This is a genomic window from Blautia sp. AF32-4BH, from assembly GCF_003460565.1.
Taxonomy (GTDB): domain Bacteria; phylum Bacillota; class Clostridia; order Lachnospirales; family Lachnospiraceae; genus Fusicatenibacter; species Fusicatenibacter saccharivorans.
This window is the reverse complement of sequence record NZ_QTVL01000010.1, coordinates 1-113,073: the sequence shown is the minus strand read 5'-3', so window position 1 is coordinate 113,073 and position 113,073 is coordinate 1. Positions and strand designations below refer to the sequence as shown.

Sequence of the window (113,073 nt, the reverse complement as noted above, 5' to 3'; positions counted from 1 at the left end):
GCGGAAGAGGTATCTTTAAACCGGACACCTGTCAAAGAACAAACGATCTGCAGTGTGGATCTCGGCATCAATATGGATGCAGTCTGTACCATCATGCGTCCAGACGGAACTATCCTGGGGAGAAAGTTTATTAACTTTTCCAGTGACAAAGACCGGATGTACCGTGTGCTGGGGCGGATCCGAAGATTTCAGCGGGAACATGGATCGCGTCAGGCGCAGGGAAGATGGGCATATGCAAAACGTCTGAATACAGAGCTTGGCAGAAAAATTGCAAAGGAAATCATTTTTTATGCATCAGAAAAGAAGGCAGATGTGATTGTTTTCGAATATCTGGAAATGAAAGGAAAACTTTCCGGGAAGAAAAAGCAGAAACTGCAGATGTGGAGAAAACGTGATATCCAGAAACGGTGCGGACAGCAGGCACATAGAAAGAAAATCCGAATTTCCCGAATCTGTGCCTGGAACACGAGCAGGCTTGCCTTTGATGGATCAGGAGAGATTGACCGTGATATACGGGATCATCGTCTGTGTACGTTTCAGACTGGAAAAAGATACAACTGTGATTTGTCAGCATCGTATAATATCGGAGCGAGATATTTTATCCGTGAAATTTTAAAACCCTTGCCGGAAACGGAAAGGTCTTTGCTGGAGGCAAAAGTTCCTGCAGTAAAGCGTAGAACCTCATGTGTTTATGCAGATCTGAGAGAACTGATTTCAGAAATGGAACTGCGTAAAGCAGCATAAACACAGGCAGATATGCAGTGGATTACCTGTTATGTGGAAACCTGCCGTATCCGGCATGGAAGAAGCACATATCTGTGCAAAATCTAAGTAACAGGCGTATCCGCCGATATTTGGTCTGCCGCCTAAAGCGGCCGGAAGCACGTGACTTTAGTCATGTGAGGTTCACTCGGTAGTAACTACCGGGTAAGATAACCATAGTATAGAATTCGGACTTTGTCAAGCGATCAGCTCTTCAAATTTTTTCTGTTCCATCGGTTTATAATAATAGAATCCCTGCAGCTCGTCGCATCCTTCGGCGATCAGAAAATCTACCATCTCTTTCGTCTCCACACCCTCGCAGACAATCCATTTGTCTGTGCGTTTTAAAAGATGGAACATCTCTTCCAGCACAATTTTTCCTTTTTCGGAGAGGCCCGCCGAGAGGAAATGTTTGTCAATTTTAACTTCATCAAACAGAATATCCTTCAGCGAATTTAAGGACGAATATCCAGACCCAAAATCGTCCATGGAAATGCGGATATCCCGGTCGTGGAAAAAGCGGATCATCTGGTTGACGGCATCAATGTTATGAATGTACGTTGTTTCTGTGATCTCAAAAACCAGGTACTTCGAAGGAATCTGATAATGATCGAGCAGCTGTGTGATCCGCTGTGTGAACGTATCGATCTTGCGGAAATGAATCGGCGACACATTCAGCGAGAGCGGCAGCAGCGGAAGTCCGTTTTCCCGGCGGTCAGCGAGCCACTGGAAAGCAGCATTATACACATAATAGTCGAGCGACTCAATCTCTCCGGTCTCCTCCAGAATCGGCAGAAAGCTGTCCGGGAACCAGAGCGTGCCGTCCTCGCGCAGCCAGCGTACCAGCACCTCGGCGCTTGCAATTTCCTGCGTTTTTCCGCTGATTTTCGGCTGGAAATAAATCTGAAATTCTTTTTTCGCAAGGGCATTCTGGAAGGAATGAATGGTCTCCGCGCGCTTCTGTTCCGTGCTGGAAAGCTCGGCGTTGTATTCGAAGACGCAGGTGGAAGTTTCCTTCGCACGCCGCCGCGCAATGTTGGCATGAGAGATGACTTCCTCCGCTGGTGTGTCCGTGTCATTCAGATAATAGACGCCAGTGTTCAGCGTCATGTAATTCAGCGGGTACGATTCCAGCACTTCGCGGATCGCCTGCTTGTGATAGGCGGAAATCTTTTCCCGCACCACGGCCGGATCCTGCCCGGTGATATCGATAATGCCGACAAAGATATCGGAGTGATAGCGGTTCACAAAGAGTGTCTGCGGAAAGAGTTCCAGCTTTTTCAGGATGAAATTCAGAATGTTCGTACCCATCTCATAACCCCAGTAATCGTTGATCAGATGAAAATTGTCGACATCCGTCATCAGAAAGGCGTACTGCTTTTCTTCGCTTCTGTTATTGAGAAGCGTAAAAATTTTTTCTTTAGAATCGAAATCCTGGCCCCGGGAACAAACCCCAGCGACTCCAGATAATGGCGCTGTTTTTCCTGGCCGCAGATTTTATTGATGACGTAAAACTGATTGAAATCGGTTAAATTTAAAGGCATGCAGTTCCTCCTTTATTACGAGAGTACATCGAGTTAGAATTGCCTAACAGACAGTATAGCATAACATATTTGGAACAAAATAGAAAACTTTTTCATTGAGAAATTTTTTCAAAAAGGTTTTACGGGGGCGGATGCATTTTTGCGTTTCTTATTTTGGGGGAATCATGTATAATGGAAATGAAACATCAGTGACAAACTATGACATGGGAAAAGGAAGAGAAAACAATGAAACATAGAATAAAAATCCTGCTGCTTGCAGTTCTGATCGCAGCACTCTGCAACTGTATGCTGATGATCGGAATGACAAAAAAGAAAGAGAACAATACAATTCCAAAAGATGCAAGCCTGATCTGCGAAGAAACCGTATCGCCGAACAAGGACTATATTACGGATGAAAAAGACCTGGTAAATTATACCGTGCGCGTCTATCAGGAAAAAAACAACGACATCATCGTCTATGCGGAATCCAATTCGCCGCTGTTCGATGAAGCACAGTACATCGTAACATGCGACCACGCCATCACCGCCGACGATGTCCAGATCAAATGGACAACCCTCATGGGCAGTACCGAAGCGAGCGAGAAAGATGAGATCGGACTCGCACACGTTTCGATCGCAAAAGACGGGGAAGTGTTCAATGAAAAGACGATCAGCTTTGTGGCGAAAGCGGTGAATGCGGTTACGGATGTGATAGGGTAAAGAAAATAGGATAACAAAAAAAGAAACGAGCAACTCCCTCGGCTCCTGATGAGCTTACCGGACAAAAACCCCGTTTCTTTTTTTATGTTAAATATAGTACATTATTTGTCAAGAACCGCAGAGCAGTTTACATTGCCAAAATCGTAGCTACCAGCTTTTTACACTGTGTCAGCAGCGACGACGGAATTGCATACTCATCAAGTGAATGTGCGCCTGAGCCCTGGATGCCGAGGCTGCAGAGGGCGGGGATTCCGATGCGGGTGACGAAGGAAGTGTCGGAGCAGCCGCTCTGCTGGATGCCCTGCGGGATTGGTTCGCCGAGGAGTTTACAGCTTTCCTGGTAGAGGGAGAGGAGGCGGTCAGCGCCGTCGACCATTTCCATGGCTGGGTAGTAGCCGTTCTGTTCCATCGTGCAGCTTGTGCCCGGAACGGTGACGTGTTCGCAGAGATTTTTTAAGAAAGCGATGGCTTCCTCATACTGAGCATTTGCCGCATAGCGGATGCCGATGGAAAACTCACAGGAATCCGGGATAACGTTAGCACCGGTTCCGCCCGAAATGCGGCCACAATTGAAGGAAAGATAGCCGAAAACGGAGCGGCTTTCAATCTCTGTAATCATGCGTGCCGCCTGCAGAACCGCACTCGCGCCTTTCTGCGGTTCCTTTCCGGCATGAGCAGCTTTTCCTTTTACTTTTACGCGGATGATCGCGCCGCCGCTTCTTCTCGTAGTCACTTCACCGTTGGTATAACTCGATTCCAGATTAAACGCCGCCTCACAGCCGCTGGCATATTGTTCGACAAGCTTTCCGGCCTCGCCGTGGGAAAACGCGTGGGCAACTTCCTCGTCACCAGTGAGAACCAGCTTGATCTGGCGGTCTTCATATCCGACAGCATTCAGCGCGCGGAGCGCAAACAGCGCAATGACATCGCCGCCCTTCATATCATAAACGCCAGGGCCGTACACGCGGTCATCCTTCACAAGAAACGGTTCCGGCCCAAATTTTCCGACCGCATGCACCGTATCCATATGTCCGAGCAGAAGAATCGGCTTCTTCTCCTGCGGCCGAGTCCATGCCGCAAACGTCGGACCGGCCTTCTCAAAATGATGAATCTCCCGCTCCATACCAAGCGCATCACAGTACGTATCAAGATGCGCCGCAATCCGCTCATTCGCCTCGCGGTCAGCAGAAGGCGTTTCAATGGAGACAAGATTTTTCAGCAGCTCCATCATACTGTGTTCGTTTTTCTCAAGATAGGCAAATGCCTGTTCCGTTCTTTTATCCATAAACATTCTCCATTTCTTATGTTTTATAAAGTGATTTTCATAATCCGTGCCGGCCGTCCCCTGCCGCCGCTGATTTTGCCGATCGTGGTCACACAGTTTTCCTGTTCCAGCCGCAGAATCAGCCGGTTGGCGCTCCGCTCCGTGATCCCCATATCTGCAGCGAGCTGTGCGGAAGTGATTACCTGATCATGTGACCGCAGAATCTCTTTCAGTTTTTCATACGTACTGCTGCTGATGTGAAGCCGGTGCAGAAGATACGCCGTGTGATCGGTCGGGTCATTGATCTTAATTTCGGTAAACTGATGCTCATCCTCCGCAATATAGTTCGCGCCGGAGCGGTCCGCGATCGAGTGGTTGAGCGCCATCGCCGCGCGGGATTTCGCCTCCATGGGAGTATCACCGTAGCCGATGCCGATCCACAGCCGGTTGTGCGGCGTCTGCTGTCCGTGAAACAGAATCTTCTGATATTCCCCGTTCTGAATAAATTCCCGCATCAGAACCGGACGGGATGACATGATATAAAAAATAGAAGCGCCCTCGGAGAACGCAGCAGCCCCCATGCGGTGGGCGGCAGAGTAGATCAGCTCGCGCATCTCATTCTGATAATGAATCTTCTCCCATTCCCGGAGCGAAAGATCCGTCTCCTGATCAAAGGAATAATCAAAATAGATCTGCACGGAAGCACTCTGCCCGCGGTTCTTCTGCGCCGTATTTTCCAGAAACTGAAGATGATAAACCTGTTCCAGAATTACATCCTCGGAAACCGAGATGCGGATGCAGGGAATGCCTTCTGCCGACAGTGCCTCATACGTTTTTTCCATGTTGGTAAAGCAGATTTTTGCCCCGTTGTGAAAATAGTTGTAACGGTGAAAATCCGTGAGGGCATCCTGAAAATCGCCCTGATCGGGAGAAGAGCCGTGTGCCACAAGGACGCGGCCATTGGAAATGCCGATCTCTTCCAGCGTTTCCTGCACAAGCTGTTCCTCATACATATCGATACTGATGACATCCGGCACGCAGGAATAACGGACAGCAGATTCCGCCAGCGCTTTTAAGATGGAAGCCTGATTGTGCGGAAGAAAGGTCCAGGGAACGTTTGGCTCCAGCCGCTTTAAAGCATAGTGATAGTTGGTCGGCCCAGTAAAAATAATGCCGGATACTTTCCCTTTCTGAAACTGGGCAGCCGCTTCCAGACCGTACCGGTAATCGTTGGAACGCCGGTAGACCACTTCAAGGTCCGGCATGCGCTTCTCCAGCGTTTTCTGAATCCTGTCGCAGATATGGTCAGAACCTGTTACGCCGATTTTCATATATAAAATTCCTTTCCGAGAATTAAAGACATAAAAATGAATTATGGCATAATTTTACACCTATTAAGGACGAAAGGCAAATGGTAAGATGTAGAAGAATTGTTTTTGAAAATTTTTTTCAAGAATGGAGAGTGGAAAAGAAATGAAAAATCAACGTATGTTAGATGAACTGACCGAATTGATGCGGATTGATGTGTCGAGCGGTCAGGAGACGGAGATTGCAGAGCATCTGGTGAAAAAACTGGAGCAGATGGGATTTGCGATTACGCGGGATGAGGCCGGGGCTACGTTTGGCGGCATGTGCGGCAATATTCTGGCGGTTCGGGAAGGAGAGCGGGACGGTGTTGTCTGTTTCTGTTCCCATATGGACCGTGTGCCGGGCGGCATTGGAATCAAACCGGTGGAGGAGGATGGAATCCTTCGTTCTTCGGGCGACACGATTCTGGCGGCGGATGATCTGTCCGGTGTGGCAGCCATTTTAGAGGGCGTGCGTCAGGCGATTGAATCCGGGAAGGCGCTTCCGAAACTGGAGATCCTCTTTACGGTCGGCGAGGAGGCCGGTCTGTACGGTGCGAAAGCATTCGATGTAAGCCTGCTGACATCAAAAACGATGTATGTGCTCGACTCCCCGGGACGCATCGGCCGAATTGTAAATGGTGCGCCGGGCCGTGCCCTTCTGGAAGCACAGGTTTTCGGCAAGGCAGCCCATGCGGGAAATGAGCCGGAGAAAGGCATTGATGCGGCAAAAATTATGGCGGAAATGCTCGCAACGATGGAGACGGGAAGACTGGATGAAAATACAACGTCGAACTTTTCTCACCTCTGGTCCAAAACATGCGAGGCAATGAACGTTGTCTGCGACCACGCAATCCTGCGCGGAGAGATGCGGAGCCGGTCGGGAGAAAAACTCGACCGCTATGAAGCGTATTTCCAGTCGCACTGCCGTGAAATCGCAGAAAAGCGCGGTGCGCGTGTGGAATTTAAAAGAGAAAACACCTTCCTGCCGTTCTTCATCCCGGAGGATTCCGAGATGATTCAGATCGTCACGGAATCCCTGAAAGAGATGGGAATCGAACCGCAGATCAACGGCGGAGGCGGCGGTATGGACGGCAATATTTTCAATCAGAAGGGAATCACCTGTGTCGGTATCGCAACAGGATATTTCAAGAATCATTCGACCGAAGAATATCTGCATCTCGATGACTTCTATCATGCCGGAGAGCTTGTGGCGCGGATAATTGGAAGGATTGCATAAATATGCAAAATATAAAATAAAAACTGGATAAAACTTGCAAAATAAAAGAAAATTATGTATAATTTCAAATTAAAAAGAGCAAGGGAGAAAAAGAAATGGCTGAGATTTTAACAAACAACGCAATGTTCTCCAGCTTCATGATTGTTCTGATCGTGTTTGCACTCGGCGACATTGTCGGTAAAATTACAAAAGGAAAGCTGTCCGGAATGATGGTCGTCATGCTCCTGTTCCTGGTAGGCTTTCTGACGAAACTGATCCCGGCGGACATCATCGATCAGGGAGGCCTTACGGCGTTATCAAAACTGGCAATTGCGATGGTACTGTTCAACATGGGTACTACCCTGAACGTGAAACAGCTGATCGAGGAGTGGAGAACCGTATTAATGGCGGCACTCTGTATGCTGGCGTCCTGCCTTGTGATGCTTCTGGTATCCCCGATCATCGGATTTGACACTGTGCTCGTCGGCATGCCGGTTATCAACGGTGCGGCAATGGCAACTTCGCTGATGGCAAGCGCCGCAGCAGAAAAAGGACTGGCAACGGCGGCAGCGCTCTGTGCAGTCATCTATTCCGTACAGAAATTCGTCGGTGCGCCGATCGCATCTGCCATGGGTATCCGTTACGGAAAAAAACTGCTGAAAGCATATCGCGAGAATCCGGCGCAGTTTAAAAAGCAGGAGACCGGAAACGGTGCTTCCGCAAAAGTTTCCTTTGCAGATAAACACAAAGAATGGTATTCTGCCAACGTCATGATGGCGCTCGTTGCAGCCGGTTCCTGGGTTGCCCACATCCTTGGCGATCTGACTCCGATCAACTACAGCATCTGGGCGCTGCTTCTCGGTGTTGTCTGTGCCGCTTCCGGACTCGTTCCGACAAAACCGCTGCAGAAATCGAATTCCTACGGCCTTATGATGGTTGCTGTCTTTGGCTCCATCATCCCGTCTCTGGCGAAGGTTTCCTTAAGTGATCTCGGTACCATGGCATTCCAGACAATCGTTCTGTTCGCCGCAGCGCTGATCGGTGTTGCACTGGTTGGCTGGGTTCTTCCGACCTGGAAACTCGTGGGCGACAAAGACCTGGCAGTCGGCATCGGTGTCGAGCAGTTCCTCGGATTCCCGAGCAACGTGGTCATCTGCCGCGAGGTCGGCGATGCGGTCGGAGAGACACCGGAGGAGAAAGCGTTTATCGAAGATACCTTAAACGTGCCGTATGTCGTGGGAGGAATTACGGTTATTACGGTTCTGTCCACGATGCTGGCTGGATTTGTTATCAATATGCTGTAAAATTTTAAAATCATAGGAAAAGAAACATGACCTTGATGCAGAGGAAGAGTCCCCTGATCAAGGTCATGTTTTATGTTGGCATGTGGAGCAGTTCCCTCTGCATGAGACGATTAACTTTACGAGAAAAGAAAAAAATATCCCCCCACCCGGCTTGTGAGAGCCTGAAATATCAAATATAATGAACGAACAGTACATGGATCAGGCGCGCAGATCATGGGAGTACAAAGCAAAAAAGCGGTCAGTCCGGGTAAAAACGGTCTGAAAATGGGAGGAAAAGGATGAAAAAGAAAATATTATCTTTGATGCTGATGGTGTCTCTTGCAGCATCCCTTGCGGCATGCGGTCAGGACAGCGGGAAAAACAGCAACAGTACAGATTTGTCGAAAACAGAGACGGAAGCTTCTTCCGGCCAGACAGGGGAGGAAGAGACGACCCTGGTTTACGGTTCTGCTGATTATACCAGGATTAATCCGGCGATGGATGAGCACGGTGAAATTAATCTGCTGCTGTTCAACGGACTGACCGCACACGATGCGGATGACAACATTGTTCCGGGTCTGGCAGAAAAATGGGAGTACGATGCAGAAACCTGCACCTACACCTTTCATATCCGGGACGGCATCCAATGGCATGATGGAGAAAAATTTACGGCGGACGATGTGAAATTCACCATCGAAGCGATCATGGATCCGGAAAACGGATCTGAAAATGCACCAAATTATGAGGATGTAGAAGAGATTACAGTTATAGATGACAGCACCGTTTCCTTCCGCCTTTCCGAGCCGAACGTGGCTTTCCTGGAATACATGACGATGGCCATCCTGCCGAAGCACCTGCTGGAAGGTGAAAATATGCAGGAATCGGATTTCTTCCGTGCACCGGTTGGAACCGGCCCGTATAAACTGGAGAGCTGGGACGAAGGCCAGTCGATTGTTCTGGTAAAAAATGAAGATTATTACCTTGGGGCACCAAAGATTGACAAGGTCATTTTCAAAATTGTACCAGATGATAATGCACAGGCGATGCAGCTGGAATCCGGCGAACTGGATCTGGCGCTGCTTGACCCGAAAAATGCGCAGAATTTCAAAGAAAAAGACGGTTTTACCTGCTACGACATGACAACGGCAGATTACCGCGGAATCTTATTTAACTTTGCGAATGATTACTGGACGAAAAACAGGGACATCATTCCGGCCGTCTGTTATTCGATTGACCGCCAGGCCATTATCGATTCTGTGCTTCTTGGCGAGGGAATGGCGGCATACAGTCCGCTGCAGCGGAACATTTACAATAACGAAAACGTAGAACATTATGATTACAATCCGGAAAAAGCACAGGAAATTCTGGAAGCGGCCGGATGCACCAGAAACAGCGATGGTTTCTATGAGCGGGACGGCGAAGAAATCGGTTTTGTCATCAGCGTGATGTCCGGTGAGCAGGACCGCATTGATATTGCCCAGGCAGCAGCACAGCAGCTCCGGGAAACCGGAATCAACTGTACCGTAGAAATTCCGGCACAGATGGACTGGGGCGGACAGATGGCGTGCCTGATCGGCTGGGGAAGCCCGTTCGATGCGGACGATCATACATATAAGGTTTTCGGCACGGACAAAGGGGCGAATTATTCGAGCTATTCCAATGAAAAAGTAGATGAGTATCTGTCTCTTGCCCGTCAGAGTGACGATCCGGAAGTGCGGAAAGAATATTACGGAAAATTCCAGGAAGAACTGGCAGAAGATCCGGCCTATGCATTCATCTGTTATATTGATGCAAATTATGTGGCAGATTCCGGTATTCAGGGCATTTCCAAAGACACGGTGCTGGGCCACCACGGCGTTGGTATTTTCTGGAATATTCAGGACTGGACAATGACAGAATAAATAAAAAAGCAGACGAAGGGGGTATGTTTACCCCCTTTTTGTCTGTACAGGAGAAAAACGGAATGAAGGAACGATTAAAAGTGGAACATCTTTCCGTCAGCTTTTTTACGGATGAGGGGGAAGTACAGGCGGTCCGCGATGTCAGCTTTTCCCTGAATGCAGGTGAGGTGCTCGCTGTTGTAGGCGAGTCAGGCTGCGGAAAAAGTGTGCTCTGCAAAAGCATTATGAAGCTGCTGCCGGAGAATGCAAAGATCAAAAACGGAAAAATTCTGGTCAATGGAGAAGAAATTGCAGGATACGGGGAGAGAAGAATGCGGGAACTGCGGGGAAAACTGTTCTCGATGGTTTTCCAGAATCCGATGACTTCCTTAAATCCGACGATGACAGTCGGAGCGCAGATTGCAGAGGCAGTGCGGGCGCATCAGAAAGACATGGGAAAAGAAGAAGTGGAACAGAGAGTGACAGAACTGATGCAGCTGGTGGGAATCGAGCAGGCAGAAGAGCGGAAAAAGGCATATCCGTATCACTTTTCCGGCGGAATGCGGCAGCGGGTCGTACTGGCGATTGCGCTGGCGGGCAATCCGGAAATTCTGTTTGCTGATGAGCCGACGACAGCGCTGGATGTGACGATTCAGGCACAGATTCTGGACCTGCTTCGGGAAATTCAGAAAAAACTGGGAACGGCGACGGTCTTTGTCACACATGACCTTGGCGTTGTAGCGCGGATCGCAGACCGGGTAGCGGTCATGTATGCGGGAAAAATAGTAGAGATTGGAACCGTGGATGAGATTTTCTATGATCCCCGTCATCCGTATACGTGGGGACTGCTGCGTTCCATACCGGCGTTTTCGAGGGGAAAAGAAAGCCTGCCGTCTATCCCGGGAATGCCGCCGTCTCTTCTCCATCCGCCAAAGGGCGATGCCTTTGCCAGCCGCAATGCTTATGCGCTGGAAATTGATTTTGAGGAGGAGCCGCCGATGTTCCGGGTCACAGACAGCCATTATGCGGCAACATGGCTGCTGGATGAGAGAGCACCGAAGGTTGTGCCGCCGATAGGAGGAAACACAGATGGAACATGAGATTTTGCTGGATGTGCGTCATCTGACCCATATTTTTCCACTGTCCCGGAAAACAGCAGTCAAGGCAGTCGATGATGTATCGTTTCAGATTCGAAGAGGAGAAATTTTTGGACTGGTAGGAGAATCCGGTTCCGGAAAATCTACCGCTGCACGCTGTGTGATGAATATTTATCAGCCATATGCCGGCCAGATTTATTATAAAGGGATTGATACCTGCGACAGAGGCCAGTTCCGGAAAAATAAAAAAATGCTGCAGACGACACGCCAGATGATTTTTCAGGATTCCGGTTCCAGTCTGAATCAGAAGATGAAGGTCCGCGACATTATTGAGGAGCCGATGCGCGTGCAGAAAATCCGGCCGCTGCGGGGAAGCTATGAGGAGGAAGCCAGATTCCAGATGAAATACGTGGGGCTGGATCCGGAATATCTGAAAAAATATCCGGGAGAATTGTCCGGCGGACAGCGGCAGCGCGTTGCGATTGCACGGGCACTGACGATGGAGCCGGAGCTTCTGGTGGCGGATGAACCGATTGCATCGCTGGACGCGTCGATACAGGCACAGATTGTGAATCTGTTCCGTCATCTGCAGAAGGAGCACGGTTTTTCGTTCCTGTTTATTGCGCATGATCTGGATATGGTCGAATTTCTGTGTGACAGAGTAGGTGTGATGTACCATGGAAAACTGGTGGAGACCGGCCCGGCGCGAGCCGTGTTTGAAAATCCGCTGCATCCGTATACGAAAGCACTGATCGCGGTCATTCCGATTCCGGATCCGCGAAGGGAAAGAGCGCGAGCTGTACCGGATTTTTCCAATACAGAATTTCCCCGGACGGGAACACTGCGGGAAGTGGAAAAAGATCATTTTGTGCTGATGGAGGGAGGCGATGCAGGATGAAAAGCCGGAACAGAGTGCTTTACTATGGAAAAAAAGCAGCGGCATTTCTGGCAAGTGTTCTGCTGCTGTCTGTGCTCGTATTTTATATTTCAAGGCTTGCGCCGGGAGATCCGCTGGTATCATATTACGGAGACCGCGTGGAAAAAATGACGCCCGAAGAAAGAGTGTGGGCCGAAGAAAAATTGGGACTGAAGGATCCCATTTCCGTACAGTATATCCGCTGGGCAGGCAATGCGCTGCAGGGGGATTTCGGAATTTCGTACAAATATAAAATGGATGTAACGCGCGTGATCGAGGGAAGAATTGGAAATACGCTGGTGCTTGGCGGCATTGGGTTTCTGCTGATTTTCACCCTCGCGCTGCTTCTTGGAATTCTCTGTGCATGGAAGGAAGATACATGGCTGGACCGCATCATCTGTAAGGTGGGAACCATCACGGGATGTATTCCGGAATTCTGGCTGTCGCTGCTTCTGATTCTTGTTTTTTCCATGCAGCTCAAATGGCTGCCGAGTTCCGGTGCCTACTCTGTTGGAAAACAGGCAGATTTTTCTGACCGTGTCTGTCATCTGATCCTGCCGATGACGGTCGTAGTGCTGAGTCATTTGTGGTATTACGCATACATGATCCGCAATAAAATTCTGGATGAAGTGCGGGAAGAGTATGTGCTTCTGGCAAGAGCCAAGGGGCTGAAACGAAAGACGGTTCTGTTCCGGCATTGCCTGCGGAATACGATTCCGTCGTATCTTGGCATCATGGCCATTTCTGTTCCGCATGTGCTGGGGGGAACCTATATTGTAGAAACGGTTTTCTCGTATCCCGGTATCGGAACGCTGGCGTATGAGAGCGCACGGTACAAAGATTACAATCTTCTGATGCTGCTTTGCCTGATGTCCGGAATCGTTGTGATTCTATGCAATATGGCGGCACAGATCATCAACGAGAGAATTGATCCGCGGATGCGGGAGAAAGAAGCGGCAGAAACATCGGAGGTAATGATGCTGTGACAGAAAAAACACAATTATTTCAATTTGCAGGAGAGAGGCCTGCAGAAAAAACAGAAGCAGAAAAAAAGAAAAAATGGTATCAGGACCGGCCGGTGGCAGCAGGGCTTTTTCTGGGTCTTCTTGTGCTGGGCTGCCTTTTCTGTCGGCAGATCATGACGAAGGATCCCTCATATATGGATCTGAAAAACTGTTCCGTCATGCCGTGCCGGGAATTTCTGTTTGGAACCGATACGATGGGAAGAGATATTTTCTCGATGATCTGGTACGGCGGCAGAATATCGCTGGCGATCGGTCTGCTTTCTACGCTGATTTCCACTGTGATTGCCGTTCTCTTCGGCGCAGTCAGCGGATGTGCACCGGCGTGGCTGGACGCACTTCTGATGCGGCTGACCGAGATCTTTTTGTCGGTGCCGAATCTTCTTCTTGTCATTTTTCTTCTGGCCGCTGCGGGAAAATCCAATGTGATTACGATTTCTGCCGTGATCGGAATGACAAGCTGGACAAGCATTACAAAGGTTGTGCGGACCGAAGTACGGCAGATCCGGAACAGTGAATACGTGATTGCGTCGCGCTGTATGGGAGGCAGTTTTTTCTATATTTTATGGCACCATCTGGCACCGAACTTTTTTTCGTCTATTATGTTTATGGTGGTTATGAACATCCGAAGTGCGATTGTAGCAGAATCCACACTGAGTTTTATGGGAATCGGTCTTCCGCTGGAGGTGATTTCCTGGGGCAGCATGCTGTCACTTTCGGAAAAAGCGTTGATGACAAAGGCATGGTGGATCATTCTGATCCCGGGTGTTTTTCTGATTGTGACGCTGCTTAGTTTTACAAGCATTGGAAATTATCTGCGGAAGCAGGCAAACAGAAAACAGAGAAATCTGTGAGCTGTTCAGAGAGGCTGCGGTCTGTGGGGAATCCCTGCAGACTGCAGCTTTTTTGTCTTGCAATCAAATACAGGGATTGCTATAGTGAAAAGCAGAAAGAGTATTTTTAATACCTAAAAAACAGCGGGAGGAGAAGGAAATGCTGAAGAGTCAGGAAATGCGGAAACTTGCACCGGAGATGGATCCGCTCCGGATTGGAACAGGATGGAAAAAAGAGGATCTTGAAAAACCGCAGATTATGGTGGAGAGTACGTACGGGGACAGCCACCCGGGAAGCGGCCACTTAAATCTGCTGGTCGAGGAAGTGCGGAAAGGCGTTGCGGAAGCGGGGGGCTTCGGGGCGCGGTATTTCTGCACCGACATCTGTGACGGCGAGAGCCAGGGAACGGACGGCATCAACTACAGTCTTGCGAGCCGCGAGATGATCGCCAATATGATCGAGATCCACGCGAATGCGACACCGTTTGACGGCGGCGTCTATCTGTCGAGCTGCGACAAGGGTATGCCGGGCAATCTGATCGGCCTTGCGCGTGTCGATATTCCGGCGGTTGTTGTGCCGGGCGGAACGATGAATGCGGGACCGGAGATGCTGACACTGGAGCAGCTTGGCATGTACAGCGCAAAATTTGAGCGCGGTGAGATCGACGAGGAGAAGCTCGACTGGGCGAAATGCAATGCCTGCCCGAGCTGCGGTGCCTGTTCGTTTATCGGAACGGCATCCACGATGCAGATCATGGCGGAGGCACTCGGCCTCGCCCTGCCTGGAAGCGCTCTGATGCCGGCGACAAGCCCGGATCTTCTGGCATATGCACAGGAGGCAGGCAGCCAGGCGGTAAAACTGGCACAGATGGAGCATATGCGGCCAAGCGATCTTGTGACGAAAGAGAGTTTTGAGAATGCGATTCTTGTCCACGCGGCAATTTCGGGAAGCACAAACTGCCTGCTGCACATCCCGGCCATTGCGCATGAGTTCGGCATCGAGATTACCGGCGACACATTCGATCGTCTGCACCGCAACGCGCGGTATCTGCTCGATGTCCGCCCGGCGGGAAGATGGCCGGCAGAGTGCTTCTATTATGCGGGCGGCGTTCCGGCGATTATGGAAGAAATCAAAGATCATCTGCATCTCGATGTGATGACAGTGACCGGAAAGACACTGGGTGAAAATCTGGCGGAGCTTCGTGAAAATGGATTTTATGAGAAGTGCAGCGGATGGCTCGCAAAATTTAATGAGCGGTATGGAACTTCGATTACAAAAGAAGATATTATCCGCCCGTATGACAAGGCGATCGGAACGGACGGCAGCATCGCTGTTCTGCGCGGAAACCTTGCGCCGGAGGGAGCCGTCATCAAGCACACGGCCTGCCCGAAAGAAATGTTCCACGCCGTCCTCCGTGCCCGACCGTTCGACAGCGAGGAGGAGTGCCTCGATGCCGTGCTGAAACATAAGGTTCAGAAAGGCGACGCCGTCTTCATCCGCTACGAAGGCCCGAAAGGCAGCGGTATGCCGGAGATGTTCTATACTTCCGAGGCAATCAGCAGCGACAAAGAGCTTGGAAAGAGCATCGCGCTTATCACCGACGGCCGTTTCTCCGGCGCCTCCACCGGCCCGGTCATCGGCCACTGCAGTCCCGAAGCTGTAGACGGCGGCCCGATCGCACTCGTCGAGGAAGGGGATTTGATTGAGATTGATGTGAAGGAACGAAAACTTAACATCATCGGAATCGCAGGAGAACGCAAGTCCATGGAAGAAATTGATGCGATCTTAAAAGAACGCCGCCGGAACTGGAAACCGCGCGAGCCGAAATACAAAAAAGGCGTACTCCGTCTTTTCAGCCTCCACGCAGCAAGCCCGATGAAAGGGGCGTATCTGGAATACTAAAAATACTTGCGTTTTTCTGGGATGGTCTTTAGAAGTTAAGGCAGAGCAAAAAATGGAGGAAGGAGCAACAGAAAAACAAGTGAAAGAAAATACCTAAAAAACAAACTGTTCCTGTATAATGTTGCATCTCTTCAGAAAATGGTCGGAAGTCCAGATTCTGTCCAGAAGAATGTGGTGCTGGAGAACAATTCGCTGTCGGCGGAGCAGATTACCGGTGTGGAAAACCGAAAGAGCAAGGCAGGCGAAGCCGTTCTTCCGGTACTGCGCAGTGTTTCGCTGTTTCTTCTCGGGCTGCTTGGCGTGCTTCTGATTCTGCTGACGCTGCTTGTGATTGCGGCGGAGGCGGCGCGGATCATCTGCCTTGGACAGGCGGCAAAGAAACAGCAGCAACCGATGCAGAACTCGCCCGCAGATTTCCGGCGGTCGAGCCAGGCGAATATACGCGTGTCTGCCATCTGATCGAGAAACATATCTACGGTGAGATTCTGCTGTCTCCTTATGAGGAACGTACGCTGAACCATTTTCTGGAAAAGCTGATGGAGCCGGTACCGGGCTGCAGCTGGAAAATGCGGCTGAAGCTGCGCTATGCGTGTCTGCGCCGTGTGAATACGAAGAAAAAGAAGAGAAAGCACAGCGCTTTCCAGCAAAAATAAGGGTTAGGAAAACAAATGAAAAGAGGGATTTTACCATGAAATTTGTAACATTTAATATTCGCTGTGATTTTGGCCAGGATGGAGCCAATAATTTTATCTACCGCAGACCGCTGATTCTGGAAAAAATCAGACAGGAAAAGCCGGATATCATCGGTTTTCAGGAGGTACTGCCGCATGTGGCTGCCTGGCTGAAGGAAAATCTGACGGAATATTACATTGCCGGATGTGGAAGAGAAAAGGATCTGACCGGTGAGGCAATGATCATTGCCTATCGGAAAGAACGTTTTCAGAGTGTGAGCCTGGAAACCTTCTGGCTGTCACCGACACCGTACGTGCCGGGATCCCGCTATCCGGTACAGAGTATGTGCCCGCGTACTGCGACGGATGTGGTATTTGAGGATATGGAGACCGGAAAAGTGTTCCGCGTCATCAACACCCATCTGGATCACGAGTGCGCCGGGGCGAGAAAGCTTGGCCTGGAGCAGATTCTCGCACATCTGAGAGCAGAGAAAGCATTTGCCGATGTGCCGGTGATTCTTAGCGGCGACTTCAATGCCGAGCCGGACAGCGAAGAGATGAAACCGCTGAGGGAAACTGCCGGTCTTGTGAATGCGACGGAAGGAATCGGCATTACCTTCCACAACTATCATCGCGATGATCCGAATGATCCGCAGTGCTCGATTGACTACATCATTCTCAAAGGGGACTGGGAACTGAAAAAGGTGGAAAAATGGACGGAGCAGAAGGACGGTGTGTGCCTTTCTGATCATTATCCGATCTGTGCGGAACTTATTTAAAATATGGATGCAAGAGGCGGCCGCCGGGAGAAAAAATCTTCTGGCGGCGTTTTTTTACGATAGTTATAGGAAAAACTTATAACAAGTCAAAGAAAAAAGGGAATATACAAACGCCGCATTTTCTGTTATGATAGGTTACGTTACAAAACCTATCAGATTAGTATAGAAAGAAAAATTACGAAATAACAGGAGATTATTCATATGGCAAGAGGAATTGACACAAAATGTATCCATTTAGAAGAAGACGAAGGACAGTGTAGCCACTACGGCGCACTCAGCTACCCGATTTATCAGACCGCAACGTATGCGCATCCGGGCGTAGGACAGAGCACCGGATTTGATTACAGCAGACTGCAGAACCCGACCAGAGAGCATTTGGAGAAGATGGTGGCTGCACTGGAAAACGGAATTGATGCGTTTGCATTAAGCTCCGGCATGGCAGCGATCTCTCTTCTGATGGAAATGTTCCGCCAGGGCGACCACATCATTGCGGATTCCGATCTGTACGGCGGAAGCATTCGTCTGTTCCACAACGTCAACGAGAAAAACGGCGTCGAGTTTTCCAGCATCGACTGCTGCCGTGATGACGTGGAGAGTTATGTGAAAGAAAATACAAAAGCAATCTACATCGAAACTCCGACGAACCCGATGATGAACGTAACCGACATCCGAAAGATGGCGGATATTGCAAAACGCCACAACCTGATTCTGATTGTGGACAACACCTTTATGTCCCCGTATTTTCAGAATCCGCTCGATCTCGGTGCGGACGTTGTGATTCACAGCGGCACGAAATACCTGAGTGGCCACAACGATACACTGGCAGGCTTTATCGTGACGAACCGCGAAGATATTCAGGAAAAACTGCGTTTCCTGATCAAGACAACAGGTGCAGGCCTTGCTCCGTTTGACTGCTGGCTGGTACTGCGCGGCATGAAGACGCTTGGCATCCGCATGGAACGCTCCCAGGAGAATGCAGAACAGATTGCCGCATGGCTGCAGCAGCAGAAAGCAGTCACAAGAGTGATTTATCCGGGACTGCCGGATCACCCGGGCCATGAGATTATGAAAAAACAGGCAAGAGGCTTCGGTGCCATGCTGACAATCCAGCTCGAGAGCAAAGAGTTTGCCCTTGCCATTCTGGAAAAGGTAAGAATGATCCGTTTCGCAGAGAGCCTCGGCGGCGTGGAGACACTCGTTACGTATCCGACGACGCAGACACATGCCGATGTGCCGAAGGAAATCCGTGAGCGGAACGGAATTACGGAGAGCACCCTTCGCTTCTCTGTTGGAATTGAAAATATCGAGGACCTGATCGGCGAGCTTGAGAAGGTTTTTGCAGAAATTGAGGAAGAGAAAAATGACGGAAAGAAATCTTGATTTTGACAGAATCATCAACCGAAAAAATACAGACTGTTTAAAATATGACTTCGCAGTAAAACGCGGTATGCCAGCCGACGTGCTGCCGCTGTGGGTGGCGGACATGGACTTTGAGACATCCTCCTACATCGAGGATGCGCTGGTAGAGCGTGCGAAAATGGGCATTTACGGCTACAGCGATGCGCAGACTCCGTATTTTGAGGCCGTTGCGGGATGGATGAAACGCCATCACAACTGGGAGCCGAAAGAAGAATGGCTGATCAAAACGCCGGGCGTTGTATTTGCACTTGCGATGGCAGTCAAAGCTTACACCGCGCCTGGGGATGCCGTGCTGATCCAGTCACCGGTTTACTATCCATTTTCGGAAGTCATTGCGGATAACGGCAGAAGAGTTGTCAGCAGCACGCTGGTGCTCGGCAATGATAACCGCTATCACATGGATGTGGCGGATTTCGAGGAGAAGCTGAAAGCTGAAAACGTGAAGCTCTTTTTCCTCTGCAATCCGCACAACCCGGTCGGAAGAGTCTGGACGAAAGAGGAGCTGACGGCGATCGGCGATCTCTGCGTGCAGTACGGCGTGACCGTTGTAAGTGATGAGATCCATGGAGATTTCATTTTTAAGGGCGAGCATCAGGTGTTTGCTGCGATCAAAAAAGAGTACGAGGACATCACGATCACCTGCACCGCGCCGAGTAAGACATTCAATCTGGCAAGTATGATGATGTCAAACATCTTTATCGCCAACCCGGAACTCCGTGCGAAATTCCGGAAACAGCTCGATGCAGCCGGAACGAGCCAGCTTGGTGTGATGGGTCTGGTGGCATGCGAGACGGCATATAATAAGGGCGAGGAGTGGTATGAGGCAATGCTTTCCTATGTGAAGGCAAATGCAGAATTTACAAGGCAGTATGTGGAGGAGCAGATTCCGGGCGTGAAGATGATCGACCTGGAGGGAACATATCTCGTATGGCTCGATTTCCGCGAGACGGGGCTTTCTGTCGACGAACTGGAAGACCTGATCATCAACAAGGCGAAGCTGTGGCTCGACAGCGGCAAGATCTTCGGAGACTGCGGTCGCGGCTTCCAGCGGATCAACATCGCCTGCCCGCGCGCAACCCTGACCGAGGCACTGGAGCGGATTCGGGATGCGATGAAAAGCAGATAAAGCCACACCGATGAGATGCGTAGCATTTTGGAAGTTGGCTCTGAACAGTGACGAAAACATGTTGAAAAGGCGCAGCTTACGGAACATCTTTTTGGGAGATATGATTTTTTTTGTGTCTCCGGTAGAGAAAGAAGAAAGCTGCGCCTCCGCATATCAAAACGAGTACTTTCACCGGAATCTGATATACCGGATACACAGAGGTATAAATGCAATGATATTCTGGCGAAGAAACTTCGCTTTCCTCAGCAGGGCTCGGGCTCCAGGAAAAAGATGCCAGAATTCGAAAATATTTTTTATCAGAAGAAAACTGGCTATAAGGAAGATAAAAATCTGGGTTTCCAGGCGTTGTGATTTTCCGTTCCAGCGTCCAGGGTTCTTCCGTGCTGTTCCGAGTCCACAATTCTGCTTTTTCTAATTCAAAAAGATACATCAGTGGATCTGTCTCCAGACGGATAAAGTCTTCTTTCGCAGTTCTTACCTGGGTTATATTTTGAAAATCGAAAACTGTCTGATATAACAAAGAACGATCTGATTTTTCCTGATAGGTGAGTACATTTGCGGCATACAGATCTTGGAAACTTTTTGTCTTTTCAGATCGTTTAAAAAAATAGAAATCGATAGGTTTGGAAGAAGTTTTTCGATACTCGTTTTCTAAACTGGATTCTATTGGCGAAGCATTTTCTGGTACGTTTTCTTTTAAAAAAGAGCACAATACCGTATCGTCATTTTCGAATGCAGTGTCTGCTTTGACTGGAACAGAAAAACAGAATAACAGGGTGAAAAATAAAAATTTGATTTTTTTCATAATGAGTTACCTCTTATTTATGGCTTTATTCAGTTGATGCCGGATTTAAAAGTTTTTTTGAATGGTTGTTCTGTACTTTTTGTTCCTGCAATTCCTAAAACATTCATAATCTGCCCGTTTTTCTACGAGTAATGGCGACTTGCTCATGATTTTACTTAAATTACTTGAAAATACCTTAAACACAATTTGCCTATCAGAGAAATTTGTGCTTCTGGATAGGCAAATTGTTACTTTGAAAGAGTAATTAGAAATTAAATGTACTTGTATGTGGTGAATGAAAGTTTAATAACTTAGGTTCATTGTTTTATATGCAGTATAGGCTGTTCCTGATGGAGAGTAGCTAATTCCACCACCGTTGTAGGAAAAAGAGATACTGTAGCCGGTTTTCTGGGGATTATATAAGTATCCCATTACAATTCTTTTATCACTGCTATTACCTGCAGTAGCGTGACAGTATGTAACACCTTTAAGCTTCATGGCATAGTCGGGTGTTCCTAGTTGACTCCCTGAAAATTCAGCACCAGATAATTGCTGATTATTTGCAGTAAGAGTTCCACCGACTTTCCAATCGTTCATAGTATTATCTTTGTACCATAATTTTCCACCATATTCATACGGTCTCATAGCAGCGCCTAATTGAAAAGAAAAACTGTCTTTTCCGCGAGGTTGTTTATTAGAAGTAAACTCGTATGTTGGATAGATATAAATGGTTGATGCATTTTTAAAAGCTGATGCAGTAAAGGAAATACCGGTTAAAGTTTCGCTACTGAGTATCGATATTTGATTTTCGATATTTGAATTAATATATTCAAAATGTTTACCTCCACTTTTTAAGTCATCCACAATGAACTGCATGACGTCATCATCCAGCTTTTCTATTTCCTTTTGTGGCATTCCGGTTTTTAATAGATATGCTTTGTTAGATAGAACAACATTATTATCTGCCTTTACATTGCAAATTACCATATTTAAGGACAGAATACAACAAATAAAAAATGCAAGACATGTTTTTAATTTTTTCATGATGAGTGGTCTCCTTTCATAAGTATTGTTGGATGGTTTTAGTTTTTTATTTATCCTTAGATTAGTGCACTATCTGAAAAGTAAATTCGTTCGTTAATATGGATGATAAAATAGAAAATTAATAAAAATGCTTGTAATTATTATATAAATATATGAAAAATAAATCAATAGTCAAAAAACATATAAATAAATATATGAATTTGTAAAAAACAACGATTTTGTAAAAAGAATGTAATTTTAGAGAGATATATACGTATAAAAAAATAAAACGTGATTTTAATTTGCAGTGATATGGATTCTATGATATAGTGTGGTAAAGTGATGCTGTGAAAAAAAACAAAACCCCGTCGGCAAACAAGGCGGGCAGCGCAGGAAAGGGGATCATAACAATGTATATTACATGCCTGGACGTAGAAGGAGTACTGGTACCGGAGATCTGGATCGCATTTGCGGAGGCAAGCGGAATCCCGGAACTTAAAAAAACGACACGTGACGAGCCGGATTACGATAAACTGATGAGATGGAGACTTGGAATCTTAAAAGAGCACGGCCTTGGACTGAAAGAAATTCAGGCTACGATTGAAAAGATCGACCCGCTGCCGGGCGCAAGAGAGTTCCTCGACGAGCTGCGCACCTTCTCCCAGGTGATCCTGATCAGCGACACCTTCACGGAGTTTGCCGCACCGCTGATGAAAAAGCTCGGCTATCCGACCCTGTTCTGCAATTCTCTGGAAGTCGCAGACGACGGAGAGATCACAGGATTTAAGATGAGAGTTGAGCAGTCGAAGCTTACGACTGTAAAAGCACTGCAGTCCATCGGATTTGAGACAATCGCAAGCGGTGATTCCTACAACGACCTTGGCATGATTCAGGCAAGCAAAGCAGGATTTCTGTTCCGCTCGACCGACAAAATCAAAGCCGACTATCCGCAGATTCCGGCGTATGAGACGTATGAGGAGCTGCTTGGTGCGATCAAAAAGGCAATGGAGGAGAAGTAAACAAAAAAGGTGATTTCCGGCCGGAGGCTGCGACGAACGGTCAGGAAAACAGAAATATGGGGGTTTTATTACATGAGAAGAAGAATTCAGGTAGAAGCAGAAAAACCACAATTCTGCGTCACAACAGGAATTACATTTGCACAGGCGGATGCCTGGTTTGGAAATACGGTGCAGGATTTGAAGCTGGATTTGATTTACCCGCGGGATAACACCAGAAAATATCCGTGTGTGGTATGGATTTGCGGAGGGGCCTGGATCCAGATGGACCGCTCGGCACATCTTGCCTATCTGTCCGTACTGGCACAGCAGGGATTCGTTGTTGCATCGGTAGAATACCGCACAAGCAATGAGGCAAAATTTCCGGCGCCGCTGCAGGATGTGAAAGCAGGAATCCGTTATCTGCGTGCACATGCCGATCGCTTCAATATTGATCCGGACCGCATCGGTGTGATGGGAGAGTCTGCGGGCGGTTATCTGACCTGCATGGCAGCGCTTGCGACAGATCCCGTTTATGATGTGGGAGAAAATCTGGAATATTCCAGTGCCGTACAGGCCGCCTGCCCGTGGTACCCGCCGACCGATTTCCGCGGATTCCCGTACAGTGATCCGGAGCAGTGTGCGGCATCTCCGGAATCCCTTCTGATGGGCAAAAACGTGATGCGCCATCCGGAAGAAGCACTCGCATGCTGTCCGGTCAGCTTCGTGACAAAAGCCGCACCGCCGTTTCTGATCATCCACGGAGAGGATGACCATACTGTTCCGTTCGGACAGGGAGAGGAACTGCACGACGAACTGGAAAAAGCGGGATGTGACGTCACACTGCTTTCGATCGAGGATGCCGACCACGCAGATCTCCATTTCTTCCAGAAGGAAGTGTGGGACGAAATCTGTGCATTCTTCCGCGCAAAACTGTAAAAGAAAAATAGCAGAACGAAAGTGAAGTGAAATGCTCCCTTCTGAACAGACAGGTGAAAGAAGAAAAACTTGTCATTTAGGAAGGAGCATTTCACTTTCAACATTTTGTTCTGCTTTTTTGATGTGTTTTATCCAATGCGTCGTAAAACTCCTTGCTTTAGCTATAGGGATATAAGACGCGTCCATCGAATTTACGCAAGTAATTGAGATGGACAAAATAGTGGTTGTATTAAATAAAAAAATATAGTATAATACAAATATGGATACAACATATAAATCAAACAACAATGTCGTCTATTCGTGCAAATACCATGTAGTATGGTGTCCTAAATATAGACGAAAAGTATTAACCAATGGTGTAGATACCAGGTTGAAGGAACTGCTCACAGAGTATGCTGCAAATCTTTCTGTAGAGATTCTGGAAATGGAAATCATGCCGGATCATGTTCATATGCTGCTGGAAGTAGACCCTCAGTTTGGTATTCACAAAGCCGTAAAATCTTTCAAAGGCTATACTTCCAGAATTTTAAGACAGGAATTTCCATATCTTAAAACTAAGATGCCGACGCTTTGGACAAACAGCTATTTTGTATCGACGGTGGGTGGTGCTCCACTGGAAGCAGTAAAACAGTATATCGAAAACCAGAAAACATCGCAGAGACAAAAGGATAAGATGGGATAATGCAAAAAGGGATCAAATTCAGAATCTACCCGAATAAAGGACAGAAAGCCTTCATTCACCAGACGCTGGGATGCTGCAGGTTCATCTATAACCGGGGACTTGCCATGCGTAAGGAAGGCTATGAAAAAGGGGAAAAAATCGGCTATGGCCAGACTTCTGCCATGCTGACGGAACTGAAAAAGCAGGAAGAGTTTGCTTTTCTGAAAGAAGTCGATTCCATCGCATTACAGCAGTCATTGCGGGATCTTGACCGGGGATTTGTAAACTTTTTTCAAAAAAGGGCGTCCCATCCAACTTTCAAAAGCAAACATAACCATTTTCAGTCGTACAGAACGGTAAATCAAAAAGACAACATTCGTATCGTGGGAAGATATATCAAACTTCCGAAGCTTGGATATGTGAAAGTGCGTCAGTCAATGGAAGTGGGAAACATTCATCACGTAACCATTGAGCATACGCCATCCGGAAAATATTTTGCGGTTCTGAATGTTGAATTTGAACCGGAACCGCGACCTAATCAGGGTGGAACGATTGGGATTGATGTTGGAATCAAAACGTTCTATTCTGACAGCAACGGAAATACAGCAGCGAATCCCAAATATCTGGAACGCTCGATGCGAAAACTTGTAAGGGAACAGCGCAGACTTTCCCGAAGAGAGAAAGGATCCCATAACCGGGATAAGCAGCGAATTCGAGTTGCCAAAGTACATGAAAAAGTAACGAATCAAAGAAATGATTTCCTGCAGAAACAGTCAACGATGCTGGTGTGTGAAAACCAAACCATCTGCATCGAAGACCTGCATGTAAAGGGAATGATCCGGAACCATAAACTGGCAAAGTCGATAGCCAGTGTTTCGTGGACAAAGTTTTTCGAAATGCTGGAATATAAAGCTGTGTGGTATGGAAATGAAATCCGCAAAGTACCAACGATGTATCCGAGCAGCCAGACCTGCAGTTCCTGTGGCTATCGGAATCCGCTGGTGAAAAATCTGCGCATTCGTATCTGGGAGTGCCCCGGGTGTCATGCAGTTCATGACCGGGATACGAATGCAGGCATCAATATTTTGAAAAAAGGGCTGCAGCTGCAGTCGGCATAAAGATAAGAAAACTGTACCGCAGGGCATGCGGGAACAGTATAAATATAGCCTGTGGACACCGTGTAAGACATTGCAGTACCGTAAGGTATTTGCCAATGCAATGGTGGAAGAAACAGGAATCCCCCTGCTTTAGCTGTGGGGAGTGTCAAGAGGAAGTCATGAATGGTCATTCGAAGATCCGGAATAAAGGCATTGCCAATATATTCAGTCAGATGGGACTTGTAGAAGCATGGGGAAGCGGAATAAAAAGAATCCTTAATGCTGCAGAAGAGTATGGACTTTCGAAGCCGAGATTTCAGGAATTCGATAATATGTTTCGGGTAGAGCTGTTCCGTAGTTCATTTCCGATGACAAATGGAAAAGAAAACATCGGAGAAGCATCGGAGGTAGTGTGGAGAACAGACCTCAACGATACACAGCAAAAGATTATAAAGTTACTTTCAGAAGATCATCAATTATCAGCAGTTAAGTTAGCTGAAAAAATTGGGGTTGCCAGTCGAAATATTGAGAACAATATTAAGAAGTTAAAAGAGTATGGTATTCTTATAAGACATGGATCTCCAAAGAATGGTTACTGGGAGATTGTAGATAAAGATCTACAGGAGTGAGAAGTAAATTAGTCCCAGATAGCTCAAGATTAGTCCAAGAGAATATATATATAAATAACAAAAATAGATTGACATTTTGTAGTAATCAGTAGTAAACTGTACTTGTGGAAGGGAAGTGATATGTTTGGCTAGAAAAACACCAAAAGATGGCAAAGAAGAAAACATACGAGTACGGGTGACTCCAGAACAAAAACAGAGACTTGTTGAGTATGCAGAAAGACACTATCAGAGCATGAGTGGTGTTGTATGTCAGGCATTGGATCTCCTGTACGCAAGAGAAGAACAACAAAATAATAAAGAGTAAAATGGAGTTATTTTGGAGTTTATTTCTTCATAAGCGGTGCGAAAAACGCAAAAACAGAACGCATGTTCGAAATATAAACCTCTAATAACAGCCTTTGCGTGTCATGAAACGCAGTCCGCAAAGGAGTTCGAGTAACGGACTAAAATGCCGAAAGCCTGTATTTATGCGGGTTTTCGGCATTTGTTTTATCGAATGGCTCTAGTTCGGCTCTATTTGTGGGGAGAGTAATAGCAAGATTAAGGAGTAAAAGAATGTAATTACTCTGTTAGTAAATTGACACAAGTTGGCTGTAGAGTATAATTATAGTAAAAGTACAGCAGAAGCTGTCGCAAAGATATTTATAAAAATGTTGTGGAGGTATTGAACATTAATGAATGTAAAATTAAAATCTGCAAGCAAGCAAGCGACTGTAGCCTGGAGGGTGGGAGAAAGATGAAGAAGTGCAAATTAGTACAGAATATAAGAAATTTCAAATTTTGTTATTTTATATTTTGCATAATGATATGTTTGGTTGTTTTTCCTGTTTCCACATCTGCCCAAGAAAATTCTGATCATGTTATCCGGGTAGGATCTTTTGAGGAGACTTATAATGTAGTCAATGAAAAGGGAGAAAGAAGCGGCTATGGTTATGAGTATCTTCAAGATATTGCAGGTTATGCAGGATGGACATATAAATACATAACAAGTGATTGGAAAAACTGCTTTACACAGTTGGAAAATGGAGAAATTGATATTCTTGGTGGCATTTCCTATACAGACGAACGTGCTGAAAATATGCTTTTTTCCGATATGCCTATGGGGGAAGAGAAATATTACATCTATACGGATGCATCCAATATGGATCTTACAGCAGGAAATTTGGATTCTTTTGAGGGAAAAAATATTGGTGTGCTTAAAGATAATATAACGGAGGATGTGCTTAACGAATGGGAGTTAAAGTATGGTCTGCATACGCAGCATGTCAATGTTTCTAATACCGCAGAAGTTATGGACAAACTGTCGAAACACGAAATTGACTGCTTTGTTTCGGTAGAAGAATCCCGTTGGGAAGAATCGGATATTTCACCGATTACAAGTATTGGAGAGACAGAAATCTATTTCGCTATAAATCCAGAACGTCCGGATATCAAAGAAGCACTGGATAGTGCTATGCGCAGAATCAAGGATGACAATCCATTTTACACTGATGATCTCTACAGGCGTTATCTTTCTGCACAGAGCAGCTCGTTTCTTTCAAAAGAAGAAAGGGAGTGGATCGGGCAGCATGGAGCAATCAGGATAGGGTATCTGAATCAGGATGGAGGTATCAGTAGTGTAGATCCATCAACAGGCAAATTGACAGGTGTTATTACAGATTATGTGGATCTTGCAGAAAATTGTCTGCAAGGTCAGACTCTGGAATTTGAATTAAAGGGGTATGATACAAGAAGTGAACTGCTTCAGGCATTGCAGGATGGAAAAATAGACCTGATTTTTCATACAAACCAGAATCCATACTTTGCAGAAACAAAAGGAGTTGCTTTGTCGGATACGCTATTGACTCTCAATATGGCAGCAATTACGGCAAAGGATTCTTTTGATGAAAATAAAGAGAATACAGTTGCCGTTGAAAAAGATAATTTTTCATTGAAGGCATATCTTTCATACAATTATCCAAAATGGGAGATTATAGAATATGGGACATCAGATGCAGCAGTAAAAGCGATGCAGAAAGGGGAGGCAGATTGCATTGTAAGCAGTTCAGGTACTGTTTCTGACTATTTGAAAAATAATAAGCTTCATAGTGTTTTCCTGACAAAAGAAGCCGATGTTCCATTTGCTGTTCGGCAGGGAGAACCGGTTCTTTTGTCCATTCTGAATAAAACACTGACATCTATGCCTGCAGCTCAATTTTCGGGTGCAGTAGTTTCGTATAATGCTTCCTCACGAAAAGTTACAGTGAGGGATTTTATTCAGGATAATTTACTGACAGTTTCACTTATCGTTGGAATTTCTTTTTTCGTTGTTCTGTGTATCATTCTTCGTTCTTGGAAGAAGTCAAAACGTGCGGAGGAAAGATTCAAGAAATCTGCTGAACAGGCATTAAAACTGAATCAGGAACTGGAAGAAAAACGGCAGGAATTACAAAATGCACTTGTAGAAGCACAGAGTGCCAATAAGGCTAAGACTTCCTTTTTAAATAACATGTCTCATGACATCAGGACACCGATCAATGGCATTATGGGCATGCTTACAATTCTTGAAAAAAGCGGAAATGATGGTGAGCGGGCAAAAGATTGCCTGAATAAAATAAATGAGTCTTCGAAACTGCTATTATCATTGGTAAATGATGTTTTGGATATGGCAAAGTTAGAATCGGATACCGTGGTTTTTGGTGATGAATCCATCAATTTGGATCAGGTATGTAAAGAAATCACGGAGTCGCTATACTTTCAGGCAGAAGAAAAAGGACTTCATGTTATAGGAGAACATGATGATTACAGTGGTATATATGTTTGGAGCAATGCAGTTCATCTGAAAAAAATATTGATGAATCTGTTTACAAACAGTATGAAGTACAATAAGGTGAATGGTTTTATTTACATGAGTATGAGAACGATTGAAAGATCAGAAGATCACATGACATGTGAATTTAAAATAAAAGATAATGGAATTGGAATGTCAGAAGAATTTATAAAAAATGAATTGTTTACTCCATTTGTACAGGCAGATAATTCCCCACGTTCTGATTATAATGGGACAGGTCTGGGAATGCCTATTGTGAAACAACTTGTAGAAAAGATGGGCGGAACCATAACCGTTGAAAGCAAGCTTGGTGAAGGAAGCTGTTTTACTGTAATACTTCCATTTAAAATTGATACGAATGCACGGCCAGAAGAAAAAGAAGATTTTGATGCAGATATATCAGATATCCGGGTATTGCTGGTTGAAGATAATGAGCTGAATGTGGAAATAGCAGAATTTATGCTGACGGAAAATGGAGCTAAAGTAGAAACAGTGAACAATGGGTTAGAAGCTGTTCAGCATTTTGAAGCTTCCGAACCGGGAACATACGATGTTATTTTAATGGATGTTATGATGCCGGTGATGGATGGTCTTACTGCTGCAAGAACAATAAGAGCTCTGGATCGGCAGGATGCAAAAACAATTCCTATCATTGCTATGACTGCAAATGCATTCAGGGAAGATGCCGAAAGGTGTATGGAAGCAGGAATGAACGCACATCTTGCAAAGCCGTTGGATGATGAAAAAATTAAGCAGACCATAAGCGAAGAGTTGAGAAGGTCAAATGCCTGTCATGAATGATTATGAGGCAACCGCAGCAATCAGGAGCCTTCCAGGTGCATGGGATAAGCAGACAGGAAACAGAGGATGTGCATCGGAGAAACTGTATCAGTTTTGTGATACAATGGCTGCATCTGAATACCGCTCGCTGATCCGTCCATTTCTGGATATCTCTACACTTTCAGCAAGATTAAAGGCGGAAGAATGCATTTCCACAGAATACCGTATGTGTGATGGCAGTTGGCACAGGATGCTTTTTACTGTAAAAAAAGGGATGAGTCTGGAAATGTAACCCATGTTTGTAAAATACGTGAAGAGTTGAGACGTTTTTGTATTAAATTAAAATTAGATAAAAGGCATGTGAAATACGATGATGAAAAATAACTATATAAAACAAAAAAGAAAAGATCAAAATCCGGTAAATCATTGGAAAATTTTTGAGGGACGGTTGGTATTCCTTCTGGCAATGGTGATTTTGGCTGTTGTCGCATATACTTTTATTTTACAACAAGCATATACCAAAACTGCTCTGAAAACAGAAATTGAACGAGATATTTCCAGTGCAGATGCGGTTCATAAGCTGGTAAATGACAGACTGGGACGAAAAGATTTTAATGAAATAAAAAGTAAAGCTGATGAGAATACAGAACTATTCAAGAATATGTCGACATATATGAATGAAATCAGAACGCTGAATTCTACGAGATATATTTACACAGCAACCAGAAATGAAGACGGTAGATTGATTTACGTTGTAGACGGACTGGATCCATCGGCTGGTGACGTCAGACATCCAGGAGATCCGATTGAAAAGGAGATGGTTCCTTATATAGAAAAAGCACTTTCTGGAAAAACAGTATATTCTCAGGATATTGTTGATACAACATGGGGACCTATTTTTACAGCCTGTTATCCTGTGACAGCGGAAGATGAATCTAATGAAGTGATAGGTGCTTTCTGCATAGAAATGGATATGCAGAAAGCGTATGGAATGGTTGAGAAGACGAATAAGTTAAGTATTGTACTGGGATGCATTACAGCGTGTATTTTGGTAATATTATGTACCTGTGGATATTCTGTATATAAGAAGCAAAAAGAAAATGAGCAGAAACAGCAAAAACTGTTGCAGGAAGCTGCAAGACTGGCCGATTCAGCTAATAAAGCAAAATCAACATTTCTGTTTAATATGTCTCATGATATTCGTACCCCTATGAATGCAATCATTGGATATGCAGAATTGGGAGAGAAACATTTAAAGGAGCCAACTATATTAGAGGATTACTTTGAAAAAATATTATTGTGCGGAAAGAAAATGCTGCATTTGATTGATAACATTCTTGAATTAGCACGAATCGAAAACAACCAAGCAACGCTGGATGAAACAATAACAGATGTTTCTAAAAACTTTGATTTATGTATTGATATGTTTAGAAAACCGATAGAAGAAAAACATCAAACACTGAAAGTCAATAAGAACATTCGATATCCATACCTGCATATGGATGATGCAAGATCATCTGAAATTACGATTAACATTTTGAGTAATGCTGTGAAATACACGGGTGAAGGCGGTAACATAAGCTGCACATTGAACCAATATCCCGGCGAAAAAGAAGGTTGGAGTGTATTAGAGCTTATCATAGCAGACAACGGAATCGGAATGTCAGAAGAATTTCAAAAACATATTTTTGAATCATTTTCACAGGAACGATCTTCGTCAGACAGCGGAATAGAAGGTAGCGGACTTGGCATGGGAATCGTGAAGAAACTGGTGGATTTAATGAATGGCAAGATCACAGTTCAGAGCAAACCGGGAGCAGGTTCTACTTTTACAATCACGCTTCCATTAAAAATAGCAAATGCGGAAGAAAGGAATCCGAAACATGCAGACGGTCAGTTGAATATCAAAAAACTGGAAGGAAAAAGGGTTCTTCTGGTAGAAGATAATGACTTGAACGCAGAAATTGCAACGGAACTTTTGACGGAAGAGGGAATCATGATAGAAAGAGCGGAGAACGGCGTTGCATGTATTGATATGTTTAACAAAGCAAAGCAAAATTACTACAGTCTGATTCTGATGGATATTCAGATGCCGATTATGAACGGATATGAAGCATCCAGGAGAATTCGAGAACTGAAAGACGGTAACAAATCGCAGATTCCAATTGTTGCAATGACAGCAAATGCGTTTGAAGAAGATAAGAAGATGGCTTTGACAAGTGGCATGAATGATCATGTTGCAAAACCAATAGATATGAATATATTATTGCCGACTATTATGAAATATATGTAAAGGAAGAAAGAAGGACACTGATTTTGTAGTCAGTGTTCTTCTTACATATCAGTCGACTAAAGAAAAACATTTTATCCAGTCCATTCTTTTTTGTCAGTCTTCTGCCGGCAAGTCAGAGAGCAGGACATTTCCGTTGACGGTACTTGCCTGAATGGTGAATGCAGAAATACCGGAGCGGGTGAATGTTTTTGTGTAGGATTCCGTTCTTCCATTGGAGACGAGGCGGATTTTTCCGGTTGTCGTGGATACATGAATGGACGCATCGGTAAGGTCGTGCGGGAGATGGAGTTTCACGGAACCGTTGACGGATTTTGCTGTCAGGGACTCGGAACAGGTTCCCTCGAAGAGGACTTTGCCGTTGACACCGTTTAAAGCTGCGCGGGAGCAGTCACCGGTGATTTCAAGTCTGCCGTTTGTGGCGGAAACATCGAGGCTGTCTGCGCGCAGACGGGTCAGGACGATCTTTCCGTTCGCAGCCTGTATGCGGCAGCTGGATGCGGAAAGGGAATCGCCGGTGATTTTGCCGTTTGTGGCGGAAATTTCGAGCGTAGTAAGGGAGAGGGTATCAAGCCCGGCCGCGCCGTTCAAAGAGCGGAGCGTCAGCTTCTGTACGGTGGACGGCACCTGGAAGGAGAACACCTCTTTCTGGTGATTATTGCAGAAAAGATGTTTCCAGAATACGGAAGGGATGAGCTTTTTCTCTCGCAGACAGAACGTATTGCCCTCAATGCCTGCTTCGAAGCGGTCCGGATCGAAGTCGCCGGAAAAGTCAAACTCAACCGAAGCGGAAGTGCCCGGAGCAAAGTCGGCAGAAGCGTTCCGCAGGGAGATTTCCATAGCGGTGATGGCGGTGGAAGGGGCGTACGGGTAGTTCTGATGTGTTTCTTCAGAATTGGAGTGGATTTTCTCCTGTGGCAGCACGTTTGCAACAGGCTGCTCCGTCGTGGCATATTCCTGACGGAAAAATTCGAGGACATCGTCGACATTGCCGAGTTCCGCACAGATTTCCTCATCGGAGAGACCCTGGCTGCGGGCGTCGGCGAAATGGGATTCGAAATCGTTTAAAATTTCCTCTGCGGCGGCAGAATCAAAGGATGCAAGGCCCTGTTTCAATGCATTCATATAAGTTTCATACGTTGTATTCATCATGATTTTCCTTTCTATCGTCAGATCGTTTCATCTGAAATCAGTCGGTTGATCTGCTGGGTGAAATCCAGCCATTCCTGTTTTTTCTCCTGCTGATAAGCTGTTCCTGCTTCAGTCAGATGGTAATATTTCCGGGCAGGGCCGGATGCGGATTCCTGCAGATACGTTTCCACGTAACCGGCTTCCTTGAGTCGTTTTAAAATCATATAGAGCGTTCCTGCGGCGATGGACATTTCGCGGGAAATGGCGTCTGTCAGCTCATAGCCGTATTTGTCCTCTTTTGTCAGCTGGGAGAGGACACAGAGCTCGAGGACGCCCTTTTTGAGTTGTGGATTCATATGAACACCTCCTTGTTGAGTAGATCATAACACAGACTATATCATAATGCAATATAGCAAACCAAATTTTTACCGTGCCATGTGTTCGATTTTGTACATGGAAATGCCTTGAAAAGAACCGCGGATTTCCGTATAATCAAGCAGAACCCTGAAATTTGACCGGAAAATACAGAAAAATAGAAAGATAGTAAGTTGGAAAGAAGAGGAAAAAATATGAGTGAAATGAATCAGAATAACAATGGCCCGGTAAAGGGCGCGATCCATTCGATCGAGAGCTTCGGATCCGTCGACGGACCTGGCGTACGCTACGTGATTTTCGTGAAGGGCTGCAACATGCGCTGCCAGTTCTGCCACAACCCGGATACCTGGACGATGAAAGATGCCGACTGGCAGACCGCAGATGAGGTGCTGAAAAAGGCGCTCCGCTACAAAAATTACTGGGGCGAAAAGGGCGGCATTACTGTAAGCGGCGGAGAACCGCTGCTGCAGATCGACTTCCTGATCGAGCTGTTCCGCAAGGCAAAAAAGAACGGCGTTCACACAACGCTGGATACCAGTGGAAATCCGTTCACAAGAGAGGAGCCGTATTTCAGCAAATTTAATGAGCTGATGAAATACACCGACCTGCTGCTGCTCGATATCAAGTTGATTGACGACAAGGCGCACAGAGAGCTGACCGGCTGCACCAACGAGAACATCCTCGACCTGGCGCGCTACCTTGACGAGATCGGCAAACCAGTCTGGATCCGCCACGTCCTCGTCCCGGAACGCAGCGACTACGATGAATACCTGATTCGCCTCGATGAGTTTTTACACAGCCTGCACAACGTACAGCGCGTAGAGGTTCTCCCATACCACACCCTCGGCGTATTCAAATGGGAAACCTTAGGAATCCCATACAAACTCGAAGGCATCAATCCGCCGACCAAAGAGCGCGTGGAAAACGCCAATAAACTGCTGCATACGGCGGAATATACGGGATATCTGAAATAAAAAGCAGAACAACAAGAAAAAAATGTGAAAAAGTAACAATTTTTATAAAAACTTTATAGTATTTCTGTTCAAAAACCAGAAGAAAAGGAGTATAATTTCTGTTATGGACGAGAGCATGCTTACAATGTGGCGGACATGACAGGGACGACAGCAAAAACACTACGAACCTTTTTTGATTCGCCGCGGCAGTTGCTGCATCCACCAAAAATAAGAGCAAAAAGAAAGAAGGATTTACAATGTTTGGTTCAAAAGAGGCATCGGAAGACAAGCTGAAAAAAATGGTGGAAAAAGGAAAATGGGACAAATTAAGAAAACAGTATCTGGATTCGGACAAGACAACGCAGGTAGCGCTTGCAAAAGCCTGTGCAGCTTCGAGAAATGATGGTTCTGTTAATATTCTGACTTCTCTTCTGGAAGTAGACGATGTAGACGTAAAAATCGCGGCCGTTACGAGCCTTGGTGAGGTTGGAGACGATCACGTAACAGCACTGATCCGTCAGCTGGCCGTCAAGACACCGGCAGATCAGACGGAGCTGAAAGCAGCGATCACAAAAGCGCTGGAGAAGATTGTCGAAAGAGCATAAGAGCAGGATCAGTGAAAAAAAGGAAAGGCGAAGAAGTTTCTGTAAAAAGAAGCTCCTTCGTTTTTTTGTTGCAAGGCATATCAGAATCTGCTCCAGCGGATTGTTTTTGCCCGAACAGAAATCTTACAAAATCGTAATAATAATGCAGTTGTATCTATCCCGCAAAAAATGCTATAGTGAAAATAACACAGACACAAAAGCAGAACGCGGAGCGAAAAGCATCCGCAGAAAAAAGGGAGGAAACAAGATGGAATTTGTATTCGAACATGCAAACATGATTGCCGTGATCGCCGTTGTGGTGATCATTCTTGCCATTCTGGCGAGCGGTTATGTGAAGGCGCCGCCGGATACCGCATTTATTATTTCCGGTTTCAAAAAAGGCCAGCGGATCCTGATCGGTAAAGCCGGCATCAAGCTCCCATTCTTTGAGCGGCTGGACAAGCTGAGTCTGAAGCTGGTAGCGATCGATGTGAAGACGAGCGACGCCGTGCCGACCGCTGACTACATCAATATTCAGGTGGATGCAGCCGTCAACATCAAAGTCGGGGACGAACCGCAGAAGATCCAGAAAGCATCCCAGAACTTCCTGAACCGCGACAGCGAATATATTGCCAAGGTTGCAAGAGAAGTCCTTGAAGGAAACATGCGTGAGATCGTTGGAAAGATGCGTCTGGAAGAGATGGTTTCCGACCGTCAGAAGTTTGCGGAGCTGGTCAAAGAAAATGCAGAACCGGACCTGGCTGCGATGGGACTTGATATCATCAGCTTCAACGTACAGAATTTCGTTGATTCCAATCAGGTCATTGAAAACCTCGGTATCGACAATATCGTAAAAATCAAGAAATCTGCGGCGATCGCCCGTGCCAATTCCGAGAAAGAAATCAAAATTGCCCAGGCGCGTGCAAATAAAGAGGCGAACGATGAGCGCGTTCTTGCCGAGACCGAGATCGCAAAGAAAAACAACGATCTGGCAATCAAGTCGGCAGAGCTGAAAAAAGAGTCCGATATCAAAAAGGCAGAGGCAGATGCAGCGTACAAGATTCAGGAAGAGCAGCAGAGAAAAGAGCTGGAAATCACTTCCGCGAATGCGAACATCGCCCGTCAGGAGCGCGAGGTTGAGCTCCGTGCCAGAGAAGTAGAAGTAACCGAGAAATCCCTCGAGGCAGAAGTCAAGAAGAAAGCCGAGGCCGAGCGTTACGCAAAACAGCAGCAGGCAGAGGCAGATTTGTACCGCCGTCAGAAAGACGCAGAGGCAGACCAGTTCGAAAAAATCCGCGAGGCGGAGGCAAAGAAAGCCCAGGCAGAAGCCCAGCGCTATGCGATGGAGCAGGAAGCACTCGGTATCAAGGCAAAAGGTGAGGCGGAAGCCGCATCTATCCGCGCCCAGGCACTTGCAGAGGCCGAAGGTATGGAGAAGAAAGCCGAGGCTTACCAGCGCTACAACAAAGCCGCAATGGCAGAGATGATGATCAAGGTTCTGCCGGAGATCGCCGGAAAGATCGCAGAGCCGCTCAGCCAGATCGACAAGATTACGATCATCGGCGGCGGAAGCGAAGACAACGGCATCGGCTCCGTAGCGGGCAATGTGCCGGTGGTGATGGCAAAGCTGTTTGAGTCGATGAAAGAGGCGACCGGTGTCGATCTCTCCGAAATCATGAGAGCCGATACATACGATGCAAAAGTAAACCGCAACATTCAGATCTCCAGCCCGGAAGAGCTCAAAGAGTATCTGAAAGCAGAAGCCGGAAAGGCAGCAGCGGATGCAGAAAGCCCGGAAAAAGCGGAAGCATCCGAACCGGTGCAGAAAGACGGCAGCGAGCAGTAAATCCAGAACGGATCATAAAAACAGAAAAAGAGGCAGGGATCCAGAAAAATTTCTTGAGGATCCTGCCTCTTTTGACGTATAGATCGGAAAAAGTTATTCGGCGCCTTTTTCCAGCATGCTCATGAACTCTTTTGCCGCCTGCGGGATCGGCAGATGGGAGCTGTGGGCAACGACAAGCTGGCGCGGCGGAAGCTCCTCCACGAGGTCGAGCTGGAAGGCCGCCGTCTCTTTTACAAGACAGTAGTCCGGCACAAACGCGATGCCAAGGCCGATACTCGCCAGGTCGATCAGAAGATCGTTGCTGCCAAGCTCAATTTCCGGCACGAGGTCGAGCTGGAACCGCTGAAACTGGCTGTGCAGGAACTCACTCGTCGTACTCTTGCGGTCGAGCATCAGAATCGGGTACTGCAGCAGCTCTTTTAAGTGAACCGGCCTGTTTTCCAGTTCCGGGTAATATTCGCCGTTCGCGATGAAGATATCGTGGAACGAATGAATCGGAATCGTGTGAAGACGGCTGGAAAGATGCGAGTTTGGATAATTGGTCACGATGAAATCCACCTGGCCGGATTCCAGCAGATCGACACACTGGGTCGAAGTCTGGTTTGTCACCTTGATGTGGACATTCGGAAAGGAGCGGTGGAAACGGTTCAGGTACGGAACAAGGAAATAGCGGCAGATTGTGTCGCTCGCGCCGATGCGGAGCTGGCCGCCGCCAAGCGTTCCCGCTTCCATAATCTGTGCTTCACCGCGCGCAATCAGGTTGATCGCAGGCTCTACGTGGCGCAGCAGCGTTTCTCCCTCCGGCGTTAACTGCACGCGCTTTGTACTGCGGATAAAGAGCGTGATTCCAAGCTTTTTCTCCAGTACCTTGATCGACTGGCTGACCGCCGACTGCGAGATAAAAAGCAGCTTGGAGGCCTCGGAAAAACTGAGTGTGGTGGCAACGTAATAGAAAACCTTATATAACTCGTAATTAATATCCAAAATAAGCACCTCTTATAAAATATGATATCTTCACTCTAGCACACTTCCCCGAAAGAATGCAAGAAAAAATCTGCCGGAACCGTGAACTTTTTCTCCTCTTTTTCGAGTAAGAGAAAATTCACGGTTCCGGCAGATAAGAAAGGGGAATCAGCCAAGCACTTTGGCAATGGCGCCGTCCGGCGTGCGGATCTGGCGCGTTGCAGAGTATCCGTCGAGTTTCGGCATCTGAATATCCATCAGCACCAGATCGAACTGATCCGGCGCTGCGGTGCGGAGCGTCTCAACGGCAACATCGCCGTCGTCTGCAAGGCTGACGGAAAATCCGGCGTTCGAAAGGAGCTCCATCGCGATTTCCTGTACCATATGGCTGACGTTGATCGCCATGCCAAGTCCCGTACCCTGAATGCCGCTGACCGTAGAAGTCTCCTCGCGTGTAAACGATTCAAAGAGGTGCTCCTGGAATTCCCGGCTCATGCCGATGCCGTTGTCGCGGACGTGGAATTCGTAGAGCGCATACCCTTTTTTATAGTACGGTTTCTGAATAATACGGACAATGATGGTGCTGCCGTTCTGTGTGAATTTCGTGGCATTGCTCAGCAGATTCAGCAGAATCTGGTTCAGGCGGAAAAAGGTGCTGGCCGGAGGTGGAAATCTTGTTCAGGTATTCCTGCACCTGGTCCGGCTGATTGACGTGGGCGGCAGCCAGAGCGGTAAAGCCGATGATCGCATTCATCCGAAAAAACAGATTTTGTTCCGGAATGAAAATGGGAAACAAAAGTTACTTTACATATAAAAGAGCAGAACAGGAAGAAATTTTGAAAAAAATTGAAGAAAATTACAAATTATTGTGGAATATGTGGAAAAAATATGGTAGGATGGGGGAGAAGAGAAAAGTGGTTTCAAAATGTTACTTAACGTTCAGTGAAAGTTCTATGGTTACAAAGAAAACAAAAAACAAGAGGAGAAGGAAAATGAAATTTTTACCAAAACCAAAAGAGGTAAAACTCCTGACGGGGGAACATGCACTCTGCTATGACGGCAGAATTGTACTGGATGGCAGACTGCTGGGAAATGGGGATACGTATGCGAAAGTGCTGCAGAAGGGAATCAAAAAGGAAACCGGAATGCAGTACGATATCGGATACGGCGTTCCGGGAAGAAAAGAGACCGGCGCGATTGTACTGGAACTGGATGAGACAAGGAAAAGCCAGCAGTATGTGCTGCAGGTGACAGAGGAGGAAATCCGCATCCAGGGCGGAGACGGAGCCGGCGTGCTCTACGGTGTGCAGACGCTGTGCCAGATGATACACGAATACGGTGCACTGCTTCCGGCTGTGCGGATCGAGGATGAGCCGGATCTGCCGGTGCGCGGCTATTATCTCGATGAGACGAGAGGCCGTGTGCTGACACTTTCCTATTTAAAACAGGTGGCAGACCGCATGGCGTACTACAAGCTGAACCAGCTGCAGCTCTATGTGGAGCACACGTATCTGTTCTCGGGACTTTCCGAGATGTGGCGCGATGAGACGCCGCTTACGGCAGAGGAAATCCGCGAGCTGGATGCGTACTGCGCAAAGCTTCATATCGAACTGGTGCCGTCGATCGCAACGTTCGGCCATCTGTACATGCTGCTCTCCACAAAGAGCTATGGCGACCTCTGTGAATTCCCAGACAGCTGGAAAGAGCCGTTTTCCTTCTGGGACCGGATGCAGCATCACACGGTGGATGTCTCCGGCGGCAGAGCGATCGAGCTGATCAAGGCCATGATCGAGGAGTACATGGCGCTCTTTGCCACGGATAAATTCAACATCTGCGCGGATGAAACGTTCGACCTTGGAAAAGGAAAATCGAAACCGCTGGCAGACGAGAAAGGCGTTCACCGCCTGTATATCGACTATGTAAAAGAGCTCTGCGAGTTTCTCGTGGCAAAAGGCAAAAAGCCGATGTTCTGGGGCGATATCATCTGCGCACAGCCGGAGCTGATCAAAGAGCTGCCAGAGGAAACCGTCTGCCTGACCTGGGGCTATGCAGCCGAGCAGAGAGAGCATGAGGCAAAAGTGATGGCGGAAGCTGGTGCAAGACAGTATCTCTGTCCTGGGGTCGGCGGCTGGAACCAGTGGATGAACCTGGTGGAGAACAGCTACAAAAATATCACACGGATGTGCGGCTATGCGAGAAAATACCATGCGGAAGGTGTTCTGAACACAGACTGGGGTGACTGCGGCCACATCAATCAGCCGGACTTTTCCCTTCCTGGCATGATCTATGGAGCCGTCTTCTCCTGGGGAGACGATACCGACAGCTTTGAGGAGCTGAATGAACAGATTTCCCGTCTGGCCTACGGCGACCGGAGCGGAAAATTCGTTTCCTATATGGCAAAAACGGCAGAATGCTCCATCTTTGACTGGTGGGATGCCAACGTCGTTTACGAGGAAAAAGTGCTCGGTCATCCGAACAACCGGAATGCGCTGTTTGACGCGAGAATCCAGGATGAGGCGAAGCGTGCAGCTGCAAAGGAAACAATTGCGGCTCTGAAAAAAGAACTGAAAAAGACAGCCGGTGCTCTGGAAGAATCCTGCCGTCCAATGGTTCCGGTGCTGGAACTCACGATGGAAGCGATTGACATCTGGAATGAGACGGGTGCGAGACTGTGTGATATCGAGCTTGGAAAAGAAAAAGATGAGGCAGCCTGCGCGGCACTTGCGGGACGGCTGGAAACCTGGTTTATGAAGTATAAAGCGTCCTGGAGAAGCATCAGCAAAGAAGGCGATCTGCACCACATTGCGGAAATTGTATTCTGGTATGCCGATATTCTGCGGGGAAGAAAACCGTACGAAAAATAAAAAAATCTGTTTGTAAACAAAATGAACAGAAAAAGAGAATAAATGAACGATAAAAAGTAACAAAGAAAACGAAAATTTACATAAAAGTGAACAAAAACACTTGACTTTTGCGCAGAAATGGACGAAGATAGAAGTATCGGATCGAAAGATCAAAAATGTCCGTATGGCGTGACAAGAGAGAAAGAAAAAAATAATTTTCACAGAGGGAAACAATCATGAGTAAAATCATCGGAAACAATCTGCCGGATATGCCTTGGCAGGAAAAACCAGCAGGAGAGCACATGCCGGTATGGCGCTATGATCAGAACCCGATCATCGGCCGTTACGAGCAGAAACGTTCCAACAGTATCTTCAACAGCGCAGTCGTACCGTTCGAGGACGGATACGTAGGTGTATTCCGCTGCGACAGCCGTTCCATCAGCATGGACATCTTCGTTGGAAGAAGTAAAGACGGTATCCACTGGGAGATCGAGGATGAACCGATCAAATTTGAGGGCGCTGACGAGGAGATTCTGACAAGAGAGTACCGTTATGACCCGCGTGTCTGCAAAATCGACGACAAATACTATGTAACCTGGTGCAACGGCTATCACGGCCCGACCATCGGTGTTGCTTACACCTATGACTTCAAGAAATTCGTTCAGCTTGAGAACGCATTCCTTCCATTCAACCGTAACGGCGTGCTGTTCCCGAGAAAGATCAACGGCTACTACATGATGATGAGCCGTCCAAGCGACAACGGCCATACACCGTTCGGCGATATCTTTGTCAGCCAGAGTAAAGATATGGAATTCTGGGGAAGACACCGTCACATGATGAGCCCGGTCCGCGGCGATGAGTCTGCATGGCAGTGCACCAAGATCGGTGCCGGCCCGGTTCCGATCGAAACAGATGAGGGATGGCTGCTGATCTACCACGGCGTTATCACAACCTGCAACGGATACGTATATCGTATGGGATGCGCACTGCTTGATATCGACGAGCCGTGGAAAGTAAAATACAGAACGAAAGACTATATTATGGCTCCGATCACCCAGTACGAGTGCATGGGTGATGTTCCGAACGTAGTATTCCCGTGCGCAACCTTAAGCGATGCAGCAACCGGAAGAATCACTATCTACTACGGATGCGCAGATACTGTAACCGGTATGGCATTCACAACCGTAGATGAGCTGCTGAACTATGTGAAAGAGAATAGCCTTTGATTTATAAGATAACTTAAAAAGCGACAAGTCCGCCGGGCTTACGGGTGAAAGAAGCCTGCAGGTCCGGCGGACTTTCTTTTTAAAAATGACCCCATGGACAGCATAAGGAGGCACTATGAAATTTGTAAAAGAGCGTGTGAACGTAATCTGCCAGGAACTGGCAAGACTTTCGATTTCACAGAAAATTAAAATCACCGATATGCAGGTGAAAAATGGATGCTATATCACACCGGCAGAGGCCGATGCATCAAAAGAGCCGTGGACATCGTTTGATACGGTCAATGACCGCTGGTACGGACCGGACAAACATTACTGGTTCCGCACCACCATCACCATTCCGGAGAGCTTCGATGGAAAAAATCTCTGGATGAGAGTCCATGCAGGACTGGACGAATGGGATGACGGAAGAAACCCGCAGTTCCTGCTGTTTGCAAACGGCGAAGTGATCCAGGGTATGGATATCAACCACCGCGAAGTACTTGTAAGAGAAAATGCAAAGGCCGGTGAAAAAATCCAGTTTGACCTGCAGTCCTACACCGGAACGCTGCACAGCGAGTTCCGTCTGCTGGCAGACCTTGAGGAGCATGATGCGAAAATCGAGGAGATCTATTACGACCTCATCGTTCCGATGCAGGGCCTGAACCGTATGGACGAGGATAATAAAACGCGTCTGGATCTCGAAACCGCACTGACCAACACGATCAATCTGCTGGACCTGCGCAAGCCGTACAGTAAAGAGTTCTACGCTTCCATCGAAGAGGCAGAAAAATGCATCCAGGAAGAGATCTATGAAAAAATGGGCGGCTGGGACGAAGTTGTGGCAACGTGCATCGGCCACACCCACATTGATGTGGCATGGCTGTGGACGATTGACCAGGTTCGCCAGAAATCCTGCCGAAGCTTTGCAACGGTATTAAAACTGATGGATGAGTATCCGAACTATCATTTCATGTCAAGCCAGCCGAAGCTCTACAGCTTTGTAAAGGAAAGACACCCGGAAGTATACGAGAAAATCCGCCAGAGAGTCAAAGAAGGACGCTGGGAGCCGGAAGGCGGCATGTGGGTTGAGGCAGACTGCAACCTGACATCAGGAGAGTCCCTTGTGCGTCAGTTCCTGTTCGGAAAACGCTTCTTCAAAGAGGAGTTCGGTGTAGACAACAAAATTCTGTGGCTGCCGGACGTGTTCGGATACAGCGCTGCCATGCCGCAGATTCTGAAAAAATGCGGAATTGATTACTTCATGACGACAAAGCTGGCATGGAACGAGTTTAACAAAGTGCCGTACGATACCATGAACTGGGAAGGAATCGACGGAAGCAAAGTTTTCACGCATATGATCACAACGCTCGGCGTCGGCCAGCCGGAGACCAGCTTCTTTACGACATACAACGGCATGCTGCATCCGGATGCAATCATGGGCGGCTGGGACCGCTATCAGAATAAGGATATCAACAACGATATTCTGATCAGTTATGGCTACGGGGACGGCGGCGGCGGCCCGACCAGAACGATGCTTGAGACATCCAAACGAATGGAAAAAGGCATCAAGGGCGTGCCGAAAGTACGCCAGGCATTTGCGAGAACGTATTTCGACGAACTGCATGAGAAAGTAAAAGACAGCAAACGCCTCCCAACCTGGATCGGAGAGCTGTATTTCGAGTTCCACCGGGGAACGTATACTTCGATGGCACGCAACAAACGCGGAAACCGTAAGAGCGAGTATGCGATGATGGAATTAGAGCTTCTGTCCGTTCTGGCAGAAAAGGCCGGAAAAGCATATCCGACCGAAGAACTGAACCGCATGTGGGAGATGATCCTGACAAATCAGTTCCACGATATTCTGCCGGGTTCCTCCATCCATGAGGTATATGAGCAGACGAAGAAAGAGTATGCGGAAATTGCAGAAACATCTGCAAAACTGATCGGTGAGCGTCTGGATGCACTCTGTGCGAAGAAGGACGAGAGTGTGACCGTATGGAATACGCTGGGCCACAGAAGAAACGATATCGTAGAGCTGGGCACAAACAGCGCTGAGGCACTGACCGATGGAACGAACGTGTATCCGGTACAGCAGACGAAAGACGGAGCGGTTATTTACGCAGAAAATCTGCCGTCCAAGGGATATCAGGTACTGCGCCCGGTAAGCGGATCCGTTGTGAAAACACCGTTTGCCATAGCAGAAGCAGGAGAGGGATATACCCTTGAGACACCGTTTTACACCATTGCAATCGATGCAAACGGCGAATTTACTTCCCTGTTTGACAAAGAAAATGACCGTGAAGTACTTCAGATCGGAAAAACAGGAAATGAACTGCGGATCTATGAGGATAAACCGCTGCAGTACAGCGCATGGAATCTGGACATCTTCCATACCGAGAAATCCTGGAAGGTAGAGGGCGTGCGCCGCATGGAGTGGACAGAAAACGGTCCGGTCCGTGCAACCCTGGAGATCGAGCGCGAAGTGATGGATACCGTCATCCGCCAGCAGATCCACTTCTACGCAAAAGACCGCAGAATTGATTTCGAAACCTACGTTGACTGGAAATTTGCTGAGCATGTGCTCAAAGTACACTTCCCGGTTGACGTTCACAGCGATGAGGCAACGTACGATATCCAGTTTGGTAACGTGACAAGAAAACTGCACACCAACACAAGCTGGGATCAGGCAAAATTCGAGGTATGTGGCCACAAATGGGCCGATCTTTCCGAGGGAAGCTACGGTGTCAGCCTGATGAACGACTGCAAGTACGGCTATTCCATGAAGGATCGCGTGATGACACAGACCCTGATTAAATCCGGAACTGAGCCGAATCTGACGGCAGACCAGGAGGAGCATTCCTTTACGTACTCCTTGTATCCGCATGCAGGAACGTGGCGTGAGGCAGGTACGGTACAGGAAGCGCTGAATCTGAATGTGCCGGCAAAAGCTGTTTTTGGTGCGGCAGAAAAAGACCGCATGGAGTTCCTGTCTGCAGACAAACGCAACGTAGTGCTTGAGACCGTGAAGAAAGCAGAGGACGGAGACGGCATGATTGTGCGTCTGTACGAGGTGGAGAATGCGAGAACGAAAGTGACACTGCACTGCGCAGAATCCATTCTTTCTGCAGAGGAGACCAATCTGCTGGAGCAGCCGGCAGATGGCGCAATCAATGTGAAGGAGAACGAGATTTCGCTTACGATCAAACCGTACGAGATCCGTACGATCCGCATCCGCACAGAGAAATAACGTACAGAAACATAAAAAAGACACCGTATCCGAAAAACGGAAATACGGTGTCTTTTCAAAAAGCAAAATCAAAAAACGGATGCATCAGTCGCCGGTGGAAGCGCGGTACAGAACTTTGGATTCCAGATACGTGACTTCATGCGGCGTGTGCGGATATTTGATCCGGTAAAGAATCTGAAGCGCCAGGCGGGAGCCGAGCTCCTCATTGAAGACCTGAACGGTAGTCAGATTTTCTGCCAGAAGATCCTCGATATTGTTGTCAAAGCCGGATACGGCAACGTCCTCCGGCACGCGCAGTCCCCGCTTTTCAAGAAGCTGCATCAGAATACAGGCAACGTAGTCGCTGGCGCAGACAAAAGCGTCCGGCATGCGGGAAAGGGAGGAAAGGAAAGAATCGATTTCCTCGCGGTAGGAGTCAATCCCAAGCGGTGTGGTCAGGCAAAGAGAAGGATTCGGTGTTTTTCCGGCATCCATCAGTGCCTGGCAGAAGCCCTCATAGCGTTCGCGGTTGGACTGTGCGTAGCCGATATCACCCATGAAGCCCGGAAGAGTGCATCCTTTCTCGAGAAGATGGGCGGTAATATTGCGGACGCTGTTCCGGCTCTCCATCAGGAGAAGATCGCCGTTCAGTTCATCCGGGGATACGAGGGAGGAAGTGTCCAGGAACACTTTGGGAATCTGTGTCTCTGCGAGCAGACGCAGAAGACGTTCGTTGTACACGTTCAGAACAATGATGCCGTGGACGCTTCCGTTTGTAAGTGTGGGCGGGAGAAAATACGTTTTATCCGCCGAAGTCGGAAGATACGTGTAAACGAGATTGACATTGTGTGTTGAAAATACTTTTGCAATCTGGTGGATGATGGTCATCCAGAAAAGTGAGGTTTCCGGTCTGCAGACGGCAACTGCAATGTTGACCGGCGTGGTCTCCTCCGCGCTGGAAGGATATTGAAAATCTTCCGGGATGGCATAGCCAAGCTCCTGGGCTTTGGCGATGACCTTGGTGCGCAGGGAATCGGAGACACCTTCGTGTCCGCTGAACACCTTCCAGACGGTGGTCCGGGAGATGCCCAGGGAATTTGCAATTTCCTGTAAAGTGACTTTTTTCATAGTTTCAACCGATCCTGTTACAAATTTTAACTACTAACCGATATTATACGCTTAAAGTGTAATTTTTTCAACCTTTCCGTTGGAATACAGAAGGAGGAGATGTGCACGATCGGCACTCGGACAGGAAATCAGGTACGTACGGCTGGTGGTTTCAATGGTATATCCAAGATCTTTTACAGATTTATTCCAGTCGTTCGGTGCATACGCATCCAGCGTTTTCTGCAGTTCATCGAGGCTGCTGCTGTAGGAGCCGGTTGTCTCAAACAGAATATTTTCTGCGTAATACAGCTTGCGGAGCTCCCATTTGCGATACTCGTCCTCCGGAATGGTGCTGTCGCATGGAGCATCCTCGCGGTCCTCGGAGAAGAAGACGAAAGCCCACAGCTCCGGATAATGAATATTGATGACGCCGGTCGGAGCCCATACCCAGTTGTCTTCCGGGAGAACATTTCCGTTTTCATCGGTGCGTTTTACGTAAGTGTTGTCCTTGACATCCACATTCCACTGCACACGGGAGAAGTTCATACGGTAAAATTCTCCGTTTTTCGGTGCGCGGCGCTCTTTCTGGTATTCGTAGAGAGCGGAGAACGGAATCACAACCTCAACACTCCAGCCTTTGTTTTCAGCGGAAGGATCGTTGATGGAACCGTCCACATGGACAGCGGTGCGAAGGCCGTGCATATCGTAGCCATTGAGGCCGCTGCCGCCGTCGCGGTACGGCTCTGCGAGAAACAGATCCCATACCGTGTTCAGAACGTTCATTTCAAATTCATAGTAATGGTACGTATCGGAATCCGGGTCAACGAAGATCTCGAAATCGTTGTCAAAGTAGATGACAGAATCGCGTTCTGTTAAATGACCCCAGATTTCATCGCCGGCAAGGTCGGCAGCAACGTAAAGATTTTCATCATCCCAGAGCATTTTTGCGCGGGTGACAAAACGCGGAAGCGGCATGTGGCTGCCCTGGATATCCAGAAATTCATCGGTATACGGTGCGTCCTCCCAGAATGGTTTGTTGATATTTCCGTCCAGATGGAACTCTTTTTTTGCGCGGTGGCAGGTATAAACTGGCGGTGCAAACGGGACAGCCGGAACCGGAATCGTGATGTTTTTGCTCATAAGTAAAAACCTCCCTTTGTAATTTGCAAAATTTAGTAGCGAAAGGTATCATAACACTAAAAGTAATAAATTTCAACATGAAAAATGAACAAAAATGAACGAAATATAACTTATTGTGGACAAAAGTAAAAAAATGAGATACAATAAAGCCGTTTCATAAGAGAATTTTGGGGGAAACAGATCAAAAATACACCGGCAGGAAGAAAACGGCCGGGCAGAAAGCATATAAGGAGGAAAATCAGATGGAAGCATATCAGAATACAGCCCTTTCACCGGAAGAGAGAGCAAAGGATCTTCTGGGAAGGATGACATTAAAGGAAAAAGTGGGACAGCTCAATCAGCGTCTGTACGGATTCCGGATCTATGAGCGGCAGGGAGAGGAATTTACCCTGACCGACGAATTCAAAGAAGAAGTAGAGCGCATGGGCGGACTGGGGGTTCTGTACGGCCTGTACCGTGCCGACCCGTGGGCAGATAAGGACGAGAAGACCGGAATCGTGCCGGAACTCTCCGCGAAAGCCTACAATATGGTACAGCACTACGTCATGGAACATTCCCGCCTCGGCATTCCGATGATGATGAGCAGCGAGTGCCCCCATGGCCATCAGGCACTCGGAGGAGGTCTGCTTCCGGTCAACCTGGCTGCCGGAGCAACGTTTGATCCGGCGCTTCTTTCGGAAGGCTACAAGGCATGCGGAAAGCAGTTAAAGAGCGGTCATGTGGAGCTGGCGCTGATGTCGGCACTTGATATGGCGCGTGATCCGAGATGGGGAAGAAGTGAAGAGTGCTACTCTGAGGACCCATGCCTTGCAGCCGCAATGGCAAAAGCAGCCGTGACCGGCATGCAGTCGACCGGCGTCGGCAGCGTGGCAAAACATTTCTGCGCCCAGGGCGAGACGACCGGAGGTGTGAATGCGAGTGCGGCGAGAATCGGGGAGCGTGAGCTGCGTGAAATCCATTTTCCGTCTGCAAAAGCGTGCTGCGAAGCCGGTGTGGAAGGAATCATGGCGGCGTATAACGAGATCGACGGCGTGTACTGCCACAGAAATGCATGGCTGCTTCGCGATGTACTGCGCGGTGAGATGGGCTTTGACGGCATTGTGATGGCAGACGGACTGGCTGTCGATTTCCTGAAAAACACAGAGGGGGATACGCTGCATGCAGCCGTTGCGGCAAGAAAGGCCGGTGTTGATGTGAGCCTGTGGGATGAAGCCTTTGGCCGTCTCGGTGAGGCGGTTGATCAGGGACTTCTGGAGGAGAGCCAGATCGATGAGGCGGTGCTCCGCGTTCTGAAACTGAAATTTGAAAAAGGTCTGTTCGAGCATCCTTATATGGAAGAAAACATGCTTTCCCCGGAAGAAGCCGGCATCCCGGAGGTATCTCTTGCACTGGCGCGGGAGTCTGCTGTGCTTCTGAAAAATGAAAAGACGGTGCTTCCGCTTGCAAAGAAATATAAAAAAGTAGCAGTGATCGGCTACCATGCGGCAGACCGTTACTGTATGCTCGGCGATTATACTCCGCCGGTGCCGGAAAGCGAGTGCGTCACGGTTCTGCAGGGCATGAAGCAGGAAGCACCGGATGGCGTGAAAGTCTCTTATGCGATGGGGTCCGGTTTTTCCGAGGCGGATGAGCATGAAAAAGCAAAAGCGATGGCACTTGCAGAAGAAAGCGATGTGATCGTGGCCGTTGTCGGCGGTTCCTCCTCACGGTTTGGAGGAGCTGTGTTCGATGCAAACGGAGCAGCCTCGAAGGGAACGGGCAGCCGTTCGATGGACTGCGGCGAGGGAATGGACACCGCGAAGGTTCACATTCCGGCCGCGCAGGAAGAACTGATTGCAGCACTTGCCCGCCTTGGCAAACCACTGGTAACGGTTGTAATTGCCGGAAGAGCATACTGTATCGAGAAGATCGAAAATGCTTCCGATGCCGTTTTATATGCATTCTACCCGGGACCGATGGGAGGCAGGGCAGTTGCTGAGCTTCTCTATGGAAGCAGCAATCCGTCCGGCCGTCTTCCGGTTTCTATGCCACGCCACGTGGGACAGATCCCGGTATGCTACAATTATCGGACTTCCGTTGCCCCGGCGTACTGTGATATGACAAGCCAGCCGCTGCATACCTTCGGAGAAGGAAGATCCTACACAACGTTTATCGGCAGTGATGTTTCCGTAACAAAGGAAGAAAATGGTATTTCTGTTTCCTTTACCGTGGAAAATACCGGAAATATGGCCGGAACTTCCGTTCCGTGCCTGTATGTACGGAAACGTTCCGGCGGTGTTGTAGCAAGAATCAAAGAGCTGAAAGCCTTTACGAGAATTGCACTTGCACCGGGAGAGAAAAAAGAAGCTGTGTTCCATCTTACAAAAGAGGAGCTGAATTTTGTCCAGATTCCGGGAAAACCAGAGGTCATCTGCCATGAGTACGAGCTGATGCTTGAAGATGGAGCAGAGAAATGGTGGAGCGGGAACGTGACGGAAATGTAAGAACGGACGAAAAAAACATAAAAATATAATAAGAATGAACAAAGAAGGAAACTATATTACAAAATAAAGAAACATAGTTTCCTTCTTTTGGTTTGCAGAAAATGGATAAAAATATAAATGGATCGTACGCTCTGACGCCGGAAAAAGAAAAACAAAGGAAAAAACAGGAGGATTTATAGGAAAAGTGCTTAAAAAGCATCACTTTAAATTGCGTAAAAGTAACAAAATTATATTTGTGTTCAAAAATTAATTGACAAATAAGGAAACAAAATGTAAAATAAATTCATCAAAACAGTGTTGGATAAATCTTAAATCACAGATTTGATTGTGGCAGTTGCACAAAAAAGAAGCAGCATGCGAGGATGATGCGAAAGCAAAATGTTCAAAATGTTCACGGCAAGGGATGCTCCAATCAAGGAAAACACGAAACCTTTAAAAGGGAGGACAAGAGAGAAATGAAAGAGAAACCAACAAAAGCAAAGAAAAAAGGCCGCACCATCCGCGCCTTTAAGAGAGACATCTCGCTTTGGCTTTTCTGTGTTCCGGGCGTGATCCTGACATTCATCTTCAGCTACATTCCGATGTATGGTGTACAGATCGCGTTCCGCCGCTTCAATGCGACGGCCGGAATCACTAAGAGCCCGTGGGTAGGCATGTACTACTTTGAGAGATTCTTCAACTCTCCATACTTTGCATCCACCATCAAGAACACGTTGATCCTGAGTCTGTACGGACTGGTCGTATCATTCCCGATTCCGATCATCCTGGCACTGATGCTGAACTCCTTCCGCCATAAGAGATACCGGAAAGTGATCCAGACCGTCACCTACGCGCCGAACTTCATTTCTACCGTAGTTATGTGCGGTATGATCATTCTGTTCCTGTCTCCGTCCGTCGGTGTTATCAACCACGTACTGGAAGCAATCGGAATTCCGGCGGTCAACTTCATGGCGAAGAAAGCGTACTGGAGACACATTTATGTGTGGACCGGCGTATGGCAGAGTACAGGATGGAGCTCTGTTATCTACTTCGCAGCACTCGCCGGCATCAGCCCGGAGCTGCATGAAGCGGCAAAGGTAGACGGCGCGACGAAATTACAGCTGATCCGTCACATCGACCTTCCGCTGATCATGCCGACCGCGACCATTCTTCTGATTATGAACTGCGGAAGCATTCTTTCCGTCGGCTTTGAAAAAGCCTTCCTTCTGCAGAACAACCTGAATGCCAGTGTATCCGAGATCATTTCCACCTACGTCTATAAGGTCGGTCTGATCAACAACGATATGTCGTATTCTTCAGCAATCGGTCTGTTCAACACCATCGTAAACATGGTTATGCTGATCATTGTCAATACGATATCTGATAAACTTTCGGGCAACAGCCTGTGGTAGGAGGAAACAAAAACATGAGTAAAGAAAATACCGCAGTGACAAAAAAGAAAATAAAACGCTGCAAAGAGGACGTCGTTTTTGACGCAGCCTGCTTCATTATCCTGACGCTGGTTCTGTTTGTTGTGGCATATCCGCTGTACTGGGTTATCATTTCATCCATCAGTGCGCCAAGCGCCGTATCGAGTGGTAAAGTACTGCTTCACCCGATCGGATTTACCCTGAAGGGCTACGCAGAAGTATTTAAAAACGACCAGGTTATGAGAGGCTTTTTAAACTCCCTGATCATCACCTTCTGCGGTGTCATGGTCAACCTGATCGTAACGCTTCCGACATCATATGCACTTTCCAGAAGCAATTTCTCCGGAAAGAAACCGATCACCATTTTTTACCTGATCACCATGTTCTTCGGCGGCGGTCTGATCCCTACCTATCTGGTTATTCAGAGACTGCAGATGCTGAACACGATCTGGGCACTGATTCTTCCGGGATGCTTAAGCGTATACAACATGATCGTGGCAAGAACCTTCTTCAAGTCGAACATTTCGGAAGAGCTGTATGAGGCAGCTGAAATTGACGGCTGCACCCAGGCGAGATTCTTTTTCCAGATTGCACTTCCGCTTTCCAAAGCGATCATCGCAATTCTGGTTCTGTACTATGGTGTCGGTCACTGGAACTCATACTTCTCAGCACTCGTTTATATTTCGGACAAAGCAAAGTATCCGTTGCAGCTGGTTCTGCGTAACATCCTGATCACGAACCAGACCGCGCTGTCCCAGACAGCAACAACTGCGGCAGCAAGAGCAGCACTGCAGGAAAAACAGCAGCTGATCGACGTTATGAAATACTCGCTGATCATCATCAGCAGTATCCCGGTTCTGGTTATGTACCCACTGGTGCAGAAGCACTTTGTAAAGGGTGTTATGATCGGATCCATGAAGGGTTGATTTACAAGAAGAAGTTTTTTTAACGATTTATCTGCCGCACGGGAAACGGCGGTATGTAAATAAAGAGTCCGGACAACGGACAGGCAAAAGCGCTTCCGGCGGGAAAATGCCGCCGGAACAACACAGGAGGGAAAAATCATGAAAAGAAAAGCAGTCGCAGCAGTTTTAACTGCAGTAATGGTGGCATCTATGTTTACCGGATGTGGAAGTGATAATGGAAGCAGCTCGGCAAAGAGTGCTTCTGCAGCATCCGCAGCATCCGCAGCAAACGACACCGTGGATGAGGACGGAAAAGTAAACGGCATTATGTATCAGGAAGGTCTTCCGCTGGTAGACGAGGGAGATTACACCTTCTCCATCTTCTGCGATGATTCCAGCGAATCCGGCGAGTTTATCATGCTCGATGAGTTCAAAAAACAGACCAATGTAGACGTTGACCTGAAAATTTATCCATACGAAACAGCAACGGAGAGACTGAATCTGGATCTGAACTCCGGAGATTACGCGGATGTGATCGGCGGATGGACCTTAAGCGATAATGCAATCCTCACCTATGGTGTAAACCAGGGCGTATTCATTCCGCTGGAAGATTATTTTGAGAAATATTGCCCGAACATTTCTGCGATCCTGGATCTGCCGGGTGTAAGAGAAAAAATGACAGCACCGGACGGACACATCTACACAATTCCGTACGTATGTACCGATACAACCGTTGGATACAGCCCATACATCAATACGAAATGGCTGGAGAATGTTGGCATGAGCATGCCGACCACTACAGACGAGTTTGAGGCAGTCTTGAAAGCCTTCAAAGAGCAGGATGCAAACGGCAACGGTGACGCTTCCGATGAAATCCCGTTCTCTACCGACCCGAACAACAAACATATCGAGGCTATGGCCGGTTACTTCGGACTTCCGATGAACAAACTTGGTATTGCAATCCAGAATGAAAAGGTTGTTTACGGCGGTGTCAGCGATACATACCGTGAGTTCCTTTCCTGGTTCCACAAACTGTATGCAGAAGGACTCGTAGACGTAGAGCTTTACACACAGGACAGCTCCACATGGGAAGGTAAAGGAAATCAGGACCTGTACGGCGTTTCCATCGCATACGGAAGCAACGAGTTTACCGGAATCCCGGCTGCAGAGGAAAGAGGCGATTTCGACTCCATGCCTGTTCTGAACACAGACAAAGACGGAATCTGGCTGCGCGATACGGAAGGCTTCAGCGTATACAGAACCCAGGCTGTCATCACAAACAAGGCAGAGCATCCGGAAATCATCTGCCGCTGGTTTGACAATGCATTCGCACTGGAGAACGGCATCGGCTGCAACAGAGGACCGGTTGGTGTGATTGTAAACAAAGAGGATGACGGATACCATGCGATTGACACCACCACACTGTCTGAGGAAGATCAGGAAAAATATTCCTGGGGCAATCTGTGGCCGCAGTCTCTGCCGAAATATCTGCCGGTAGACTTCGAGTTTGTAGAAGAGCATCCGATGTATGATGAGAAAAAAGCAACAGAGGAAGCTTATGAGGCAAATCTGACCAAAGAAATTATTCCGTCCTACTGGATTGACTTGGATAAAATTGATACCTTCTCTGATACGAACACAGCAATCAAAGATTTCTTTGAGCAGCAGCAGGCGCAGTTCGTATGCGGCGAGCTTGACATTGACAACGATGCTGACTGGCAGGCTTATGTAGATGGTATGTACTCTCTGGGACTTGAGGACTGGGTAGCAACTCAGGGTATCGAGGAAATCGCGAAATAAACAGGAAAAGGTAACGATATTTCCTGTGGCGTGAAAAAAGGCATATTACAGTGTAAAACGGTAATATGCCTTTCTTTTTGGGCAAGAACTGATATAATGGGAAGGAACAATAAAGGGGTAATTAGATCGGATAAAAAAGCTATGCCCGGAGTCTTTTAATCCGGGAGTACAAAAAAAGGAGGAGCTGGAAGAGATGATGCAGGACTGGTTTCGGAACGCGAAGCTGGGCATTTTTATCCATTATGGGATTTATGCGGTGGGTGATGTGTCAGAGTCATGGTCGTTCCACAACGGAAATATTTCTTATGAAGATTACATGAAACAGTGTGAAGGCTTTACAGCATCGAAGTTTGATGCGAAAAAATGGGCGGAGCTGTTTCAAAAAGCAGGTGCGCAGTACGTGGTTATGACAGCGAAGCACCATGACGGCGTGGCACTGTTTGATACCGGATACAGTGATTTAAGTGTTGTGAAGAAAACACCGGCAGCGCGCGACCTGGTAAAAGAGTATACAGCTGCCATGCGTGAGGCAGGTCTGAAGGTCGGTCTTTATTATTCACTGATCGACTGGTCGGATCCGCGGTATCGCACGGTTTACCCGGAAGGAATGAAAAAAGAAGACTGTTTGAACGATATCTATGGTTCCCCGGCCGGAAAAGAGGAGGAGCCGCAGAAATGGCAGGAGTTTCTGGAATTCAACAATCATCAGTTAAAAGAACTGATGTCGAATTACGGAACGGTGGATCTTTTATGGTTTGATGGTGACTGGGAACGGAGCGCGGCACAGTGGAAGATGCCGGAATTCAGGGAATATCTGCATACGCTGAATCCGAACGTTGTATTGAATTCGAGAATGCAGGGCTACGGAGATTATGAGACACCGGAGCAGGGAATTCCGCTGTACGGACCGAAAGGCGAGTGGGAATTCTGTACGACGATCAATGATTCCTGGGGATATCGTCCATCGGACAATGATTACAAGAGCAGCGGCCAGATCGTGCGTATGTTCTGCGACTGTATTACCCTCGGCGGAAGAATGCTGCTGGACATCGGACCGAAAGAGGACGGAACGCTCGATGAACGTCAGGAGAAGGTGCTGCTGGATCTTGGCGGATGGATTCATGACCACGAGGAAGCGGTATTTGGAACAGAAAAAGGACTGGATTACAATCATTTTCTCGGCGGAAGCACGATTTCGGCGGATCAGAAGACGATGTATCTTTTTGTCTATGATAAGCCGCAGGAGACGCTGTGCGTGAAAGGCATTAAAACGCCGGTAAAAAGGGTGACGGTTCTGCATACGGGAGAAGAACTTCGGTTCTCCTATACGGGTTCCCTTCCATGGAGCGGTATTCCGGGAACACTCTGGATCTGGGCCGGCGAGATGAGTATTCATCCGTTTGCAACGGTTGTGAAGGTAGAGCTTGAGGATGAGATCACCTACAATCTGGGACACGGGGAAGTCGTAACCTTTAATGAGTAAAACGATTCGGACAGAGGAGCTTATGAGATGAAGAGAATAATTGGCTATGTAAATACGGCGGATTTAAATCATATGCGAGAAGAGGATGTGCGGGCACTTACCGTGATCAATATTGCATTTGGTCTGATCCGGGACGGAGAAGTTGTATGGGATGCAAAGGATGCACGGGATGGAATAGTATCCATTCGGAAAAGCAACCCGGAGCTGAAGATTGTATTGTCCGTAGGAGGCTGGGGAGCAGACGGCTTTTCCCAGGCTGCAAGAACAAAAGAGGGAAGAGAGCGGTTTGCTGCGAGTGCACTTGTAATTGTGAAGGAGTATGGTCTGGACGGTATTGACATTGACTGGGAGTATCCGGGCACATCGCTGGCAGGAATTGCGTCGGACAGATCGGATAAAGAGAATTATACGCTGCTTCTGGCGGAGCTTCGGAAGACACTGGACGCGTACAGAGAAGGCATGCTTGTAACGACAGCAGTCGGCGGAGATGTTTACTTTGCACTGCAGACAGATATGAAGGAGGCCTCCCGGTATCTGGATTATGTGCAGCTGATGACGTATGATCTGCAGGGCGGTTTCCAGAAGGTGACGGGACATCATGCGGCACTGTATCACAGTGAGGGAAACCTGTTTGACGCATGTGTGGAGAAGGCAGTGAACGGCTTTGCAAATGCGGGTGTTCCAATGGAAAAGCTGATCCTTGGCGTACCGTTTTATTCCAGAAAATGGGATGGAGTAAAAGGCGCCGGATGCCGCAACGGGCTTGGAATGGAAGCAGAGACGGTCGGAGGATATGGCGGTGACTACGGCGAGCTCAAAGAGAGCTGGATCGGAAAGAGGGGATTTATCCGGTATTGGGATGAGCAGGCGAAGGTTCCGTATCTGTTTGACGGGGAGACATTTATCAGCTATGAGGACTGCGAGTCACTGGGTGTGAAAATTGCGTACCTGAAAGAAAAGGGTATGGGAGGCATTATGTTCTGGGAGTATAAATGCGATCCCAGCGGAGAATTACTTTCATTTATAAAGAAAAATATGTAGCGTAGTGACCCACAGCCGGTATGTGAAAAGGCTCCTCGCTCCGGTGTTCCTGAAAAATCGCAAGGAATCCTTTTTCGCATGGCGTCTGCCGCCGGTGGGCGGATGTACGTTGTGGAGACGGATAGGAAAAAAGAGAAAGGGATAGATAGAATCATGATCTCAGAAAATTTGAAAAAATATGCAACGGAAAAATTTGAGGGACGGAGAGAGCTTCTGGCTCCGGTGATGCCTGTTATCGAAGAAAAATTGAAACAGTGCAGTGAAGAAGAGGCTGTGCTGATGAAGTTTCTGTATGGCACGATGCCGGTAAGGGATGCGGGAGAATATGGATTTGATCTTTTTCTTTCGTACGTGAAGCATGCGCTGATGCTGCGGGAGAAGGTGGCATGGTGTAAGGAGCTGCCGGAGGATGTGTTTGTAAATTATGTGCTGTATGACCGGATCAATTCCGAGGACATTACGGACTGCAGACCGTTTTTTTATGAGCAGATTATGGGGCGTGTAGCCGGAATGAGTCTTTTAGAGGCGATTCTGGAGATTAATTACTGGTGTGCGGAGCATGCGACGTATGAGGCGACGGACGGCAGAACGGCATCTCCGATGACAATGTATCGGAGTGGAAAGGGACGCTGCGGCGAGGAGTCTACGTTTGCAGTTACGGCGTATCGGAGTGTCGGTATTGCGGCGCGGCAGGTCTATACACCAAGATGGGCGCACTGTGATGACAATCATGCCTGGGTTGAGGTGTTTGTGGACGGCGAGTGGCATTTCCTCGGCGCCTGTGAGCCGGAAGAAGTGCTGGATACCGGCTGGTTCTCCGGTCCGGCGAATCGGGCAATTCTGATTCATACGCGGAACTTCTCGGATTATGTAAAGGAGAGTAACGAGGAGTATCTTGGAAAAGAAGGGGCGCTGTACTACTTTAACCATACAGATTTTTATGGCAGAACGAAGCTGGTGAAGATTCTTGTGAAGGATGAGAATGGAAAACCGGCTGCAGGAGCGCATATTGCGGTTGAAATCCTGAATATGGCAGAGTTTTTCCCGGCTGCAGTGATGATTGCGGATGCGGACGGAGAAGTTCGGATGACACTTGGCCTTGGCGATATCCGGGTACGGGCATTTGACGGAATACGCCGGGCGGAAGCCATGATGCGGATTGAGGAGGAGGATTCGCTGGAACTGGTGCTTCGTGAAGAGGCGGTTCCGGAAGCGGATGACAGGTGGCAGACGCTGGAAATCCGGGCACCGAAGGAAGTGCCGGTACGGAATATCGTTGCCACAAAGGAGCAGAAGGAGCGAAATGCGGCACGGATGGCAGAGGCGGAACGGCTTCGGAAGGCACGGTTTGCAGCATGCTTTGATGAGAAAAAGGCTGCTGCGTATCCGGAAGCGGAAGAGATTTTCCACCGGGCAGGAGAGAATTTTGAGGAGGTTTATACATTCCTTTCCAAAGATGAAAATCCGAACCGGAAGAAGCTGCTGTTTTCGCTGGCTTTAAAGGATGCGAAGGACTTGAAGGCATCCGTTTTAGAGGATCATCTCGACTGCGAGCAGGGGGATCTGCCGGAGGAGATTTTCAGGAAGGATCTTCTTTGCCCGCGTATTTTCCTCGAGGAGCTGACGCCATATCGGAGCGTGATCCGCGGATTTTTTGAGGAAGAGACAAAACACAGCTTTGCGGAGCAGCCGGAACGGATTCTGGATTATCTTAAGAAGAATATTACCTTCCATGCAGAAGAAGAGTATGACACGATCATGGCAACACCGGTCGGCGTCCTTACGATGAAACAGGGAAGTCCTCTGGCGCAGAAGATTCTGTTTGTGGCAATCTGCCGGAGTCTCAATGTAGCGGCAAGACTGAATCCGGTGACCCTGGAGCCGGAGTATTACCGTGATGGGGCATTCCACAGTGTGGAAACAGAAGCTGCTGTTTTGAAGGATGAAACGGAAAGTGCGGTTCTGACACTGAATGCGGAGGATGGAAGCGCATGGAAGTATTATCAGACGTGGACCATCGGAAAGTGGAACGGAACAGTGTTTGAGACGCTGAATTACGAAGAAACCGCATTCAATGGCAAAACACTGGCTCTGACCCTGGAGCCGGGCTGCTATCGTCTGATTACAAGTATGCGTATGCCGAACGGTGACCAGCATGCCGCATACCGCGTGTTTGAACTGAAGGCGGGAGAAGCAAAAGAGATTTATCTGGAAACCGTGAAAAAAGAGCTGGATGAGCTGTTAGAGCACATCGAACTGCCGGAGATCACGCTGGAGGATCTGGATGGAAAGGCGCATACCCTGAACGATCTCACCAAAGACGGCCCGATCCTTCTGGCCTTCCTCGGAACCGGAGAGGAGCCGACCGAGCATGTTCTGAATGAGCTGATCGAAATCGCAGAGAAGTGGAACGCAAAAGACGCTGCCATGGCAGCCGTGCTCCGCACGAAAGCCGACCTGGAAAACACGACTTTCCAGAAAGCCCGCGCAGCAATCCACAACATGTCCCTCTACCTCGACCCATCCGACGACGCCCCGGCGATTGCCGAAAAAATGGGAATCGACGCAGAAAAACTCCCACTGCTGATACTCGCATTGCCGGGAAACATCGGCGGACGCGCTTATGCCGGATATAACGTCGGCAGCGTCGGACTGATGCTGCGGCTGATGGAAGAGGCGGCGAAAGCGTAAGTTAATACTAAAAAAACAGGCTGACGCATGAATGCGGCAGCCTGTTTTTTAAAGAACGCCCAGTTTTTTCAACTGTGCCACGCCATCTTCATATCCCGTAAAATGAATTCCATGAATCCCTGCCTGCTCTGCGGCCTCGACGTTTGCTTTGGTGTCATCGAGGAATACGCAGCGGTCCGGGGTGAGGGAGAATTTCTGGATCAGGTGCTGGTAGATCTCCGGTTCCGGTTTTGTTAAATGGCAGGTGTAGGAGAAGAGGGTTCCGTCCATGTAGGGGAGAAAGGGCATTTTCTCTTTGGTGCGCTCGAAGAGGTCTCCGGAGTAGTTGGAGAGGATGTAGAGGCGGTAGCCTTTTTCTTTTAAGGAGCGTACCCAGCTTTCTGCATACGGCAGCGGGGTGATGGTTTCCTCGCAGTGGGCGAAAACCTCTTTGATTTCTTCGGTGTATTCCGGGGCGAGGGAGCAGAATCCTTTTACAATCTCCGCCGGTGTGAGAATTCCGCGGTCGAACTGGCGCCAGTAAGGGCTTTCGAAGGTTGCGGCGGCGATTGCTTTCGTCTTTTCCGGACCGAAAGCAAAGCGTTTCAGATAGGACTCGTAGTCCCAGTTGACGAGTACGCGGCCTACATCAAAAATAATGGTATCAATCATGACTGTTTTTCTCCTTTGTCTGATTTGTCGTTCTCATCGCGGTGCGACAGAACCTTGGCAACCAGCATCATGGCATAGATGAGCACTGGTACGGTAATCGCACAGTAGAGGCAGACTGTCAGCGCCTTGTGTGCAAACGGCGTGTCGATAAACGCAAAAATCATGGCGCCAAGCCCGAATCCGATCAGGACCGCGATGGCGAGAAGGGCGCCGATCTGTTTGAGTCGTTTCATAGATGGGATTCTCCAATCAAAAAATAAATACATGGTATAGTGTAGCACAGCTTCCTTGAAACATCCATGAAAAATTGAAAAACTGTCTGCAGGAAAAAACAGAGCGTGTTTGAAAAATGCGACACTGCAAAATTTAAGGATTCTTTAGAAAAAATTAATGGCGCTTTCGATTGCTTTTTTCCCTCAAAAGGGATAGAGTATTGGCATATACTTTGAAAAAGGAGAAACGAGAACAAAATGGATAAACTGAAAGAAAAACTTTCCCGCCTGATGTACGGCCGCTACGGCATCGATCAGCTGGGCAATTTTATGATGTGGGCGGCAGTTGCCATGATGATTTTCGGAGCGGTTGTACGGAGCTCCCTTATCTACACCCTGGCACTCGTCCTGATCGTCTGGGCGGATGTGCGCATCATGTCCAAGAACCATTCCAAACGGTATGCGGAAAACCAGAAATTCCTGGAACTGAAAAACCGCGTCGCCGGATTCTTCCGAGGCGGAACCCGTGCATTCAAGGATAAAGAGCACTGCTACTTCCGCTGCCCGTCCTGCCATCAGCAGGTGCGTGTACCGAAAGGAAAAGGCCATATCGAGATCCGCTGCCCGAAATGCGGAACAAAATTCATCAAAAACACCTGATAAAAAGGAGCAGTGCGATTCATGTTTGGTTATGTGACCATCCGAAAGGATGACCTGAAAGTCAAAGATTACAACAAATATCAGGCATACTACTGCGGTCTGTGTCAGGATATCAAAGAGGCGTATGGAAAAAAGGGTCAGGCGATGCTGACGTTTGATATGACATTTCTTTCCATCCTGCTGACCGGGCTTTATGAGTGTGAGACAAAAGAAGAGGAGCATTACTGCTTTCTTCATCCCGGCAAAAAACATAAATGCCTGCGGAACAAATACACAAAATACTGCGCAGACATGAACGTGCTGCTCGCCTATTACAATCTGCTGGATGACTGGGAGGACGAGAAAAACTACGCGGCGTTTACAGTGGCAAAGGCTTTGAAAAAATCTGTGACACGCATCGAGGCATCGTATCCGCGCCAGACGAAAGCAGTGCAGGATTACCTCGAAAAGCTGCATGCATGCGAGAAGGAAAACAATCCAGACCTCGATCTTGCGGCGGGCTATACCGGAGAGGTGATGGCGGAGATCTATATTCCGGAGGAGGACATCTGGAGCGATGATCTGCGCCAGGTCGGCTTTTACATCGGAAAATTCATTTACCTGATGGATGCGCTTGATGACGTGGAAAAAGATAAAAAGAGCGGAAACTACAACCCGTTTCTGTCCATCGCAGATCAGCCGGACTTCGAGGAAACCGCAGAAAAAATCCTGCTGATGATGACGGCGGAAGCGTCGCGTGCATTTGAAAAACTTCCGATCCTAGAAAATGTAGACATTCTGCGAAATATATTGTATGCTGGTATCTGGGAAAAATACGAAATGCGAAAAAGCGCAAAAGAGCGCCAAAAAGAGGAGAAATAAAGACTGATGACAGATCCATATGAGGTGCTGGGCGTGTCCCGCGGGGCTTCGGACGATGAAATCAAAAAAGCATACCGAAAACTCAGCCGGACGTATCACCCGGATGCCAATATCAATAATCCGAATAAAGCAGAAGCAGAAGAAAAATTCAAACAGGTGCAGCAGGCGTACAAACAGATCATGGATGAACGCGAGCACGGCACCTCGTACCAGAGCGGAGGTTCGTCGTATGGCGGAGATGCTTACGGCGGCTATGGCCCGTTCGGCGGCTTCGACCCATTCGGCGGCGCGTACGGAAACGGCGGCTCCGCACGGAATGATTATGGAAATTCCGAGCAGGAAATGCGGCTGCAGGCGGCAGCCAACTACATCAACAGCGGCCACTTCCGCGAGGCGATGAACGTGCTGAACGACATTTCCGACCGCAGCGGAAAATGGTATTTCCTGCATGCGATCGCAAATTCGCGCCTCGGCAACAACATCAATGCCGTGCAGGATGCCGAGATGGCAGTCAAATTAGAACCGCAGAATCTGCAGTACCAGCAGCTTTTAAGCCAACTCCGGGGTGGGGGTCAGTGGTATTCCGACATGGGAAGCGGCTACGGCTACGAGAGAAGTGCAGGTGATCTCGGAAAATGGTGCTGTGAATGTATGGCAATCAATGCCATCTGCAATTGCTGCTGCTGCGGCGGAAGAGGATTTTTCTGCTGTTGATCAAAAAATAATTACAAGAAATGTATAAAAGTGAACATTCAGGGGAGAATAACAGTGTCATCGAAATTCCCCTGTTCGATGATACAAAAGAAAAATAAGGAAATACTTATCCTCCCCTTAAAAGCCCCGCTGCAACCGAAAAAACGGTTCGCTGTGGGGCTTTTTTCTAACAGACGAAAGTCCTTGTTTTTCCCATCAAAACAGATTATAATGAAAGAGATCGCAATTATGACCGGAGCAAAAAAATACGAACGGATCATAGAAAGAAAACAGAAAGAGAGAAAAGCTATGGAACGAAAAACAGCATGGAATGAGTACAAGAAAAAAGATATGAAAAAGCTGGAAAAATTAAACGCCGGCTACCGCGCATTCCTGGATCACGGAAAAACGGAGCGTGAGTGTGTAAAGGAAAGTGTACGTCAAGCAGAAGAGGCCGGATACGTAAGCCTCGACACCTATGTAAAAGAAAATCGTGCGTTAAAACCGGGTGACAAGGTTTATGCTGTATGCATGAAGAAGGCCATTGCCCTGTTCCAGATCGGAACAAAGCCTCTGACAGAGGGTATGAATATTCTCGGTGCGCACATCGATTCTCCGCGTCTTGACGTAAAACAAAATCCACTGTATGAGGACAACGGATTTACATATCTTGATACCCATTATTACGGTGGCATCAAAAAATGGCAGTGGGTAACGCTTCCGCTTGCAATCCACGGTGTTGTAGCCAAGAAGGATGGCGAAGTAGTGGATGTAGTCATCGGCGAGGATGATAACGATCCGGTATTCTGTGTGACAGATCTCCTGATTCACCTTTCCAGAGAGCAGCAGACCAAACCGGCAAGTACGGTAGTAGAGGGCGAGAACCTCGATCTTCTGATCGGAAGCCAGCCGCTGGAAGGAACAGAGAAAGATGCAGTGAAAGCCATGACCTTAAAGCTCTTAAACGACAAGTATGGCATCGAAGAAGAGGATTTCCTCTCCGCAGAGCTTGAAATTGTACCGGCAGGAAAAGCGCGTGAGCTTGGTATGGATGCCAGCATGATTCTTGCATACGGCCAGGATGACCGTGTATGCGCATACACTTCTCTTGTCGCAATGCTCGAGGTGGAAGCACCGGAGAAGACATCCTGCTGCCTGCTCGTAGACAAAGAGGAGATCGGAAGCGTCGGCGCAACCGGTATGCAGTCTCATTTCTTCGAGAACACCATGGCAGAGCTGCTTGCACTTGCAGGCGAGGGAACAGAACTGGCCCTTCGAAGATGCCTTGCTTCCTCCAGAATGCTCTCTTCTGATGTCAGCGCAGCATTTGATCCGCTGTATGCAGCAGCATTTGAGAAGAAAAACGCTGCATTTTTCGGAAAAGGTATCGTAATTAACAAATTTACAGGAGCAGGCGGAAAGAGCGGCTCAAACGATGCCAATGCAGAGTACGTCGGAGCTCTTCGCGCTATCTTTGATGATGCAAAAGTAAATTGGCAGACAGCAGAGCTTGGTAAAGTTGATGTCGGAGGCGGCGGAACCATCGCCTACATCATGTCTCTGTACGGTATGGAAGTGATTGATTCCGGTGTACCGGTTCTCAGCATGCATGCTCCATGGGAAGTAACCAGCAAAGCAGATGTTTACGAGGCCAAGAAGGCCTATGTGGCATTTTTGAAAAACGCATAAATAATATTGAGGAGGTTTGAAACGTTTGGACAGTGACATAGTCGGCAGTATTCTTTTGCAGGTCGTATTGATAGCGGTCAATGCGGTATTTGCCTGCGCGGAGATCGCTGTGGTCTCCTGCAACGACGCTAAACTGGAAAAAATGGCACAGGAGGGAAACAAAAGAGCGGCGAAGCTGTTTCATCTGACGGAACAGCCATCCCGTTTTCTTGCAACGATACAGGTGGTCATCACTCTGTCCGGTTTTCTCGGAAGTGCCTTTGCAGCAGAAAATTTTTCGGATCGAATCGTTTCTGCTCTTGTGGACGCGGGTATGAAGATTCCGGAAAAGACACTGGATGCGATTGCCGTTGTGCTGATTACGCTGCTTTTATCTTATATCACCCTGATCTTTGGCGAACTGGTGCCGAAAAGGATTGCAATGCAGAAGGCTGAGCAGATTGCGCTCGGGATTTCCGGTCTTGTAAGCGGTGCTTCGAAAGTGTTTGCACCGCTTGTGTGGCTGCTGACTGCATCGACAAACGGTATCCTGCGCCTTCTGGGGATCGATCCGGATGAGGACGACGATCAGGTGACGGAGGAAGAAATCCGGATGATGGTAGATGCCGGCAGCGAAAAAGGCGCGATCGACAATGAAGAAAAAGATATGATTCAGAACGTATTTGAGTTCGATGATCTGACCATTGATGAAATCTGCGTCCACAGAACCGATGTAGATCTTCTGTGGCTGGAAGACTCGATGGAGGAGTGGGAGCAGCTGATCCATGAAAGCCGCCATTCTTATTACCCGGTCTGTGGTGAAACTGTGGACGATATCATCGGCGTTCTGGACGCCAAGGATTATTTCCGGCTTCGCACCAAGGACCGCGATCATGTCATGAAAGAAGCAATCAAACAGCCTTATTTTGTTCCTGAAAACATCAAGGCTGCCACGCTGTTCCAGAACATGAAAAAGACCGGCAACTATTTTGCCGTGGTTCTGGATGAGTACGGCGGCATGGATGGAATTATCACCGTGCGTAACCTGATCGAGCAGCTTGTCGGGGACTTGAATGATGAGGCGGAGATCGGGCAGCCATCGGAAATTGAGCTGATTTCCACAGACACCTGGAAAATCATGGGAAGTGCCTCGTTGGATGATGTGGCGGAGGAACTGAAGATCAAACTGCCGGTCGATGAATATGAAACGTTCGGCGGCTACATTTTCGGCGAACTCGGTGCGGTTCCGGATGACGGCAGCCAGTTTGAACTCGAGACCGACGATCTCTGGATCAAGGTCATGCGGGTCAAAGAACACCGCGTGGAAAATACGGTGGTAAAGAAACTGCCTCCGAAAGAAAAAGGAGAGCAGGAGGAACGTAAGGAGAGGGAATGAAACGTGAACTGGATACAGCAGACCGGAAAATTGTGGAACTGCTGCAGGAAGATGCAAGGCTTCCGCTCAAAAGTATTGCAGACAAGGTAAGTCTCACTTCGCCGACGGTTTCGGCGAGAATCGACCGCCTGGAAAAGGACGGGGTGATCACCGGCTACCGCGCGAGTGTGAACCCGGAGGTTTTCGACTATCGGATCAAGGCATTCATCAATCTGGAGGTTGAGCCGGTGCGGAAAAAGGAATTCTATCCGTACATCACCGACTGCCCGAATGTGATCGAGTGCAACTGCGTGACCGGCGACTATTCGATGCTGATGGAGGTTGTGTTCCACACAACATCTGAGCTGGATCAGTTTATCGGCCAGCTTCAGCATTTTGGAAGAACGAAGACGCAGATCGTGTTCTCTACATCGGTGGAACACAGAGGAATTCCGCTCGGCGATACCAGAATCCCGATTCTGGAGCAGGAAGAAGAAAAAGGTTGATTTTCTGCGGACTTTCCGATATACTAAAGCGTGTTACAAAAACCGGAATCCCGCTAGGGGACGGCGCGAAAAAACGCGCTCAGAGAAACAGATAAAGGATGGATAATAACATGAGTTTATTACAGAATTGGCGTGATATCGCCTATAATCAGGAAGCAGACAAAAGACAGCTCCAGCAGTTCTGGACCAATTATTTCCTGATTGAGAAAAACATTTACGAGCAGCTTCTTTCCAACCCGGATGAAGTGGTAAAAGGAACCGTAAAAGAGCTGGCAGAGAAATACAAAGTGGACGTTATGACCATGGTTGGTTTCCTGGACGGCATCAACGACAGCCTTGTGATCCCGAACCCGATCGAGGAGATGGAAGAGGATACCGTTGTTACACTGGCTTACGATAAAGAGCTTCTGTACAAAAACATGGTAGACGCAAAAGCAGACTGGTTGTACAACCTGCCGATGTGGGATGAGATCTTCACAGAAGAGCAGAAGAAAACGCTTTACATGGAGCAGAAAAAATCCGGCACTGTAATCAAAGGCAAAAAAATCGGAAGAAACGATCCATGCCCGTGCGGAAGCGGAAAGAAATACAAATACTGCTGCGGTAAAAACGCATAAGAAAGAATTTTCGAGAAGAGACCGGGGAGCCGAAAGTTGAAAGGCTTCGCGGTCTCTTTTTCTATGAAGAGGGAGAAGCAGAATGCAGGAGACGGTAGTTTATCTGAAAAAAATTACGCAGCCGGAGGGCGAAAAAAAAGAGCTGGAACGGGAACTCTCGCAGTGCGGATGGGAGCTGTTCCGGATGGGAATGAAGGAACAGTATGGGCTGGATGGAGAAAAGATAACGATCGAACGGAATGCGCACGGAAAACCGTACCTGCCGGGGCATCCGCAGATCTGTTTTAATATTTCTCATTCGGGGGAATACGCTGCCTGCGCTTTTGCTTCCATTCCGATCGGCATGGATCTGCAGCAGCACCGCCGCGCTGCCTGGGAGCGCATGGCAGAACGGTATTTTTCCGCCGAAGACCAGAAACGCCTTGCCGCAGTGGAGAATGCTGAAACGCTGTTTTTCCGGATCTGGACCGAGGAGGAGAGCTACGGCAAGTGGAGGGGAACCGGTCTTTCGGGTTCTCTTGGAACGGAAAAGAAAGAGGGCTTCTGCATGCATTTCAGTCCGGAGAAAGGATATGAAGGCGCCGTCTGGGCAGCGGAGCCCGTGAAAATCTGCATGAAAAGAATAGAACCATAAAAATCGTGCATAACCTGTCCCGCCATCTCATATATATAACGATAAGAGGTGGTGAAGATGAAAAGGACAGGAAGACAAAAGGATATTGTTACGCCAGAGAAAAAACAGGAGCAAAGGGAACTTTTGCGCCTGTTTTCTGCGAATATACGGAAAATTCTGAAAAACACAGATCTGCTGGCCGATGACCTGCAGGAAATCCGTCTGCGGACCGGCGCGCCGCTTCTGGTGGTCGCAAAGGATCAGGAGTACTTTCTGACCCCGGACGGAGCACTGACCGGGGAGTGGGAGAAAGGTTATCCCGTCTCACCGACGGATATCCGCGATACGATGGATTACATAGGAAGTTTTTCCCTCTACGCCTACGAGGATGAACTGCGGCAGGGTTTTCTGACCGTGGAGGGCGGCCACCGGATCGGCATTGCCGGAAAGACGGTAATCGAAGGGGAAAAGGTGAAAGGCATCAGCCATATATCCTGCATCAACGTGCGGGTTGCTCATGAGAAAAAGGGCTGCGCGGACCGAGTGATGCCGTACCTTTGGGAAGACGGCCGTTTCCTGCACACCCTGATTGTCTCCGCACCCGGCTGCGGCAAAACGACGATGCTGCGCGATATCATCCGCCAGATTTCGGACGGGGAGTCGCCGTATCCGGGGCTGACCGTCGGTGTGGTCGATGAACGGAGCGAGATCGCAGGCTGCTATCTCGGCGTTGCGCAGAATGATGTCGGCATCCGCACCGATGTGCTCGACTGCTGTCCGAAGGCGGAGGGCATGATGATGCTGATCCGCGCCATGTCGCCCGATGTGGTGGCAGTCGATGAGATCGGAACGGGCGAGGACATCCGTGCGATCGAGTCCGTCGTTAACTGCGGGTGCAAGCTGCTCGCGACCGTGCATGGCAATTCCATGGAGGATATGAAGCAGAAGCCTCTCCTGAACCGCCTCGTGGAATCCCACGTTTTCGAGCGGTACATCGTGCTGGATGCGAAACCCCACGCCGGAAGCGTACAGGCTATTTTTGACGGAAGAGGAACGACACTGTACCGAAGGGAGGCGTTTCTGTGATGCGGCTTGCAGTTTTACTGGCGGCTTCTCTTGCCTGCGTCGGGATCGGCTTTGCAAAGAGTGCGGCGCTGTCGGCCCATGTGAAAGATCTGGAAACACTGCAGAAAATTATCCAGTATCTGCGTGGAGAGATTGTGACGGCGGCTTCCCCGCTGCCGGATGCGTTCTGGGAGACGGGAAGGCGGATGCGGGATCCGTACCGGGATTTTTTACAGGATATTTCCGAGGATATGCGCCGCCCGGACGGAAAGACACTGCCGGCGATTCTGGAAGAGAATACGGCAGTCCACCTGGCGGACACACGCCTTACAAAAGAAGAAAAAGAAGAGCTGCAGGAGGCCGGATGCAGCCTTGGAACCGGGGACCGCGCCATGCAGAAGGCGAATCTGGACCGGTATGAGGCACGCCTTGTGCAGCGGATCGCGGAACTGCAGAAAGGATTGCCGGAAAGGAAGAGGCTCTGTCAGAGTCTTGGAATCATGGGAGGCCTTTTTTTATTTTTGATTCTGGTTTAGGGCGTGTCTGAAAACGGAGGAGCAGGCGTGGAGGTCGGGATTCTATTTAAAATCGGGGCAGTCGGGATTCTGGTATCGGTCCTGTGCCAGGTATTAAAACACAGCGGCCGGGAAGAACAGGCATTTCTTGCAAGCCTTGCCGGTCTTGTGCTGGTGCTGTTCTGGATTCTTCCCTATATTTCCGCGCTGTTTGAGGACATCAAACAACTGTTTACAATTTAAGAGCAGGGAGAAAAAACGGAGGGGATCATATGGATATACTTCGGATCGCTGCGCTTGGCACGGCGGGCGTGCTGCTTGGAATCACAGTAAAGGGAGCAAAGCCGGAATTTGCCCTTCTTGTGACGGTCGGTGCCGGCCTCTGCATTCTTGCCGGGACCGTCGGAAAAATGCAGTATCTGTTCGGCATGCTCGCACAAATGAAATCGTATCTCCCGGTGGACTCATCGTATCTGAATACGCTGCTGAAAATGCTTGGGATCACGTATGTGGGGCAGTTTTCCGCCGGGATCTGTAAGGATGCGGGCTATTCTTCCATTGCAGGGCAGATTGAACTGTTCGCCCGCCTGGCGGTCCTTGCCGTCAGTATGCCAGTGCTGCTCGCTCTGCTGGAAACGGTTCATGATTTTCTGTAAAAAAGCCGGATGGGGCATGGCGCTGCTTTTTCTGTGTCTCATTTTCGGAACGGGAAGAACGCAGAAAATCGAAGCAGCGGTACAAAACGTGCCAGAGAGCCTGGAAGAAGAATCACGTTTGGACACCGTAGGAACAGATCAGGAGACGGAGCGTGCGGCGGTCAGAGAAAAGAAAGGACAGCAGGAGAAAGAAGCGGGGGATACCGAAACGGATCAGGCAGCAGCAGCGCAGGACGAACTTCTTGCAGAACTCGACTTCGATGCAATCCAGCAGGAAGTGGACAGCCTGCTGTCCAGCCAGCAGTTTTCTTTTGCCGGTACGGTGCGTTCTCTTTTGCAGGATGGCGATCCCTTCCGCATTTTCCGTGCCGGAAATGCCGTTCTCTCCTGTGCCAAAACAGCATTCCTTGCGCAGAAGGGGCTGATGAAGGAGCTGTTTCTCCTCGTTCTGGCAGGCGCGGTGCTCGGCAGTTTTTCCTCTCTCTTTGAAGGAAAACAGGTCAGGGACGCCAGTTTTTATATGGTCTATCTGCTTGCGCTTGCACTGATTCTGAAAAATTTCCAGTCGAGCGGGGAAAACCTGAAAGCTGTCATCACATCGCTGGTCGCTTTTATGCGGATCCTGACGCCATCCTACTATCTGGCGGCCGCGGCCGCCGGTGGTGCATCATCAGCCGTGATGTTTTATCAGATGCTCCTTCTAGTGATTCTGGCTGTCGAAAAGCTTCTGCTCGCCCTCGTCCTCCCGATGATCCATATCTATCTGCTCATCGCCCTTGTAAACGATCTTTCCGGCGAGGAGATTTTGTCCCATATGACAGAGCTGCTGGAAACCTGCGTGAACGGCCTTTTAAAATCGTCGCTCGGCGTACTTGTGGGAATGCAGATGATCCGGAATCTGATCGCACCGGCGCTCGATTCCCTGCGGCAGATGGCACTCTGGCGGACTGCCGGAATGATTCCCGGCATCGGAAATGCGGTGAATGCTGTAACCGAGTTGGTGGCAGGCTCCGCGGTGCTGATCCGCAACTGCTTTGGCGTGACGGCAATGCTGGTACTGCTCGCAGCAGGCATGGTCCCCGCCGTTCAGCTTCTCGTTTCGGGTCTTTCCTTCCGCCTTCTCGCCGCGGCGGCGCAGCCCGTCTCGGACAAGCGGATCGCGGGATGTCTTGCGGCGGCAGGAAAAGGATATGCGATGCTTCTGCGTCTCCTTCTGACCGTAGAAGTCCTGTTTCTGCTGACGATTGCAATCCTGGCGGGAACTTTTTCCTAGAGCGTGTCTGAAAAAGGCTTTTCGCAAACTGGGGCTTGCAGATTGCGGAAATGATTTTTCAGACATGCTCTAGCATGTAGTTGGGCAGGCAGCGGCGGGAGGCGGCATGGTAGAAGAGATTCTGCAGTGGCTTAAGAATATTTCAATTTTTCTGATTTTTATGACAACTGTGCTGAACCTGATCCCGGAGAAGGAGGACAAGAAGCCGGTTCAGTTTTTTCTTGGAATTGTGATGGTACTGATTTTTTTTCAGCCCGTGCTAAAAGCGGGAGGTTTGGAGCAGAAAATGGCGCAGACGCTCGACCGTCTGACGCTGGAAGAGGAGGCAGCAGCAATGGAAAATGTACAGATTCGTGCAGAAAGCTTTGAAAAACAGTATTACGTGGGCGCCTGGGAAAAAGAGACGGAGCGCCAGATCCGGATGTATCTGTCAGAGAGCGGCATTCCGGGGGCAGCCGTTTCGGTAACGCTGGAGCCGGGAAACACCGGTGAGGCAAAAGAGATCCGCATTGAAGCGCCGATGCGGCAGACGAGCATTTACCGCGAAGAACAGAAAAAACAGCGGGAAATGCTCGATGAAAAGCTGACAGAGATCAAAAGTGTTTTAAGTGAGGTCTACGGAACCGATCCGGCGCATATTATGGTAGAGATTTCGGAATAGGCCTATGAGGGAAAAGGCAGCGGCGTTTTTCCGGAAACAGAAAAAGGAGCAGTGGATGCTGTACTTCCTGCTGGCGGCAATCGGCGTTGTCCTGCTGCTGCCGACGGGAACAAAAAAGACCAGTGAGGAGACAGAACAGCCGCAGGAGACGGCTGCGCGTCCGGCGGGGGATGCGGGACTTTCGGTGCAGGAGGAGATGGAACAGCGCCTTTGTGACGCACTTTCCCAGATGGACGGTGTGGGCGCAGTGCACGTCGTGGTGACGCTGGAATCCACAGGAAAAAAGATTGTGGAAAAAGATGTCCCAACGCGGAGCACAACGGAGGAAAACAAGAAGGGAGAGGAGACCGGAAGCGTTACATCCTCGTCGCAGGATGAGGCAACTGTCTATGAAAAGACACAGAACGGAGCCGAGACACCGTATGTGGTTTCCGAGGAGTACCCGGCGGTGCGCGGCGTGCTCGTTATCGCAGAAGGCGGGGGAAATCCGGTGACGATACAGGAGATTCAGGAGGCCGTGATGGCATTATTTCAGGTGGGCGCAAATAAGATTAAAGTAGTCAAAATGAAGTAAAGGAGTCAAATGCGTGGAAAAATTAGAACAGGAAATGAATGCACCTGAGAAAATGGCAGAGACACCATCGCCGAAAAAGACGGCCGGGAAAAAGAAAAAATTCCGGAAAAATCAGGTCATCATCACCGCCCTTGCGATCATGATCGCCGTCGCCGGATACATCAACTATGCTGACAGTACCCTGTCCACGAAGGAGAAGGCAGACGGAACCACGGCGGATGCCAGCACCGTTTTAAAAGACATCTCCAGCCTGGACACCGATATCACCGACGAGGTGGATGCCGGCACAGCAGGGGACTCGTCGCGGACCGTCACCGAAACGCCGGGAGAGGCAGTCCTTGCCGGGGCATCTACATACATGGCCCAGGCCAGAATCGACCGCGAACAGATCCGTTCCCAGAACAAAGATACCTTAAATGAAATCATCAACAACACCAATCTCTCCGAAACCGAGCGCCAGAGCGCTGTCCAGAGCATGGTGGAAATGACGGAACTCGTAGAAAAAGAGTCAGCAACTGAACTCCTCCTCGAAGCCAAAGGCTTCACCGACGTCGTTGTAAACCTGACCGGCGAAACCGCCGACATCGTCGTTCCGATGAAAGAAGTAACCGAGGAACAGCGTGCCCAGATCGAAGACATCGTAACCCGCAAAACCGGAATCGGCGTAGAAAACATCGTCATCACCCCCATGAGCTCCGCCGCCGACACAGCCGCAGAGGAGAGTGCTCAGTAAATTTTGATATCCACGTAAAAAATCCGGAAACGCAAAATCATGCGTTCCCGGATTTTTTCACGTAATTCTATTTAATTTGCACCATGTGCCGTTCTTGCAACCGTCTGCAGTGCTTTCTTCACCGGCGGCAGCGAGATCAGAATCACCGTCAGCACACCTTCAGCCAGCAGATAGCTGTAGTTGTAAATAATCGGATACAGCGCCTTTAAAGACTGCGGGAAATTCTCCGGCATATAATCCATCCAGTACAGATACCCGCCTAACGTATGGAAAAATCCCCTCGCCAGCACAGCTACAATATACCCGATCAGCAGCCCGTTTTTCTTCTTTCCAAAGAATCCGGCCACACCCAGCGCCGCAAACGCAAACACATAATCACAGCACACCTGGAACAGCGACAGCACATACGGCCCCTGGATAAACTGCAGCAGTCCATAAGCAAAACCAACGAGAATACCCGTCTTCGCCCCATACCAGTTCGCAATCAGCACAATAAACAGCATCGAAAACAACGTAACCGATCCCCCGTACGGCAACTCAAACACCTTCACATACGAAGTCACAAACGCCAGCGCCATCCCCATCGCACAAAACGCCAGCTTCCTTGCATCCATTCCCGTCCCCTTACTCTTCTGAGCAGAAAGAACCGAAGCAATCACCACCAGCGCCACCATCAGCACCACGCATCCAACATAACCGGCCGTCGTCAGTCCGCCGTCAGCAGTAACAAAAAAACTCATAAAAAAACCTCCTTCGCATTCCGCTTGGAGGGGCTCACATAAAAACACAGTCCCGAATCACCTCCGAAACCACGTTCCAGCTTCCCTACGCAGGAATTATCCCGTTCAGGTAGTGAGGGTCCGTGAGCTTATCCCTGTCCCACGTTCTCAGCCAAAGGCTCCCCTAGCGTCTTATTATTTTAACGTATTAAAGTATACCAACCTCCCCCTTATTTGTCAACCTACCCGTTTTTTCATCCAAATACATGTTGACAAGAAGTACATACAAGTGCTATATTACAATTAGTTCAATCATTAAACTAATTGTACGAAAGGAGCACCAACACAATGCAGATTCTGAAAGTAACAGACGAAGCATTCCGCCAGTACGGCAAAGTCATCAAAGACCTCGACGTCAGCGACATCATCACCGCCATGTCCGAGACCCCATGTCCCGACGACGTAGTCTACGAGCCTGCCATTGAAAGCCTCGAAGCCTGCAAAAGCGCCCAGTCCGTATCCGACAGCCTCTACGGCGGCATGCCGATCCAGATCGGCTACTGCAACGGCCACAACCATTTACTGAACGCCGTAGAATACCACCGCGACAGCGAAATCAACATCGCCGTAACCGACCTGATCCTGATCCTCGGAAAAGAACAGGACATCACCGAAGACCACACCTACGACTCATCCAAAATGGAGGCCTTCTTAATCCCGGCCGGAACCACCATTGAAGTCTACGCAACCACCCTCCACTACGCACCATGCAACGTGGCAGCCAGCGGCTTCAAATGCGTCGTAGTCCTTCCAAAAGGAACCAATACCGACATCACCCTGGAAGAAAAACACACCCCGGAAGACGACCTGCTCTTCGCCAGAAACAAATGGCTCTTAAGCCACCCGGATGCAAACATCGCTGGAAGCGTAGCAGGCATCAAAGGAGAAAACCTCTCGGTAAAATAAAACCAGAGACAAAACCAGAAATCAGAAACACTGCCCCAAAAGAGCAGTTCTGAACATAAAAAGAAACCAAAAACCAAGAAAACCAAAAAAAGGAGGATCTTCAAAAATGATCAACAATACACCGGAAATCAAATTAGGTATCGTTGCAGTAAGCCGTGACTGCTTCCCGAACAGCCTTTCCGAGAACAGAAGAAAAGCAGTCGTAAAAGCATACGACGGAGAAATCTACGAATGTCCAATCATCGTCGAGAATGAAATCGACATGATGAACGCACTCGAAGAACTGAAAAAAGCAGAGTGTGATGCACTTGTTGTATACCTTGGAAACTTCGGACCGGAGACCGAGGAAACCCTGCTTGTAAAATACTTCGACGGACCTTGCATGGTAGTAGCAGCAGCAGAAGAGACCGGCGACGACCTTGTAGGCGGACGCGGCGATGCATACTGCGGCGTTCTGAACGCAAGCTACAACCTGAAACTGCGCAACCTGCACGCATACATTCCAGAGTACCCGGTTGGCGATGCAGAAGACGTAGCAGCCATGATCAAAGATTTCGTACCGGTTGCAACTGCAGTTGTAGCTGTTAAGAACCTGAAAATCATCAGCTTCGGACCGCGTCCGACCAACTTCCTGGCATGTAACGCACCGATCAAACAGCTGTACAACCTCGGCGTAGAAATCGAAGAGAACTCCGAGCTTGACCTGTTTGAAGCATTCAACAAACACGCAGGCGACGAGAGAATCCCGGCAGTCGTAGAAGATATGGCAAAAGAGCTCGGCGAAGGAAACCTGAAACCGGAAATCCTGCCGAAACTGGCTCAGTACGAGATCACCTTGTTAGACTGGATCGAAGCACACAAAGGCTCCAGAAAATACGTAACCCTGACCGGAAAATGCTGGCCGGCATTCCAGACACAGTTCGGATTCGTTCCTTGCTATGTCAACAGCCGTCTGACCAAGATGGGCATCCCGGTATCCTGTGAGGTAGATATCTACGGAACACTGTCCGAGTTCATCGGAACCGTTGTATCCAAAGACACCGTAACACTCCTCGACATCAACAACACCGTTCCGAAGGATATGTATGAGAGCGAAATCAAAGGCAAATTTGATTACACCTTAAAAGATACCTTCATGGGATTCCACTGCGGAAATACCGCTTCCACCAAACTGGCATTCTGCTCTATGAAATATCAGATGATCATGGCAAGAACCCTTCCGGAAGAAGTAACACAGGGTACCCTCGAGGGAGATATCGTTCCTGGAGACATCACCTTCTATCGTCTGCAGAGCACATCTGACGCAAAACTGCGCGGATACATCGCAGAGGGCGAGGTTCTTCCTGTAGCAACACGTTCCTTCGGAAGCATCGGTATCTTCGCTATTCCGGAGATGGGCAGATTCTACCGTCACGTACTGGTAGAGAAAAACTATCCGCATCACGGCGCAGTAGCATTCGGACACTTCGGAAAACCGTTATTCGAAGTATTCAAAATGCTCGGTGTTGAAGTAGATGAGATCGGCTACAACCAGCCGAAGGGTGTTCGTTACCCGACAGAGAATCCGTGGGGCTAATCCGTTCCGGAAGATTCACTGAAAAATAAGAAAGATATGCAGTAACGCATAAGCAAAAGGGCGGAGCAGAGATCTAGGTCTGCTGCCGCCCTTTTTGAAAAAGAGTAGAAAAAGGAGATTCGACATGTATTTTATTGGTGTTGACCTTGGTACTTCCGCTGTCAAACTGCTTCTGATGGACGAGGAAGGCAAAATTGTAAATATTGTATCGAGAGAGTATCCGCTGTATTTCCCGCATCCAGGCTGGTCTGAGCAGAAACCGGAAGACTGGTGGGAGCAGAGCAAAGAGGGAATCCGCGAGCTGGTAAAAGACATAGACAAATCCCAGGTAGCCGGCATCAGCTTCGGCGGCCAGATGCATGGTCTTGTCATCCTGGATGAGAACGATAACGTCATCCGCCCGGCGATCCTCTGGAACGACGGCCGTACCGCAAAACAGACCGATTATCTGAACACCGTAATCGGAAAAGAAAAACTCTCCGAGTACACCGCAAACATTGCATTTGCAGGCTTTACCGCACCGAAGATTCTCTGGGTGAAAGAAAATGAGCCGGATAACTTCGCAAAAATCTGCAAAATCATGCTTCCAAAAGATTACCTGGCATACCGTCTCTCCGGCGCATTCGTAAGCGACTACTCCGATGCATCGGGCATGCTTCTGATGGATGTCAAGAACAAATGCTGGTCCAAAGAGATGGCAGAAATCTGCGGTATTTCCCTGGAGATGCTGCCGGAGCTCCATGAGAGCTTTGACGCTGTCGGAACCTTAAAACCGGAAGTAGCAGCAGAACTTGGACTGCCGGAGACCTGTAAAGTTGTAGCAGGAGCCGGAGACAACGCAGCAGCCGCAGTCGGAACCGGAACCGTAGGCGACGGCATGTGCAACGTTTCCCTTGGTACAAGCGGAACCGTATTCATTTCCAGCAACAAATTCGGCGTAGACAGCCACAATGCCCTGCACGCATTCGCACACGCAGACGGCCACTATCACCTGATGGGATGCATGCTGAGTGCAGCTTCCTGCAACAAATGGTGGATGGATGAAATCATCCGCACAAAAGAATATACAAAAGAGCAGGAGAACATCACAAAACTTGGCGAGAATAATGTATTCTTCCTGCCGTATCTGATGGGCGAGCGTTCCCCGCACAACAACCCGGATGCAAGAGGAACCTTCATCGGCCTGACCATGGACACCACAAGAGAGGATATGACCCAGGCTGTTCTCGAGGGCGTTGCCTTTGCGATCCGCGATTCCTTTGAGGTAGCAAAATCCCTCGGCATCCAGATCGAGAGAACGAAAATCTGCGGAGGCGGTGCAAAGAGCCCGCTGTGGAGACGCATGATCGCAAACGTGCTGAACATCAAAGTGGACCGTATTGAGTCCGAGGAAGGCCCGGCACTTGGCGGAGCCATGCTGGCAGCCGTTGCCTGCGGTGTCTTTTCATCCGTAGAAGAGGCGGCAGAAAAAATTGTTCGTGTGACAGAGACCATCGAGCCGGAACCGGAACTGGTTGAGAAATATGAGCGCCAGTATCAGAAATTTGCAAAGATTTATCCGACCGTAAAAGATCTGTTTACAGAGCTGCTGTAATAAAAAGAGGTAAGAAATAAGATGAAGAAAGTGGAACATGGGAAAACATTTGACCGGAATGCAGCAAACCCGCCGGCGTTTGAAATCTTTCACAACACCGTGACAGAAGGCTATCCGAAGCACTGGCATACCGCAATTGAAATTATCATGCCGACCAGAGGCGAATATGAGGTTGTTGTCGGAAAAGACAGCTATAATCTCAAAGAGGGCGACATCATTATGATCAATTCCGGCGTTGTACACGGAATGAGATTCGTATCCCAGGGAGAACGGATTGTCATGCTGGTGGAACCGGGCTGTGTGGAGAATCAGGAAGAAATGGAAACGATTTTCCTGCGGCTTCCGGCCATCTACTTCAAAAAAGAGGATGAGGAAGATCCCTTCTATCTGTTTCTACGCAGCCAGATTCTGGAACTGGTGCGGGAATACGATAATGAGGGCGCAGTGATGACGCACAGAATCTGCACCGGCCTCAAAGAGCTTTTTTCAGAGTTTGGCCGCAAGGGCTTTTCGGATGCCAACGCGCAGAATACGTTCGGGGCAATGAAGCAGCAGGAATATATAGAGGCTGTTTTAAGCGTCTGCCGTTATATCAATGTCCATTACATGGAGAATCTTTCTCTCGAGGAAGTAGCTGCGGTCAGCGGATTTTCCAAGTTCCACTTTACCAGAATTTTCAAGCAGTACATGAACATGACATTCTATGAGTACCTCAATTCTAAACGCGTCAAACGCGCAGAGGAGCTTCTGTATGACAAAAAGATGAGTATCACGGATGTGGCGATGAATTCCGGATTCTCTTCTTTAAGTGCCTTCAACCGTACCTTCAAGACGGTAAAGGCCTGTTCGCCGAGCGATTACCGCAGACAGCGGGAGTCGATGGTACAGGCTTTGCTGATGCAGGGATAAAAGGACTTGTATTTCACACTTTACTGTGCTAAAATGGTAGTATTCCGAGTTATAAGAATGAGATGGGGACTTAATTTTCGTACAGGAGGGCTTGAAATGAACAAGAAACTTCATTCAGAAGCAGTAGACCAGCTTTTTGAGGCAATTTTGTGTCTGAAGAATAAGGAAGAATGCTATACTTTTTTTGAGGATGTATGCACCATCAATGAACTGCTTTCGCTGTCGCAGCGGTTTGAAGTGGCGAAAATGCTGCGGGAGAAGAGAACGTATCTGGAAATTTCCGAAAAGACGGGAGCATCCACGGCGACGATCAGCCGCGTGAACCGTTCCTTAAGCTATGGAAACGACGGATATGAGATGGTGTTTGAACGGATGGAAAAGAAAGAAAATGTGTAAAATCAAAAAAGACGGTGCGATTCCAACGCAGCCGTCTTTTTTGATTTTACACGTTTGTTCTTAATTTTTCTTTTTCGGATCAGAAGGCGCCGCGAGGGATGCCAGTTCATCCACCATGTGCTCGATCATCTGTTTTTTCAGATAGACATCGAAACTCAGCAGACAGATAAACGAAAAGAGCTGGAGAAATTCCCGGTCCTCCTCCGGTGAGCTGCCGAACATGGACTTGGATACATCCGCTTTTTTCAGAAGATCTTCTTTTACGGATGCAATTTCTTCTTTTTCCATCTGGAAAATTTCGTCGTAGATATCTTTGATGGAAAAGCCGCTCTCCGTGCCGAAATACCGATCGGTGATCGGGGCGAGCAGTGTCTGGATATCCGTGATCGAGAGGATGTTTTTAAAGTAGTAAATAAAAACCAGAAGCATCATGTGCTCCGGCGAATATTTCTTTTTGACCGGCGGCGGGAGCAGCTTGTTTTTTGCATAGTTGTTGATCATTGTTTTTGTCAGAACCTTATCGGACTCGAAGCGGCGCGAAGAAGCGAGCTGTGCGTCCATAAAGGTCGTGACCTGGTCCATATATAAAGCAATGTTCGGGATTTCCCCCGGGCGGATGCCTTCGAGAGAATCCAGTGAATTCAGTAAATCATGAAGAATTTTATCTGAGTCTATCGTCATTTGTTATCACCTCACGGTTCCCATTATATAGTTTTTAATACCAGATAGCAAGGACTTTGCGAAAAAAAGTTTCCATGATAAAAATGCAACGTATGTTCGTTCTTACTTGTAACCGGGGCGGATTTGTTATATACTGAGATGCATGTGAAAAGATTCGAAGCAGATGAAGGAGAAAGAACATGAATCAGACAGAAACAGGATTAAACCCGATGCAGATGGAAGCTGTGGAGCACACCGAAGGGCCGCTTCTGATCCTTGCAGGTGCCGGTTCGGGAAAGACGAGGGTACTGACGCACCGCATCGCCTCCCTGATCCGGGACAAAGGCGTCAATCCATGGAATATTATGGCGATCACCTTTACGAATAAGGCCGCCGGAGAAATGCGTGAGCGTGTCGATAAAATCGTGGGATACGGATCGGAGCGGATCTGGGTCAGCACCTTCCATTCCAGCTGCGTGCGGATTCTGCGCCGCCATGCTGAACGTCTGGGATACGCCAACAATTTTGCAATTTACGATACCGATGACCAGAAATCGCTGATCAAGGACATCATGAAACGGCTCCAGATGGATCCGAAACTGTACCGCGACCGTGCGATCATGGCGGCAATTTCGTCCGCAAAGGATGAGATGATCGAGCCGGACCAGTACCGGATTGACGCGGGAATCGACTGGAAGCTGCAGAAGTATGCGGCAGTTTATGCGGAGTATCAGGCAGAGTTAAAGAAAAACAATGCGATGGACTTCGATGATCTGCTGGTACAGACAGTAAAATTATTCCAGCAGTTCCCGGAAGTGCTCGACTATTATCAGGAGCAGTTCCGCTATATCATGGTCGATGAGTATCAGGATACCAACACGGTTCAGTTCCGCTTTGTGAGCCTTCTGGCGGCAAAATACCGCAATCTCTGCGTTGTCGGCGATGATGACCAGTCGATCTACAAATTCCGCGGGGCGAATATTGAAAATATTCTGAGTTTTGAGCATGTATTCCCGGATGCGAAGGTCATTAAACTGGAGCAGAATTACCGTTCCACGCAGAATATTCTGAATGCGGCAAATGAAGTGATTGCGAATAACCAGGGACGAAAAGCAAAACGCCTGTGGACAGAGAATCCGGAGGGTGACCTGATCGATCTGCGGCAGTTCCAGAGCGGTTTTGAGGAGGCGGAGTACGTGGCAGGAGAAATCACGCGCGGCGTCCGCACGGAGGGAAAGAAGTACCGTGATTATGCAATTCTCTACCGTACCAACGCACAGTCCCGTCTTTTTGAGGAGAAACTGCTGCTTGCAAATGTTCCATATAAAATCGTGGGCGGTGTTAACTTCTATGCGAGACGCGAGATCAAGGATCTGCTGGCGTATCTGCGTGTGATCGAGAACCCGGAGGATGACCTTGCGGTACTGCGTATCATCAACGTTCCGCGGCGCGGTATCGGAGCGGCGACGATCAACAAAGTGCAGGACTGGGAGGCAGAGCAGGGCATCCGTTTCTACGATGCGCTTCTCGAGGCCGAGTATGTGCCGGGGCTGATGCGGTCTTTAAATAAGATTAAATCCTTCACGTCCTTTTTACAGGTACTCCGCGCGAAAGCAGATTATCTGTCGGTCAAAGAGCTGCTGAATGAAATCATCGAGGAGACCGGCTATGTAGCAGATCTGCAGGCGGAGGGAACCGAAGAAGCGGCAGCCCGCATCGAGAACATCGACGAGCTGATTTCAAAGATTGCGGATTATGAGGAGAGCGCCGAACAGCCATCTCTCGGTGGTTTTCTGCAGGAGGTTGCGCTGGTGTCTGATATCGACTCGGTGGATGAGGAGAGCGATTACGTGCTGTTGATGACACTGCATTCCGCAAAAGGACTGGAGTTCCCGAACGTATTCCTTGCCGGCATGGAGGATGGCATTTTCCCGAGCTACATGACGATCACCGGGGATGATCCGTCGGAGCTGGAGGAGGAGCGCCGTCTCTGCTACGTGGGCATCACGCGTGCGATGCAGCATCTGACGTTGACGTGTGCGCGCCAGAGAATGATCCGCGGCGAAGTGCAGTACAACAAGATGTCCCGTTTTGTCAAAGAGATTCCGCGGGAGCTGATTTCCCTGGAGCGGGAGCGCGGGGAGATCGAAGACCAGAAACCGAAGATGGACATTCCGACGAGAGGCAGCGTCTATGCGGCGATGAAGCAGGCATTTCGCGAGAAGCCGCAGCAGGCGAAAACCTTCAGTGCGCAGAAGGCGACGAAACTCGATTACGAAATCGGGGATACGGTGCGCCATATCAAGTTCGGTGTCGGCATTGTCACGGATATCGTGGACGGCGGAAGAGATTATGAAGTTACCGTCAACTTTGACCAGGCTGGTACGAAGAAAATGTTTGCTTCGTTTGCAAAACTGAAAAAGTTATAAGGAGAACGAGAGCGTGCCGGAAAATAAAATTCCGGCACGCTCTTTTTTCGACTGATGCGTCAGACGCTCAGGTGGTAATCAGGGTGGAATAGCCGTCGCGGCGCAGGCGGCGTTCCATCAGAATGGCATTTCCGAGCTGGCGGTAAGCGCCGACCTGGACTTTGAAAAAGCCGTCCTCGGCGAGAAGAAAAGCGGGATAGCCCTGGTCGAGAAGGTCGTAAAGCATACGGTCGGCATTCTGGCGGATGCGGAAAAGGCCGGTCTGGACACGGTAGAAGGTTTCCGGTGTATCGGAAGGATTTTCCTGTTCCGGCGGCGTGGGATGGGGCGAAGCGGAAGCAGTGACGGTATCCGCTGTTGAAACGGACGGACGGGCGGCCTCCGTTTCCGCAGCGCGCCGGTCAGCCTCCGTGACCGTCTCGAGATCCAGCGTTCCAAGCACTGCATCCGCGATGGCGCGGGCGATTTCTTCCAGCTTTTCATCGTAGAGCGTATTGTCCTGCTCATTGTTCAGAAAGCCGGTTTCAATCAGAAGAGCCGGCATTTTCGTCCGCCGCAGAACAACGAGCCCTGGCCGTGCCTTGACACCGAGATTCCGGAATCCCAGCTCCGAGAGCGCGCCGTTAATGTTTTCTGCCATTGTCTGTTTGATGCCGGAGTTGTCATAGACAAGCGTTTCCACGCCGGTATACTGGTTCGGTTCCTCCGAAGAATTCCGGTGAAAAGAAATAAAAAAGTCGGCATCCGCCTGATTGGCCATCTGCGCCTTTTCAAACGGCGTCTGATAAACATCGGTTGTGCGGGTATAAATGACAGAGACACCCTGCCGGGAAAGAAGCTCGCCGACCGCGATGGCGAGGGAAAGATTGTCATCCTTTTCCCTGCGTCCCTCATAGACAGCGCCCGGATCACTTCCCCCGTGTCCGGCATCGATTACGATAGTATAGGGCATAAGATCAAAGCTCCTGAAAATACGGTTCTACTTACGATATGAAGAAAGGACGAAAAAGGTTATACTTTTTTTAGTTTTATTTCATTGTATCGTATACGGGCGGTGTGTTAGAATAGGAGATAACATTAGGAAAGTGTGTCAAAAAATCTGCGGAGGATACAAAAGACACACAGATGAGAGTGAGGATTTCATGAGAATTACAATATTCAGTCTGGGGGGACTGCTTGGGCAGTATGTGACCAACACGGCGCTTCTTCACGGCGCACAGGTGACCGCCTACGTGCCGGATGCAAAAGCGATCTGGCCGAGAAAAAATCTGACCGTGATTGAGGGAAGCCTTCAGAACCGGGAACGCGTGCTGGAGGCACTGCTGGAAGCGGATGCAGTCATCAGCGTGCTGACTCCGATGCGTGTGAAACATGTAAAAGAAGAGGAGACACCGCTGGCTGACGGAAACGCGATGATTCTCTCAGCCATGAAGCAGCTTGGAAAAACGCGGTTTGTGACGGTAGGCCATGTCTGCATTCATGCGTTTGGAGACTGCGAGGACAAATACCAGAGAATGAGTACGAAATTCATGCAGATTTTCTGGCCAGGTGTCTATAAAGATATGCAGAAGATGGGACAGGTTCTGGCACGGAGCGATCTGAACTGGACACTGGTGCGGACGTGTCCGGGAAGAGACGGGAAAGTGAAAAAGGTAGGGCAGAACTGCAGTATTTCGCTGGACGGCAGCCAGTTCCGGCCTGGATACTCGAGAGAGGCCCTGGCGGAATTTCTGTACGAGGCGGCCGCCGATCAGCAGATGTACAGCAGAAAAATGCCCATTTTTTACAGAGAGGGGTAAGAATGGATTTTTCAATTTTATATGCACTGCAGCATCTTCACAATGCAGTGCTCGATCGGGTGATGGTGGGAATTACTTCACTTGGAAATGCGGGATGGATCTGGATTGCGCTGACTGCCGTTTTCTTAATCCTTCCGAAATACCGGAAATGCGGTGTAAGAATGGCGATCGCGCTGATTTTAGATTTGATTTTATGTAATCTGGTGTTAAAGCCGCTGGCAGCGCGCCCGCGTCCGTGCTGGATTGACGAGCAGGTAAAGCTGCTGGTTGCCGCTCCGAAGGACTATTCCTTCCCATCAGGCCATTCGGCAGCCTCGTTTGCGGCGGCAGTCTCTATTTTTGTGATGCACAAAAAAGAAGGAGCTGCCGCACTGATTCTGGCCTGCCTGATTGCATTTTCCAGACTGTATCTGTTTGTGCATTTCCCGACCGATGTCCTGGCGGGAATTGCGGTTGGTTTTATCTGTGCTTTTCTGGCTGCGAAGATCCAGAACGGTTTTCTTCTTCGTTCTCGAGGTCGATAAAACGGAACGAAAGCATCAGATACAGAATTTCATCCGGGCTGGAAAGATCAGATTCTAAAATTTCCTTGATCTTTTCCAGGCGGTAGAGCAGGGTACTGCGGTGGATAAAAAGCTCACGCGCCGTCTGGACGACATTGCAGTGGTTGTCCAGATAGCAGCGGAGCGTCCGCATATAGTCACTGCCGGAGCTGTCGTCGTGCTCCTGCAGAAAGAGAAGTCTCTCATGGCACAGCATGTAGCCTGGGAGCTTTTTTGTTGCCTGATCGAGGATGTAGTCAAACGAGATATCGTTGAACGGATGCATCCGCTTGTCCGGGTATTTTCGCGTGCCGAACTGCAGGGCGATTTTTGCCTGGATATACTGGCGGCGCAGATTCATGTGGCCGTTCATGCAGCGCGAAAAGCCGGCATTTAAGGAGCTGTCCTCCACAAAGTGCACCATGCGTTCCATCAGATCGGTCATGGAAAAATCGGACAGCGTGAGGTTAAAGAACGCAACGATACCGCCGCCGTGCGGAAACGCGGAGCAGCCGGTCAGAATATTTTCCAGATAGGCGCAGACCGAGTTTGCCGTCAGGTTTTTCTGATCCATATCGGAGAGCTGCAGATAGAGGCAGCAGTAGGTGTGGCGGGAATGCCAGCCGAGCGCATCGAGAGCCTGGCTGACCGCAATATAGTCGGCCATCCGGTCGTCGAGGGCACGGAGCAGCACGGTGTGAAGCGACTGCGCCGGCGAGGTTTTCTGCATCACATTGTGCAGGAAGGCGTGATGGATCATTTCTGCAAGAAATTCAAGAAGAAAGCCTTCGGAATCAGAAAGATCCTTTTTTGTGTCGAGGAGCAGCAGGCGGTAGGCGCTCTGACCATGCTGCGTGATGTTGACGCAGAGGGAACCAAGTCCCGTTACGTGATCCGGAAAGCGGAACCATCCATCGAGATCGCGGACGGACGCGTATTCGCTGCTTTCTGTCAAGGAGAGCAGAAGCGGGCGCGTTGCATCGAGGGAGCCAAACACCTTCTCGGGAAAAAAGGAAGGTTCTTCGGACGCTGCGGCGATGATGGAAAAATCCATGCCGACCACCATCAGGGGGTGGGCAAAAACAGGCAGGGAGAGATTTAAAAGATGCTGGATCGATTTTCCGTCGAGCCGTGCCTGCATCAGCTCCTTCTGCCAGGAATCGTACGTCCAGAAAAGCTCCTGCAGGAACGAAAAAACAGCGGATACGCTGCTCTTAACGGCGATCGAAACCGGAACCGGAAGTTCCTCCGGCAGTTCTTCGGTACAGAGAAGAAAAAGGGAGCTGCTTTCTTCCGGGAGGGAGGAAAGAGAGCCGATCTGTTCTTCTGTGCAGAGAAAGACACGGTGCGCAGTGGCTGCGGAGCCTGTCTGATAAAGAACAGGCAGCTCCAGTGTGCCGGAGAGCGGCAGGTTTTCCGGTGCAAGAACCGAAAAAGCGCTGCTTAGTTTATAAGCGAGAAATGCGGGGGAGAGCTTCATCTTATCATCCTCCCTGCGCGTGTCATATCGTAAAAATTCATAAAAACCTCCTCAGAAATGAGTGACGTTCTGCGGACGAAACCGCGGTACTTTTTATTTTAGCAGAACAAAAAGGTCTGTCAAGAAAGAAAAGACAGGGGTGCGGGAATTTTTACGGCGGCAACAAGTTAAGATTTTGTGAAGATAGTTGTGGTTTGCGGGGAAAACTGCTACAATATGGCTGATTTGGTTACTGTTCACTCAGCAGTGAAACACTTGTTGTTTCGCTGCGTAAGAACATGATTCAGGTGATTTGAAGTGGTTTTTTACAGAAGAAAAAGGAAGGTATGACTTTGATGTATCATATTATAGTAAATAAAAAATCGCGGTCGGGGCGCGGCGAGAAGCTGTGGCCGGTGATTGAGGGCGAGCTTGAGCGGCGCAGGACGGAATTTCGTGTATATCCGACAAAGTATCACGGAAGCGCACGGGAGACGGCAGCACGGCTGACCGCGAAAGGGGTATGGAATCCCGATGATGTCCTTCTGGTGATCGGCGGAGACGGTACGGCGAATGAGGCGGTCGATGGAATCACCAGCCTGTCGGATGTAAAGTTCGGTTATATTCCAACGGGAAGCGGCAACGATTTTGCGCGCGGTGCCGGAATTCCCTCCGATCCGCTGCAGGCGCTGGAAGCTGTGCTGAAAGGGGAGGAAAAGGAGATCAACATTGGAACGGCGCTTCTTGGCAGCCAAAAGCGGAGATTTCTCGTCAGCACCGGCATCGGTTTTGATGCAGGCATCTGCCACGAGGCGCTGGCATCAAAAATCAAGAATACGCTGAACCGGCTGCATCTGGGAAAACTTACGTATGTGATGATTGCACTGCGGCAGCTCTTTTATCTCGAACCGTTCACGCTGGATGCAGCTCTGGAAAACGGAGAACACCGTTCGTTTGAAAATGTTCTTTTTGCAGTGGCAATGAATTTTCCGTACGAAGGCGGCGGCTTCTGCTTCTGCCCGGAGGCGGACGGGACGGATGATCTGCTCGACGTGATGGTGGTTTCCAATCTTGCCAAATGGAAAGTCAGCTATCTTCTGCCGATGGCGCTGTTTGGACGCCACACGGGATTTCCTGAGGTACATATGGAGCGGTGCAGCAGCCTTTCCTTTCAGACAGACCGCGCGGAACCGGTCCACCTGGACGGAGAATCGGGCGGACACCGCACGGAGGAAAGGATCGGACTGGAAACGGAGCGTCTCCGCCTTTTGGGCGACTGGGTGAAAGAAGGGATGGAAAGATGATGTTCTGGATCATATTTTTTGCAGTGCTTGCCGTCCTGGCAGCAGGTTATTTCTTTTCCATTCTGCCGGCTACATCGAGACGGCAGGAATGTCTGAAATTTGCGGAATGGAATTATGCGCACCGCGGTCTGTGGAACGCGGCGGAGGGAGTTCAGGAGAATTCTCTTCCGGCTTTTGCCCGCGCGGCGGAGCAGGGATATGCCATCGAGCTGGATATTCAGATCACAAAGGATGGCCGGATTGTGGTGTTCCACGACGACACGATGAAGCGGATGTGTGGAAACGAGGGAAAAATCAGCGATTATACGTATGAGGAACTCCAGCAGTTCCATCTGGGCGACAGCACGGAAAAGATTCCGCTGCTTCGTGAGGTACTGCAGACGGTAGACGGCCGCGTGCCGCTTTTAATCGAAATCAAGATGCCGGGACTTTCCACGGCGGTCTGTGCGGGATTTCAGAAGGAGATGGAGGGGTACACCGGTATGTTCTGCATGGAATCCTTCAACAGCCTGGCCCTCCGCTGGTGCCGCCGCCACATGCCGCAGACGCTGCGCGGCCAGCTTTCCGGCCGTTTTTCAAAGAATGATAAGGTGCATCTGATCCTGCGGATAATGGCGCGTCATCTGATGCTGAATTTTATCGGGAAACCGGATTTTATCGCCTACGACCACCGCTATGCCGACTGCCCGGGCTTCCTGATCGACCGTATGCTGTTTCGGACACCGGCATTTGCATGGACGGTAAAAGATGAGCATGTATATAACCGGACACGGAAAAAATTCGATGCGGCGATCTTTGAACATTTCCATCCCAAGGACGGTTTTCAGAAACCGATGAATTGTTTCTTAAAAAATAATAAAGCTTATTGACTTCGGTTTTCGGTGTGCTATAATTTCAGCAGGTTGAAGAGAAAAACCTCGTCAGAAAAGTGGAGGGAAACTATGAAGACAATAAAAAAATATAAGCATTTTCTTCCGGTAGTGGTTTATGGTATTTTCTATCTGAAATGTTTTCAATATCTGGAAACTCACATTACGAAAGGTTATCATCTGATTCATACTCCGTTTGATGATATGATTCCGTTCTGTGAGTTTTTTGTGATTCCTTATTTTATGTGGTTTGGATATATTGCATGGTCTGTCCTTTATTTCGGCTTCTGCAACAAGAACCGCAGAGAATATTATCAGCTGATTATCAACCTGGGAATCGGAATGACGGCGTTCCTCGTGATCTCCTATCTGTACCCGAACGGCCAGAACCTGCGCCCGACGGTATTCCCACGGGAGAACATTTTCACGGATCTGGTCAGAGGCCTTTACCTGACAGACACACCGACCAACGTATTCCCAAGTATTCACGTATATAATTCCGTAGCCGTAGCTGTTGCCGTAGAACACAGCGAGCAGCTCAAAAACCGCCCGGTATTCCGAAACGTCTGCCTGGGCCTGACGGTGCTGATTGTGTTTTCGACCATGTTTTTAAAACAGCACTCCGTATCGGATGTGTGCTGTGCGCTTGTTATGAATGCGGGAACCTGTATGCTGCTGTACCGGCCGGCAAAGGCGGGGAATGCACTGCGGACACGGGAGAAAAAAGCGAAATATAGAATGTAAAAACGGAAACGGACGGCCCGCGCACCAGAAAGTGCGCGGGCCTGACGGTTTAGGACAGGAGAGAATGGGTGATGAGTGGGATGGTAGTGCAGAAAAAATGAAATGCGTCCGTCTATTAAGAAACAAAACTTATAAAACATATAAGATATATTAATTTCATTTATAAAGATAAATATGCTATTCTGTAAGTAACGAAAGATTGTCCCGTTTTTGGGGGACTATGATTCAGACAAATGGAGGATAAAAATGAGTACAGTCAGACGCGTTTATGTGGAGAAAAAGCCGGAATTTGCGATTAAGGCGAAAGATCTGAAGCATGAAATCAAGCACTATCTGAACATCCAGACCGTAACCAACGTACGGGAGCTGATCCGGTACGATGTAGAAAATATCAGTGATGAGACATATGAGAAAGCATGTAAAGTAGTCTTTGCAGAGCCGCCGGTTGATATCTGCTATCAGGAAGATTTCCCGCGTGCAGAAGGTGCGAGAGTATTTTCCGTAGAATTCCTTCCGGGACAGTTTGATCAGAGAGCCGATTCTGCCGTACAGTGCGTGCAGTTCTTAAAAGAAGACGAGCAGCCGATCATCCGCTCCGCCGTTACGTATGTTATCGAAGGAGAGATGACTGATGAGCAGTTTGACGCAGTCAAAGCACACTGCATCAATCCAGTAGACTCCAGAGAGACAGGACTTGAAAAACCGGAAACCCTCGTGACAAAATTTGAAGAGCCGGCAGACGTCAAAATCTTCGACGGATTCATCGACATGCCGGAGGCAGAATTAAAAGCCCTGTACGATTCCCTCGGCCTTGCCATGACCTTCAAAGACTTCCTGCATATCCAGAACTACTTCCGCGGCGAAGAAAAACGCAATCCATCCATGACCGAGATCCGCGTACTCGATACCTACTGGTCCGATCACTGCCGCCATACCACCTTCTCCACTGAGCTTACCAACGTGACCTTCGGCGAAGGCGACTACTACGAGCCGATGAAAAAAAGCTACGACCGCTACTTAAGCGACCGTGAGGTACTCTACAAAGGCCGTGACGACAAATTCATCTGCCTTATGGACCTTGCCCTTCTGGCAATGAAAAAACTGAAATCCGAAGGAAAACTCGCAGATCAGGAAGAGTCTGATGAAATCAACGCATGCTCCATCGTCGTACCGGTAGATGTAGACGGAAAAGACGAAGAGTGGCTGATCAACTTCAAAAACGAGACCCACAACCACCCGACCGAGATCGAGCCGTTCGGTGGTGCAGCAACCTGCCTTGGCGGTGCAATCCGTGACCCGCTTTCCGGCAGAACCTATGTATATCAGGCAATGCGTGTGACCGGAGCCGCAGATCCGACCCGTCCGCAGAGCGAGACACTCGAAGGAAAACTTCCGCAGAAAAAACTCGTAAGAGAAGCAGCACACGGCTACAGCTCCTATGGAAACCAGATCGGTCTTGCAACCGGCTATGTCAAAGAAGTTTACCATCCGGACTACGTGGCAAAACGTATGGAGATCGGAGCTGTCCTTGGAGCAGCACCGCGCCGTGCCGTTGTCCGCGAAAATTCCGATCCGGGCGATATCATCATTCTGCTCGGCGGCCGTACTGGAAGAGACGGCTGCGGCGGTGCAACCGGTTCCTCCAAAGTACATACGACAGAATCCATCGAGACCTGCGGTGCAGAGGTACAGAAAGGAAACGCACCGACTGAGCGTAAACTGCAGAGACTGTTCCGCCGCGAGGAAGTCAGCCTTCTGATTAAAAAATGCAACGACTTCGGTGCAGGCGGAGTTTCCGTTGCCATCGGCGAGCTGGCACCGGGCCTTAAGATCAATCTGGACAAAGTACCGAAAAAATATGCCGGCCTCGACGGAACCGAGATCGCCATCTCCGAGTCCCAGGAGCGTATGGCCGTTGTCATCGACCCGAAAGACCGTGAGCAGTTCCTGAAATATGCCGCAGAAGAGAACCTGGAGGCAACCGAAGTTGCAGTCGTAACCGAGGACCCGCGTCTGGTACTCTCCTGGAGAGGAAAAGAGATCGTCAATATTTCCCGTGCATTCCTGGATACCAACGGAGCACATCAGGAGAATGATGTCTTCGTAGAGATTCCAAAAGCAGAGGACACCCCGTTAAAAAGAAGCGGTGACATTGCCGACGTGAAAGAAAAATGGCTGTCCACCCTGTCAGACCTCAACGCATGCTCCCAGAAAGGTCTTGTCGAGATGTTTGACTCCTCCATCGGAGCAGCCAGCGTGCTGATGCCGTACGGTGGAAAATATCAGCTGACTGAAACTCAGGCCATGGTTGCAAAAGTGCCGGTTCCGGATGGAAAGACCAACACCGTTACCATGATGAGCTACGGCTTTGATCCATACGTATCGAGCTGGAGCCCGTATCACGGAGCAGTCTATGCCGTAACCGAGTCCCTGTCCCGCATCGTGGCAGTCGGCGGCGATTACAGCAAAGTCCGCTTCACCTTCCAGGAATATTTCCGCAGAATGACTGAGGATCCGCACCGCTGGAGCCAGCCGTTCGCAGCACTTCTTGGTGCATACGACGCACAGATGGGCTACGGCCTGCCGTCTATCGGAGGAAAAGACAGTATGTCCGGTACCTTCAATCATATCGATGTACCGCCGACACTCGTATCCTTCGCGGTTGACGTTGCAAAATTAAAAGATGTAGTATCTCCGGAGCTGAAAAACACAGGAGACAAACTCGTGTGGATCCACCTTCCAGTCGACGCACATCTGCTTCCAGAGTACGAAGGCGTCATGGAAACCTACAGAAAACTGCATGAGGATATGCAGAACGGCCGTGTGAAAGCCGCTTATGTCGTAGACCGTCAGGGTATCGCAGCAGCCGTATCCAAGATGGCATTCGGTAATGCTCTCGGCGTAACCATCGAGCACAATGTAGACGAGAGAGATCTCTTTACTCCATATATTGCAGATCTGATCTGCGAAGTTCCGGCTGAAAAAGTCGGAGAGCTGGCAAGCACCTACACCGTCATCGGTGAAGTGACAGACAAACCGGTTCTTTCCTATAAAGACACCGAAATCACCATCCGCGAGGCCGTTTCCGCATGGAACAAACCGCTGGAAAAAGTATTCAAGACCGTATCCGGGGCAGAGCTTCCGGAGGTAGATGCCCTGAATGTGGCAGCAGCAGACGAAAACGGAATTGTTGCAGACAGCTGCTATCAGGCAAAGAACATCCACGTATGCTCCCACAAGCTGGCACAGCCGACCGTATTCATTCCGGTCTTCCCGGGAACGAACTGTGAGTATGACAGCACCAGAGCTTTCGAGCGTGCCGGTGCAAAAGTTATCACTCAGGTATTCAGCAACCTTTCCGCAGAAGACATCCGCGGTTCTGTCGATGCCTTTGAAAAAGCCATCAACCAGGCGCAGATCATCATGTTCCCTGGCGGATTCTCCGCAGGTGATGAGCCGGATGGATCAGCAAAATTCTTTGCAACCGCATTCCAGAATGCGAAGATCAAAGAAGCTGTTACCAAACTGCTGAATGAGAGAGACGGACTTGCCCTTGGTATCTGCAACGGATTCCAGGCACTGATCAAATTGGGACTCGTTCCGTACGGTGAGATTCTCGGACAGACGGAGGATTCCCCGACTCTGACCTTCAACACCATCGGACGCCATATTTCCAAGATGGTTTACACGAAGGTTGTGACCAACAAATCCCCATGGCTGGCAGGCGCCGAGCTTGGCGGTGTTTACACCAACCCGGCATCCCACGGCGAGGGACGTTTCGTAGCATCGAAAGAGTGGATCGACAAGCTGATGGCAAACGGCCAGATTGCAACCCGCTACTGCGATGTCAACGGAAACCTGACCAACGACGAGTACTGGAATGTCAACGGTTCCTACTGCGGAATCGAGGGTATCACCAGCCCGGACGGCCGTGTCTTTGGTAAGATGGCACACGCAGAGCGCCGCGACAACGGCGTAGCAGTCAACATCTACGGAGAGCAGGATCTGAAGATCTTTGAGTCCGGTGTTGCTTACTTTAAATAAAATAAAACCAAAATAGAAGATTCCCGCAGAGAGGAAGAAAGCTCCTTTCTGCGGGAATTTTTTTGTCAGAACAGTAATTTCTGGTTTCGAAAGAAAAAATTTGATTATGCGCCGCGGTGCAGTTATAACGCAATATTTTGCTTTATTAACAAAAGTAATAAGGTCAAGTAGTAGAAATATTCTGAAAAAACGAAAGATTTCGATAGTCTCAACACATTACATATATGACGGGCCCGGAAGAGAAGGACAGCGAAATAACAGGAGGGAGAAAGAAGTGTATGAGACAAGAGGAGGAACGATTTTTTCAGATCATATTCGAGAAAAACAGTCATGTGCTGTTCCGTTATATCTGCGGTCAGTTGAACAATGACCGGGAGACGGCGAAAGATGTGCTGAACGATGTATGGGAGGTATTGGTGGTAAAATTTGAAACCGTTGCCGATCTCGAAGGAGAAGAGATGACGAAATGGCTGTTCTGTGTGGCAAAAAACAAGATCAAGAATCAGCGCAGAAAACATTATTATCAGAATGAAGTTTCCTATACACAGTATCAGAAAGAGAACAGAAATGAAGGGGAGGCGGGCGCGACAGCCGAGATTGAGGAACGAATGGTGATGCAGAACTGCATCCAGAACCTGAATCCGATGGATCAGCGCATTTTCTGGGGGAGAGCATATGGATTCAGCTACAAAGAGCTCAGCGGATTCTGCAAGAAAAGCGAGCAGGCGCTGCAGTGCCAGTACAGCCGCGCAATCAAGAAACTGCAGGGAATGATGAGTCAGGAAATCAGTCTGACGAGAGCGTAGAAAATGAAAATGGTATGCAGCGGAAACCTCAACTCTTACAATCTAAAAACAATAGAAATATCTAAAAAATTCTCTGCAGGAGAATATCCTGTGTCTAAAAATAAAGTGTTACCGTTTACATATCAAAAATCCGTTTTCCTCGTTGTCGTGGCGCGGAAATTGTGTTAAAATATTTTTAGAAAATTCACACGATGTGCGAGAAGGCAGAAAGGATGAAAACAACATGAAGGATGAGTACGTAGCCTATGTAGGCACTTATACCCATGGAAGCAGCATTGGTATTCATTTATATGATGTAAATGTAGAAGAAGGCACTCTGACAGAGCGAAAAGTCATACCGGTCAACAACTCTTCCCACATTGCCCGTTCCTTAAACGGCAAATACCTGTATTCGATTGCAGATGAAGGCGTTGCAGTGTTTGCAGTGGAGGATGACGGAGACCTGACCCCGATCAACAAAGTAGACATCGACGGCATGCGCGGCTGCTATCTGTCGGTGGACAAAACCGGAAGATACCTGTTCGTGGCAGGCTATCATGACGGAAAAGTAACCGTTGTACATACCCATAAGGACGGCCGCCTCGGAAGTCTGATGGACGGCGTGTTCCACAAGGGCCTTGGCAGTGTGGCAGAGCGTAACTTCCGCCCGCATGTCAGCTGTGTTGTTCCTACACCGGACAACAAATATGTCTGCGCAGTCGACAACGGCATTGACCAGATCAAAATGTACAAGCTGAACACACAGCGTGACCGCCTGAAACTGGTGGATATCCTACGCTGTGAGCGTGAATCCGGTCCGAGAGAGATCGTTTTCAGTGAATCCGGAAAATACGCGTATGTCATTTACGAGCTGATGAACAAAGTCGATGTATTCAGCTACCGTGATACGGGAAACGGACCGGAATTTGAAAAACTGCAGTCGATCAGCACCACATCCGCGAACGTGGACCAGGCGCACGACGCTGCATCCGGCATGTGCCTTTCCCCGGATCACCACTACCTGTTTACTTCTACAGCCGGAGACAATACCGTAGCAATGTTCCATATCGACCCGGAGACCGGCTGCCTGGAGAAGAAGTTTGCACTTCCGATCAGCGGCGAATATCCAAAGGATATTGCAATGTTCCCGGACGGAAAACATATCGCAGTGGCAAACCATGAGTCCAACACGATCACAACATTTACCGTTGATTATGAGAAAAACGTGCTGGTTCAGAAAGGCCGCCCGATGAAAGTGGAGACGCCGAACTGTATTCTGATTACGAAAAAAGGCGTTCACTAAAAAAATAACGCAAAAATGCCTGCAGGAAGAACTGTATCCCGCAGGCATTTTTTGTGTTGAAGCCAGAAAGAAGCAGTCCGGCCTTTATTTCTCGTCCAGAGCCCAGACTTTCTTTACATTGTCCAGTTTGGCGCTCATGCCGACGAGCAGTGCGTCCGCCAGGACAAGAGCGGTCATGCATTCCACGACAACAACGGCGCGTGCAACGACGATCGGGTCGTGGCGGCCTTTGATTTCGATGGCAATGTTTTCACCATCTTTGTTGATGGTCTGCTGGGAAGCAGCAACGGACGGGGTCGGTTTGAAACCAGCCCGGACAACGATATCGCTTCCGTCGCTGATACCGCCTAAAATACCGCCGGCGTGGTTGGTCAGCTTGACAATGGAGCCGTCCGCATTTACATGGAAGGCATCGTTATTGGTAAGCCCGGTAGCTGTGCAGACCGAGAAACCGTCTCCGATTTCCACGCCTTTTACGGCGCCGATGGAGACGAGTGCTTTTGCAAGGTTGGCATCGAGCTTTTCAAACACCGGATCGCCGACACCGGCCGGCATATGGTGAACGACACATTCGACCACACCGCCGACGGAATTTTTTTCCGCCATGGCTTTTGTTAAAAGCCCGGAAGCTTTTTCGGCAGCCTCTGCATCCGGCATATTCAGGGCGTTATTCGCGATTTCAGCGGCATCAAAAGACTGGATTTCCACGTCACCGATGGAGCGGGTGTAGGCGGAAACGGTGATGCCAAGCTCAGAGAGCATTTTTAAGGCAATGGCACCTGCAGCCACGCGTGCGATCGTCTCGCGTCCTGAGGAGCGTCCGCCGCCGCGGTAGTCGCGGAAACCGTATTTTGCATCAAACGTATAGTCGGCGTGGCCCGGTCTGTAATAGGAAGCAATGTCGCTGTAATCTTTGGAATGCTGATCCTCATTCCATACCACCATGGAAATCGGGGTACCGGTCGTTTTTCCTTCGAAAGTGCCGGATAAAATCTGAACGGTATCGGATTCTTTCCGTTTTGTGGTAAAGCGGTTCTGTCCCGGCTTCCTGCGGTCGAGGTAAACCTGAATATCCTCCTCGGAAAGCGAAAGGCCGGCCGGCACTCCGTCCACAACAACGCCCACGCCTTTTCCATGAGACTCTCCCCAGGTGGTCAGTCTGAAGATGGTACCAAATGATGATCCTGCCATATATAAAGTCCTCCTGAATTTTTTCGTATATTTATAAAATAACTGGAAAAGATTTCTAATAAATTATACCGGAAAGTAAAACATTCGTAAAGCTCTTTTTCAGAGACGAAATTCACCGTTATACCGTTTGACAAACGAAAAGGCAGCACGTATAATGAGAATGTATTTTCGGGCAGTGAAAGCCGGTGAAATAAAACAAACAAAAAGGAAGAGTGTGCATGAATTTTTTAGACAAAATGGAGCGAAAATATGGGAGATATGCGTTAAGCCATCTGACGATGTACATTATCGTAACGTACATTGCGGGATATATCATTGCGCTTGCGGCTCCCATCATGAGACAGTATCTGACGCTGGAACCATACTATATTCTGCATGGCCAGATCTGGCGTCTGGTGAGCTGGATTCTGATTCCGCCGAGCAGTCTCGACATCTTTACGATTATTATGCTGTTTTTCTACTACTCAATCGGAACGAGTCTTGAAAGAGCCTGGGGAGATTTCAAATATAACGTTTATATCTTTTCGGGTATTCTGATGACGATCCTCGGTTCCTTCCTGCTGTATGGAATCGAGTACGCAGTGAAGGGGTATCCGGCGCTGATGGGAACTGCATTCAGCACCTATTATATCAGCCTTTCTATTTTTCTTGGCTTTGCGATCAGTTTTCCGGATATGCAGGTGCTTTTGTACTTTATTATCCCGATCAAGATCAAATGGCTGGCGTATCTTGACGTAGCACTTCTTGCTTATAGCATGATTACCAGCATTCTGAGCGGAAACTGGGCAGGATGTGTTGTTATTTTGTGTTCCCTGGCAAACGTCCTGGTGTTTTTCCTGATGACAAGAAAGGGAAAACATAACTCTTTCCGGCAGAACAGACGCAGGAAAGAATTTAAAAAAGCCGTATCAAGAGGAGAAGCCGAATACCGCAATCTAAATGGAATCACAAAACACAAATGTGCGATTTGCGGGCGGACTGAAAAGGATGATCCGAATCTGGAGTTCCGTTTCTGCTCCAGATGCAACGGAAATTATGAATACTGCCAGGATCACCTGTTTACGCATGAACATGTAAGATAAAGAAGGAGAGAAAGTATGAGAAGAACGAAAATTGTCTGCACCATGGGGCCAAATACCAACTCCCGTGACCTGATGAAAAAACTGATTGAAACCGGAATGGATGTTGCTCGTTTTAATTTTTCTCATGGAGACCACGATGAGCAGAAAATGCGTATGGATATGCTGAAAGAGCTTCGAAAAGAGCTGAAAACTCCTGTGGCAATCCTTCTGGATACCAAAGGACCGGAAATCCGTACCGGCGTTTTGAAAGATGGCAAAAAAGTAAATCTGGTAACCGGACAGACTTTTACCCTGACAACCGTTCAGGAGACCGGAGATGAAGATCACTGTTCGGTCAGCTACACCGGCCTTACCGACGATATCAAAGAGGGAGACACAATTCTGATCGATGATGGTCTGATCGGCCTGCGCGTAGAAAAAGTAAATGCACCGGAAATTGTCTGTACCGTAGTAAACGGCGGCGAGCTCGGAGAGAAGAAGGGTGTGAATGTACCAAACGTTTCGATCAATCTTCCGAACCTCACGGAGAAAGACAAAGGAGATCTTCTCTTTGGTATTGAACAGGATATTGATTTTGTAGCGGCTTCTTTTATCCGGAATGCAGAGGCAATTAACGAAATCCGTGAGTTCCTTGTGGCAAACGGAGGAGAGCGTATTGATATCATTGCCAAGATCGAAAATGCGGAGGGTGTGCAGAACATCGACAGCATCATCGATGCGGCAGATGGTGTGATGGTTGCAAGGGGAGACCTTGGTGTAGAGATTCCGGCGTGCCAGGTACCGCATGTACAGAAAATCATCATTGAAAAATGCAATCATAAATACAAACCGGTTATCACAGCAACCCAGATGCTGGATTCCATGATCCGGAACCCGCGTCCGACCCGTGCAGAGGTAGCCGATGTTGCGAATGCAATTTATGATGGAACGGATGCGATCATGCTCTCCGGCGAAACAGCAGCCGGAAAATATCCGATCGAGGCAGTTACCATGATGGGAGAGATTGCCGAGCAGACGGAGCGTTATCTGAAATTCGAAGATTACCGCGATGGAAAAGCGCTGGAAGGAAAGCTGAATGTTTCCGCGGCAGTCGGAAGCGCAGCCGTTTCTATGGTAGAACACATCAAAGCAGCCTGCATTGTGACCCCGACGATGTCCGGTCAGACCGCAAGACTGATCTCCAACCTTCGTCCGAGCGTACCGATTTACGGCGTTACCCCATATGAATGGGCAAGAAGAAAAATGCAGCTCTACTGGGGCGTTCGTCCGGTGACCGGATACGAGGAAGATTCTACGGAGAACATCATTTCCCATGCTATGTATATGGTGCGCCGTGAGGAGCTTGTAGAACGCGGTGATATGGTTATTTTTACGGCCGGAGACCCTGCCACCAACGAGGTGACGGGTGAAGGATATATGACAAACATGCTTCACATTATTCAGGCAAAATAAGCAGAAGAAGGAGACAAAAGAGAATGACGAAGAAGCCTTTTGTAACAAAAGAAAAACTGGAAGAAATCGCAGCAGCAGTACCAACTCCGTTTCACATTTACGATGAAAAAGGAATTCGTGAGAATGCGAAAGCGGTAAAGGAAGCTTTTTCCTGGAATCCGGGATTTCGTGAGTATTTTGCTGTGAAAGCGAACCCAAACCCGACACTGATCAAAATGCTGGGTGAATATGACTGCGGATGCGACTGCTCTTCTTACACGGAGCTGATGCTTTCCGATGCGATGGGATTTGAGAAAGATAAAATCATGTTTTCATCCAACGTAACACCGGCTGCAGAGTATCAACTGGCTGCAGAGCTTGGTGCGATCATTAACCTTGATGACATTACCCATATTGATTTTCTTGAGAAAACATTAGGCTACATTCCGAAGAAAATCTGCTGCCGTTATAACCCGGGCGGACTGTTCAAAATTAGCACCGATATCATGGACAATCCGGGAGATGCCAAATACGGCATGACAACCGAGCAGATTTTTGAGGCGTTCCGCATTCTGGAGGCAAAAGGGGCAGAAGAGTTCGGCATCCATTCCTTCCTTGCGAGTAATACCGTAACCAACGATTACTACCCGGTTCTGGCAAAAACACTGTTCGAGCTGGCTGTAAAGCTGCAGAAAGAGACAGGCGTGAAGATTAAATTCATCAATCTTTCCGGCGGCGTCGGAATTCCGTACAAACCGGATCAGGAAGGCAATGACATCCGCGTGATTGGCGAGGGTGTACATAAAGTGTACGATGAAGTCCTCGTTCCGGCCGGCATGGGCGATGTTGCAATTTACACGGAGATGGGCCGTTTCATGATGGGACCGTACGGCGGACTCGTTACCCGCGCCATCCATCAGAAACACATCTACAAAGAGTACATCGGCTGTGATGCCTGCGCGGTCAACCTGATGAGGCCGGCTATGTACGGCGCTTACCACCACATCACGGTGATGGGAAAAGAAGATCAGCCGTGCGACCACAAATATGACGTAACAGGCTCCCTGTGCGAAAACAACGATAAATTCGCGATCGACCGCATGCTTCCGGAAGTGGAAGTCGGAGACCTCCTCTTCATCCACGACACCGGCGCACATGGATTTTCCATGGGATACAACTACAACGGAAAATTAAAATCTGCAGAGGTTCTGTTAAAAGAGGACGGCAGCTTTGAAGTCATCCGCCGCGCAGAAACCCCGAAGGATTACTTCGCTACACTGGATGGAACACCGGAATATGAAAAGATGTTTGGAAATAAATAAGAGATAACAACAGTAAAACCCCTTTCAAAAAGAACCATGCGGCAGATGGCCGGTTCTTCGAAAGGGGTTTTCTTTCTTTCAAAAGCTGTTTTTTGAAGGGAAGACAATAAAAAAAGATCTGCATCAACGTTCGTTCTTGCAGATCTTTTTTAGCTATGCCGCTGGCCGGACTCGAACCGGCACGGTTATTCACCGCTTGATTTTGAGTCAAGTGCGTCTACCAATTCCGCCACAGCGGCAGTGTTCGTAATCAGAACAAGATATATTTTACCATAAAAACAAGAAGGACGCAAGAGAAAAAAATGGAATAATTATCATAAAAACTTTCTAAAAAAGATTGACGAAAGGAAAAAATAGAAGTATAGTGTAGATAGTTTAGTACCATACTAAATTTTACATCATAAGTTCAAATAACGATTTATCGAAAACGCCATCGTTAGATGGTCCACAGTGTGTGGAACGAAAACTGTTGTCTTCATAGACAGCAGTTTTTTTGTTGTCTAAAATTAGAAATGAAACATGGTTATGATTCAGTACTGTGAGAACAGCAAGAACCAGGAAGTAGAATTGTTGAAAATAGGAAAGAAAAGATGTAAAAAATCAAAATATATGGTAAAATTAGATAAAATGTAGAAAATGGAGGAAAGAACAGATGAAAGGGGAATATTATCTCGGACTTGATATGGGAAGCAGTTCGGTTGGATGGGCTGTGACAAATGAGAAGTACGAAATTTTGCGCGCACATGGAAAAACACTTTGGGGTGTACGGCTATTTGACAGTGCACAGACTGCAGAAGAGAGAAGAGGGTTTCGGACAGCAAAACGAAGATTGGATCGTCGTAATTGGAGAATAGAATTGCTGCAGAAAATTTTTGCGGAAGAAGTAGAAAAGATAGATGATGGATTTTTTCGCAGAATGAAAGAGAGTCGTTACTGGCCAGAGGATAAGCGTGACAGGCAGGGAAAGTGTCCGGAACTTCCCTATGCATTGTTTGCGGATGATGATTACACAGACAAAGAATATCATAAACAGTTTCCAACCATCTATCATCTGAGAAAATGGTTAATGGAAACTGACGAAACGCCTGATATTCGCCTGATATATCTTGCTCTGCATCATATGATGAAACACAGAGGCCATTTTCTATTAAACGGAAATATCGAACAGGTAAGAGAATTTCAGACAACATTTGAACAGTTCCTTGAAGCAGTGCGGGCAGAAGAACTTGGCTTTTCTTCCGAGATTGGAGTGGAAAGAAGCAAGGAAATAGAGGCAATTTTAAAAGACCGAACATTGACCAAATCTGCGAAAAAGACAAAAGCAGTAAAAGCAATGCGGGCAGAAACATCCTGTGAAAAAGAGTGGCTGGGATTGATTACCGGTGGAACAGCAAAACTGGGAAATCTGTTTGGGGAAAAACAGATGGATACACTGGAACGGCCAAAACTTTGCTTCGCAGATGCAGGTTATGAAGAATACGCTGGAGAGATCGAAGCAGAGCTGGGAGAAAAATATGTATTAATTGAACACGCAAAAGCAGTGTACGATTGGGCTGTTCTGGCTGATATTTTGCAGAACTATTCTTCTCTTTCAGAGGCAAAAGTGGCACTTTATGAAAAGCATAAAAAAGATCTGAAAGATCTGAAAAAGCTGGTCAGAGAGAATCTTTCAAGGGAAGAATATCAGAGACTGTTTGCAAAAAAGGATGAAAAAGCTAATTATTATGCGTATATCAAGGCACCAAAACAATGTAGTCAGGAAGACTTTTACGGTTATCTGAAAAAGAATATTCTGGGCAAGATATCAGATGTGACGAAAGCATCCTGCATGCAGAAGGAAATGGAAATGGGAACGTTTCTTCCGAAACAGACTGTAAAAGACAACAGTGTCATTCCATATCAGATTCATTTATATGAATTAAATGCAATCCTGAAAAATCTGGAAGATAAAGTTCCGCTACTGAAAGAGAATGGAGAGAAGATTCAAAAGATTTTCACATTCCGCATTCCGTACTACGTAGGACCCTTAAACGGAATTCGAAAAAAAGGGGAGAAGAGTAACTGGGCGGTACGAAAAGAAGGCAAAATATATCCATGGAACTTCGATGAGATGGTAGATTTGGAAGCAAGTGCAGAGCAGTTTATTCGAAGAATGACGAATAAATGTACTTATCTGCCAAGTGAAGATGTTTTACCAAAGTATTCTCTGCTGTACAGCAAATACGAAGTTTTAAATGAATTAAATAATCTGCGTTTGGATGGAGAAAAGATATCTGTAGAGCAGAAACAGAAAATATATGAAGAAGTATTCCAGAAAAGCAGAAAGGTTACACAGAAAAAACTGAAAAACTATTTAGTGAAAGAAGGAATTACCGGAAAAGAAGTTGAAATTACCGGAATTGATGGTGATTTCAAGAGTTCTCTTACGGCATACCATGACTTTAAAGAGAAATTAACAAATCTGTCACTGAACCAGGCGGAAAAAGAATGCATCATCCTGAACGTAACGCTGTTTGGAGATGATAAAGCGATACTGAAACAGAGATTAAAGAAACTGTTTCCGGAGTTGACAGAAAAACAAAGAGACAGCATAAGTAAACTGCCGTATCGTGGTTGGGGAAGACTCTCAAAAGTGTTTTTGGAAGAGATGGAAGCACCGGCACCGGAAACGGGAGAGGCATGGTCTATTATTCGGGCTTTGTGGGAGACGAATGACAATCTGATGCAACTGCTTAGCGAAAAATATTTGTTTGCATCGGCAATCGAAGAAAAGAATGGAAACGAACAGAAAAAACGGGATATTTCGTATGAATTAGTCGAGGAACTTTACGTATCACCGGCAGTGAAGCGGCAGATTTGGCAGAGCCTTTTGATTGTAAAGGAAATCTGTAAAGTGATGGGAAACCCACCGAAACGTGTTTTTATAGAAATGGCAAGAGAAAAAAACGATCAGGGAAGAACCACTTCAAGAAAAAAGAAACTGCTGGAACTCTATAAAAAATGTAAAGCGGAAGAAAAAGACTGGATAGATGAGATTGAAAAGCGTTCCGATGCGGAAATGAGAAGAGACAAGCTGTATTTGTATTATACGCAAAAAGGAAAATGCATGTATTCCGGTGAAACAATTGAACTGGAGGAATTGTGGGATAATCAGAAGTATGACATTGATCATATTTTTCCACAGTCCAAAGTGATGGATGATAGCCTGGATAACCGGGTACTTGTAAAGAAAAAGTGTAATCAGATGAAAGAGGATAAATATCCGATCGATGAAACAGTTCGGAAAAAAATGCAGCCATTCTGGAAATCTTTAGTGGATGCCGGATTGATCAGTGAAGAAAAATATAAACGGCTGATAAGAGGAAATGGATTTGAACCGTCTGAATTGGCTGGATTTATTTCCAGGCAGCTGGTGGAAACTCGTCAGAGTACAAAAGCGGCAGCAAGTATTCTGCAGCAGGTGATCCCGGATACACAGATTGTTTATGTGAAAGCGCCAACCGTTTCAAAGTTCCGTAAGGATTTTAAATTTCTGAAGGTACGGGAGATGAATGATTATCATCATGCGAAGGATGCTTATTTGAATATTGTCGTTGGCAACGCATATTTTGTAAAATTCACATCAAATCCGATTCACTTCATTAAGGAAAATCCGGGAAGAAGTTATAATCTGAAGAAGATGTTTGAACAGGAAAGAATTGAACGAAACGGAGAAATTGCCTGGGAAGGCGGGAACGGAACCATTGTGACAGTCCGAAAGTTTATGGAAAAGAACAACATTCTTGTGACGCGAAGATCGTATGAGGCAACAGGTGCATTGTTTGACCAGCAGATTGTCAAAAAAGGAAAAGGTCAGGTTCCGATCAAGAGCAGTGATGAACGGCTTTGTGATATACAGAAGTATGGAGGATATAACAAAGAGGCGGGAGCTTACTTTGTGCTGGCAGAATCGGAGGGCAAAAAGGGAAAGAAAATACGAACAATCGAGTATGTGCCGATTCGTCTGAAAAAGGAAATTCAGAAGTCAGAAGAAAATATAATTCGGTATCTGGAAGAGGAAAGACAGTTAAAGAATCCGCGAGTGCTGGTGCCGGAAATCAAAATAGATACTCTGTTTTGTGTGGACGGATTTTATATGTGGGTTTCCGGAAGATCAGGAGATCAGCTATTGATGCAAGGTGCAAATCAGCTGGTACTTTCCCAGGAAGAAATGGAAATACTGAAAAAAATAGTACAGTACGTGGAACGTAAAAAACAGAATAAAGAACTGAAAATTTACGATTCCGACCATTTAGAAGAAAAGAAGGTGGTGATGCTGTATGAAACCTTTTTAAATAAATTAACAAATACGGTATATGCAAAAAAACTTGGAGCACAGGCAAAGACATTAACGGAAAAAAGAGAAAAATTTAAAGAATTATGCATAGAAGAAAAGTGTATCGTTTTGTATGAAATTTTACATTTTTTCCAGTGCCAGAGTGTTACCGCTGATTTGAAATTAATTGGAGGATCTGGAAGAGCAGGAATTTTGTATCTCAACAAAAATATAACCGATTGCAGTCGAATCGAAATGATTCATCAATCGCCAACCGGTATTTACGAGCAGGCAGTAGACCTGAATGCATTATGAGCTGGCGGATTGTGGTTATTTCCAAACGGGCAAAGCTGGACTATCAGCTTGGTTATCTTGTGGTACGAAATGAAGAAGTAACAAAAATACATTTAAGTGAAATCTCAACCATTCTGATTGAGTCAACAGCAGCAACAGTCACAGCAAGTCTGCTGGCAGAGCTGACCAAAAAGAAAATAAAAGTGATTTTTTGCGATGAAAAGAGAAATCCATCGTCGGAACTGGTTGGGTATTACGGAAGTCATGATACCAGCAATAAAATCAGAAAGCAGATTCAGTGGAGCCGGCACAGTAAAGAAGCGATCTGGACAGAGATTGTGACGGAAAAAATACGAAAACAGAAGGAACTGTTAAAAAATCTGGGAAAGGAAGAAGCGGGTCTGTTAGAAGCATATTTACAGGAGATTGGCTGGAACGATGAGACAAACCGGGAAGGGCATGCGGCAAAAGTATATTTTAATGCGTTGTTCGGCATGACATTTACCAGAACTGCGGATTGTCCGGAAAATGCAGCGCTGAATTACGGATATAGCATTTTGTTGTCTGCGTTTGCGAGAGAAATTGTAGCGAGCGGTTATATTACACAGCTCGGACTCTTTCATGATAATATGTTTAATCAGTTTAATCTGGCGTCCGATTTGATGGAACCGTTCCGTGTTCTGATTGACCGGGAAGTAATCCAAATGCAGAGGAAAGAATTTACGCATGAGGAAAAAATACAGTTGGTCAATGTATTAAACAACGAAGTCATGATAGACGGGAAAACACAGTATGTGAATAATGCCATAAAAATTTACTGTAAAAGTGTATTTGATGCCTTAAATGAGAATGACAGTGCATTGATCCGGTTTTATGGCCTATGAGTTATCGTTTTATGAGAGTATTGGTACTGTTTGATCTTCCGGTGCTGACGGGCGATCAGAGAAGAGAATATGCGAGATTTCGAAAGTTTTTATTGAAAAGCGGATTCCTGATGCTCCAGGAATCCGTATACTGTAAGCTTGCGTTAAATACAACTGCAGTGAATGGAATCGTGGATCAGATTCATAAAAATAAGCCGGAAGAAGGCCTGGTACAGCTTTTAACGGTGACTGAGAAGCAGTATGCGAAAATGGATCTGATTGTTGGGAACGTAAAGAGTGAAGTGTTGAATACGGATGAAAGGCTGGTGATTTTATGAAACTGGTACATGTGGACTTGGAAAAACCTATTGCGATTCATCGGAACTGTCCCACGGAATGGATTATAGAATCACCGGAGCTGTTTTTAAAATATGTGGAGCAGCTGCAAAAACAAAATCAGGGAGAGGAGGGAAATTTCGTACTTTCTAAAGCTGACACAGAGCTGAATATGAAAAGAGATGTGGAATTAATATTAACGCCATTTTCTCTTGATTTTGCGGATCACAGAATACAAAAACGGTTATTTACAGAGCTGGTCAAAAGTGCGCAAAATGAAGAAATGTTTCTTGAAACACAGAGAATTATTGCGGAACTGAAGAAATACATCTATCAATTGGAAGCTGTCAGTGGGTACGAATTGGAACAAAATGAGGAAATCGATTTGAGCGCACTCCTAAAATTGATGGGAGTTCAGACAGAAACCGAAAAAGAGATGGGGCTTCTGGAAAAATTGACGCAATATATCAAAGTTATGGCCGAACTTCTCCAAAAAGAACTGGTGATTCTGATAAATATTCGGTCCTATCTGAATGAAACGCAAATAAACAAACTCTCCCAAATGGCATGCTACTATGAAATATCCTTGCTTTTCATAGAAAATATACAAAGGGACTTTTCGAATCAGAGAGAATATTATATAATTGACAAAGATGGATGTGATGTCTATTAATATCCATCGGATATTTGAGTACCTGTTTTGTGCAGATGAAAGCAGTTCATTTTTAAATTTGAGGTTTGAGAATGATGTAAAAATGTATGGTACTCAAACAATTGACTTGGAAATTATAAGAAATCAGTAGTTTGAGAATGATGTAAAAATGTATGGTACTCAAACTCCTACCGAATCATTGAGGTGCAACTGGTCGTTTGAGAATGATGTAAAAATGTATGGTACTCAAACGCATACTGGTTTGAACAGCCGCACATGCCTGTTTGAGAATGATGTAAAAATGTATGGTACTCAAACTGGACTTGATAATATTGGTGTAATCAATGAGTTTGAGAATGATGTAAAAATGTATGGTACTCAAACTCTCCGGTCGCAGTTCCCGCAGCAGCGAGGTTTGAGAATGATGTAAAAATGTATGGTACTCAAACAATGGAACAGGCAGTGAAGATGCACTTCATGTTTGAGAATGATGTAAAAATGTATGGTACTCAAACCAAGAAAAAATTGTGCCAAACCACAGCAAAGTTTGAGAATGATGTAAAAATGTATGGTACTCAAACAACGGCAAAGTGTTCACGATCCCGACAGGGGGTTTGAGAATGATGTAAAAATGTATGGTACTCAAACCTTTCAGAAACCCTGGACGCCCTGACAATCGTTTGAGAATGATGTAAAAATGTATGGTACTCAAACCTCCGGCGTTCCTCTCGTGCTTGCTTCTCGTTTGAGAATGATGTAAAAATGTATGGTACTCAAACCTCCGGCGTTCCTCTCGTGCTTGCTTCTCGTTTGAGAATGATGTAAAAATGTATGGTACTCAAACCACGGTAATCAACACTCATGGTCTGCCGCACGTTTGAGAATGATGTAAAAATGTATGGTACTCAAACAGGCTACACGCCCTTCCGTCATGTACCATAGTTTGAGAATGATGTAAAAATGTATGGTACTCAAACGCCCATTCGTCCTGCAAAAGATCTGTTACGGTTTGAGAATGATGTAAAAATGTATGGTACTCAAACCGGCATCCAGTTGATAACAGCAGCTCGATGGTTTGAGAATGATGTAAAAATGTATGGTACTCAAACTTTCCACCTCCCCTAAATCTGTAAGTAATGGTTGGAGAATGATGTAAAAATGTATAGTACTCAAACATTTTCAGGGCAAATTCTGCTAAATCGTACGTTTGAGAATGATGTAAAATTTATTTTTGTGAACAACAAGAATAGATAATTCAAAATGAAATATTCAGAAGACAGTATGAAATCGACTTAATTGACTTTTTCTTGCTGTCTTTTTTCTTGTCTCAAAGCACCGCACCATGTATAATAAAACCACAAGAATTTCATTTCATAGTTTTTACAGGAGGAACCCGAATCATGATCCTTGCAATAGACATCGGCAACACGAACATCGTCCTTGGGTGTGTGGAAGGGAAAAAAACATACTTCATCGAAAGACTCTCCACGGACAAGGCAAAAACAGAGCTGGAATACGCAGTCAGCCTGAAAAATGTACTGGAACTGTATGAGATTCCGGTGGAGCAGATCGAAGGAGGTATCATCTCTTCCGTTGTTCCGCAGGTGACAGAGCTCTGCCGGAGTGCGGCAGAAAAAGTGATTAAAAAGCCGGTCAAAGTTGTCGGCCCCGGTGTGAAGACCGGACTTAATATCAAACTGGACGACCCCGCAACGGCAGGAAGCGATCTTGTTGTAGTAGCAGTAGCAGCGCTGAATGAATACACATGTCCGCAGATTGTTATCGATATGGGAACTGCCACGACGATGAGTGTACTTGATCAGAAAGGAAGCTTCATCGGAGGCGTGATTCTTCCGGGACTTCGTACTTCGCTGGATGCTCTCGTATCAAATGCCGCGCAGCTTAGCCAGACCAGTCTGACAGCACCGAAAAAAGTCATTGGCAAAAATACGCTGGACTGTATGAAAGGCGGTATGATTTATGGAAACGCTGCCAGCATCGACGGCATGATCGAACGGATGGAAGAAGAACTTGGCTGCAAATGCACGATTGTGGCTACCGGAGGTCTGGCGAAAGCTGTGATTCCGCACTGCAGACATGACATCATCATCGATGAGAATCTGCTCCTGAAAGGTCTTCAGATCATCTACGAGAAAAACAGGTAGGGAAACCGTTTGTTGACAAAGTCTGCGAATTGTTATAACATATGTATAACAAAACGATACGAGAAAGCAGGGTGTAACTATGTATTATGAGACAATACAGATCGATTTCAACAGCGATGAAGCGATCTATATCCAGCTGAGAAATCAGATTATTCTGGGTATTGCCACTTCCAGAATTCAGGAAGGAGATACTCTACCTTCGGTAAGACAGCTCGCAGACAATATCGGAATCAACATGCATACCGTAAATAAGGCCTACAGCGTACTCCGGCAGGAGGGGCTTCTTTCGATTGACCGAAGAAAAGGAGCCGTTATCTCTATCGATGCGGATAAACTGTATGCCATGCAGGAACTGCGCGAAGATCTGCAGGTGATTCTTGCAAAAGCCGTCTGCAAAAATATATCAAAAGAAGAAGTACATCAGCTTGTAGATGAAATTTACAGCAATTACGCAGACGAAACATGAAGGAGACAATAGTATTATGAGAGAAGGATATACCAGTCAGGCAAAAAAAGCACTGGCATATGCGGTTAGGACAGCTGAAAAATGTGGACATAATTACGTAGGAACCGAACACCTTCTGATCGGACTTCTGAACGTGGAGGATGGCACAGCAGGCATGGTGCTTTCTGAGTTTCACGTAGATGCCGGACAGCTTACCGAACTGATTGACCGTCTGATTGCACCAGGCGGAAACACCGTGACCGAATCCCGACCGGGCTATACTCCGCGGGTACGCAGAGTGCTTGAAAATGCAGAAGCGGAGGCAGCGCGTTTTAAGAGCAGAGCTGTGGGAACCGAGCATCTGCTGATTGCAATCTTAAAAGAAAGTGACTGTGTTGCTACCCGTTTGCTTTTTACCATGGGGATCAACATTCAGAAACTATATGGAGCAATCCTTACTGCCATGGGCGAGGCACCGCTGCAGGGCGGTGCAAGCGGAAATACAAACACCGGCCGCGGACCGCAGACAAGAGGTGGAGCGCAGACCAGCGAAACGCCGGCACTGGATCAGTACAGCCGGGATCTGACGGAGCTTGCGCGTGAAGGAAAACTCGATCCGGTTGTCGGCCGTGGGCAGGAAATTGAGCGTGTCATTCAGATCTTAAGTCGCCGGACAAAAAACAACCCGTGTCTGATCGGAGAGCCGGGTGTCGGAAAAACGGCGATTGCGGAAGGTCTGGCGCAGCGGATTGCCCTTGGCATCGTGCCGGAAACGATCCGCGATAAGCGAGTTGTTGTCCTTGACCTTTCCGGAATGGTAGCCGGAAGCAAATACCGCGGTGAATTTGAGGAGCGTATCAAACGCGTTGTCAAAGAAGTCACGGAAAATGAAAATATTCTGCTGTTCATCGATGAACTTCACACCATCATCGGGGCCGGCGGTGCAGAGGGAGCACTCGATGCATCCAATATCTTAAAACCGTCCCTTTCCCGCGGAGAAATTCAGCTCATCGGTGCAACAACATTGGAAGAATACCGTAAATACATCGAAAAAGATGCCGCATTGGAGCGCCGTTTCCAGCCGGTCAAAGTAGAAGAACCGACGGAAAGCGAAGCACTTGATATCTTAAAAGGCCTGCGCCCATACTACGAACGCCACCACGGCGTGGAAATCACCGATGAAGCACTGGAAGCAGCCGTAAAAATGAGCGTCCGCTACATCAACGACCGTTTCCTGCCGGATAAAGCCATCGATCTGATCGATGAGGCATCCGCAGGCGTACAGCTCGCCGGCTACCAGGTGCCGGACAACATGGCAAAAGAGGAGCAGACACTGTTCGAAGTACAGAAAGAAAAAGAATCCGCGATCAGTGCCGGCGATTTTGAGCAGGCAAAAGAACTGCAGGCGCGCCAGCAGGAGCTCGAAAAAGATCTGGAGCAGATCCGAAAACGCTTTGAACGCCGTTGCAAAAACAAAAAACTGCAGGTAACAGAAGAAGAAATCGCAAAAACCGTATCCACCTGGACGAAAATTCCGGTACAGCGTCTCGCGGAAGGAGAATCGAAACGTCTGGCAAGACTGGAGCAGACACTCCATAAACGCGTTGTCGGCCAGGAAGAAGCCGTGACAGCTGTGGCAAAAGCCGTAAAACGAGGCAGAGTCGGATTAAAAGACCCGAACCGTCCGACAGGATCCTTCCTGTTTCTTGGACCGACCGGTGTCGGAAAAACAGAACTTTCCAAAGCACTCGCCGAGGCAGTTTTCGGTACAGAGCAGGCCCTGATCCGCGTTGATATGTCGGAATACATGGAGAAACACAGCGTTTCCAAGCTGATCGGTTCCCCTCCGGGATACGTTGGCTACGAGGAAGGCGGCCAGCTCTCTGAAAAAGTGCGCCGCAACCCGTACAGTGTGATCCTGTTCGATGAGATCGAGAAAGCTCACCCGGATGTGTTCAACATTCTGCTGCAGGTACTTGATGATGGCCATATCACCGACGCGCAGGGCAGAAAAGTTGATTTCAAACAGACCTGCATTATCATGACATCCAATGCCGGAGCACAGAACATTGTAGCGCCGAAACGCCTTGGATTCCTTTCGACAGAAGATGAGCGGAAAGACTACGAATACATGAAGGGCCAGGTGATGGAAGAAGTCAAACGGATGTTTAAGCCGGAATTCCTGAACCGAATCGACGAGATTATTGTATTCCATCAGCTTACCAAGGCGGATATGAAGAAGATTCTGCAGATTCTGCTCAAAGATCTGGAGCGCCGCTGCAAGGAGCAGATGGACATTGAATTGAAAGTCCGTGACACCGTGAAAGAATATCTCGTGGAAAACAGCTTCGACAGCAAGTACGGTGCCCGCCCGTTAAAACGCGCGATCCAGAGCAAAATTGAGGATCCGCTCGCAGAAGCCATCCTGAACGGAGAAGTGAAAAAAGGCGATACCGTTGCGGCTGGAATGAATAAGAAAGAGATTACATTTAAGGTTCTTGAGAAAAAATAATATAAAATTCCATAAATTATATGGTAAAATCTTTTTGATTATGGTATGATTTTCACAAACAAACGAAACACCACAAAAGACAAGACCAGGAGGGCATTTACAAATGTCAGTAGTAAAAGAATTAATCCGCACAGAGGCAGACGGAGGCATCAGCTTCGGAGATTATGAGCTTGCGGCAAAGGCAAAAAAATCTGATTTTGAGCACAGAGGAGATCTGTATAAAGTAAAAACCTTTAAGGAAATCACAAAGCTGGAGAAAAACGGACTGTTCGTATACGAATCCGTTCCGGGAACCGCAGTTACCGATCTGAACGTATTCGACGGCGGCATGACCTTCAAAGTAGAAGGACCGGAGGATGCACAGATCACCGTTGAAATGGAAGCAGAGACCGAATACAAGGTGCTGCTCGACGGTGTAAACGTTGGCCACATGACCACAAACCTCGGCGGAAAACTTTCCTTCAGCGTAGAGCTGGAAAAAGCAGAGAATGTAGCAGTAGAAATCGTAAAAGCATGATGAAATAAGAAAAGAAGGCTGTCGCAGAACGTGTGCGGCAGCTTTTTTTGACAATTATAAGGGAGACACAACTATGGCAAAAGCAAAAAAAACAGCCTTTTTCTGCCAGAACTGCGGCTATGAGTCAGCAAAATGGATGGGCCAGTGTCCGGCGTGCAGAGAATGGAATACGTTTGTGGAGGAACCGACGGCGGCCAAAACACCGGCGGGAAACCAGGGGATCGGAAGCCACAGCGCAGCGGGCAGAAAGCCGGTGCATCTGACGGAAATTTCAACAGGAAAAGAAGAGCGTATCCCGACGGGAATCGGAGAACTCGACCGGGTGCTCGGCGGAGGAATCGTGCCGGGTTCCCTGACACTGGTCGGCGGCGATCCGGGAATTGGAAAATCCACACTCCTTCTGCAGGTGTGCCGCATGCTGTCCACAGCAGGACATCAGGTTTTATACATTTCCGGCGAGGAGTCCCTGCGCCAGATCAAACTGCGCGCCGTGCGGATCGGAGAATTTAATGAAAATCTGTCCCTGCTCTGTGAGACGAATCTTGACATCATCCGCGCCGTCATGGAAAAAGAGAAGCCGGAGATTGCCGTCATCGACTCGATCCAGACCATGTACAACGAGGAGGTCAGCTCCGCGCCGGGCAGTGTATCCCAGGTCCGGGAATCGACGAATGTGCTGATGCAGATTGCAAAGGGAATGGGAATTTCGATCTTTATCGTCGGTCATGTGACAAAAGACGGTAATGTGGCCGGCCCACGTGTGCTGGAACACATGGTAGATACCGTGCTGTACTTCGAGGGCGACCGTCATGCGTCCTACCGGATTCTACGCGGCGTCAAAAACCGTTTTGGTTCTACAAATGAGATCGGCGTCTTCGAAATGCAGACAGAGGGACTCGTGGAAGTGAAAAATCCATCGGAGTACATGCTGAACGGACGGCCGGAGGGAGCTTCCGGTTCGGTTGTCGCATGCTCCATGGAGGGAACGCGCCCGATCCTGATCGAGATTCAGGCACTGGTCTGCCACAGTAATTTCGGAATCCCGCGCCGCACCGCAGCAGGATGCGATTTCAACCGTGTGAACCTGCTGATGGCAGTGCTGGAAAAACGCGCAAGAGTCAATCTTTCGACAAGCGATGCCTACGTCAACATCGCAGGCGGAATCAAGATGAATGAGCCGGCGATCGATCTTGGCATCGCACTTGCCGTCGTATCGAGCTACAAAGATCAGGTGATCGATGAGAAAACGGTCGTATTTGGCGAGGTCGGCTTAAGCGGTGAGGTCCGCGCCGTCAGCATGGCGGAACAGCGTGTACTGGAAGCAAAAAAACTGGGCTTCGAGCGGGTGATTTTACCTGCTGTCTGCATGAAGCCCGTGGAGAAAATCGGTGGAATCGCACTGATTCCGGTGGAAAATATTCAGGATGCGATTCTGCGCGTGGGGAAAAATTAGAAGGAAGTTGTGGAAAAAGGACCGGCGTGTGATGCGTACGGTCTTTTTTAAAAAATTCAGATAAAATATAAAATATGCAGAATTAACTATATTTTTCTAAAAATAAGAA

97 protein-coding genes, 1 tRNA gene, 2 pseudogenes, 1 CRISPR repeat array and 1 riboswitch are annotated in these 113,073 nt (G+C 48.1%); of the genes and pseudogenes, 79 read left to right on the top strand and 21 right to left on the bottom strand.

The features are described 5' to 3' along the window. A pseudogene (locus DWZ44_RS18740) lies at positions 1–744 on the top strand (IS200/IS605 family accessory protein TnpB-related protein); the annotation flags it as partial. A gap of 216 nt (positions 745–960) precedes the next feature. On the opposite strand, the gene DWZ44_RS13070 reads toward DWZ44_RS18740, so the two are convergent. Together DWZ44_RS13070 and DWZ44_RS13065 are read right to left on the bottom strand one after the other, a co-directional pair. After that, positions 961–2,124, bottom strand: a complete 1,164-nt coding sequence (locus tag DWZ44_RS13070; protein ID WP_117805032.1) for a GGDEF domain-containing phosphodiesterase — start codon at positions 2,122–2,124, stop codon at positions 961–963. Beyond that, positions 2,124–2,306, bottom strand: a complete 183-nt coding sequence (locus tag DWZ44_RS13065; RefSeq protein ID WP_055268169.1) for a FeoA family protein — start codon at positions 2,304–2,306, stop codon at positions 2,124–2,126. Before DWZ44_RS13065 ends, DWZ44_RS13070 begins: the two co-directional genes overlap by 1 nt. A gap of 225 nt (positions 2,307–2,531) precedes the next feature. Between DWZ44_RS13065 and DWZ44_RS13060 the strand changes: the two genes are divergently transcribed. Next, complete coding sequence (locus DWZ44_RS13060) at positions 2,532–3,005, top strand: hypothetical protein (protein ID WP_117805031.1); 474 nt, start codon at positions 2,532–2,534, stop codon at positions 3,003–3,005. A 127-nt stretch (positions 3,006–3,132) separates the two neighbouring features. On the opposite strand, the gene DWZ44_RS13055 is transcribed toward DWZ44_RS13060, so the two are convergent. Both DWZ44_RS13055 and DWZ44_RS13050 read right to left on the bottom strand, forming a co-directional pair. Next, complete coding sequence (locus tag DWZ44_RS13055; RefSeq protein WP_158565101.1) at positions 3,133–4,290, bottom strand: M20/M25/M40 family metallo-hydrolase; 1,158 nt, start codon at positions 4,288–4,290, stop codon at positions 3,133–3,135. Between the two features lie 23 nt (positions 4,291–4,313). Continuing rightward, a complete protein-coding gene (locus DWZ44_RS13050) occupies positions 4,314–5,600 on the bottom strand; it encodes a hypothetical protein (RefSeq protein ID WP_022461442.1) in 1,287 nt (428 codons plus the stop codon). A gap of 142 nt (positions 5,601–5,742) precedes the next feature. On the opposite strand from DWZ44_RS13050, the gene DWZ44_RS13045 reads away from it, so the two are divergent. The 12 genes from DWZ44_RS13045 to DWZ44_RS12990 all read left to right on the top strand — a co-directional run bounded on the left by DWZ44_RS13045 (position 5,743) and on the right by DWZ44_RS12990 (position 19,763). Continuing rightward, complete coding sequence (locus DWZ44_RS13045; RefSeq protein ID WP_117805038.1) at positions 5,743–6,855, top strand: M20/M25/M40 family metallo-hydrolase; 1,113 nt, start codon at positions 5,743–5,745, stop codon at positions 6,853–6,855. A 95-nt stretch (positions 6,856–6,950) separates the two neighbouring features. Next, positions 6,951–8,138 (top strand): hypothetical protein, encoded by a 1,188-nt coding sequence (locus tag DWZ44_RS13040; protein WP_117805029.1) that lies wholly within the window; start codon positions 6,951–6,953, stop codon positions 8,136–8,138. Positions 8,139–8,416: 278 nt separating this feature from the next. Continuing rightward, positions 8,417–10,018, top strand: coding sequence for an ABC transporter substrate-binding protein (locus DWZ44_RS13035; protein ID WP_172680809.1), 1,602 nt, complete (start codon positions 8,417–8,419; stop codon positions 10,016–10,018). A gap of 62 nt (positions 10,019–10,080) precedes the next feature. Next, on the top strand, positions 10,081–11,097 hold the full coding sequence (locus DWZ44_RS13030) for an ABC transporter ATP-binding protein (protein WP_117805028.1): 1,017 nt from the start codon (positions 10,081–10,083) through the stop codon (positions 11,095–11,097). After that, positions 11,087–11,992 (top strand): ATP-binding cassette domain-containing protein, encoded by a 906-nt coding sequence (locus tag DWZ44_RS13025; protein ID WP_117805027.1) that lies wholly within the window; start codon positions 11,087–11,089, stop codon positions 11,990–11,992. The genes DWZ44_RS13030 and DWZ44_RS13025 overlap by 11 nt, the downstream gene beginning before the upstream one ends. Beyond that, positions 11,989–12,996, top strand: coding sequence for an ABC transporter permease (locus DWZ44_RS13020; protein ID WP_117805026.1), 1,008 nt, complete (start codon positions 11,989–11,991; stop codon positions 12,994–12,996). Before DWZ44_RS13025 ends, DWZ44_RS13020 begins: the two co-directional genes overlap by 4 nt. Beyond that, entirely contained in the window at positions 12,993–13,886 is an 894-nt protein-coding gene (locus DWZ44_RS13015; protein ID WP_117510964.1) for an ABC transporter permease, read from the top strand. Before DWZ44_RS13020 ends, DWZ44_RS13015 begins: the two co-directional genes overlap by 4 nt. 139 nt (positions 13,887–14,025) lie before the next feature. Beyond that, the gene (gene ilvD / locus DWZ44_RS13010; protein ID WP_055227858.1) at positions 14,026–15,768 is read left to right on the top strand and encodes a dihydroxy-acid dehydratase; all 1,743 of its coding nucleotides are present in this window, start codon (positions 14,026–14,028) and stop codon (positions 15,766–15,768) included. A gap of 174 nt (positions 15,769–15,942) precedes the next feature. Beyond that, entirely contained in the window at positions 15,943–16,227 is a 285-nt protein-coding gene (locus DWZ44_RS13005) for a hypothetical protein (RefSeq protein ID WP_147342031.1), read from the top strand. Positions 16,228–16,456: 229 nt separating this feature from the next. Beyond that, entirely contained in the window at positions 16,457–17,218 is a 762-nt protein-coding gene (locus tag DWZ44_RS13000) for an endonuclease/exonuclease/phosphatase family protein (protein ID WP_022462537.1), read from the top strand. 201 nt (positions 17,219–17,419) lie between these two features. Next, entirely contained in the window at positions 17,420–18,598 is a 1,179-nt protein-coding gene (locus DWZ44_RS12995; protein ID WP_022462536.1) for a trans-sulfuration enzyme family protein, read from the top strand. After that, positions 18,579–19,763, top strand: coding sequence for a MalY/PatB family protein (locus tag DWZ44_RS12990; RefSeq protein WP_022462535.1), 1,185 nt, complete (start codon positions 18,579–18,581; stop codon positions 19,761–19,763). The genes DWZ44_RS12995 and DWZ44_RS12990 overlap by 20 nt, the downstream gene beginning before the upstream one ends. 76 nt (positions 19,764–19,839) lie before the next feature. Here the strand turns inward: DWZ44_RS12990 and DWZ44_RS12985 are convergent, their stop codons facing one another. Beyond that, the gene (locus DWZ44_RS12985; protein ID WP_022462534.1) at positions 19,840–20,568 is read right to left on the bottom strand and encodes a hypothetical protein; all 729 of its coding nucleotides are present in this window, start codon (positions 20,566–20,568) and stop codon (positions 19,840–19,842) included. Between the two features lie 282 nt (positions 20,569–20,850). Further along, positions 20,851–21,591, bottom strand: coding sequence for a hypothetical protein (locus tag DWZ44_RS12980; RefSeq protein WP_022462533.1), 741 nt, complete (start codon positions 21,589–21,591; stop codon positions 20,851–20,853). 389 nt (positions 21,592–21,980) lie between these two features. Here DWZ44_RS12980 and thrH point away from each other — a divergent pair, with 389 nt between their 5' ends. The 9 genes from thrH (at position 21,981) to DWZ44_RS12930 (ending at position 31,773) form a co-directional block, all read left to right on the top strand. After that, positions 21,981–22,589, top strand: a complete 609-nt coding sequence (gene thrH, locus DWZ44_RS12975; RefSeq protein WP_117805025.1) for a bifunctional phosphoserine phosphatase/homoserine phosphotransferase ThrH — start codon at positions 21,981–21,983, stop codon at positions 22,587–22,589. A gap of 72 nt (positions 22,590–22,661) precedes the next feature. Further along, positions 22,662–23,504 carry an alpha/beta hydrolase gene (locus DWZ44_RS12970; RefSeq protein ID WP_117805024.1) on the top strand — a complete coding sequence of 281 codons (843 nt, stop codon included), beginning with the start codon at positions 22,662–22,664 and terminating at the stop codon, positions 23,502–23,504. Positions 23,505–23,763: 259 nt separating this feature from the next. Then, positions 23,764–24,186, top strand: coding sequence for an IS200/IS605 family transposase (gene tnpA, locus DWZ44_RS12965; RefSeq protein WP_117805023.1), 423 nt, complete (start codon positions 23,764–23,766; stop codon positions 24,184–24,186). Beyond that, entirely contained in the window at positions 24,186–25,283 is a 1,098-nt protein-coding gene (tnpB, locus tag DWZ44_RS12960; protein WP_117805022.1) for an IS200/IS605 family element RNA-guided endonuclease TnpB, read from the top strand. Before tnpA ends, tnpB begins: the two co-directional genes overlap by 1 nt. Before the next feature lie 158 nt (positions 25,284–25,441). After that, on the top strand, positions 25,442–25,891 hold the full coding sequence (locus DWZ44_RS18735; protein ID WP_243002083.1) for an ATP-binding protein: 450 nt from the start codon (positions 25,442–25,444) through the stop codon (positions 25,889–25,891). Between the two features lie 124 nt (positions 25,892–26,015). Beyond that, complete coding sequence (locus tag DWZ44_RS12945; protein WP_028086473.1) at positions 26,016–26,195, top strand: hypothetical protein; 180 nt, start codon at positions 26,016–26,018, stop codon at positions 26,193–26,195. 432 nt (positions 26,196–26,627) lie between these two features. Continuing rightward, positions 26,628–29,501, top strand: a complete 2,874-nt coding sequence (locus tag DWZ44_RS12940) for a response regulator (RefSeq protein WP_117805021.1) — start codon at positions 26,628–26,630, stop codon at positions 29,499–29,501. Continuing rightward, positions 29,494–29,772 carry a hypothetical protein gene (locus DWZ44_RS12935; RefSeq protein ID WP_117802518.1) on the top strand — a complete coding sequence of 93 codons (279 nt, stop codon included), beginning with the start codon at positions 29,494–29,496 and terminating at the stop codon, positions 29,770–29,772. Before DWZ44_RS12940 ends, DWZ44_RS12935 begins: the two co-directional genes overlap by 8 nt. 78 nt (positions 29,773–29,850) lie before the next feature. Beyond that, positions 29,851–31,773: a hybrid sensor histidine kinase/response regulator gene (locus DWZ44_RS12930; protein ID WP_117805020.1), complete on the top strand. Its 1,923-nt coding sequence runs from the start codon at positions 29,851–29,853 to the stop codon at positions 31,771–31,773. A 93-nt stretch (positions 31,774–31,866) separates the two neighbouring features. Here DWZ44_RS12930 and DWZ44_RS12925 read toward each other — a convergent pair whose 3' ends face one another. Then, positions 31,867–32,922 carry a DUF4097 family beta strand repeat-containing protein gene (locus tag DWZ44_RS12925; RefSeq protein ID WP_117805019.1) on the bottom strand — a complete coding sequence of 352 codons (1,056 nt, stop codon included), beginning with the start codon at positions 32,920–32,922 and terminating at the stop codon, positions 31,867–31,869. A 17-nt stretch (positions 32,923–32,939) separates the two neighbouring features. Beyond that, positions 32,940–33,257, bottom strand: a complete 318-nt coding sequence (locus DWZ44_RS12920; protein WP_022463160.1) for a PadR family transcriptional regulator — start codon at positions 33,255–33,257, stop codon at positions 32,940–32,942. Between the two features lie 213 nt (positions 33,258–33,470). Here DWZ44_RS12920 and pflA point away from each other — a divergent pair, with 213 nt between their 5' ends. From pflA to DWZ44_RS12905, 3 genes are all read left to right on the top strand, one after another. Beyond that, entirely contained in the window at positions 33,471–34,250 is a 780-nt protein-coding gene (pflA, locus tag DWZ44_RS12915; RefSeq protein WP_330411471.1) for a pyruvate formate-lyase-activating protein, read from the top strand. 236 nt (positions 34,251–34,486) lie between these two features. Further along, positions 34,487–34,834 carry a HEAT repeat domain-containing protein gene (locus tag DWZ44_RS12910; protein WP_022463162.1) on the top strand — a complete coding sequence of 116 codons (348 nt, stop codon included), beginning with the start codon at positions 34,487–34,489 and terminating at the stop codon, positions 34,832–34,834. A gap of 247 nt (positions 34,835–35,081) precedes the next feature. Beyond that, positions 35,082–36,659, top strand: a complete 1,578-nt coding sequence (locus DWZ44_RS12905) for a flotillin family protein (RefSeq protein ID WP_243002081.1) — start codon at positions 35,082–35,084, stop codon at positions 36,657–36,659. A 93-nt stretch (positions 36,660–36,752) separates the two neighbouring features. Here the strand turns inward: DWZ44_RS12905 and DWZ44_RS12900 are convergent, their stop codons facing one another. The 3 genes from DWZ44_RS12900 to DWZ44_RS18730 form a co-directional block, all read right to left on the bottom strand. Further along, the gene (locus DWZ44_RS12900; RefSeq protein WP_022463164.1) at positions 36,753–37,643 is read right to left on the bottom strand and encodes a LysR family transcriptional regulator; all 891 of its coding nucleotides are present in this window, start codon (positions 37,641–37,643) and stop codon (positions 36,753–36,755) included. Between the two features lie 147 nt (positions 37,644–37,790). Then, the gene (locus tag DWZ44_RS12895; RefSeq protein WP_243002085.1) at positions 37,791–38,240 is read right to left on the bottom strand and encodes a response regulator; all 450 of its coding nucleotides are present in this window, start codon (positions 38,238–38,240) and stop codon (positions 37,791–37,793) included. After that, positions 38,167–38,376, bottom strand: coding sequence for a hypothetical protein (locus tag DWZ44_RS18730; protein ID WP_226906391.1), 210 nt, complete (start codon positions 38,374–38,376; stop codon positions 38,167–38,169). The genes DWZ44_RS12895 and DWZ44_RS18730 overlap by 74 nt, the downstream gene beginning before the upstream one ends. A 238-nt stretch (positions 38,377–38,614) precedes the next feature. Here DWZ44_RS18730 and DWZ44_RS12890 point away from each other — a divergent pair, with 238 nt between their 5' ends. The 3 genes from DWZ44_RS12890 (at position 38,615) to DWZ44_RS12880 (ending at position 44,917) form a co-directional block, all read left to right on the top strand. After that, positions 38,615–40,486: a beta-N-acetylhexosaminidase gene (locus DWZ44_RS12890; protein ID WP_117805035.1), complete on the top strand. Its 1,872-nt coding sequence runs from the start codon at positions 38,615–38,617 to the stop codon at positions 40,484–40,486. Between the two features lie 215 nt (positions 40,487–40,701). Continuing rightward, positions 40,702–41,691: a glycoside hydrolase family 130 protein gene (locus tag DWZ44_RS12885; RefSeq protein WP_055221374.1), complete on the top strand. Its 990-nt coding sequence runs from the start codon at positions 40,702–40,704 to the stop codon at positions 41,689–41,691. Between the two features lie 115 nt (positions 41,692–41,806). Further along, positions 41,807–44,917, top strand: a complete 3,111-nt coding sequence (locus DWZ44_RS12880) for an alpha-mannosidase (protein WP_117805018.1) — start codon at positions 41,807–41,809, stop codon at positions 44,915–44,917. An 84-nt stretch (positions 44,918–45,001) separates the two neighbouring features. Here DWZ44_RS12880 and DWZ44_RS12875 read toward each other — a convergent pair whose 3' ends face one another. Both DWZ44_RS12875 and DWZ44_RS12870 read right to left on the bottom strand, forming a co-directional pair. Continuing rightward, positions 45,002–46,024, bottom strand: coding sequence for a LacI family DNA-binding transcriptional regulator (locus DWZ44_RS12875; RefSeq protein WP_055221378.1), 1,023 nt, complete (start codon positions 46,022–46,024; stop codon positions 45,002–45,004). A gap of 51 nt (positions 46,025–46,075) precedes the next feature. Continuing rightward, positions 46,076–47,143 carry a carbohydrate-binding family 9-like protein gene (locus tag DWZ44_RS12870; protein ID WP_055221380.1) on the bottom strand — a complete coding sequence of 356 codons (1,068 nt, stop codon included), beginning with the start codon at positions 47,141–47,143 and terminating at the stop codon, positions 46,076–46,078. Positions 47,144–47,385: 242 nt separating this feature from the next. Between DWZ44_RS12870 and DWZ44_RS12865 the strand changes: the two genes are divergently transcribed. From DWZ44_RS12865 to DWZ44_RS12835, 7 genes are all read left to right on the top strand, one after another. Continuing rightward, a complete protein-coding gene (locus DWZ44_RS12865; RefSeq protein ID WP_147342482.1) occupies positions 47,386–49,626 on the top strand; it encodes a glycoside hydrolase family 3 N-terminal domain-containing protein in 2,241 nt (746 codons plus the stop codon). A gap of 455 nt (positions 49,627–50,081) precedes the next feature. Next, positions 50,082–51,017 carry an ABC transporter permease gene (locus DWZ44_RS12860; RefSeq protein WP_022463174.1) on the top strand — a complete coding sequence of 312 codons (936 nt, stop codon included), beginning with the start codon at positions 50,082–50,084 and terminating at the stop codon, positions 51,015–51,017. 14 nt (positions 51,018–51,031) lie between these two features. Further along, positions 51,032–51,961 carry a carbohydrate ABC transporter permease gene (locus tag DWZ44_RS12855; RefSeq protein ID WP_022463175.1) on the top strand — a complete coding sequence of 310 codons (930 nt, stop codon included), beginning with the start codon at positions 51,032–51,034 and terminating at the stop codon, positions 51,959–51,961. Positions 51,962–52,099: 138 nt separating this feature from the next. Beyond that, on the top strand, positions 52,100–53,740 hold the full coding sequence (locus tag DWZ44_RS12850; protein WP_055264780.1) for an extracellular solute-binding protein: 1,641 nt from the start codon (positions 52,100–52,102) through the stop codon (positions 53,738–53,740). A gap of 130 nt (positions 53,741–53,870) precedes the next feature. After that, complete coding sequence (locus DWZ44_RS12845; protein ID WP_330411474.1) at positions 53,871–55,223, top strand: alpha-L-fucosidase; 1,353 nt, start codon at positions 53,871–53,873, stop codon at positions 55,221–55,223. Between the two features lie 27 nt (positions 55,224–55,250). Then, a complete protein-coding gene (locus DWZ44_RS12840) occupies positions 55,251–56,264 on the top strand; it encodes a glycoside hydrolase family 18 protein (protein ID WP_117805016.1) in 1,014 nt (337 codons plus the stop codon). Positions 56,265–56,417: 153 nt separating this feature from the next. Beyond that, positions 56,418–58,955: a transglutaminase domain-containing protein gene (locus DWZ44_RS12835; protein ID WP_117805034.1), complete on the top strand. Its 2,538-nt coding sequence runs from the start codon at positions 56,418–56,420 to the stop codon at positions 58,953–58,955. A 48-nt stretch (positions 58,956–59,003) separates the two neighbouring features. On the opposite strand, the gene DWZ44_RS12830 is transcribed toward DWZ44_RS12835, so the two are convergent. Together DWZ44_RS12830 and DWZ44_RS12825 are read right to left on the bottom strand one after the other, a co-directional pair. Then, entirely contained in the window at positions 59,004–59,606 is a 603-nt protein-coding gene (locus DWZ44_RS12830; RefSeq protein ID WP_117510262.1) for an HAD family hydrolase, read from the bottom strand. Then, positions 59,603–59,839 (bottom strand): hypothetical protein, encoded by a 237-nt coding sequence (locus DWZ44_RS12825; RefSeq protein WP_022463181.1) that lies wholly within the window; start codon positions 59,837–59,839, stop codon positions 59,603–59,605. The genes DWZ44_RS12830 and DWZ44_RS12825 overlap by 4 nt, the downstream gene beginning before the upstream one ends. A gap of 237 nt (positions 59,840–60,076) precedes the next feature. Here DWZ44_RS12825 and DWZ44_RS12820 point away from each other — a divergent pair, with 237 nt between their 5' ends. The 17 genes and pseudogenes from DWZ44_RS12820 to DWZ44_RS12745 all read left to right on the top strand — a co-directional run bounded on the left by DWZ44_RS12820 (position 60,077) and on the right by DWZ44_RS12745 (position 72,288). Further along, a complete protein-coding gene (locus tag DWZ44_RS12820) occupies positions 60,077–60,478 on the top strand; it encodes a hypothetical protein (protein WP_117805015.1) in 402 nt (133 codons plus the stop codon). A 21-nt stretch (positions 60,479–60,499) separates the two neighbouring features. Further along, complete coding sequence (locus DWZ44_RS12815) at positions 60,500–61,339, top strand: DUF5685 family protein (RefSeq protein WP_022463183.1); 840 nt, start codon at positions 60,500–60,502, stop codon at positions 61,337–61,339. 6 nt (positions 61,340–61,345) lie between these two features. Next, positions 61,346–62,053 carry a J domain-containing protein gene (locus tag DWZ44_RS12810; protein WP_117805014.1) on the top strand — a complete coding sequence of 236 codons (708 nt, stop codon included), beginning with the start codon at positions 61,346–61,348 and terminating at the stop codon, positions 62,051–62,053. A 288-nt stretch (positions 62,054–62,341) separates the two neighbouring features. Further along, positions 62,342–63,721, top strand: coding sequence for an aminopeptidase (locus tag DWZ44_RS12805; protein ID WP_055221450.1), 1,380 nt, complete (start codon positions 62,342–62,344; stop codon positions 63,719–63,721). Between the two features lie 25 nt (positions 63,722–63,746). After that, complete coding sequence (locus tag DWZ44_RS12800) at positions 63,747–65,096, top strand: hemolysin family protein (protein ID WP_055221392.1); 1,350 nt, start codon at positions 63,747–63,749, stop codon at positions 65,094–65,096. An 8-nt stretch (positions 65,097–65,104) separates the two neighbouring features. Next, positions 65,105–65,581, top strand: a complete 477-nt coding sequence (locus tag DWZ44_RS12795) for an Lrp/AsnC family transcriptional regulator (protein WP_055221452.1) — start codon at positions 65,105–65,107, stop codon at positions 65,579–65,581. 110 nt (positions 65,582–65,691) lie between these two features. Then, positions 65,692–66,198, top strand: a complete 507-nt coding sequence (locus DWZ44_RS12790; protein WP_022463188.1) for an SEC-C metal-binding domain-containing protein — start codon at positions 65,692–65,694, stop codon at positions 66,196–66,198. An 82-nt stretch (positions 66,199–66,280) separates the two neighbouring features. Then, complete coding sequence (locus DWZ44_RS12785; RefSeq protein ID WP_117805013.1) at positions 66,281–66,832, top strand: 4'-phosphopantetheinyl transferase family protein; 552 nt, start codon at positions 66,281–66,283, stop codon at positions 66,830–66,832. Between the two features lie 57 nt (positions 66,833–66,889). Then, entirely contained in the window at positions 66,890–67,897 is a 1,008-nt protein-coding gene (gene spoIIIAA, locus DWZ44_RS12780) for a stage III sporulation protein AA (RefSeq protein ID WP_055228503.1), read from the top strand. Then, complete coding sequence (locus DWZ44_RS12775) at positions 67,897–68,412, top strand: stage III sporulation protein AB (protein WP_055221399.1); 516 nt, start codon at positions 67,897–67,899, stop codon at positions 68,410–68,412. The genes spoIIIAA and DWZ44_RS12775 overlap by 1 nt, the downstream gene beginning before the upstream one ends. 27 nt (positions 68,413–68,439) lie before the next feature. Continuing rightward, on the top strand, positions 68,440–68,634 hold the full coding sequence (gene spoIIIAC, locus DWZ44_RS12770) for a stage III sporulation protein AC (RefSeq protein WP_022463192.1): 195 nt from the start codon (positions 68,440–68,442) through the stop codon (positions 68,632–68,634). Positions 68,635–68,663: 29 nt separating this feature from the next. Further along, entirely contained in the window at positions 68,664–69,047 is a 384-nt protein-coding gene (locus DWZ44_RS12765; RefSeq protein ID WP_117805012.1) for a SpoIIIAC/SpoIIIAD family protein, read from the top strand. Next, on the top strand, positions 69,034–70,320 hold the full coding sequence (locus tag DWZ44_RS12760; protein WP_158565909.1) for a stage III sporulation protein AE: 1,287 nt from the start codon (positions 69,034–69,036) through the stop codon (positions 70,318–70,320). Before DWZ44_RS12765 ends, DWZ44_RS12760 begins: the two co-directional genes overlap by 14 nt. A gap of 23 nt (positions 70,321–70,343) precedes the next feature. Then, positions 70,344–70,400, top strand: a pseudogene (locus tag DWZ44_RS19565) (DUF6783 domain-containing protein); the annotation flags it as partial. Positions 70,401–70,426: 26 nt separating this feature from the next. Then, on the top strand, positions 70,427–70,981 hold the full coding sequence (locus DWZ44_RS12755) for a stage III sporulation protein AF (RefSeq protein ID WP_022463195.1): 555 nt from the start codon (positions 70,427–70,429) through the stop codon (positions 70,979–70,981). Positions 70,982–70,985: 4 nt separating this feature from the next. Then, a complete protein-coding gene (locus DWZ44_RS12750) occupies positions 70,986–71,555 on the top strand; it encodes a hypothetical protein (protein WP_055228505.1) in 570 nt (189 codons plus the stop codon). Positions 71,556–71,568: 13 nt separating this feature from the next. Beyond that, complete coding sequence (locus DWZ44_RS12745; protein WP_238033485.1) at positions 71,569–72,288, top strand: SpoIIIAH-like family protein; 720 nt, start codon at positions 71,569–71,571, stop codon at positions 72,286–72,288. A gap of 71 nt (positions 72,289–72,359) precedes the next feature. On the opposite strand, the gene DWZ44_RS12740 is transcribed toward DWZ44_RS12745, so the two are convergent. Beyond that, positions 72,360–73,028 carry an energy-coupled thiamine transporter ThiT gene (locus DWZ44_RS12740; RefSeq protein WP_055221407.1) on the bottom strand — a complete coding sequence of 223 codons (669 nt, stop codon included), beginning with the start codon at positions 73,026–73,028 and terminating at the stop codon, positions 72,360–72,362. A gap of 65 nt (positions 73,029–73,093) precedes the next feature. Next, positions 73,094–73,203: riboswitch (TPP riboswitch) on the bottom strand. Between the two features lie 152 nt (positions 73,204–73,355). Between DWZ44_RS12740 and DWZ44_RS12735 the strand changes: the two genes are divergently transcribed. The 5 genes from DWZ44_RS12735 (at position 73,356) to DWZ44_RS12715 (ending at position 78,448) form a co-directional block, all read left to right on the top strand. After that, entirely contained in the window at positions 73,356–73,973 is a 618-nt protein-coding gene (locus tag DWZ44_RS12735) for a DUF4867 family protein (protein ID WP_117805010.1), read from the top strand. Between the two features lie 109 nt (positions 73,974–74,082). Further along, complete coding sequence (locus DWZ44_RS12730) at positions 74,083–75,549, top strand: L-fucose/L-arabinose isomerase family protein (protein WP_117805033.1); 1,467 nt, start codon at positions 74,083–74,085, stop codon at positions 75,547–75,549. Positions 75,550–75,673: 124 nt separating this feature from the next. Beyond that, positions 75,674–77,143, top strand: a complete 1,470-nt coding sequence (gene xylB, locus DWZ44_RS12725) for a xylulokinase (RefSeq protein WP_117805009.1) — start codon at positions 75,674–75,676, stop codon at positions 77,141–77,143. Positions 77,144–77,164: 21 nt separating this feature from the next. Next, entirely contained in the window at positions 77,165–78,052 is an 888-nt protein-coding gene (locus DWZ44_RS12720) for an AraC family transcriptional regulator (RefSeq protein ID WP_117510257.1), read from the top strand. A 96-nt stretch (positions 78,053–78,148) separates the two neighbouring features. After that, a complete protein-coding gene (locus DWZ44_RS12715; protein ID WP_022463203.1) occupies positions 78,149–78,448 on the top strand; it encodes a YerC/YecD family TrpR-related protein in 300 nt (99 codons plus the stop codon). A gap of 60 nt (positions 78,449–78,508) precedes the next feature. On the opposite strand, the gene DWZ44_RS12710 is transcribed toward DWZ44_RS12715, so the two are convergent. Further along, complete coding sequence (locus tag DWZ44_RS12710) at positions 78,509–79,129, bottom strand: DUF1836 domain-containing protein (protein ID WP_055228509.1); 621 nt, start codon at positions 79,127–79,129, stop codon at positions 78,509–78,511. Between the two features lie 179 nt (positions 79,130–79,308). Here DWZ44_RS12710 and pcrA point away from each other — a divergent pair, with 179 nt between their 5' ends. After that, complete coding sequence (gene pcrA, locus DWZ44_RS12705; protein WP_117805008.1) at positions 79,309–81,537, top strand: DNA helicase PcrA; 2,229 nt, start codon at positions 79,309–79,311, stop codon at positions 81,535–81,537. Between the two features lie 67 nt (positions 81,538–81,604). Here pcrA and DWZ44_RS12700 read toward each other — a convergent pair whose 3' ends face one another. Next, the gene (locus DWZ44_RS12700) at positions 81,605–82,489 is read right to left on the bottom strand and encodes an N-acetylmuramoyl-L-alanine amidase (RefSeq protein WP_117805007.1); all 885 of its coding nucleotides are present in this window, start codon (positions 82,487–82,489) and stop codon (positions 81,605–81,607) included. A 190-nt stretch (positions 82,490–82,679) separates the two neighbouring features. On the opposite strand from DWZ44_RS12700, the gene DWZ44_RS12695 reads away from it, so the two are divergent. Both DWZ44_RS12695 and DWZ44_RS12690 read left to right on the top strand, forming a co-directional pair. Beyond that, positions 82,680–83,336 carry an NAD(P)-dependent oxidoreductase gene (locus DWZ44_RS12695; RefSeq protein WP_147326119.1) on the top strand — a complete coding sequence of 219 codons (657 nt, stop codon included), beginning with the start codon at positions 82,680–82,682 and terminating at the stop codon, positions 83,334–83,336. A 2-nt stretch (positions 83,337–83,338) separates the two neighbouring features. Next, on the top strand, positions 83,339–83,860 hold the full coding sequence (locus tag DWZ44_RS12690) for a phosphatase PAP2 family protein (protein ID WP_055268201.1): 522 nt from the start codon (positions 83,339–83,341) through the stop codon (positions 83,858–83,860). Here the strand turns inward: DWZ44_RS12690 and DWZ44_RS12685 are convergent. Then, positions 83,796–85,358: a PucR family transcriptional regulator gene (locus tag DWZ44_RS12685; RefSeq protein WP_117805006.1), complete on the bottom strand. Its 1,563-nt coding sequence runs from the start codon at positions 85,356–85,358 to the stop codon at positions 83,796–83,798. The two genes, DWZ44_RS12690 and DWZ44_RS12685, sit on opposite strands and share 65 nt — an antisense overlap. Positions 85,359–85,693: 335 nt before the next feature. On the opposite strand from DWZ44_RS12685, the gene DWZ44_RS12680 reads away from it, so the two are divergent. The 6 genes from DWZ44_RS12680 (at position 85,694) to DWZ44_RS12655 (ending at position 94,386) form a co-directional block, all read left to right on the top strand. Beyond that, positions 85,694–86,641 (top strand): diacylglycerol/lipid kinase family protein, encoded by a 948-nt coding sequence (locus DWZ44_RS12680; protein ID WP_158565902.1) that lies wholly within the window; start codon positions 85,694–85,696, stop codon positions 86,639–86,641. Further along, a complete protein-coding gene (locus DWZ44_RS12675; RefSeq protein WP_117805004.1) occupies positions 86,638–87,510 on the top strand; it encodes a glycerophosphodiester phosphodiesterase family protein in 873 nt (290 codons plus the stop codon). Before DWZ44_RS12680 ends, DWZ44_RS12675 begins: the two co-directional genes overlap by 4 nt. A 72-nt stretch (positions 87,511–87,582) precedes the next feature. Further along, a complete protein-coding gene (locus tag DWZ44_RS12670) occupies positions 87,583–88,254 on the top strand; it encodes a phosphatase PAP2 family protein (RefSeq protein WP_055268197.1) in 672 nt (223 codons plus the stop codon). Positions 88,255–88,500: 246 nt separating this feature from the next. Further along, a complete protein-coding gene (locus tag DWZ44_RS12665) occupies positions 88,501–92,298 on the top strand; it encodes a phosphoribosylformylglycinamidine synthase (RefSeq protein WP_117510250.1) in 3,798 nt (1,265 codons plus the stop codon). Between the two features lie 278 nt (positions 92,299–92,576). Beyond that, on the top strand, positions 92,577–93,104 hold the full coding sequence (locus tag DWZ44_RS12660; RefSeq protein WP_055228517.1) for an RNA polymerase sigma factor: 528 nt from the start codon (positions 92,577–92,579) through the stop codon (positions 93,102–93,104). A 223-nt stretch (positions 93,105–93,327) separates the two neighbouring features. Beyond that, positions 93,328–94,386, top strand: coding sequence for a lactonase family protein (locus tag DWZ44_RS12655; RefSeq protein ID WP_022463215.1), 1,059 nt, complete (start codon positions 93,328–93,330; stop codon positions 94,384–94,386). An 84-nt stretch (positions 94,387–94,470) separates the two neighbouring features. Here the strand turns inward: DWZ44_RS12655 and aroC are convergent, their stop codons facing one another. Beyond that, positions 94,471–95,577 (bottom strand): chorismate synthase, encoded by a 1,107-nt coding sequence (gene aroC, locus DWZ44_RS12650; protein ID WP_117510249.1) that lies wholly within the window; start codon positions 95,575–95,577, stop codon positions 94,471–94,473. Between the two features lie 218 nt (positions 95,578–95,795). Here aroC and DWZ44_RS12645 point away from each other — a divergent pair, with 218 nt between their 5' ends. From DWZ44_RS12645 to DWZ44_RS12635, 3 genes are read left to right on the top strand one after another with little or no spacing between them, the layout of a single operon-like run. Beyond that, on the top strand, positions 95,796–96,659 hold the full coding sequence (locus DWZ44_RS12645) for a hypothetical protein (RefSeq protein WP_117805003.1): 864 nt from the start codon (positions 95,796–95,798) through the stop codon (positions 96,657–96,659). A 15-nt stretch (positions 96,660–96,674) separates the two neighbouring features. Then, positions 96,675–98,111: a pyruvate kinase gene (pyk, locus tag DWZ44_RS12640; protein ID WP_117805002.1), complete on the top strand. Its 1,437-nt coding sequence runs from the start codon at positions 96,675–96,677 to the stop codon at positions 98,109–98,111. A 23-nt stretch (positions 98,112–98,134) separates the two neighbouring features. Continuing rightward, positions 98,135–99,412, top strand: coding sequence for a diaminopimelate decarboxylase (locus DWZ44_RS12635; RefSeq protein ID WP_117805001.1), 1,278 nt, complete (start codon positions 98,135–98,137; stop codon positions 99,410–99,412). Positions 99,413–99,568: 156 nt separating this feature from the next. On the opposite strand, the gene DWZ44_RS12630 is transcribed toward DWZ44_RS12635, so the two are convergent. Continuing rightward, positions 99,569–99,651, bottom strand: a tRNA-Leu gene (locus tag DWZ44_RS12630). Between the two features lie 413 nt (positions 99,652–100,064). On the opposite strand from DWZ44_RS12630, the gene cas9 reads away from it, so the two are divergent. The 9 genes from cas9 to radA all read left to right on the top strand — a co-directional run bounded on the left by cas9 (position 100,065) and on the right by radA (position 112,964). Next, complete coding sequence (gene cas9, locus DWZ44_RS12625) at positions 100,065–104,042, top strand: type II CRISPR RNA-guided endonuclease Cas9 (protein WP_117805000.1); 3,978 nt, start codon at positions 100,065–100,067, stop codon at positions 104,040–104,042. Next, complete coding sequence (cas1, locus tag DWZ44_RS12620; protein WP_117804999.1) at positions 104,039–104,905, top strand: type II CRISPR-associated endonuclease Cas1; 867 nt, start codon at positions 104,039–104,041, stop codon at positions 104,903–104,905. Before cas9 ends, cas1 begins: the two co-directional genes overlap by 4 nt. Before the next feature lie 11 nt (positions 104,906–104,916). After that, entirely contained in the window at positions 104,917–105,222 is a 306-nt protein-coding gene (gene cas2 / locus DWZ44_RS12615) for a CRISPR-associated endonuclease Cas2 (protein ID WP_117510243.1), read from the top strand. Further along, on the top strand, positions 105,219–105,893 hold the full coding sequence (csn2, locus tag DWZ44_RS12610; protein WP_117804998.1) for a type II-A CRISPR-associated protein Csn2: 675 nt from the start codon (positions 105,219–105,221) through the stop codon (positions 105,891–105,893). The genes cas2 and csn2 overlap by 4 nt, the downstream gene beginning before the upstream one ends. Positions 105,894–105,956: 63 nt before the next feature. Further along, a CRISPR array of direct repeats spans positions 105,957–107,047; the repeat unit is 36 nt; unit sequence GTTTGAGAATGATGTAAAAATGTATGGTACTCAAAC. Between the two features lie 225 nt (positions 107,048–107,272). After that, on the top strand, positions 107,273–108,037 hold the full coding sequence (locus DWZ44_RS12605) for a type III pantothenate kinase (RefSeq protein WP_117510241.1): 765 nt from the start codon (positions 107,273–107,275) through the stop codon (positions 108,035–108,037). A 79-nt stretch (positions 108,038–108,116) separates the two neighbouring features. Further along, a complete protein-coding gene (locus DWZ44_RS12600) occupies positions 108,117–108,503 on the top strand; it encodes a GntR family transcriptional regulator (protein WP_117510240.1) in 387 nt (128 codons plus the stop codon). A 16-nt stretch (positions 108,504–108,519) separates the two neighbouring features. Continuing rightward, positions 108,520–110,994, top strand: coding sequence for an ATP-dependent Clp protease ATP-binding subunit (locus tag DWZ44_RS12595; protein ID WP_117804997.1), 2,475 nt, complete (start codon positions 108,520–108,522; stop codon positions 110,992–110,994). Positions 110,995–111,097: 103 nt separating this feature from the next. After that, positions 111,098–111,511 carry an endosialidase gene (locus DWZ44_RS12590; RefSeq protein WP_117804996.1) on the top strand — a complete coding sequence of 138 codons (414 nt, stop codon included), beginning with the start codon at positions 111,098–111,100 and terminating at the stop codon, positions 111,509–111,511. A gap of 73 nt (positions 111,512–111,584) precedes the next feature. Further along, the gene (radA, locus tag DWZ44_RS12585) at positions 111,585–112,964 is read left to right on the top strand and encodes a DNA repair protein RadA (protein ID WP_117804995.1); all 1,380 of its coding nucleotides are present in this window, start codon (positions 111,585–111,587) and stop codon (positions 112,962–112,964) included. The last annotated feature ends 109 nt before the right edge of the window (positions 112,965–113,073 follow it).

What these genes read in the sequence shown, in the direction of transcription:
- DWZ44_RS13070 (WP_117805032.1), bottom strand. Translation starts at nt 2,124, where the DNA reads ATGACGGATGTCGACAATTTTCATCTGATCAACGATTACTGGGGTTAT.
- DWZ44_RS13065 (WP_055268169.1), bottom strand. Translation starts at nt 2,306, where the DNA reads ATGCCTTTAAATTTAACCGATTTCAATCAGTTTTACGTCATCAATAAA.
- DWZ44_RS13060 (WP_117805031.1), top strand. Translation starts at nt 2,532, where the DNA reads ATGAAACATAGAATAAAAATCCTGCTGCTTGCAGTTCTGATCGCAGCA.
- DWZ44_RS13055 (WP_158565101.1), bottom strand. Translation starts at nt 4,290, where the DNA reads ATGGATAAAAGAACGGAACAGGCATTTGCCTATCTTGAGAAAAACGAA.
- DWZ44_RS13050 (WP_022461442.1), bottom strand. Translation starts at nt 5,600, where the DNA reads ATGAAAATCGGCGTAACAGGTTCTGACCATATCTGCGACAGGATTCAG.
- DWZ44_RS13045 (WP_117805038.1), top strand. Translation starts at nt 5,743, where the DNA reads ATGAAAAATCAACGTATGTTAGATGAACTGACCGAATTGATGCGGATT.
- DWZ44_RS13040 (WP_117805029.1), top strand. Translation starts at nt 6,951, where the DNA reads ATGGCTGAGATTTTAACAAACAACGCAATGTTCTCCAGCTTCATGATT.
- DWZ44_RS13035 (WP_172680809.1), top strand. Translation starts at nt 8,417, where the DNA reads ATGAAAAAGAAAATATTATCTTTGATGCTGATGGTGTCTCTTGCAGCA.
- DWZ44_RS13030 (WP_117805028.1), top strand. Translation starts at nt 10,081, where the DNA reads ATGAAGGAACGATTAAAAGTGGAACATCTTTCCGTCAGCTTTTTTACG.
- DWZ44_RS13025 (WP_117805027.1), top strand. Translation starts at nt 11,087, where the DNA reads ATGGAACATGAGATTTTGCTGGATGTGCGTCATCTGACCCATATTTTT.
- DWZ44_RS13020 (WP_117805026.1), top strand. Translation starts at nt 11,989, where the DNA reads ATGAAAAGCCGGAACAGAGTGCTTTACTATGGAAAAAAAGCAGCGGCA.
- ilvD (WP_055227858.1), top strand. Translation starts at nt 14,026, where the DNA reads ATGCTGAAGAGTCAGGAAATGCGGAAACTTGCACCGGAGATGGATCCG.
- DWZ44_RS13000 (WP_022462537.1), top strand. Translation starts at nt 16,457, where the DNA reads ATGAAATTTGTAACATTTAATATTCGCTGTGATTTTGGCCAGGATGGA.
- DWZ44_RS12995 (WP_022462536.1), top strand. Translation starts at nt 17,420, where the DNA reads ATGGCAAGAGGAATTGACACAAAATGTATCCATTTAGAAGAAGACGAA.
- DWZ44_RS12990 (WP_022462535.1), top strand. Translation starts at nt 18,579, where the DNA reads ATGACGGAAAGAAATCTTGATTTTGACAGAATCATCAACCGAAAAAAT.
- DWZ44_RS12985 (WP_022462534.1), bottom strand. Translation starts at nt 20,568, where the DNA reads ATGAAAAAAATCAAATTTTTATTTTTCACCCTGTTATTCTGTTTTTCT.
- DWZ44_RS12980 (WP_022462533.1), bottom strand. Translation starts at nt 21,591, where the DNA reads ATGAAAAAATTAAAAACATGTCTTGCATTTTTTATTTGTTGTATTCTG.
- thrH (WP_117805025.1), top strand. Translation starts at nt 21,981, where the DNA reads ATGTATATTACATGCCTGGACGTAGAAGGAGTACTGGTACCGGAGATC.
- DWZ44_RS12970 (WP_117805024.1), top strand. Translation starts at nt 22,662, where the DNA reads ATGAGAAGAAGAATTCAGGTAGAAGCAGAAAAACCACAATTCTGCGTC.
- tnpA (WP_117805023.1), top strand. Translation starts at nt 23,764, where the DNA reads ATGGATACAACATATAAATCAAACAACAATGTCGTCTATTCGTGCAAA.
- tnpB (WP_117805022.1), top strand. Translation starts at nt 24,186, where the DNA reads ATGCAAAAAGGGATCAAATTCAGAATCTACCCGAATAAAGGACAGAAA.
- DWZ44_RS18735 (WP_243002083.1), top strand. Translation starts at nt 25,442, where the DNA reads ATGAATGGTCATTCGAAGATCCGGAATAAAGGCATTGCCAATATATTC.
- DWZ44_RS12940 (WP_117805021.1), top strand. Translation starts at nt 26,628, where the DNA reads ATGAAGAAGTGCAAATTAGTACAGAATATAAGAAATTTCAAATTTTGT.
- DWZ44_RS12935 (WP_117802518.1), top strand. Translation starts at nt 29,494, where the DNA reads ATGAATGATTATGAGGCAACCGCAGCAATCAGGAGCCTTCCAGGTGCA.
- DWZ44_RS12930 (WP_117805020.1), top strand. Translation starts at nt 29,851, where the DNA reads ATGATGAAAAATAACTATATAAAACAAAAAAGAAAAGATCAAAATCCG.
- DWZ44_RS12925 (WP_117805019.1), bottom strand. Translation starts at nt 32,922, where the DNA reads ATGATGAATACAACGTATGAAACTTATATGAATGCATTGAAACAGGGC.
- DWZ44_RS12920 (WP_022463160.1), bottom strand. Translation starts at nt 33,257, where the DNA reads ATGAATCCACAACTCAAAAAGGGCGTCCTCGAGCTCTGTGTCCTCTCC.
- pflA (WP_330411471.1), top strand. Translation starts at nt 33,471, where the DNA reads ATGAGTGAAATGAATCAGAATAACAATGGCCCGGTAAAGGGCGCGATC.
- DWZ44_RS12910 (WP_022463162.1), top strand. Translation starts at nt 34,487, where the DNA reads ATGTTTGGTTCAAAAGAGGCATCGGAAGACAAGCTGAAAAAAATGGTG.
- DWZ44_RS12905 (WP_243002081.1), top strand. Translation starts at nt 35,082, where the DNA reads ATGGAATTTGTATTCGAACATGCAAACATGATTGCCGTGATCGCCGTT.
- DWZ44_RS18730 (WP_226906391.1), bottom strand. Translation starts at nt 38,376, where the DNA reads ATGAATGCGATCATCGGCTTTACCGCTCTGGCTGCCGCCCACGTCAAT.
- DWZ44_RS12890 (WP_117805035.1), top strand. Translation starts at nt 38,615, where the DNA reads ATGAAATTTTTACCAAAACCAAAAGAGGTAAAACTCCTGACGGGGGAA.
- DWZ44_RS12885 (WP_055221374.1), top strand. Translation starts at nt 40,702, where the DNA reads ATGAGTAAAATCATCGGAAACAATCTGCCGGATATGCCTTGGCAGGAA.
- DWZ44_RS12880 (WP_117805018.1), top strand. Translation starts at nt 41,807, where the DNA reads ATGAAATTTGTAAAAGAGCGTGTGAACGTAATCTGCCAGGAACTGGCA.
- DWZ44_RS12875 (WP_055221378.1), bottom strand. Translation starts at nt 46,024, where the DNA reads ATGAAAAAAGTCACTTTACAGGAAATTGCAAATTCCCTGGGCATCTCC.
- DWZ44_RS12870 (WP_055221380.1), bottom strand. Translation starts at nt 47,143, where the DNA reads ATGAGCAAAAACATCACGATTCCGGTTCCGGCTGTCCCGTTTGCACCG.
- DWZ44_RS12865 (WP_147342482.1), top strand. Translation starts at nt 47,386, where the DNA reads ATGGAAGCATATCAGAATACAGCCCTTTCACCGGAAGAGAGAGCAAAG.
- DWZ44_RS12860 (WP_022463174.1), top strand. Translation starts at nt 50,082, where the DNA reads ATGAAAGAGAAACCAACAAAAGCAAAGAAAAAAGGCCGCACCATCCGC.
- DWZ44_RS12855 (WP_022463175.1), top strand. Translation starts at nt 51,032, where the DNA reads ATGAGTAAAGAAAATACCGCAGTGACAAAAAAGAAAATAAAACGCTGC.
- DWZ44_RS12850 (WP_055264780.1), top strand. Translation starts at nt 52,100, where the DNA reads ATGAAAAGAAAAGCAGTCGCAGCAGTTTTAACTGCAGTAATGGTGGCA.
- DWZ44_RS12840 (WP_117805016.1), top strand. Translation starts at nt 55,251, where the DNA reads ATGAAGAGAATAATTGGCTATGTAAATACGGCGGATTTAAATCATATG.
- DWZ44_RS12835 (WP_117805034.1), top strand. Translation starts at nt 56,418, where the DNA reads ATGATCTCAGAAAATTTGAAAAAATATGCAACGGAAAAATTTGAGGGA.
- DWZ44_RS12830 (WP_117510262.1), bottom strand. Translation starts at nt 59,606, where the DNA reads ATGATTGATACCATTATTTTTGATGTAGGCCGCGTACTCGTCAACTGG.
- DWZ44_RS12825 (WP_022463181.1), bottom strand. Translation starts at nt 59,839, where the DNA reads ATGAAACGACTCAAACAGATCGGCGCCCTTCTCGCCATCGCGGTCCTG.
- DWZ44_RS12820 (WP_117805015.1), top strand. Translation starts at nt 60,077, where the DNA reads ATGGATAAACTGAAAGAAAAACTTTCCCGCCTGATGTACGGCCGCTAC.
- DWZ44_RS12815 (WP_022463183.1), top strand. Translation starts at nt 60,500, where the DNA reads ATGTTTGGTTATGTGACCATCCGAAAGGATGACCTGAAAGTCAAAGAT.
- DWZ44_RS12810 (WP_117805014.1), top strand. Translation starts at nt 61,346, where the DNA reads ATGACAGATCCATATGAGGTGCTGGGCGTGTCCCGCGGGGCTTCGGAC.
- DWZ44_RS12805 (WP_055221450.1), top strand. Translation starts at nt 62,342, where the DNA reads ATGGAACGAAAAACAGCATGGAATGAGTACAAGAAAAAAGATATGAAA.
- DWZ44_RS12790 (WP_022463188.1), top strand. Translation starts at nt 65,692, where the DNA reads ATGAGTTTATTACAGAATTGGCGTGATATCGCCTATAATCAGGAAGCA.
- DWZ44_RS12785 (WP_117805013.1), top strand. Translation starts at nt 66,281, where the DNA reads ATGCAGGAGACGGTAGTTTATCTGAAAAAAATTACGCAGCCGGAGGGC.
- spoIIIAA (WP_055228503.1), top strand. Translation starts at nt 66,890, where the DNA reads ATGAAAAGGACAGGAAGACAAAAGGATATTGTTACGCCAGAGAAAAAA.
- DWZ44_RS12775 (WP_055221399.1), top strand. Translation starts at nt 67,897, where the DNA reads ATGCGGCTTGCAGTTTTACTGGCGGCTTCTCTTGCCTGCGTCGGGATC.
- DWZ44_RS12765 (WP_117805012.1), top strand. Translation starts at nt 68,664, where the DNA reads ATGGATATACTTCGGATCGCTGCGCTTGGCACGGCGGGCGTGCTGCTT.
- DWZ44_RS12760 (WP_158565909.1), top strand. Translation starts at nt 69,034, where the DNA reads ATGATTTTCTGTAAAAAAGCCGGATGGGGCATGGCGCTGCTTTTTCTG.
- DWZ44_RS12755 (WP_022463195.1), top strand. Translation starts at nt 70,427, where the DNA reads ATGGTAGAAGAGATTCTGCAGTGGCTTAAGAATATTTCAATTTTTCTG.
- DWZ44_RS12750 (WP_055228505.1), top strand. Translation starts at nt 70,986, where the DNA reads ATGAGGGAAAAGGCAGCGGCGTTTTTCCGGAAACAGAAAAAGGAGCAG.
- DWZ44_RS12740 (WP_055221407.1), bottom strand. Translation starts at nt 73,028, where the DNA reads ATGAGTTTTTTTGTTACTGCTGACGGCGGACTGACGACGGCCGGTTAT.
- DWZ44_RS12735 (WP_117805010.1), top strand. Translation starts at nt 73,356, where the DNA reads ATGCAGATTCTGAAAGTAACAGACGAAGCATTCCGCCAGTACGGCAAA.
- xylB (WP_117805009.1), top strand. Translation starts at nt 75,674, where the DNA reads ATGTATTTTATTGGTGTTGACCTTGGTACTTCCGCTGTCAAACTGCTT.
- DWZ44_RS12720 (WP_117510257.1), top strand. Translation starts at nt 77,165, where the DNA reads ATGAAGAAAGTGGAACATGGGAAAACATTTGACCGGAATGCAGCAAAC.
- DWZ44_RS12715 (WP_022463203.1), top strand. Translation starts at nt 78,149, where the DNA reads ATGAACAAGAAACTTCATTCAGAAGCAGTAGACCAGCTTTTTGAGGCA.
- DWZ44_RS12710 (WP_055228509.1), bottom strand. Translation starts at nt 79,129, where the DNA reads ATGACGATAGACTCAGATAAAATTCTTCATGATTTACTGAATTCACTG.
- pcrA (WP_117805008.1), top strand. Translation starts at nt 79,309, where the DNA reads ATGAATCAGACAGAAACAGGATTAAACCCGATGCAGATGGAAGCTGTG.
- DWZ44_RS12700 (WP_117805007.1), bottom strand. Translation starts at nt 82,489, where the DNA reads ATGCCCTATACTATCGTAATCGATGCCGGACACGGGGGAAGTGATCCG.
- DWZ44_RS12695 (WP_147326119.1), top strand. Translation starts at nt 82,680, where the DNA reads ATGAGAATTACAATATTCAGTCTGGGGGGACTGCTTGGGCAGTATGTG.
- DWZ44_RS12690 (WP_055268201.1), top strand. Translation starts at nt 83,339, where the DNA reads ATGGATTTTTCAATTTTATATGCACTGCAGCATCTTCACAATGCAGTG.
- DWZ44_RS12685 (WP_117805006.1), bottom strand. Translation starts at nt 85,358, where the DNA reads ATGAAGCTCTCCCCCGCATTTCTCGCTTATAAACTAAGCAGCGCTTTT.
- DWZ44_RS12680 (WP_158565902.1), top strand. Translation starts at nt 85,694, where the DNA reads ATGTATCATATTATAGTAAATAAAAAATCGCGGTCGGGGCGCGGCGAG.
- DWZ44_RS12675 (WP_117805004.1), top strand. Translation starts at nt 86,638, where the DNA reads ATGATGTTCTGGATCATATTTTTTGCAGTGCTTGCCGTCCTGGCAGCA.
- DWZ44_RS12670 (WP_055268197.1), top strand. Translation starts at nt 87,583, where the DNA reads ATGAAGACAATAAAAAAATATAAGCATTTTCTTCCGGTAGTGGTTTAT.
- DWZ44_RS12665 (WP_117510250.1), top strand. Translation starts at nt 88,501, where the DNA reads ATGAGTACAGTCAGACGCGTTTATGTGGAGAAAAAGCCGGAATTTGCG.
- DWZ44_RS12660 (WP_055228517.1), top strand. Translation starts at nt 92,577, where the DNA reads ATGAGACAAGAGGAGGAACGATTTTTTCAGATCATATTCGAGAAAAAC.
- DWZ44_RS12655 (WP_022463215.1), top strand. Translation starts at nt 93,328, where the DNA reads ATGAAGGATGAGTACGTAGCCTATGTAGGCACTTATACCCATGGAAGC.
- aroC (WP_117510249.1), bottom strand. Translation starts at nt 95,577, where the DNA reads ATGGCAGGATCATCATTTGGTACCATCTTCAGACTGACCACCTGGGGA.
- DWZ44_RS12645 (WP_117805003.1), top strand. Translation starts at nt 95,796, where the DNA reads ATGAATTTTTTAGACAAAATGGAGCGAAAATATGGGAGATATGCGTTA.
- pyk (WP_117805002.1), top strand. Translation starts at nt 96,675, where the DNA reads ATGAGAAGAACGAAAATTGTCTGCACCATGGGGCCAAATACCAACTCC.
- DWZ44_RS12635 (WP_117805001.1), top strand. Translation starts at nt 98,135, where the DNA reads ATGACGAAGAAGCCTTTTGTAACAAAAGAAAAACTGGAAGAAATCGCA.
- cas9 (WP_117805000.1), top strand. Translation starts at nt 100,065, where the DNA reads ATGAAAGGGGAATATTATCTCGGACTTGATATGGGAAGCAGTTCGGTT.
- cas1 (WP_117804999.1), top strand. Translation starts at nt 104,039, where the DNA reads ATGAGCTGGCGGATTGTGGTTATTTCCAAACGGGCAAAGCTGGACTAT.
- cas2 (WP_117510243.1), top strand. Translation starts at nt 104,917, where the DNA reads ATGAGAGTATTGGTACTGTTTGATCTTCCGGTGCTGACGGGCGATCAG.
- csn2 (WP_117804998.1), top strand. Translation starts at nt 105,219, where the DNA reads ATGAAACTGGTACATGTGGACTTGGAAAAACCTATTGCGATTCATCGG.
- DWZ44_RS12605 (WP_117510241.1), top strand. Translation starts at nt 107,273, where the DNA reads ATGATCCTTGCAATAGACATCGGCAACACGAACATCGTCCTTGGGTGT.
- DWZ44_RS12600 (WP_117510240.1), top strand. Translation starts at nt 108,117, where the DNA reads ATGTATTATGAGACAATACAGATCGATTTCAACAGCGATGAAGCGATC.
- DWZ44_RS12595 (WP_117804997.1), top strand. Translation starts at nt 108,520, where the DNA reads ATGAGAGAAGGATATACCAGTCAGGCAAAAAAAGCACTGGCATATGCG.
- DWZ44_RS12590 (WP_117804996.1), top strand. Translation starts at nt 111,098, where the DNA reads ATGTCAGTAGTAAAAGAATTAATCCGCACAGAGGCAGACGGAGGCATC.
- radA (WP_117804995.1), top strand. Translation starts at nt 111,585, where the DNA reads ATGGCAAAAGCAAAAAAAACAGCCTTTTTCTGCCAGAACTGCGGCTAT.